The following is a 115343-nucleotide window of genomic DNA, read 5'->3' on the forward strand; positions in this document are numbered from 1 at the left end:
CCCGACGGCGGACCCGCGGCCGGCCCGCGCCCGAGCTTCACCAGCCCGGACTTCACCAGCCCGGACTTCGGGGGGCCGGCCGAAAGCACCCCGTCCACGGGGCCCGAGCAATCCGACTGACCAACGCCGGACTCGGGTGACCGACGCACGCCAGTTGCAATGGGCCGGGCGTAGGTTTTCGGCCATGCATGGGACCTCCTGGACGAGGTCTCCTCGCGGACGCCTGATGGTGTGCCCGAGTTGTACTCAATTCTAGGGATTGACCCTGTGCATGGTGGTGCGCTTGCCTCGAAGAAAGCCCTCGGCGCGGGGCCGGGGGAGATGCGTCAACGGGGAAACACAGGGGGAATCGTGTTCAGAACCATGCGTGGGGTGTCCGTCGCGGCGCTCGCGGGGGCGATGGTCGCGCTGTCGGCGACATCGGCGACATCGGCCACGTCGGCGCCGAAGCCGGAGACCGAGCGGATCACATTGTCGGCGACGGGGGAGCAGGGCAACGACGACTCGTACGGACCGCAATTCAGCGCCGACGGCCGCTTCGCGGTCTTCACGGCGTACGCGTCCAACCTGGTGCCCGGCGACACCAACGGCTTCGGTGACGTCTTCGTGCGTGATCTGCGCAAGGGGACAGTCGAGCGGGTCAGCGTCAGTTCGGACGGCGCACAGGCCGACAGCGAGTCGTCAGCGCAGGCCGTCAGTGCCGACGGGCGGTACATCCTGTTCCGCTCCAACGCCAGGAACCTGGTCCGCTGGGACAATCCGCCCACGAACGCCGCGGCCGACGACATCTACCTGCACGACCGGCGCACCGGCACCACGGAGCGGATCAGCGTCGCCCTCGACGGAGGTTCCGCCTTCGCGGCCGGCGCCACCATGTCGGCGGATGCCCGCTACATCGCCTTCAACGCCAAGGCCGACCGGATGGAGGCCGACCCCGGCGACCTCTTCGGAGTCGTGTACGTCCTCGACCGCCGCACCGGCGTCGTGGAGCGGATCACCAACCGGGACCGCCCGGACAACCCCGCGCTCCTGCAGGGTCTGAGCGCCGACGGCCGCTACGTGGCGTACACGCAGCTGGTGCCGCGCAGCTCGTACGGGCGCACGTGGGTGCACGACCGCCGCACCGGCACCGAGGAACAGGTCAACGTCAAGCCGGACGGCACCCCGGCACAGCGGTACGCGATGCCCGCCTCGCTTTCCGCGGACGGCCGGACCATCGCATTCGACTACTGGGGTGATGAGGAACTGGTCCCGGGTGAAACCGCCAGTGCCGCCTCCACTGTCTACGTCCGCGACCTGCGCAAGGACGTCACCCGGCGCGTCAACGCCGGTCCCGCCGACGAGAACCGGGTGCGCGAGCCCCGGCTCAGCCCGGACGGCCGGTACCTGACTTATCAGGCGGATCCCCGTCTGGCGGACGGACGGCTCGGGCCGGCCAACGTCTACCTCCGCGACCTGCGCACCGGCACCACCCGTCTGGTGAGCGAGTCCGTCACCGGTGAGCCCGTCACGGACGTCTCCGTGGCGGTGTACTCGGTGAGCGCCGGGGCCCGGCGCATCGGCCTGGGCAGCGAATCAGCCCAGCTCGCCCTCGACGACACCAACGGTCACTACGACGGCTTCGTGCGTCGCCTCCGCTGAACTCCCCGGTCCTCCAAGGGACTTGCGGGGAACAGCTAGTAGCTCGCACGGAGCAAAAGGCTTGTGCACGGCCAACATGGCACTCGCACGGAACAACAGGGGCCTTCCATGCATTTCGCACGCCGCACCACTCTGAGCGCCGCCGTGGCGGCCACGCTCGCCGGCACCGCGTTGCCGGCCGCCGCCCAGCACTCCTCGCCCGGCCCCGCCCGGGCCAGCGTCGCCACCGACGGGCGGCAGGCCGACGGCGCCTCCGCCGAACCCGCGCTCAGCGCGAACGGTCGCTACATCGCCTTCGTCTCGGCCGCCGCCAACTTGGTCCGAGGGGATACGAACGGCGTCGCCGACGTCTTCGTGCACGACCTGCGCACCGGCCGCACCCAGCGCGTCGCCGAGGGCCCGGCGACGGGCGTGGCGCTCAGCGGCGACGGCCGCAACGTCGTTTTCGCCACCACGGCCGCGCTCACCGAGGACGACGACAACGGCCTCGACGACATCTACCTCTACGACCGCCGCACCCACCGGACCGAGCGCATCAGCCACGGCCACGCCGACGCCCCGCCCCGCAGCCGCCTGAACTATTCGCCCGCCATCAGCGCGAACGGCCGGATCGTCGCCTACACCACCGCGACCCCGGACGCCGCCCCCGGCGACACCAACGGCCGGGACGACGTGATCGTCCACGACCGGCGCACGGGGAAGAACGAACTGGTCCAGTACCGCACCGACGGCACTCTCGGGGAAGGAGACTCCCTCTCGGCGTCGCTCAGCGCCGACGGACGCCATGTCGCCTTCGAGACGGCGGACCAGCTGGACCCGAACCACGACTGGACGCACGCCAGGAACGTCTATGTCCGCGACCGGCTGAAGGGCACGACGGAGCAGATCAGCCGGCCCACTCGCTTCGTCTACAAGGAGAGTTCGTTCGACTCGTCGATCAGCGCGAACGGCCGGATGTTCGCCTTCTCCTCCAACGTCGCCTCCCTGGTGCCCGACGACACCAACAAGGTCACCGACGTGTTCGCCTTCGATCGGAAGACGCAGACGACCGTGCGTGTCAGCACCGCGGCCGACGGCACCCAGGCCGACGGGGTGAGCTCCGCCGCGAGCCTGAGCGGGGACGGCCGCCGCGTCGCCTTCGTCTCGGCGGCCACCAACCTCGTCCCTGGCGACACCAACGGCCTCGCCGACGTCTTCGTCAAGGACCTGAGGACCGGCGCCGTCGAGCGGGTGAGTGCGGCGGCCGACGGCACGGAGGCGGACCGGCCCGCGGTGGGCTCCACGTCGCTCAGTGACCACCGGATCGCCTTCTCCTCGGCGGCCACGAACCTCGTTCGCGGCGACACCAACGACACCGTCGACGTCTTCGTGGGGCCAAGGTCATGAGACACATTGAGACTGGTCCACGAGTGAGACGGACCTGAGGACCCCGCGCCACACTGCTGACGAGCAGGGACAGCGGCTGGTGGTGCGCAACGGCTTTCACCAGCCGAGGAAGGCCCTTGCCCGGGCCCGTTGTCAGTGGCGGCGCGTATGGTCCGATCATGAGTGTTCCCGCCGTTGAGGACTCGTGGGGCCGTATCGACGCGTGGCTGTTGCGGCACGCGCCCGTCAGTCACGCCCTGCTGCGCCCGCCGGCGTCGACGTCGGACATCAGGGCTGCCGAGCGCGCGCTCGGGGTCCGCTTCCACTCCGACCTGGTGGCCTCGCTGAGCTGCCACGACGGTGTGGAACTCCAGCCGGGGGCGCCCGTGTTGACACACTACGGCCCGCTGTCCTGCGTCGCGGACATCGTCAAGAGCACCTCGTTCCTGCGCGGCATCAGCGCGGACGTCCCGGACGACCACGCCCTCGACGAGGATGGCGAGGACGACGGGGACGACGACGAACTTGCCACGTACTGGCATCACGACTGGCTGCTCATCACCCTTGGCATCGGCTGGCAGTCCTCCGACGGCCTGTTCCTCTCCTGTCACCCAGGCCGCAACTGGGGCCGTCTCGGCCGCTACTTCGACGAGGACACGCCCTCCTTCACGGGATGGGTGTCCCTGCGCCACGCACTGGCCGACCTCGCGGACGCCCTGGAAAGGGGCCGCCCGTTCGACGGCCGGACACCGCTGGCGTACGAGGGTGCCCTGCTGTGGGAGGCCGAGGCGACCGCCGTCCCCGACCCGGTCTCCCCGCTCGCACTGGCCGCCGAGTCCGCCGAACCGGAGCCGGAGCGGCCGGCTCCCTCGGAGCCGCTCGTTCCGGTGGGCGGGTCGAACGGCGCGTACCTCGCCATGGTCCGGTACAGGATCCCGTCACCGCCCCCGCCGAACCAGCCCGACGTCGTCTTCGCGGAGCACCTCACCCCGGCCGAACTGCTGCGCAGGCTGGGCGCGATCCCCGACACCGTCAGCCCGCGCACGCGTGCCCGGGCCCGAAAGTCGGCGGACTCGACGTGGGCGGCGTACCGTCCGATGGTTCGCGCGGGCAGCGCCGACGGATGGGCCTACGCGACCCAGGAGGGTGGCGCCGCCCAGTTCACCCGCTCGGAGGTGCTGCGCAGGGTGTCCGCGGACACGCGCGCGGTCGCCCTGACCAGACGGGGGCCGGAGGTCCAGGTCACGGTCGCCGAGGACGGCGTACCGGGGCCGGAGGACGTGCGTCATGTCCTGTCGCCGCGCGAGGGCGGCGGTGACCTCTGGCCCAGGTCGACGGCGGCGTACGCCCGCTTCCTGGCCGAACTGGAGGGGGAGTTCGGCATCACGTACCGGCCGGACGACGATACGGACGCGGAGCTGGCGAGCGCCCTGCTCCTGCCCGTGCTGGAGGATGTCGGCAGGGCCGCTGGCCAGTACGTCGGCAGAGTCCGGAACTTCGACCTGGCCGCACTGATCGAACGGACACCGCCTGCCCGGCTGCGTACGGCGGTGGCTGCTCAGTTGGGGCGACTGGCGGCGGAGACCCGGTTCGACGTGTACGACGAAGTGAGCGACGCGCTGGCCCGCACCGCTCGCGGCGAGACGGTCGACCTCACCCCGGACAGCGGCCTTGACCTGCGTATTCGTACACTCACCGCCGAGGCGTGGGCGGCCCGGCAGAGGGTCAGCGGGCAGCGCGCCTGGTGCGACGACAACGACCCCGTGACCCAGTCCGATTTCAGCGCGTGGGCCCTGCGCGTGGAGGCGGCTCGCGCACTGCGCGAGTTCGTCCATGCGGGGGCGCCGGCGGCTGCCGCGACGATCCTGAGTCGGCGGATGTCCGCGCACTGGAGGACGGAGTTGGCGGCGGACCTGGAAGCGTGAGAGGCCTGGCGATGCCGGCGAAGGACCGACTTGGCGAGCTTGAGCCGGGCGCCTCTGTGGAGGCGCCCTGCGGTCCTGCCGGACCCTTACTGATACTTCAAGGGACGGATCTGGGTATCTGCCCTGCCGGTTGCCGCCCGCGTCGGACGGGGTGGACCCGGCGCGCGGGAAATGCGGTGGCCACGTGTGGGAAGGGCGGCAGTCGGCGATGCCACCGCGAGCCGGAGGGTGATGTTTGCGTGTCTGGCGGCTACTTCGGGCGTTGGGCCGGGCATGAAGATCACTCGCTTCGGCCTCATTCTCGCAACGGCGCTTTCCATCGCTCCCCTCGCAGCCGCAGTGCCGGCCGGCGCGGCGACGCGCGGAGTCGATTCCCACTGCGGCACGTACATCTGCGTCATGACCGCACATCAGAACAAGTTCGTCCAGGACATCACCGTCTACACCAAGGACGGCCTGCCTGGGACTCTGCGTGCCTACTGGGGCGAATTCCGCTCCCCTCGAGTCAGCGCCGCATCCCACAAGTGGACGGTGGGCTACGAGCAGTCCAACCGTCTCGTCTGCGGCGGCCTGGAGCGCGACGGCCGCACCATCGAGGACAACATCTGCGTCACCATCTAAGAGACCGCGCAGATCGGCGCGGTGGGGTACCTCGGTGACAGAACGGGTACGCTCCTGGTGATCATGGATTTGCGACACTCTGTGATCACCGGGGAGACCTGTGCCCGCGCTTCCGTCATGGCTGACCGAACCGCTCTGGGACCAATTCCCGGCCCTGCTTCCCAAGCGGCCAGAGTTCCACCCGGACCATCCGCTCGGTTGCCACCGTCGGCGCTTCAGCGACCGGGTCATCTTTGACAAGCTCCTGCAACTGTTGCGCTTCAACTGTCCTTACGAGGCGATCGTCGACATGGCCTGCTCGGCCACCACGATCCGCAATCGTCGCGACGAGTGGATACGACTTGGCGTCTTCGCCCGGCTCAAGCAGATCGCCCCCGGAGGCGGCGAGACCGTCACGACTCTCCACCGCTCGCCCCCACCCGCGATCGCCTGGACGACCTCGGCCCGTTGCCCGATGACATCCCCGTGCGCCTGGACGCCGGCTACGACTCGGACAAGACCCGCGCACTCGCCCGCTGCTACGAGCGGCGCACCACCGTCATCGACGACTTCTTCGACCTCGCCGACACGATCACCGCCGTCCGAAGTCTCATCCGACAGTTCTGGCCACCCACCGTTGGGACAACCGCCCGAGGCGACGCCCATGACCCACCTGTTGGCACGGAGGCCCAGTTCGGGAAGAGAAAGGGTGGGTCTGTATCGATGTGCGGCTCGCCGCCGGGGCCCATGCCCGCCTCCACTCACGTCCCGGAATAGCCGCGAGCCCGCCCCGCGTTGCCGCACGTATGACGATGAATGCGCCGCGACCCGAGGTACTGCGATACACCGCCTTCTCCAGCGCCCCGGACGGTGGAAACCCCGCCGGCGTCGTGCTGGATGCCACCGCCTTGGACGACAGTGACATGCTGGCTATCGCCGCCGACCTCGGATACTCGGAGTCCGCATTCCTGACCGCGCCCCCGGAGGGCCTCGGCGGCCAGGAGGGCCGGGCGTACAGCATCCGTTACTTCAGCCCCAAGGCCGAGGTGCCGTTCTGCGGGCACGCCACCGTCGCGACCGCCGTCGCGCTCGCCGAGCGGATAGGCCCCGGGGAGCTGATATTCGCGACGCGCGTCGGCGCCGTGCCGGTGGAGGTGGCCGAGGAGGGCGGGACCGTCAGGGCCACACTCACCAGTGTCGAGCCGCACATCGAGGAGATCGCCGACGCCGACCTCACGGAGGCGCTCGCCGCGCTCGGCTGGCCGGCCGCCGATCTCGACCCGACCTTCCCGCCCCATATCGCGTTCGCCGGTGCCCGCCATCTCGTTCTCGCGGCGGCGACACGCGCGCGCCTCGCAGATCTCGCGTACGACTTCGCGCGCCTCGAAGCCCTGATGCACCGCTTGGACCTGACCACGGTCCAGTTGGTGTGGCGAGAGTCGGCCACCGTCTTCCATGTCCGTGACCCGTTCCCCGTCGGCGGCGTCGTCGAGGACCCGGCAACCGGCGCCGCGGCCGCCGCGTTCGGTGCGTACGCCCGTGAACTCGGCCTGGTCCCCGAGGACGCCGTCCTCACCCTGCAGCAGGGCGAGGATCTGGGCCGCCCTGGCGAACTCACGGTGATGCTGCGCGCGGGTGACCCGCGCGTCCGTGTCAGCGGCACGGGAGCTCGCATCAGCTGAAGGGCCAGCCCGCTCTGAAGCCGTTCGGATCGGCGTCACGGTGCAGGTGATCCGAACGGCTTTCTCGCATCCAGGTGGTCGAGAAGCGAGTCAACAGGCCTTACAGCTTCAGACAAGGCCACTGACCAACGCGCGCGGTCGGGGCCACGGTGGGCCCGGCGCCTCCGCCTGCTCGGACACGACTCGTGGCGTGGGATCCTCACCTGCCCGAGCGCTGCCGCGTTCGCCGCGAGACCGACACCGGCGGCTCCTCCCGTGCAGGAGCCGTCGGCGGCCCGGAAGCGTTACGCGGTTCCGAAGCCCTCGGCACCGAGTTGGCCCTGACGTCACCCTCTTCAGCAACAAGCACCCGCCTCCCGCAACAGCTTTGCGGCCGGAGAAACCGGGCGACGACGCCGAAACGGTGGAGCCCGTTCTATCCCTGCCCCTGCTCCCGCTGCTGAGCCTGAGTACGCCGGTCTCGCAGCCAGTCGTCGATGACCGCAAGGTCCGTATCGGTCAGGCCGATCGTGGAATCGACACGATGGAGGAGCACGTGCCCCGGTGCGTCTGGCAAGTCGGCCACCGGAAGCTCAGGCAGCCCGAGCAGCGGAGCTATCACCTCGTTGGCACTTTCCATCCATGCGGTGGCCCACATCAGAACGCAGGGCAGCGCCAGCAGACGCGGACCATGTCCGAGGTCGATCTTCGCCAGCTGAGGATTCGTCGGGCATGGCCGCACGGTATCGGCTCTCGCCCGCTACGGAACGTCACATGGCAACCGGCCGTACGTGGGACCCTTTGCCGGCCGTCAGACGTCGCTGCCCACCAGGGCATAGACCTGTCGGACAGGCCCTAGGCGGCGCTGCTGGCGCGCAGGACTGTGGCGCGGAACGATGTCACCAGGGGCCGCAGGTCGACTCGGTGCCATGCGGCCCACAGCTGGATGCATGTGTCGTGCCAGGGAAGCTCGCGCACCGCGACATCCTCGGTGGTGGCGCGCACCATGCTTTTCTGCACGAATGCGAGTCCGAGTCCGGAGGCGACCAGCCCGAGCGCGGTCAGTGGCTCGGCGGCGTCGAGGCGGATGTCGGGGGTGAAGCCGGCTGCCGTGCAGGTGGCGACGAACGTGTCCCGCCAGGCGGGGTCCTGGGCATTCTCGACTGCGATCCACGGCTGACCATCGAGGTCCCCGGGAGTCACCTTTTCCTGTTCGGCGAGTGGATGCCCCGCGGGCAGGGCCAGTAGCAGCGGGTCCTCGAGCAGGGGTGCGGCCAGTAGGTCAGGGTCGTCCGCGGTCGGAGGTTCATGGACGAGCGCGATGTCGAGGCTGCGCTGCCGCAGGCCTTCAAACTGCTCGACGAGCGGAAGGTTGTACAGCGCGATGTGGATGCCGGGGCGTTCGTTGTGCAGAGCGCGTAGTGCGCCGGGCAGGATGCCGGTGTGCATGGCGTCGGCGACGTAGCCGATGCACAGGCCGCCCTCTTCTCCGCGGCCCAGCCGTCGGCCCAGGTTCTCCAGACGATCAGCATGCCGCAGTAGCGCACGGGCTTCGGCCAGGAAGACCTGGCCGTCCCGGGTGAGCCGGATTCTCTGCTGGCCCCGTTCGAACAGGGTGAGGCCCAGGTTCTGCTCGAGTTGCGCGATCTGCCGGCTGAGCGGTGACTGGGACATGTGCAGCCGCTCGGCGGCCTGGCCGACGTGTTCGGTCTCGGCGACGGCGACGAAGTAGCGGAGTTGCCGCAGGTCAAGCATGTCAGACCTCTAGGGACTCAAGTGTGTCCAAGTAAGTCTTGGACAGTCTCAAGTCTAGATCCTAGCCTCGAACGTGTCAGACCGACGGACCGCGCGAACGGCGCATGAAGAACATCCGTCGCAACTCGTACAGCAAGGATCCGCACCATGGCCATCAAGTCCTTCCTGCCCGGCCGCCTGGGCTTCGGCACCGCACCGCTGGGCAACATGTTCCGGGCCATACCCGACGAGGAGGCCGCGGCCACCGTGGACGCCGCCTGGGACAACGGCATCCGCTACTTCGACACCGCGCCCTTCTACGGCGCGGGCCTGTCCGAGATCCGGCTCGGTGAAGCCCTGGCCGGCCGCCCCCGCGACGAGTTCGTCCTGAGCACGAAGGTCGGCCGCGTCATCCTCGACGAGATCGAGGACCCCGCCGCCCGCGACCTGGGCGAGAAGGGCGGACTGTTCGAACACGGACGCCCCAACAAGATCGTCAACGACTACTCGGCCGACGCCACGCTGCGCACCATCGAGGACAGCCTCAAGCGACTGAAGACAGACCGCCTCGACATCGTGTGGGTGCACGACGTCGCGCAGGACTTCTACGGCGACGAGTGGCTCGCCGCGTACGAGACGGCCCGTACCGGCGCATTCCGGGTCCTGCAGAAGCTGCGCGACGAAGGGGTCATCAGGGCCTGGGGCCTTGGGGTGAACCGGGTCGAGCCCCTGGAGCTGACGCTGGACCTCGACGAGCCGAAGCCGGACGCGTTCCTCCTCGCCGGCCGCTACACCCTGCTTGACCACGAGCGCGCCCTGCAGCGGCTGCTGCCGGCCGCGAAGGCCCAGAACGTCGACATCGTCGTCGGCGGACCGTACAGCTCAGGCGTCCTGGCCGGCGGACAGCACTTCGAGTACCAGAAGGCGCCCGCCCCGGTCATCACCAAGGTGGAGCGCATCAAGGCACTCGCAGGGCGGTACGGCGTCGGCATCAAGGCGGCTGCGCTGCAGTTCTCCCTTGCTCACCCCGCGGTCGCCGCGGCCATCCCCGGCGCCTCTCGGCCGAGCCGCATCGCAGAGGACGTCGCCGCACTCGGCGAGAGGGTCCCGGCGGCCTTCTGGACGGCTCTGCGCACGGAGGGGCTGATCGCTCAGGACGCCCCCGTACCCAGTGCCTGACCTCTACCTCACCTGTTCAGGAGACGACCATGGCAACTACGACCGCAACCATCGACATCCCCGTACCCGCCGCGCGTGTCTGGCAGCTCATCGGCGGCTTCGACTCCCTGCCTGACTGGCTGCCCTACATTCCCACGAGCACGCTCAGTGAGGGCGGCCGCGTCCGCAGCCTCGCGAACGAGGAAGGCGGCGTCATCGTCGAACGCCTCGAAGCGTTCGACAACCAGGCGCGCACGTACAGCTACTCCATTCTCCAGGCCCCGTTCCCCGTCACCGGCTACCGCTCCACCCTCACCGTGCACGAAGTGTCCCGCGGGGAGAGCCGTGTGGAGTGGTCCGGCACCTTCACACCGGCAGGGACAAGCGAAGAGGAAGCGATCACCCTGTTCCACGGCATCTACGCCGAGGGTCTGGCCGCACTGAAGAAGACACTCGACGCGTGAGCACGGACACGGGACGCTGGGTAGCGCCGTCCGGCGCCGCATGGTGCCCGGCGGGCGTCAACTGACGCCACGGGGCTGGGCCTTGCGGGTTCCGCCCCGCTGCCCGTCATCCTGGCTCAGTCCACCACCGGGCCGAAGAAGACGGAGCGATTCGGCTCCTAGCACATCCCGATGACTTCTGGTCCGACGAAGAAGCCGGCGACGACGTCAAACACCTCGGCACCTGTTCGAGCCGCGAGGCCGCGCAGAAACGCATCGAACGGGCCCGGAGTCTTCCCGGTTTTACCGACGAGCCCAACTGCTTCTCTATCGAAGAGGCAGTGATCGACGAGGACCAATGGACGGAAGGGTACGTAACGGAACCCTGACAGTTGTCGGTGGGTGATGAGGCGGCAGGCCCGTTCGAGGAGCGTTTCTTGGATGTCCAGCCCGGTGTCGTGGCGCGTGCCGCGACGGGCGATGGCCGGCCCGATGTCATGGGCGCGGACCTGGACGCGGTGGGCGTCGTGGTCGTAGCCGCGGTCGGCGAAGAGTTGGTTGCGGGGGAGAGGTCGCGTGTCAGGCGGTGAAGCCGCCGTCGACGTGGATCGAGGCTCCAGTGATGTACGCGCCGTCCGCACTTGCCAGGTGGGCGACGGTGGCCGCGATCTCGGCCGCTTCCGCATAGCGGCCAACAGCGGTGAAGCCGGCGATCATCTCGGCGTTCGGCCCGTCGGCGGGGTTGGCGTCCGTGTCGGTGGGCCCGGGGTGCACCAGATTGACGGTGATTCCACGCGGGCCGAGTTCCCGGGCCAGGCCCTTCGTCATCCCGACCAGAGCCGTCTTGCTCATCGAGTACAGCGCCAGTCCGGGGAAGACCGTACGCTCGGCGACATTGCTGCCGATGCTGATGATGCGGCCGCCCTGGTCCATATGACGCACTGCGGCCTGGGACGCTGCGAACGGCGCCCGGACGTTCACCGCCAGAGTGCGGTCGATCTCTGCCGACCCCAGGTCTTCAAGTGGGCCGACGAGGAAGACCCCGGCGTTATTGACCAGGATGTCGAGTCTGCCGAACGTCGCGGCGGCCTCGTCCACCGCGGCGGTGAGTGCCTCAGGGACCGCGCTGTCGGCTTGGATGGCAAGGGCTCGGCGCCCTCTGGCCTTGATCTGCTCCACGACCTCGCCGGCGCGTTCCGCGTTGTTCTCGAAGGTCAGGACGAGGTCGGCGCCTTCTTCGGCCAGTCGTAATGCCACAGCGGCACCGATACCCCGGCTTCCGCCCGTGATCAGGGCCACGTTTCCTTCAAGTCGATTCATAGGGTTGAGCATTGTTGGCGCCAGTGCGGGAAAGCTGGCGGGAATCAGACCTGGCGTTCAACCGCCGGGAGGGCGCCCTCTGGCGGGCGGAGTTGTCGAGTGTCGCCGGGCATGTCGAATACGTCGGCTCCCGATCGACGTGAGAGTGAAGGCAGCACATCCCAGGACTTCAGGAGCAACCCCATCGTGACCGTAACCGCGGACATGGCCATCTCCCTCGACGGGTGCATCGCCGGCACCAACGTCGCCATCGACAACCCGGGAGGCGACGGCGCCGAGCCGCTCTTCGAGTGGATCCACAACCTGGCGAGCTGGCGGCAGCGTCAGGGCATGACCGGCGGGGAGGAGAACCGCGACTCCGCGCTGATGCGCGAGTGGTTCGATGCCACCGGAGCGGTGGTCATGGGGCGGATGATGTACGACACGGGTGAGGAGTTCTGGGGTGACAACCCGCCGTTCAGGGCCCCGGTCTTCGTGCTCACCCACCGTCCCCGGCCGGCCCTGGTCAAGGAGGGCGGCACCACCTTCACCTTCGTCACCGACGGCATCCACAGCGCCCTCGACCAGGCGAAGGCCGCCGCCGGGGACAGGAACGTCGACATCGCGGGCGGGGCGAGCACGGTGCAGCAGTACCTCAGGGAGGGGCTCATCGACGAACTTCAGCTGCACGTGGTGCCCGTGCTCCTCGGAGAGGGACTGCGGCTCTTCGAGGGACTGGGCGCCGGGCGGCGGAACCTTGAGCCGGTCAGGGTGGTCGACACGCCCCTCGCCACCCACCTGAAGTACCGCTTCGTGAAGTGACCCGGCACGGACAACGCTCGGTCCCGGCAGCCCGCTACCGCTGCCGGGACCGAAAGCCTTCGGCGGTCCAGGACGAAGTCCCATCCAGCTGTATCGGCATACCGTCGCCGCGGAGTCGCGAGTGGTCCGGCGCCCTGGTGGTGGCGGGGCGCCGGGCTGCGGTGGTTGTGGCTCAGGAAGTCGCGGCCACGAGTGTGTGCTCGGTCCCGAGTCGGGTGGCGCCGGTGTCGGTGTACCCGGTGTGGCGGAAGTCGCCGGAGGCCAGGAGCTTGGCGTACTGCCAGGTGCCCGCCGAGCCGGGCAGGACCGGTCTGTCCCTCGACGGTCGGTAGGGCGGCCTCGCGCCCACCGTGCGATGGGCGGCGGCGTCGTTGAACAGGTCCTTGGCGTCCTTGCCGTAGATGGGCGCGTACGTCACCCAGTCGTCGTTGGCGTCGTTGCCACCTCCGTTGTACCCGCCGGTGTTGCCGACGACCTTGCCGGTACCGGTGGTGCGGTCGTAGTCCTCGATCCACGGGCCGCCGGAGACCCCTCCGTAGAAGCCGGTGCAAGTCATGCGCACCTGCCGGTAACCGGGCAGGCGCGAGGTGGTGACGGGGCAGCGGATCGCCTGGTGCTTCGAATTGACGCGTTCGGAGCTGGGATACCCGATGACCGTGACCTTGTGGGTGTACTTGGTGGTGGGAGTGAACGTCAGAGCGCCCGTCACGTCCTCCACTTTGCCCCGGCTGTTGGGATCGACCTGCGCGAAGGCCAGGTCCAGGTCGGAGGTGGGCTTCTTGGTGTTGGCCGCGTAGCGCGGATCGATGTACATCTGCGACACCGCGAAGACGCCGCGCGGCTGGTTCGCGGCGGACAGCCCGTCGCGGTACTGCGGCACGAAGATGCGGTGGGTGGCCCTCTGCAGGCCGCGGCCGCAGTGCCCGGCGGTCAGGACGATGTCATGGGCGGCCGTGTGCACCACGCTGCCCGTGCAGTACGTGCTCTTGCCGCCCAAGGGCCTGCCGTCGTAGAAGAACGTGCCCACCATCGGGTGGCCGCCGAAGTGCTCGGGACGGGGCGTGCCGGCCGGCGGCGTGCTGCGCGTGCCGATGCGGGGCGCCGAGGCTGCGGGGGCCCGGCCGGGTGGGCTGTCGAGCGGCACCGCGTTGTCCATACGGTTGGCTGTCCAGTACTTCTCTTCCTCACTCAGGCTTGGGCCGCCGGAGGAGGTCGGGGATACAGACGGGTGGCTGGGCTGCGCGGGTGGTGTCGGCGTCGCCGAGGGGGCAGACGACACTGCCGCCGCCCCGGGCCCTGTCGGACGGGCCGTCGGTACAGCGGGGACCGACGGCTCCGGAGTGCCGGACGGCACCGGAGTACGGGACGGCACCGGAGTACCGGTCGCGGCAAGCGCCTGGCCCGTGCCGAGTATGCCCGCGCACAGACCGAGCGCCAGGGCCGGAATCCATCTGGAACTGGAACTCAACGAGGTGTCTTTCCGTCTTGGAGGAAGCCGAACGGCGGGCGATGTCGATCTCACATAATCGCATATATGTTCGGCGTGACGGTTGGTAGCGTAGCGTCACATGCGGCTTGACGTGGCGTCATAAGGCAGACAGGCGAGGCAATGGACCGATTGCGCACCGCGGCAGTGGTGGCACTGCCGCTCCTGCTGCCCCTCCTGGTCGCCGGCCCGGCCTCCGCCGCCGAACCGGCACCGCTGCCGCTCGGCAGCGTCCGGTCCGCGCATCCCGGCGACACGCTGGCCGTCACCGCAGCGAGCGGACAGGCCGTGAACGGCGACACCATTACCTCCCCGGTATTGCTGAAGGCCGGGCGGATGCGCATGACGGCACCCCGGCTGACGGCCGCCGTCACCATCGCCTGCGACGCCCGGCCCGGCACCTACCCCGTCACGCTGACCAGTGCCGGAGACACACGCCCGGCCGAGCACGGGGCCCCGTGGGCACACGTACGCGTTGAACCGGCCGACGAGGCCGCGCGTCGCGCCTGCCGGGACAAGGTCAAGAAGATGCCCCCGCCCGACCGGGAGGAACACTGGGCGGCGAACACCACGTGGCCCCAGTCGGAATGGGATGTCAGGTCCTTCCGCGCCGGCAGCCGCATCACAATCACCGACAACTACGACGAGGGAATGGACGGGGTCATCGCCCTCTCGTCCCCGGCCTTCGCCGACCGGCCCGTCCTGCGCGGCGCACGAGCGGTCCTGACCGCCACCGCCACCCTCAGATGCGACGCTGCGCCCGGCCTCTACCCCGTCTACCAGCACACTCCCGACCAGGGCGAGAACCACCCGAACCAGCCCTGGGCCCGGCTGCGCATCGCCCCTGCCTCCAGAGCAACCACCTGCCCCACGCAGCAGGCGGCGCATCCCTCCGGGACATCCCGCACCGAAGTGGTGGCCTGGGCCGCGGGTGGCGTACTCCTCGCTGCTGCGGGCACGACGCTCCTCCTCAAGCGCTTCCGGTCCCGCCGTGCGGACACCCCGGGGACGCCGCCAGGTTCAAGCGGCTGACGCCACATCAAGTGTCGGCCGGGTTACGCAAGGCGCAGGCGCCCTCGGACTGCGGCTCGCGGTGCTGGTCACGGCCGCGAGCGTGCAGAACTCTGTCATGGGCACCGACCTGTTCTGCGTGGCCAACCTGTGGACCACAGAGGGCGTCACTCGAGATTGATGGGCGATGGGACCGTGTCGGCGGCAGTTGTTCAGCAGGATCCCCGGTCACCAGTAGCGGGTAGCGGAACCGCCACCACCTCACTTGCTCTGCTATCGCGCTCCGACTCATACCGACCGCTCATCGTGGAGCCAGTCTCGATCGGCGATGTCGTGGCCGAACTCCCTAGCCCATGGTGTAGAAGCCCCCTTCGACACGCCGGATTTCACCGATGGCGCGCCCTGGCTTCGGAAGCCCGGCACGGAGCCAGTAAGGAAGGTGAGACATCGGCTGAGAGGACGGCAGGCGCACGGCTGCTGCTTCGGACCACGTGTCACCGACCGCGGTGATCGCCCACGCCTGTCGGCGAAGCGGAGGCTGTAGCGGGGGCCTTCGGGGCAAGACCTGACCCTGCTCAGGCTCCAGGTTCCGCTGACTGCTTGGCGGATGTGCCGACTACGCCATAGGCGCGATCGCCGATGACGAACTCGCCCAGAGGGGTCATGCCGAATCTGTCGACATGGACCTTCCACGACGTCTGGTTGGCCAGTTCTATGAACGCGACCACTACGTCGGCCCGCTCCGAAGCCGCTTGGATCGCCGTGGTGAACAGCCCGCGAGCCACCCCCTTCCCTCGGTAGGCGGCAGCGACCACCACAGGCCCATAGAGCAGCCAGCGTGTTGAACTGAGAGAGTGTCCCTGCCACTGCAACGAGTCCTGCGTACTCAACAGCGCCTGCACCGGCGGCGGCGGACTCGGCATGCTGCCCGGCGCGGCAAGACCGAGCAGGCCGGCCAGGCGCCCCGCATCGTCCGCGACGAGAAGGCTCCCGTCGTCGGCCATCGAGCGCAACCTGCCGACATCGAGGCCACCTTGCACGAAACCCTGGTCAGCGCGCTCCTGTTCCGTGAGGGAGTCGTAGTCATTGGCCGCGAAGAGTTCAGCCATAGCCGGGGCGTCAGCCGCAGTGGCATATCTGTAGTCCATGGCAGCGATGCTGTCATGCACTAGCTGGCCGTCATAGACGGTGCCGGACACGTCTCTCTCTACGACATCCCCGAGTACGTCGACCAGGTGACGGCCCACCTGTCGCCGTTTTTCACGAAGTACCTCTGACCCGGCGGCGACCCGGCGGCGACCCGGCGGCCGAGGCCCCGGACGCCAGTGACGGCGGTATCGTCCATGAGATCCGAGAATCCGAAGGTGCTCCGGAATGCCGGGGCCCACGGATCCGGCTGATGGTGCCGCTCATCTCTGACCGCCGACCTGCACGCCCAGTGTCTGGCGGCCACCCAGGCCGCGCGGACATCGGTATTCAGGGTGGTCGATCACACGGACGGCGAGGGCGGCTTTGATCGCGAAGCCGATTCCTCGGGGATCCCGACGGCCCGGCAGCGGGCCGCATCCATGGTCCACGAGTGCGGCACATACAGCTCCCGGTCGATCGCCGCGTGTCCGCCCGAGGTGGAACAGGCGAGGTAGACGGCGACCTGACTGTTCGCGATGCGCCCAGCAGTGCCGGTGTACTGGCGCTGCACGCCCACCGTGGCGACACCCTTCTTCAGGTCGCCGGTCTCATCGACCACCAACACCGCTTCCGGACCGGGTCTCACCAACAAGATGTCCTATGAGGGGGAAGGCTGAGCGTATGCCACCGACGGTTGAGCGAAAGGTCCCGGGCATTGGCACCGTGTTGTGTTGACGCAGCCAAGCAACTGCAAGGCACCAACGCACGCGCAACGTATGGGTGGCGACGCTGCGGCTCGACGCCGGTAGCCCCTACTATCCGGGGTACACGGGCCCGAGGAGTGATCCACTGTCACTCCTGCAGGTTCAGCTGCCAGGAGACGCCGAAGCGGTCGTTCACCCAGCCGAACTTGGCGCTGAAGCCGTACGAGCCCAGCGGCATCAGCTCCGTGCCCTGTTCGGCGAGGGCGCCATAGAGGCGGTCGAGCTCGGCCTCGGTGTCGCACTCGACGTACAGGGACACAGCCGGGGTGAACCCGAAGGCGTGCTTGACGTAGCTGTCGATGCACATGAACCGCTGTCCGGCGAGCGAGAACGTGGCGCGCTGGACCGTGCCCGCCTCGCCGGGGCCGTCGGCGCCGTAGCGGGAGATGTCAACGACCTCGGCGTCGTCGAACAACGACATATAGAAGGTCAGCGCCTCCTCCGCCCTGCCCTCGAACATGAGGAAAGTGGTGATCTTCTGTGGCATCGAGGCCATGGTGCTGCCCTCCGGTTACAGGCGTCAGTCCTTCGAGGACGAGGCTAGGACCTGCCTCTGACACCGGCCTCACGGACACCGCCAGCCACCATCGTTTCGGTGCTCGACACTTACGCGCATGGCTGAGCTGGAAACGCGCAGCCAATATCCCTCGGAATGCTCAGCTACCAGAACCGGGGATCTCATCTCACCCACCATGACCAACCGCACGGAAGGAAGGCCCCTCATTGGTCATCCGCCCGGAACGGGGCGTCAGCCGCCCCCGCTCTTCCCTCAGAGGTGACTGTCCGGCGCGCGTGCTGCAACCGCGCGCCGCGGGGCTGGACACGCCTGAGGGGCCGGCACATCGTGCCGGCCCCTCAGGTTGTAGTAGCGGGGACAGGATTTGAACCTGCGACCTCTGGGTTATGAGCCCAGCGAGCTACCGAGCTGCTCCACCCCGCGTCGGATTCCTCCACCCTACGCCAATTATCCCGGCCCCGAGTCCATGATCGCCGTGGACCGATCGGCTTACGGTCGGCGAACGCGTATGGGCGCGGCGCACACCGCTCGGTGAGGAGGAAGCAGACGGGCAGGTGGTGGAGCTGGTCCCGTCACAGATGGCGGCGCTGCGGGTGTTCGTCGGCCGCACCGGCCGGCTCGGCTCCGGATGCCGCTCGCTGACGGGGCTGGCCGAGCAGGTCAGGGCGGCGTCGTGCGACCACGGGATCAAGCGGTGGCGGCTGTATCTGACGCAGGAGCAGATGGCGTCGGTGGCGTACGGGTTGTGGCTGCACCGGATGGCGGGCTCCGCCGCGGAGGCCAACCGCTGCGGCCACGAGTACGGCGCGGTGCACAGGCCGGCTCCGACTGTCTACGACTCGACCGCCAGGCGCAGCCCCAGCCCGACCAGGACAGCTCCGGAAATCTGCTCCATCCGGCGCTGAATCGACCGCCGCTGGAGCACACCGCGGACCCGTCCGGCCAGCCAGATCAGCGGAAGGTACCAGAGCAGGTCGATCACGGCCCAGATCACCGAGAAGGCGAGCAAGGTCGGCAGTACGGGAACTCCCTGCGGCACGAACTGCGGCAGGAAGGAAACGGCGAACACGCCCGCCTTGGGATTGGCGAAGTTGGTGACCAACCCCTGCCAGTACGCCCGTCGGTGCGATACCGCCGCCGTTTCCGCCGGTTCCTCACCCGGCCCGCCGGGCCGCCGCGCCCGCCACAACGCGCGCGCTCCCATCCACACCAGTAGCGCGGCGCCGAAGATCCGCATCGCGTCGTAGGCGACCTTCGACGCCAGCAGGAGGGCGGAGAGCCCCAACGCCGCCGCGAGGCCCCACAGCAGCACTCCGCACTCATTGCCCAGGACCGTGGCGATACCGCTTCTGCGGCCATTCATCACCGCACGGCGCAGGATCACGGCCGTGCTCGGCCCCGGGACCATCGCAATCAGAAAAGCCGCACCGGCGAACGCAATCACGGAACTCAACATTGGGTCAGCCTGCCGAGCGATCGGGTGCCTCACAACCCCCTATGGGTTCCGACAAGGGACCTCCGGCCGTCGGCGGCCGGAGCGGTCGCGCCGGGTGGTGCGGGTCAGCGGGCGCGGGGTGTTCGGTGGGGGAGTCGGTTGCGTTCTGGCAGCGGTAGCCCTGGGTGGGCGGCTGTCAGGTGCTGGGGTCCTGATCGCTCTTGCTGCAGTTGCCGGCGGTGGAGACTGCGGTGAGGGCGCGGGCGTCGGCCAGGTCGTTGGCGTAGGCCTCGCGTTCCTTGGCCGTCCAGGCGGAGTGCGGCTGTCCCAGACACCTCACGTTGCTATGCCGTCAAGTCAGCCGCATTTGTGCCGCGTAGCGTGGCCCGTCTATTCGAACGGGCCGGGGGGAACATTGGTCGACGTGGTGCGTGTCATGGAGGCGCTGGCAGAGCAGGGCGTCACGGTGCTGTTCAAGGCGGATGCGGAACGCATGCGTGACGGAGTGCGGCCGTGGACCTTCGTCGCGAACGGTCTCCCGTTCCACGAAGACCTGCTCGTGCGTACGGATGCCGTTTCGGTGGAAGCGTGTCTGAAGGTCTGCCTGCCGCAGCTGCGTGCCCGCGGTCTGGTCATCCCTGAGTAAGGGCGATGCGTCAGCCGTGTTGTATGCGGCGGTTGATTCTCCAGAGCTAGCTGGCGTGGTTGAGCCGGTCGTTCTTCACCCACCGCCGGCCGGCACACGCCGACCGCTCTCATCATCGGGGCCTCGCGTGGCCTCGGCCACGCGATGGCGGCCGAATTCCTCGACAGGGGTTGGAGCGTCATCGGCACGGTCCGCGACACCACTCCCCGAACACCCCTGCACCATCTCGCAGACCGAGCCGACGGGCGCGTCACCTTCGAGCATCTCGACATCAACGAGCCCGACCACCTGGCGCCCTTGCATGAGGGTCTCGCGCAACGTCGGCTCGACCTGCTCTTCGTCGCTCGAAGACCTTGTATCCCCCACCGGGCTCATCGGAGCGATGTCGTCCGGGCAAGGCAGCATCACGAACAACAGGACGGCAGGCCGCGAGGTGTACCGGGGGAAGTAGGGCGGCCTTGAACATGGTCATGCGCAGCTTCGCGACTCGGCAGGCCGAGACGCAGCGTGCCTTTGTCCTCATGGCGCCAGGCTGGATTCGCACCGCTTGTCCAGGCTGGGCATGCCCGGTCTGGCGTATCTGGATTGCTCGGGCCGGACCGTGTCCTGGTAAGCCCTGCCAACCGGCCATTGCGGACGGCGTGACGGCCATCGGGGGCCTTGTCACTCGAAATGCCGGCCGATCACGTGCGCCTCGTTCAGGCGGACGTTGACGCGGCGGCGTGGCCCGACCTCGGCACACCGGATCTGGAGTGGGCATCGCATCGGCTTCCATGCATCACATGTCCGACCCCGACCGTATCCTGCGCCGGCCATGGGGCCTGCGGCGGGGTCCCGTGCGACCCGTGCGGATCATGGCTGTTGCTCTCTGGCGGTAGGCAGTTTCGCCGTGTAGCGTCGCTCTCAGATGTCGTGGTTCGCAGTATCTGCCCGCGCTCCGGCGTGGGCGCTTTGCTGTGCAGTGCAGGACCAGGGCGATCACCTCCGGGTCCGCGTGGTGCGGAACCCGATATCGACTGGAAGGCACCAGCATGGCCAGCGGAACCGTCAAGTGGTTCAACGCAGAAAAGGGCTTCGGCTTCATCTCCCAGGACGGCGGCGGACCGGACGTGTTCGCGCACTACTCCAACATCAACGCCAGCGGTTTCCGTGAGCTCCAGGAAGGCCAGGCGGTCACCTTCGACGTCACCCAGGGCCAGAAGGGCCCGCAGGCGGAGAACATCACGCCCGCCTGACCTCGCGGTCAGGACGTATGTCAGGGTCCCGGAGCACGTGCCCCGGGACCCTGATGTGGCGCTTACGGTTACTTGCCGATCCACGCAGGTCCGCCGGGACGCGGTGAACCCACCCCGCCTGGTTTCCCCGGTCCGGGCCGGTGCACGCTTCGAGCGCGGCGAGCCTGTTGAACGGCCGGAAGGACTCGCGGCATGACCGGCCTCCACATCGCCGAGGAGCCCGCCGAGGAGCCTGCCGAGCACCGGCGCTTCGCCTGCTACCTGCAGGCCCTCGAGGCCGTCGCCGAGGCGGGCGAGGCCGACCTGGTGGTCACCATCCTGCGCGACCAGGACACGACGATGGCGGACAGCGCAGTGTGCCGCCATCTGGATCGCCGGGCTGCCGACTTGCTGACCGGCCCCGCGTTCACGGCCTGGGCCCGGACAATGACCGAGGTGATCGCGGATCGCGATTTCCTCACCCTCCGTCTGCGCGAGTGGACCCTGCTCAGAACCATCGCCCTGGGCAAGCCGTGGGCCGCCGAGGATCTCACCAGCGCATCCGACTGGTTCCAGCGCATGGCGACAACCATGCAGATCGTGACCTCACCCGAGGCCCTCAGGCTGCTGGCCGAACGCGGACGAACCCGCCGCGTACGAAACGCAGCGAGCCGTCAGCCGCCACGCCGGGACCAGCCCAATTGACGTGATCCACAGTTCTTGACGATTCCTCGTGCTGTTGCAGAGCGGCCCTTGGCGAGGCGCTCCGGTCTCGGGTTCGCGCCGCTGCTTGCTGTCGTCAGTGTGACCGGGCGCCGTAGGGGGCCCGTACGGCCGACTATGGCGCTCACCGTCCCCGATGGGGCGGGGCGAGACCATGCTCGGACGGCCTTGCGGCGGCGGATGATGCCCGGTTGCGTCAGGGGGCAGTGGGAGTAGGGGGAGTGGTGGGAGCAGTGGGGGCCGTGAAGGTGGTGACGAGCGCCCGGGCGCGGTTCCGGAAGGCTTCGTCCTGGCGAATGATGCGGTCTTCCACTCCCGAGCGGATGATCCGCGCGTCGCCGTCGGCGAGGGCGGACAGCCGGCGCAGGTGATCGGCGGTCAAGGCGGCGACACCGAGGGCCTCCAGGGCGTCGCAGGCACCTGTCGGGTCGGCTTCCTGTTCGGCGGACCGCAGGACGGCCGAGGCGAGCGCCGTGCGGTCCAGCGAGGCGGGTTCCGCCACGGCCGTGAGGGCCAGTACCGCGGCCGGCACCTGCACGGGATTGTCGAGCAGGGTCTTCAGGCGGGAGGTGAGCGGCCGCCCCGCCGGGCCGAGGAGTGCCGTCGTACGAGCGGCCCGCACCGCCGACCACTGGGACCAGGAGCTCTGTTCGGCCCGGGCGAAGACCGAGTCCAGAGCAGCGACCACCGCGGCGGCGTCCTCCGTGACACGCCACAGAGCCTCTGCGAGCGCCGTGTCCGCGTCCAGCGCGGGTGTGACGGTTTCGCCCTCCGGGCCGCTGAGCGCCTCGCGCAGGGCAGGCGCCAGGGCTGCCGCCCGGGGACCGAGCGCGCCGGCCGTCCCCACGGCCTCCCTGAGCCGGCGGCCACCGCTGCGAAGCTCCCGGTCGAGGCACTGCACCAGGGGCTCGTGCTCGCCGACGAGGTCGTACAAGGCCTTCGCCGCCGCGAGCGAGCCCTCCCCGGCCACCGCCCGCAACACCGTGACCGCCTCGGCGCGTTCGCCAGGCGCGCTGTCAACGGCGATGGCGGCGATGGCCGGGGCGACCTGGCCAGGGAAGTGCACGAGTGCCTCGTACAACTCGGGCAGCGCCGACGCGGCCCGGGCGCCCCACCCGCCCAGGAGGCTCGTCAGCAGCCCCGGTTCGTTGCCGCTCAAGGCCTCGGGCCGGACGAGGCGGCGCCGGATCGCGCCGAGGAGTTCGCTGTTGTACGGGAAGGCGGAGTCCGCCGGACGCAGGAACCCGGCAGCGGCGTCGAGCGCCCGCGGCCGTCGTCCGAGCCCGCCCGCCAGGAACGGCGAGGCCTGGACGGGCGCGACAAGGACGAGCGCCGCCAGCGCACGGTCCGCGTGGTCATCTGCCTGCTCTGGGTTCCGGCAGGCGAGCGGAGCCAGGACGTCCGCCGCCGCTGAGGCGGCGGTGCCCAGACGGCCCAGCAGCGACGCCATCGCGACCACGGCCTCCTCGTCGACGGCCGCCGCGCGCAGGCCGGCCAGCAAACGCCGTGGCGCGCTGCGGGAGAGCATGCAGGCGATGTCGGCCGTCCACACGGCCTCGGCCCGTACCTCGGCCCGGCCGTCGCGCAGGGCCGCGTCGATCAGCGCGAACGCCGCCTCTCGGTCCGCGAGGCAGTCCCTGTTCAGCAGGGCCTCCACGACGGCCGTGAACGGCTCGTTGCGTTCGAGGTCGAGGCAGTCGCCGCCGAGTGGTCCGGCCGGCAGAAGGGAGAGCATCGTCGTGTGATGCGCCTCGGTCCAGGGCAGGCCCGCATCGAGGCAGGCGAAGAGGGCGGCCATGCGTATCCCGGCCGACTGGGACGGGTCCAGGACGGTGGCGGCCGCCACCGCGCCGGCCGGCGGGTCGAGCCGGGAGATCCCGGAAAGGATCTCCGCGCGCACCAGCGGCTCGGCCTCCTCCTCCCAGCGCCTGCGGAGGGCGGGGAGCACGAGCGCGGTCGCACGGGTGTGGGACACCGCCCACACGGCGGTCCGGCGGACCTCCGGCTCCGCGGCGTCCAGCAGGGGCAGGAGCAGCGGAAGCTGTCCGGCAACGGCCGCCCGGACCGTGCCCGGTGCCACGCCGTGCTCGTCCTCGCTCTCGGCCATGCCTCCGAGCAGCATCAGCACGTCAGCCACCTGGCGGCCGGCCACCGCGATCCTGGCCAGGAACGGCGCCACTTCCGCACTGGCGGCATAGACCGTCCCCTGATGCAGCACGCTTCCGTACAACTCCGACACCGCTTCGCCCGCCGCCCCCGCGTCGCTGTCGGCCAGGGCCCGCAGCAGATCGGGGAGGTTCTCCGCGCTGCCGTAGGCGTGGCTGAAGGAGGACCAGGGGTGGGAGTCCAGGCCGTCGAGCGGGTGTACGAGTTCCATGCGGAGCATCGTGCCAGGCACGTCCGACATCAGAGTCAGTTGGCCACCTCGTCGCCCGATGGGCCAGTTCAGCGCTCACGCCGCCTCAGGGTGTCGCACACGCCGACGAGGCTGACGCGCCGGGCGCGCAGGTGGGTGGCGAGGGAATCAGTCAGTGACGGACAGCCGGTGCCACCAGTGAGCGCACCCGTCGGAGCAGAAGCGCTCGCGGCGCCGTCCGTCGGCGATCGCGAGTACGGCGATCAGCAGCCGGAACGCCTTGCGGCGTTCGTCGAGAGGGGTGAGGCAGGCGATCTTGCCCAGTTGCTGGTCGATCCGGCCGCGTGCGATCAGTACTGCGGGCGTGTGCGTCGGGCGCAGCCCGGCACGGCGGATGCCTTCCGGTCCGTCTTCGGCGGCGGCGCGAGCCTGGACGCAATGGTGGGACAAGAATCGCAGCGTCTCGGACTGCTCCTCCGGGCTGAGTGCGTCAAACCACCCGATGCCCTGTGACATCGGGCGCAGCCCCTGGGCGAGTTCGTTGAGCATGACGTCGCGCTCGGTCATGACTGCCTCCTGTGGGACAGGCGGCGCTGCGCCGCAGATCGGGGTGAGTGGAACCAGACGACAAGCCGGACGTTGTCCGCTCAGTGGAGTTTGCTGAGTGTGCGCATCACGCTCAAGAGAGGTCCCCAGCGGGGCTCCAGACAGGTCCCCAGCGGGTACCGTCTCCGGCGACCATGTCTCGGCCTCGCGTACCGGAGCTGTCTGCTTCCTGCCAGTCGGTGGAGGCGGGTTCGGCCCAGGTGATCTGCGTTGTTCCATGTACGTCGGCGGAGCCGTCGTAGGCGGCGTACTCGGTTCTCAGCGCCTCGGACGCGTCCCTTACGGAGGCCTCGTCGTCGAGACATCACCTCGTCCATGACCTGTTTTCCCGGCTGGTCCGGCAGAAGCGGAAACGCCGTTCCTGCGGCGACGGTGCCTGCCGCTCAGCAGTCCGTCCAAACGGCGTTGTCAGTGGTCGCCACTATGTTCAGTCGTGTCCCGCCGAAGTGGCGTGGAAGTCCCCTCTGATGCATAGGAGATGGTGCGTTGTCGGATTGGGAGAGGTCGAGTACGGCACGGGTGACAGTGCCCGCGCGGCCGCGGAAGCTCGCCAAAGTGCCCTTCGTCGAGCTGGCCGACGGACGCCTCCAGGGTGTGGTGTCCAGCGGCTCGGACATCGAGCGGGTCTACGTCTCGTCGGTCGCGGCCGGCACCTACGCGTTCGCCTGCAGCACCAACAACAACCGCCCCTGCGGCGGCGCGCGCGGCATGTTCTGCAATCACATCCGGGCCCTGATCAACGAGGCGGTGCTTCAGTACGGCGCCGAGCGCGTCGCCCGCTATCTGAGGGTCGAGCTCGCGGACGGCGAGCCGAGCGGACAGACCATCGCCCACGTCATGGACAACACACGACCGGCTCAGGGAGACACCAAGGCCGCCGCGCCCGTCTTCAGCCGGTTCCTGCGCCACCTGGCCTATCTCGAACTCGCCCCGACCACCGCGCCGTTGCCGGAGATGCAGTGGTTCCCGCCGACCAGGGCGGTGGCGTGATGCGCGCGGACCTGCTCTCCGACCCCATCGCCGGGCTCGACGAAGCGCTAGCGGCCGTCGACGCCTTCGACCAGGCTCTCGTCGCGGGCCTGCTCCGTCCGCAACCCGCCCAGGCCGCCGGTCTGACCGAGCTCGCGCACGCCGTCGCGGGGACACCACTGGCCGCCCGGGTCTCCGAGGCGGCGGCGAAGGCGGCGGCCGGAGCGGCGGGCGAAGACCACTTCGTCGCCCTCGCCGCCGCCCGCACCGCACTGCTCGGCTCCGTCCACGACGCACTGATGACCCGCGTCACCGAGGCGACCGGTCGCCCCCGCGGCGAGGAGAGCGTCCCGGCAACCGGTGGGCGCCAGGCGGCGAACCTGCTCGCCGCCGCCCGCGCCTGGCTCTGCGATCTCGCACGTGCCGGATGGCAGGGCATCGACCACGAGGTGGTCTCCGGGGCGGCGCAGGTCGTCTCCGCAATGCTTCCGGACTCGTCCCTGCGCCGACCGGCGACCCTCCTCGACGGCTTCGCCGCCGAACTCGCCGCGTCCTGCCCGGGCTCCGCCCTGGAGAGGATCCCGGCGCGCCGCTGGGGCGACCTCTGGTCACGCGGGATGCTGCTGACGCTGCCCGGTGCCGCCGACGCGCCCGCGCCGGGAACCGCCACCGGTCGCCTGCTGCCCCTGGGAGTCGACCTGCAGGAACACGCGACCGCGGCACAGGCCCAGGTCCACGCGGTGTTCGAACCCGCCGACGGCTCCGCGCCCGGCCTGGTGCGCGCCACCGTGTCGGTGCCGAAGCCCGACACGGTCGTCGGAGCCGGCCTCTGGCAGCTGCTGCGGCCGCACATGTCGCTCCTGGCGGCCGTCGGCGAAGGCCGCTCGATGGAGCTCACCGACATGCCGGTCACCGCCGAGGGCGACCTGATCTGGAGCGACGAGCACGCCCGCCCGAGCGAGCCCGCCGACGCCTTCACCACCGCCCGCGTCGCCCTGCCCACCGCCACCGACCCGGCGACCGCACCGCTGGACCGGCACCCGACGCGCATCGCCGTCCCCGTGTTCCTGGAGGGCTACGCCGCCCGGAAGGACGACGAGACAATGACGTTCACGGTCGCCGGACACCCTCTCGCCGTCGACACCGACCGCGTTCCCACCGCCGGCCCGCTCACCCCCGAGGCCGTCGCGACATCGAACGCCTGCATAGGGCTGCTCCGCTGGGACGCCGGCACGTATCGCGTCCAGCCTTTGGCCGTCGAGACGACCGTGCGGAAGAAGCCCGTCGCGCTCCACGCCGGTGCATGGGCCGGGGGCACGACCGACAAGGTCGGCGTCAAGGCCGAGAAGGCCGCCACCGACGCCGTGGCCGTGCTGCGGGAGCGCGCCGGAAGGCTGCTGCGGAAATGACCGACGCGACGACCTCACCCCACCCCGAAGCGGACCCTCACGACCCTCACGACCCTCACGACAACCGCCGTCAGGTTCTGTACTGGCGGCTCCTCGCGCGGCTCTTCGACCACGAGGAGCAGGCGACGCTGGAGTCGGCGAGCCTCGCCGTCGTCGAGGACATCGGCCTGCCGTCCGCGCTGCTGGACCCGGGCGCCTCCGTCGACTCGATCGTGCAGCGCCATCCGGACCTGGCCGAGGAGTTCGACGGTCTGATGGTGCCCGAGGCCGACGACGGCGAGGCCCGGGACCGGGCCGCCGAAGTGCGGCGCGCGGCACTGGTGTCGAAGGTGCTGCTCAACGTCTTCGCCGCCGGCACCGGCACGGTCACCGCCGGACAGCTGGCGCGCTGGCAGTCCGACGCGGGCTGGCTGGAGCGCGCACTCGGCTGCAAGCCGGGCGAACTGCGCGGTGGCCGCGCCGGCGCGGGGGCCGGGGCAGGCACCGCGGGCCCCGGGGTCAGCCCGACCGGCACCGGCGGCCCGGGCACGACCCCCGACCTCAGCCGGCTGATTCCGGCGATCGGCCCGGAACTCGGCGCGATCGAGGCCGATCTCGTCAAGCGGATGCGCCTGCGCGAGGTGCTGGCCGATCCCAAACTCGCCGCGCAGCTGACCCCGAGCATGTCGCTGATCGAGCAGCTGCTGCGGGACAAGAACAACCTCTCGGGTGTAGCCCTTGCCAACGCCAAGGCCCTGATCCGCCGATTCGTCGACGAGGTCGCCCAAGTGCTGCGCACCCAGGTGGAGAAGACCAGCGTGGGCGCGCTGGACCGCTCGGTCCCGCCCAAGCGGGTGTTCCGCAACCTCGACCTCGACCGCACGATCTGGAAGAACCTCACCAACTGGAGCCCGGAGGAGGAGCGGCTGTACGTCGACCGCCTCTACTACCGGCACACCGCACGCAAGACGACGCCCCAGCGGCTGATCGTCGTCGTGGACCAGTCGGGCTCGATGGTCGACTCGATGGTGAACTGCACCATCCTGGCATCCATATTCGCCGGGCTGCCCAAGGTGGACGTCCACCTGATCGCGTACGACACCCAGGCGCTCGACCTCACCGCATGGGTGCACGACCCCTTCGAGACCCTGCTGCGCACCAACCTCGGGGGCGGCACCGACGGCACGGTCGCCATGGCCCTGGCTCAGCCGAAGATCGCCGAGCCCCGCAACACCGTCGTGGTGTGGATCTCCGACTTCTACGAATGGCAGTCCGAGCCGCTGTTCGACAGCATGGCCGCCATCCACCGCTCGGGAGCCAAGTTCATCCCGGTCGGCTCGGTGACCAGCTCCGGCCGCGGCAGCGTGAACCCATGGTTCCGGGAGCGCTTCAAGGACCTCGGTACGCCGGTGCTCTCCGGCCACATCCGCAAGCTCGTCCACGAGCTCAAGACGTTCCTCGCCTAGGCGTCCCGCCCGCTCACACACTCCTCGCACATCTTTTCACCGTTCAGAAAGGCCCTGTGATGTCCGACCTGTTGCGCGCCCCCGCCGAGATCAAGTTCGCCGAGGAACTGGACTGGCTGGAGTCCATCGACGACGACCCCAAGCCCTTCTCCTGGCGGCTGTCCCCGAAGATGGTCCGGCTGTTCATCCTGGGCTCCGAGCGGTCCGACGGCCTGGACCGGGAGATCTCGCAGAAGTGGTTCGGTGACCGCAGCTTCGTCGAGCGCTCCATCGTCACGCTGGCCTCCGACCGCGGTCTGCTGCTCATCGGCGACCCCGGCACCGGCAAGAGCTGGCTGGCCGAGCTGCTGTCCGCCGCGATCTCCCGCAACTCCACGCTGGTGGTGCAGGGTACGGCCGGCACCACCGAGGACCACATCAAGTACTCCTGGAACGTGTCCATGGTCATCGCCAAGGGGCAGTCGCGGGAGTCGATGATCCCCTCGCCGATCATGACCGCGATGGAGACCGGCGCGATCGGCCGTTTCGAGGAACTCACCCGCTCCACCAGCGACGTCCAGGACGCGCTGATCTCGATCCTGTCCGAGAAGTACATCTCGGTACCGGAGCTGGACAGCGACAACATCGTCTTCGCCCAGCCCGGCTTCTCGATCATCGCCACCGCCAACAGCCGTGACCGGGGCGTCAACGACCTGTCCTCGGCGCTCAAGCGCCGCTTCAACTTCGTACGCATCCCCGTGGTGACGAACAAGAAGAGCGAGGCGGAGATCGTCCGCTTCCGCACCGAGGAACTGCTGGGCCGTCACCAGATCGAGCTGGACGTGCCGCCGACCCTGCTCGACGTGCTGCTGCAGAGCTTCGCCGACCTGCGCGCCTCCGCGGCCGCGGCCGGCAGCGACGACGAGAAGCTGGAGTCCGCGCTGTCCACCGCCGAGCAGATCGGCGTGCTCGAGGACGCGATCCTGCACAGCAACTTCTTCGGCGAACGCGCCCTGACCGCCCACACCCTGGCCTCCTCGCTCGTCGGGTCACTGGCCCGGCGCGAGCCCGAGGACCTGGCCATCCTCAACAAGTACCTGCACGGCGTGGTCGAGCCGCGCAGCAAGGAAGAGGGCGGATCCTGGCCGGAGTTCCTGGAGGGCGGCCGCGACGCGATCGCCACCCTGTCATGAGCGGCGCGCACAAGAGCACGCATAGGACCCCGCACAAGGCCACGCACGAAGGCACCTTCGAAGCGCTGCGCGCGCAGTTGCAGGGGGCCGCCGCGACGCTGGCCGACGGGCCCGACGCCCTGGAGGGCATCCTCCTCGGCATCGTCGAGGACGTCGACCGCGCGGTGCGCGAACCCCTGGAGATCTTCCCCGTCTGCCACCACTCGCCCGCCTCGGCGCTGGCCATGGCACGCCGGCTGCGGGAGAAACAGCCGAAGGTCGTGTACCTGGAGCTGTGCGAGGACATGGCGCCGTTGCTGACCGAACTGCGCAACTGCAGGCTCCCGGTGGCGGTCCAGGCCTTCGCGACCGAGATCGACGGCTTCCCGGCCGAGTGGTCCCCGCTGTCGGTGGTCGCACCGATCACCGAGGCCTCCGCCGAGTACCAGGCGATCGCCTACGCACTGGACACGCCCGGCGTCGAACTCGTCCTCGTCGACCGTTCCTCGGACCACGTCTTCCAGTGGGACGCACGCGGGACGCACGCCGGCGAGCCCGCCGACCCCGACGCCCCGCCCGTCGAGGAGGAGGCCGCGCTGCACGGCGACGCGGTCGGCGTGGAGATCGGTGACCTGCGCCCGCGTTTCGCCGAACTGGAGGAACACCTGCTGCGGCACGGCAGGGTGCGGCACTGGTCGGAGTGGTGGCACCAGTACGTCGAACTGCCGCTCGGCGACAGCGACCACGACACCTACCGCCAGGTGATGCTCCTGATCGGCAGCCTCTTCCGGCGCCTCGCACCCGGCGACCCGCACCGGGTGCGGGTGGACGAGGACCGCGAGCGCTACATGTGGACCAGGATGCGTGAGCACCTGACCGCGACCGGCACCGATCCCGACGACTGCCTCTATGTCTGCGGAGCCTTCCACGCGGCCAGCCGGGTCGAGGAGTTCGGCGTCCACGGCACCGACACCTTCGAGATCGCCCCGCGCAGCGCGACCAAGTGGCAGCACGGTCTGATCCCGTCCAGCCACGCGGCGATCGAGGCGCAGTTCGGCCTCGCCGCCGGTTCGGTGTCGATCGCCGCGACCGTCTGGGCGAAGAACGTCAGCCGCACCCGTGTGCAGCCCTACCGCCTGGCGGGACAAGCGGGCGCGAAGAAGTCTAGGGCGAAGAAGACCGTGGCCGCGGCGGCTGCGGTACCGGCGCTCCCACCCGCGGACAAGCTGACCGGCTTCCTGCGGCGACCGCCCGTCCTCGACCGGCTGGACGAGGACGAACTGCTCGGCTGGTGCGTGGAGATCGTGCGGGCAGCGCGCCGCAACGGCTACCTCGCCTCCACCGCCGATGCCATCGCCGTGTTCGAGACGTCGATCCTGCTGGCCGGGATGCGCGACCGGGCCAGGCCGACGCCGTACGACTTCCAGGACGCGGCCGTCACCTGCATCGAGAAGGACACCGTGCCGGGTCGGCGCGATGTGCGCCGGCTCGTGGAGATCATGATGGGCGGCGACCGGGTCGGCCAGGTCGGCTACGACGCGCTGCCACCGCTGGCGCGCGACGTGCACGACCGGCTCGCGCCGCTGAACCTGAAGCTCCAACAGCGCGGCGTGCAGAGGGCGTTGCTGAACATAGCCGCCCAGCCGGAACTGGATCGTTGCTCCGACGTGCTGTGGATGCTCCGCCAACTGCTGCCCCAGGGCGCCGCGCGGCCGATCATGGGCGAGCGGAAGCTGGGGGAGCGGTCGATCCAGGAGTCGTGGGACCTGGCGCTGGGCACCCACCAGCGTGCACTCATCGAGCTCGGCTACGAGGGCGTCAGCATCGAACAGGTCCTTGAACAGCGTCTGCGCCGGACGGCGTACGGTCCGCAGGCCACCACGGCGACCGTTCTGGGGACCGTCGAGGACGCGACGCTGTATCTGCGCAGCCGCCGCCTCGCGGACGAACTGGGCACCCGCGCACTGGAGGTGCTGGCGACCGAACGCAGCGTCGACGGCGCGCCGGAGGTGCTGCGCCGGGTGCGCCGGCTGCTGGCGTACTACCGCACCAGTGAGCCGACGTTGCCCCCATGGATCGAGTCCTTCGTCAAGACCGGGTACGCGCACTACTGCACCCTGCTGCCCACGGCGTTCACCGACGAGGACGCCACCGTGCGCCAGGTGGCGGCGATGCTGGGCTTCCTGTTCAGCATGGAGAGCCTGGCGCTGTCGCTGGGCTGCGACCGTACCCAACTGGAGCTGGCCGTCGGCCAGTCGCATCCGGCGGATCCCTCGAAGACGGCGCTGCTGTGGGCGGCGCAGACACAGCTCGGGAACCTCTCCCGCGCCGACCTTCGGACGAGGTGCGACGAGCTGCTCGGCAACCCTCTGGTGGTGCCCGCCTATCCGCGCTACCTCAGCGGCTTCGTACACGCCCTGGAGCCCGTCCCCGCCCTCACCGACTTCGTCGTGGAAGCGGTGTCGAACGCGTTCGGACGGCTGCCGGACCCGGTGCTCCTGCCCTGGCTGCCCACCCTGATCACCACGCTGCGTTCGAGCGGCACAGAGCTGGCCCCGCTGCTGATCCGGGAGGCCGGACGGATCTTCCCCGGCCGGCTGGCGGCGCTGGACGCGTGGGTGCCGCCGTGGCGGGCGCGGTCGGTGCCGGAGACCCAGCCCTCGGCGCGCGGCGCGGACGACGGCCCCGGTGTCGCGCTGCTCGCCGCCCACCCCGCGACGTGCGACGCGGTGGCGAGCCTGCTGGGCTGTGACGGTACGTGGCGGACGGCGGCCCCCGGCCCGTCCGGGGCGGCGCTGCTCGGTCTTCATCCCGATACGGCGCTGGCATTGGAGGTGCTGCTGGCCGGCCCCTGACATCGGGTCCGGGACGCCCGGGCCCGGTGGCTATTCGAGTCCGAAGTCCCCTTGATTCGGCTGGAGTTGGAAGAGTCGCGCGGGGACGGCGTCGGCGAGGAGCTGGTAACCGGCCGGATTGAGGTGGAGGTGGTCGCCGACGTCGATCGCGGTCAGCAGACGGGCCGGTTGCCGGGGGTCACGGGCCGCCCGGTCGAAGTCGACGACGGTGTCGAAGCGGCCGCTCGTGCGGATCCACCGGTTGACCGCCTGCCGGGAGGCCTCCCGGTACCCGGCCGCGTCGTCGTACCCGGTGTTGCCCCCGAAGGGCGTCAAGGTCGCTCCGTACACTCGGATGCCCTGTGCGTGCGCCCTCACGACGATCTGTTCGTAGGCCGCGATCAGATCCGTCGTGACCTGTTTCTGGGCGGCTTCGGTGGGCTCGGCGGTGCCGATGTCGTTGACGCCCTCGAAGACCAGCAACCACGCGACACCACTTTGCGCGAGGACGTCACGGTCGAGTCGGGCGAGGGCATTGGGCCCGAGACCGTCGTGGAGCACGCGGTTGCCGCCGGCCGCCTGGTTGAGGATCGCGACCCCGGCCGAACCCTCCTTGGCCTGCAACCGCCTGAGCAGCTGGTCCGGCCAGCGGTTGTTGAGGTTGGTCGTGGAGCCGCGACCGTCGGTCAGCGAGTCGCCCAGCATCACGGCCGCCGCGCCGGTGCGAGGCGCCCAGGTCTCGACGCCGCTGAGGAAGTACCAGTGGTCGGTGGGGGTGGCTCCGGGCAGGTCCTCGTCCCCGACGTGGTTGCCGGACAGAAGGTAGGAGGTGGTCCGGGATCCGGGGTGGGAGGTGATGCTGGTGGACGCCTGGCCCTCGGCCAGGTAGGCCGTCACGGTGAGGTTGGCCCCCGGGGTGAGCGCGAAGTCCAGGGGGTCGGAGACCATAGGGGCTCCCACCGGAACCACCACCGAGGAGCGGCCGCCGAAGGTCACCGGCTGGGAGGTGCCGGGCCGGATCGCGCTGACGCCCGCCTGCCCGTCGAGCGGCAGGGCCACGGAGACCGAGGTGATCGGCAGCGCCGCGCCGCCGAACGCGTTCGAGAAGCGCAGCCGCACATGCCGTCCGCCGACCGACACATGGACGGTCTGCCGCAGGGTCGCGTCGGCGAGCACCCGGCCGTCCTGCGTGAACGGCGCGGGCGGCATGTTGGCCGGTTCGGTGAGCTGGGGCATGGAGACCCAGGTGTTCACCCAATGCCCGTTCGACGGCTGATGCGTTTCAGTGGGGTGAGACGACCCGAGGCCGGCGTCCGTCGCCCGCACGGCGGACGAGGCGACCACGAAGGCGGCCGCGAGCAACCCCGCGACCATCAGGCTCACGATCGACGATCTTCGATTCATGGATGTGCGCCCTCCCTGTTCCCCGTGCTGCGGGGTTCCCAGTGATGCCGGTGAGGAAGCTGAACCGGTTCAGTGGCGCACGCTAAGGCATCCCGCCGAGACGCCGGGCTACGCTTCCCGGCCGTTCTGCACGGGCCGGGTACGGGGCGGCTGCGGGGTCGCTGCGGGGCGGCTATGGGGGCGGGCTACGGGGCGGTTGTGGGATCGCCCACGGGGCCGTTGACACACCTCAGCGGGCGAATCTACGGTTGCCGGAACGTTCCGGCACCCCTTGCGCCGGGCCCCCGCGCGCGTGCGGCGTGCCGAACGGAAGCGAGCGACCCCATGGGCATCCCGTCCGCCGACTGGCTGGTGCGGCCGATCGGTCCTGTCGACGAAGCCGAGGTGTCGACGGTGCTCGCGGAGCGGTTCGGGGTGACGGGAACCGTCCACGACCTGGGCAGCCAGCAGGACCGCAACTACCGCGTGCGTACGGAGACGGGGGACTACGTCCTCAAGATCGCGAACCCCGCCTCGGACCCGGCCGCACTGCGCGCCCAGTGTGCGGCCGTCGAACGCCTGGCCGACGCGGTGTCCGGGCTGAGGCTGCCGCGAGCCCACGCCGGCGTCGACGGCGAGGTGGTGCAGCGGCTCAGCGCGGGCGGCGTGGATCTCGTATGCCGTCTGCTGGACTACGTGCCCGGTGAGCCGATCATGGACAGCCGCTATCTCGCACCACCGGTCGTGGCCAGGCTCGGCGAACTCGCCGGACGTGTCGTGGCCGGGCTCGCCGACTTCGCGGGCGTGGAGCAGGAACGGCCCCAGTTGTGGGACCTGCGCAACGCGCTCACCGTCGTGGAGACGCTCGCTCCCCACCTGCCCGACCGGGAACGGGCCGCCCGGGTACTGCGCGCGTCCCGGGCCGCGCACACCCTGCTGGAGCCGTTCGTGGACCGCCTGCCGGTGCAGGTGATCCACGGTGACGTCACCGACAACAACGTGGTCTGCGAACCGGCTGCGGACGGCCGCCGGATGCCGGTCGGCGTGATCGACTTCGGTGACCTCGGGATCGGCTGGACGGTGGCCGAACTGGCGGTCACCTGCGCCTCCGTGCTCCATCATCACGGGGCTGGACCGGCGTCGGTGCTGCCCGCCGTGCATGCCTTCCACGCGGTGCGACCGCTCGCGAACGAGGAAGTGGACGCGCTGTGGCCGCTCGTCGTGCTGCGGACCTCCGTCATGGTGGTGAGCGGCCAGTACGACACCCTGTTGGACCCCGGCAACAGTTACGCCTCGGTGGCGCTGGACCGCGAGTGGGCGATGTTCGAGGCCGCGGTGTCCGTCCCGGTCGAGGTGATGGCGGCCCAGCTGCGGCACGCCCTCGGTCGCCCGTCGGCGCAGCTCCTGCCGGTGGCCGAACATACGCTGCTGCCCGGCCTGCCGGACGACGTGGCGAGCCTCGACCTGTCCGTGTCGAGCGAGGAGCTGCACACGGGACGCTGGCTGGCGCCCGACGCCGAAACCTCCCTGGCCCGGGCCGCCCTGACGGCGGGCCACAAGGCGGTACGGACCGGGCACGGCGAATTCCGGCTGACCCGCACCACCGTCGACGACTCCGTCCCCGCCGCGACCTGCGCACTCGGCGTGGAGCTCCACCTCGCCGGTCCGGCGGAGATACGGGCACCCTGGGCGGGCACGGTCACCCGGCACGGCGACACCGGCATGACCCTGCACACCGGAGGCCTGGACCTGCTGCTGGACGGCGTCGACGCAGAGGCCCAGCCGGGCCCCGTCGTCTCCGGGCAGCGGCTCGGGACGGTGGCCGCCCGCGAGGGCGTACGGGTGCTGGGCGTGCAGCTCCTGCGACCGTGCGCCACCGGGGGCCGACCGCCACGGTTCGCGCCGCCGGAACTGGCCGCCGGATGGCTGGAGGTGTGCCCCGACCCGACCCCCCTCTTCCTCGCCCCTGACGCCCCTGACGCGCCGTCCTCCGCGCCCGACGACGCGCCGTTCTCCGCCCGCGACGCCCAACAGGCCGTCACGGAAGCGGAGTTGCTGGAGCGGCGCGAGCACTCCTTCGCCACCGTCCAGGAGCACTACTTCGAGACGCCGCCCCAGATCGAACGCGGCTGGCGGCACCACCTGGTGGACACCCGGGGCCGCGGCTACCTCGACATGCTGAACAACGTGACCATCCTCGGCCACGGCCACCCAGGGCTCGGCGAAGCCGTGCACCGGCAGTGGCAGCGGCTGAACACCAACTCGCGTTTCCACTACGCCTCGGTGGTCGAGCTCTCCGAGCGACTCACCGGACTCCTTCCGGCCGAGCTGGACACCGTGTTCCTGGTCAACAGCGGTTCCGAGGCCGTGGACCTCGCGCTCCGGCTCGCCTGGGCGGCGACCGGACGACAGGACGTGGTCGCGGTGGAGGAGGCGTACCACGGCTGGACCTACGCGAGTGACGCGGTGTCGACCTCGATCGCCGACAACCCGAACGCCCTCGCCTCACGGCCGCCGTGGGTGCACACCGTCGCGGCACCCAACTCCTACCGGGGCCGCCACCGGGGACCGCAGGCGCGGCGGTACGCTCCCGAAGCCGCCGCCAGGATCCGCGAACTGGCCGTCCAGGGGCGCCCCTTGGCCGCCTTCGTGTGTGAGCCGTACTACGGCAACGCGGGCGGCATGGCCCTTCCCGACGGATATCTCCGGCAGGTGTACGAGGCCACCCGCGACGTCGGCGGGCTGTGCGTCGCCGACGAGGTCCAGGTCGGTTACGGCCGGCTCGGCTCGCACTTCTGGGGATTCGAACAGCAGGGCGTGGTGCCGGACATCGTCACCGTCGCCAAGGCGATGGGCAACGGGCATCCGCTGGGCGCGGTGATCACCCGACGCGAGATCGCCGACGCCTACCGTACGCAGGGCTACTTCTTCTCCTCCGCGGGCGGCAGCCCGGTCAGTTCGGTGGTCGGGCTCACCGTCCTGGACGCACTGCGCGACGAGGACCTTCAGGCCAACGCCCGCGAGATCGGCGCCTACCTGAAGGACCGGCTCCTCGAACTGGCGGAGCGGCACGCACTGATCGGCGCGGTGCACGGCTCGGGGTTGTATCTGGGCGTCGAGTTCGTCCGGGACCGCGAGAGCCTGGAACCGGCGACCGAGGAGACGGCCGCGATCTGCGACCGGCTGCGGGAACTCGGCGTGATCGTCCAGCCGACCTCGGACCGGCAGTGCGTGCTGAAGATCAAGCCGCCGCTGTGTCTGACCCGGCGGAGCGCCGACGCGTTCGCCGACGCCCTGGACGACGTACTGACGCACGGCTGGTGACACGGGAGATGCCGACCCCCGGATCCGCGGCCGTGCCACCGCCCCGCCCCGGCACCCCGCCCACGATCGCCGACGTGGCACGCGCGGCCGCGGTCTCCAAGACCACGGCCTCGGACGCCCTGCGCGGTCACGGCCGGGTGTCGGGACCGACCCGGGAGGCAGTGCTGGAGGCGGCCCGGCGGCTGGGCTACGCGCCCAACCGCAGCGCTCGCAGCCTGCGCACCTCCGTCACGGACACCGTCGCGCTCTACTTCCCGGAGTTCCTGACCAGCGCCGAGTACTCCATGGCGTTCGTGTTCGGAGTGGCCGAGCGTGCCGCGGGCGCGGGCCTGAACGTCACCCTGCTGTCCTCCGGTCATCTGCCGCAGCACGGTACGGCGCCGCCCCAGGTGGACGGGCTGGTGCTGTGCGACCCGGCCCCCGAGGACCCGGTGGTCCGGCATCTGATGAACACCGGGCTGCCGGTCGTGACGGCCGAACGGTACGCCGGTGACCAGCAGCCGACCGGGGTGGTCCGTTCCGACCACGAGGCGTCGATGACCGAACTGCTGGACCATCTGCGCGACTCCGGTGCCCGGCGGCCCGCGCTCATCGCCTCCGAGGCCACCTCCGACTGGTCCCTCACCCTCCAACGGACCCACGCCCGTTGGTGCGCCGACCACGGCGTACCCCTCGTCCTGCGCAAGGCGCCCGTCGGTGCCACCCCTGAGGTACTGCGAGGTATCGCGCGGGACCTGCTCGCCCAGGAACCCGGGACCGACGCCGTCGTGTGCGCTCCCGACGGCGCCGCCGCGGCCGTGCTGCCCGAACTGCGCGCCGCGGGCCGCACCGTGGGCGGGGACCTGCTGCTGGCGTCCTGCGTGGACTGCTCGGCGATGCGGACGGCGGAGCCGGCGATCACCGCGATTGACCTGCGCCCCCGCTCGATGGGAGCCGAATGCGCCCGCCTGCTCTGCGAGATCCTGTCCGGCCGGACGCCACCGGGAACCGTGCGCACCCTGCCCGTCGCACTGAACGTCAGGGCATCGACCCGCGCCTAGCGACGCCGCGCTCGGCACACTTGCCGCCTCACCTCTCCGCCCGTGGCCGTTACTTGGAGGTCGGTGCGACCGCGGCGAGGAGAAGGCGGTTGGATATCGGATTCGGGCGGCCGTTGTCGGACGACGTGGTGGAGATGGAGTAGACGCCCCGCAGGGAGAGGTCCCGGGTGGCGAACACGCCGTTGGCGTAGCCGTAGTCGTGTCCGGTCTTGCCCCAGAGCACGGTGCCGTCCGGCAGCGGGACGGACATCAGGCCGAGTCCGAAGCAGGCGGGGCCTGGCTTGCCGTCCGGAGTGAGGCAGTTGGAGGCGTCGGCGTACGGCACCACCTTGTCGTCTTCGTCCTTCGGGAGGGTGAACATCTCTTCGAGCTGGGCGGTCGGCAGCAGCCGGCCCTGGAAGAGCGCGGTGATGAACCGGTCCAGGTCGGCAGGGGTGGAGATCATGTTGGACGGATCGCCGCCCTGTTCGCTGACGTCGACCGGCTTACCCGCGCTGTTGATGAGGTAGCCGTGCAGGTAGGGCCGGGGCATCCGGGGGTCGTCCTGTGGCACCGACGTCCGGTCGAGGCGCAGTGGACGCAGGATGCGGGCGGTGACCTCGTTCTTGAAGCTGTGCCCGGTGATCCGCTCGATCAGCTTCCCGGCGATCCGGAAGCCGAGGGAGTTGTACTCCTGTTTCGTACCGGGCGCGAATCTCGGTCCCGGCCTCGGACGGTCGGCAGGCCGCAGGGTTTCCTGGATGATCTGATCGAATGCCCGATAGTCGTACCGATGGGCGATCTGTTCGTCGGTGCTCTGTGGTGGAGCCCCTTCGAGCACGTCCGGCAGGCCGCTGGTGAAGTTGAGCAACTGGCGGACGGTGATCGGCTGGAAGGTGTCGGGCAGCAGGCCCGGCAGGTAGTGCTGTATCGGTCGGTTCAGGTCGAGCCGCCCCTCTGCCGCCAACTGCAGCACCACCGTCGACTCGAAGGTCTTGGAAATGCTGCCGATGTGGAAGTGTGAGTTGTCAGGAATGCGTTTCCCGGTGACGGTGTCGCCGGACGAACCGCGCCACACCTGACCGGGCTCGGCGACGAGCGCGATCGCGCCGGCGGCGTGATCGTCCGGCCTCACCTGTAACGCAGCCTGCAGCGCGGCCGGATCCAATGGTGGCCGGGGCGAAGCCGAGGCGGTGCCCGGTGTCGTGGTGGTAGCGGCGAGGGCCGCGCCCCTACCACCGATACTCGTACCCATGCCTGTCCCGGTACCGGTGACAGCGGTCGCCAACGCCGCGCCGACCAGGCTCAGCACGGCGATCCGACGCACAAGGGGGTTCACGAGGGGTCCTTCCGGTCGACAGCGGCTCACGCGGCAACTGGATGTTGATGTCACCACTCTCGCCCGCTCAGAGCCCTTCGGACCATCAGGAGTCCCCCTGACTCGACCCTGAGAACTCCTGAGGCTCCCTCAGGAGTTCTCAGCGTCGAGTCAGGGGCGCTCAGGGGCACTCGGCGACCCCGGGAGAGGGTGAGCGGTCCGGCGACAGACCCCCGGCGCCAGCGAGTTCCTCGTACGTCCCGTGTTCGGCGATCCGGCCGTGTTCCATCACGATGATCCGGTCCGCGATCTTCGTGTTGGCCAACTGGGCGGGGTGACCACGAGGGTGATGCGCTCGGCGGCGACGGCCTTGATCTGTTCGAGGACGGCGTGATTGCCGCGGGCGTTCATCGGGGAGGTCGGCTCGTCCAGGATCAGCAGGTCCGGCCGCCGGTACGAGGCGCGAGCACACCAGGCGCTGCCACTGCCCGCCGGACAGCTGCCCAGGTCGCCACGAGGAACTCACCGCCGATCGCCGAACTGGTCAGCACGATCCGCAGCATCCGCGGACGGCCGGCTCGACCTGCCCGGTGGCGGCCGGCCACGCGCCCCACACTGGTGGACCAATGGCGCATCATCTGCCGGACGTTCAGTACGGCCGCGGCGGTGACCATACGGACCGCGGCGGCGGTCAGCCGGGTGGCGTGCGCGAACCCGTCGTGCGCCCGCGCCGCCGCTACGACCCGGCAGACCGCCTCGACGAGCGCGCTGTCGGCGGCCGTGGTCAGACGGGGAGTGATCCGCCCGTCCGCCTACGAGGCGAGCGCACTCGCCACCCGCCCGGCACCGGCCGCGATGACCAGCAGCGCGGGCAGGGCCTGCCGCAACCGCTCCGACACCGCCCCTTCGGCCAGGGCCGGACGCATGGCCCGCGCCGTGGTGGCCAGCAGCACGGCGGCCGCCGCACCGGTCAGCAACTGGCAGGCCAGCAGCGGACGGACCGCCCGGCGGTCGACGGCCCACGCCATCCGAGCGGTCTGCGCCGGCACCCGCGGCAGACTGGCGCACATCGCCCCGAAGACCACCTCGTCGAGCGGGTTCTTGGCGTGCCGGCCCCCGTGACGGAGTTCGGCGGGCGGTGGGGGCGACGGCCTTGCGGCGACCGTGGCGGGGGACGGCACGGATCGACCACCGCCAGCGTGCCGAGCCCGGTGTCGAACAGCCAAATGCGTTCCTGGAAATCGCCGTGCACGTAGCCGCGGGGCAGCGGGTCCAGCCGCGTCAGCTCGGCGGCATGGCGTCGTACGGTCTCCCGTTCCCGCTCGCCGCAGGTCTTCGGCACTCGCCAGGTGCCGTTCGGCGCTGTGGACCGCGCGGGCTACCTCGGCTGCCGCTTCGGCGTGGTCCTGGGGACTGAGATCGCGCGGCCCGCCGTGGAAGCGGCTCAGCCAGGCGCCGGCCTGCCGGTGCACGGCGCGCTGCCGCGACGGAGTGAGCGGGAGCGACGTCACTCCCCGGCCGGGTACGGCGGTCAGCAGCGGTGCCTGCCACTGGGGGTTCGTCTCCACGAGCCGAGGCACCGATCCCGGCCCCAAGGCGGGGGCGGTCTGCCGGTAGCGCTGGTGGGCCGCTTCCCACACCCGGGACCCGGGCCGGGGGTGTGAGGCATCGCGTACGACGGTGAGTGGGCCGAGGACGCTCTCGGCCCACGCGTGCACGGCGTCGGGAAGTGACTTCGTGCCGGGCAGTGACTTCGAGCCTGACAGTGACTTCGAGTCGGTCATGCCCCCCACCTCGGTGCCCCGCACGAGGTATCCGCGACGGAGACGGCCACGGCGTCAACACCGTGCCCAGTGGGCGTCGCCACGGTCCGGGAAGCGGTGGCGGCTGTTCGAAAGAGGGCTGGGCAAGGGCGGGAGAAGCCGTCACGGGTGTAGGAGGGCGAATCTTCAGACGAAGGTTCGAGTGGTCGTGCCGGGCCTGGGGGGCGTTGGGTGATGCGGTCGTGATGTGGCGTTCGACCCACCCGCCCGGGCGAGTCACCCGATCGAGGGATTGCCCCGGTCGGGAACGTCACTTGTCGCTCGTGACCCGGGCGAGCCAGTCGATCAGGATGCGGTTGACGTCCTCGGGTCGCTCCTGCTGGATCCAGTGGCCGCAGTCGTCGAGGAGGTGGGAGGAGAGCAGACCGGGCAGGGTGGTGGGGTAGGCCGCGATCGCGTCGGCCAGCCAGGTGGTGGAAGCGTCCCGACCGCCGCCGATGAACAGCGAGGGCTGGGTGATGGGCGCACCGTCGTGGTCGGCCAGGTCCTCCCAGTCCCGGTCCATGTTCCGGTAGCGGTTCAGGGCCCCCGTCATCCCGGTCCGCTCGAACTCTCCCGCGTAGAGATCGAGGTCGTGCTCGTCGAGCCAGTGGGGCAGCCGCCCGGTGGGAAAGCGGTCGCGCTGCGCGCCCCCGGGGCTCACGAAGTGCGGGTCCGGCGCGCCGGGCGCGGGCATGGTGTCGGCGGACAGCGCCGCGTACAGGCCCGCGAGCCAGCCGCGGACGTCGGGCTCGATCTCGGCCTCGGCCCGGCCGGGCTCCTGGAAGTAGGAGACGTAGAACTCCTCGTCCCCGCCCATCTGCGCGAAGATCTCACTGGGGCGCGGGCCGCCGCGCGGGGCGTAGGGCACGCTGAGCAGTCCGACCGCGCGGAACACGTCGGGGTGGACGAGGGCGGAGACGGCGGCGATGTTCGCACCCCAGTCGTGTCCGACGACGATCGCGGACTCCTCACCCAGGGCTTTCACCACGGCGACGTTGTCCTCCACCAGCTCGAGGATCCGGTACGCGGTCGACGCCTCGGGCCTGGAGGAGCGGCCGTAGCCGCGGACGTCGATGGCGACCGCCCGGTAGCCGGCCGCGGCGAGTGCCGGAAGCTGGTGGCGCCAGGAGTACCAGGACTCCGGAAAACCGTGGACGAGCAGGACCAGTGGGCCGGTCCCCTGCTCCACCAGGTGGGTCCGCCCGGCGGGCGAGGGGACAAGACGGTGGATGCGGTCTGTTGTGGACGGCTGCGGCACGGATCCTCCCAGGGGGCTCGACGCGTGGCCGGTGCGGCGAAGGGGCCGGAGCGGCCCGTTCGGCATGCGGCTTCCGGTACTACCGACGATCATGCGGTGGTCGGTGTGGCGCGAGCCAAGCCTGTTGCCGATTCGGCAAAACCGGCCCCGTGGTCACGGGGCGCGTCGATGATCGCCCGAACGCGCCCTAGGAGCCGTGCGCGGCGGCGCGGCGCTGCCGTTTGCCGAGTGGGGCCTGGGACAGGTCCTCGGCCTTCGACCTGAGGTTCTTGTATCCGTAGCCGCGCTCGGTCAGCCACGCCTCAGCGGCGGTCTCGGCGCGCTCGGTCGCCTCCAGGATGTCCTCCTCCGCCTCTCCCGAGTCCAGGAACCGGAATGTGAAGGCGGGCCGGGCTGCGAGGTCGTAGCTGAGGTGCCCCTCGGGGGTGAAGGCGGCGTGCAGCACGTCGTGCTCGGACGCGCGGGCAAGGAGCTCGGCGCGTTGCTCCGCGCCGAGCCCGTCGAAGACGCCGCGGACGGTGACGCGGAAGGTACGTGTGCTCATCCGGCGACCCTAACCAGCGGGTTCGGTGGGACACCACCGCGTTTTTTCGCGAGACGGCCATCGGCTGAACATCGCGCTGTGCGGAATGGGCTCGCCGAAAGCGTGCCTCTCGCCAGGCGCCGGTCTGGTCACCCGCCACCGCCGCTTCGGCGCGGAGGTCACGCGGCGTCGTGGAAGACCAGGCCCAGTGTGTGACGCCGCCCGGAACGGACGGTGCTCACACCGTGCCGCATCGGTCCGGTCGACCAGCCGCGCCGGGAGGCGACGGGCCGGTCGCGGGTGGTGAAGATCAGCCCGTGCCCCTGCGGGAGGGTCGTGGACGACCCCCGCGACTGCGCCCGGGGCCGCTGCTCGGTCATGATGAACTCGCCGCCGGTGAAGTCGACTCCGGGTGCGTCGAGGCCGATGACGACCTGGAGCGGAAACACCATCACGCCGAACACATCGCGGTGCAGCGCGTTCCAGTCGCCGGGTCCGTAACGCAGCAGGATCTGAGCGGACTTGGACTGCCCGGCCGTGTGGCACATCGCCAGCCACTCCTCCAGGTCCTCGGGCCAGGGGGCGGGCTGCCGGAGCTTGTCGGCCCAGTCCCGGGCGACGGGCAGCAGCCGCGGATAGAACGACTCGCGCAACTCCCTTATCAGGGTAGGCAGTTCATGGGTGAAGTAGCGGTACTGGCCGGAACCGAAGCGATGGCGGGCCATGTCGACGGTGGTGCGGAAGCGGTCGGTCTCGTCGTAGAGCGCCCTGATCCCGTGGCATTCGTCGGGGGGCAGTAGTCGAGCGGTCAGTGCGTGTCCGTGCTCGTTCAGCTCGTCGGTCAGTGCGGTCCAGTCGTCGGCCGCGACGCGGTCGGCGACCGGACCCGCCAGGTGGGTGGTGTCGAGCGTGTTCATGATGGTGGAGATCCTCAGGTGGCCGGGCGTGCGTGCTCCAGGTCGAGGAGTTGCTGCTTGCGCTCCAGACCGGCGGCGTACCCCGTGAGGGAGCCACTGGCGCCGATCACGCGATGGCAGGGGCGCACGAGCAGCAGCGGGTTCGCGCCGATCGCCGTGCCCACGGCGCGCACGGCGGCCCTCGACGCGCCGATCCGCGCGGCGATCTCTCCGTAGCTGACGGTCGTGCCGTACGGGACGGTCTCCACCGCCTTCCACACCCGCTGCTGGAAGTCGCTGCCCGCGCCGCTCACGTATTCGATGTCGAAGTCGGTCAGTACCCCGTCGAAGTACGAGCGCAGCTGCGAGACGATCTCGGCGAACGCCTTCTCGTCCCTTGGCCAGCCGTCCTGGACGACGGCACCGGACTTCTGGCCGGGCATGGACAGCGAGACCAGCGCCGTGCCGCCCTTCGCGGTGACCGACTCCTCGCCCACCAGCAGCAGCTCGCCCAGAGGGCTGTCGATCGTTGTGTACACCGGCATCGGTCGTGTCCTTTCGAAGTGTGTCTCCGCTGTCCACTCTGCGCCATGGCCGCCGCCTTGGCTGGCGGGAATCGGACGCGGCGCACGGGGCCGAAGGCGCACGGGAACGAGGGCACACGGGAACGAAGGCGCACGGGAACGAAGGCGCACGGAATGAAGAGGACCCGTGGACCGTTCACGCACGGTCCACGGGTCCTGTCGCTCAGCTCGTCCCCGAGGCGGGATCAGCGCCGTACGAGCCGTACGGACAGCCCGTCCACCGAGTACACGGGCACGGCCCGGTATCCGTCTCCCTCGACCGTGATGCGGGCGAACTGGCCTCGCAGCGACGACGTCCGGAGCACCGGGACGGTGGTGCCGGGGACCGGCGGGCGGTCGGCGTCCAGCCGGAGCGTGAGCGCGCTGTCCCGGCTCAGTACGACCCGTCGCTCCACCGTCAGCGCTGGCGCGCGGCCCGCACGGAGCGTCGCCTCCAGGCTCGCGCCGGACGCCTGCGTGTAGCTGCCGCGCACGCGTACGGACGACGTCGCACTGACCCGCAGGGTCCCGCCGTCCACCCGTACGTCGCCGCATCCCAGCGCACCCGACGAACCGGCCGTCAGCACGCCCTCCTCCAGCACGGTGCCGCCCGTGTGTGCGTTGTGGCCGGTCAGGGTCAGCGCACCGGTGCCGCGCTTGACCAGCCGGCCGCACCCGGAGATGTCGTTGCGCCAGGTGTCGGCCGCGCTGAAGCCCCCGTCGGTGGCGTTCATGGTGACGTTCACGTCGGACTCGAAGGCCCCGTACCCGTCCGCGGCGGCGAACAGGTTGAGCCGGCCCCACTGCTCGAAGCCGTCGAGCAGCACGTACCCGGAAGGCAGGGCGGTCGTGCGGAGCACCTCGCGGCGCTGCGCGGCGTCGAGGTAGGGCAGCCGCGTCTCCAGCAGGACCTCGGCGCCCTTGGGCACCGTCATGCCCTCGGAGCGGCCGTGCCGGGTGAGGACGTACGTCAGCCGGGGCGTGAGCGCGCGGGCGTTGGCGGCCCGGTCGGCGTACGGGTCGGTGGCGACGTCCGCTGAGTGCGCGTAGGCGTACAGGGTGTCCGCTGTCGAACCGGTCTGCTGCTGGAAGTACGCGGCGGCCTGGGCGCGCGCCGCGGCCTTGAGGGCGGCGTTGGCCGGGTCGGCCAGCGTGGCGGCGGCCAGGGCCGTGGCCATGATCCGGCCGCCGATGACGTCGACGGTGGAGTGCATGCCCGCCATGATCCGGGTGTGGCTGAGCTCGTAGGCGCGCGACACCAGCTCCTGGAAGCGCTCGGGCACCGCGTACGCGTACGCCAGCCCCGCCAGGTGGAAGGCGTTGGTGTGGCCGCTGGGGAAGCCGCCGTCGTCGACCGCGGTCGTGCCGCGCTGCCACAGCAGCTGCGGAGCGACGATCACGTCGGAGTCGTAGACCGGGAAGCCGAGCGCGTCGACCTTCCCCGTGTCGACGACCTCGCTGTTCTCGTTCATACGCCACGGACGCGGGTACTGGAAGGCGTACTTGCCGGGGTTGCCGGAGGCATACGGGCCGCGCACCGTGTCCACCAGCTCGGCGACCTTGCCGAGTGCCGAGTCGTGCGAACCGGCGCCCTGCGCGGAGCCCGCCGGAGCGTCGGCCGGCACGGCGTCGTTGATCTTGCCGGAAGGAGTGCCGTCAGGGGCGCTGGTGATGGAGGTGACCGCCTTGGCGCCCGTCTTGTACAGGTCGGCCAGCGGACCCAGGCCGGCGATCATCGCGTAACTCTGGTGCTGCCGGTCATAGATGAACGCCTCCTTCGCCTGTGCGTCGGTGCGGGCGTGCGTGATGCGGGCGCAGTAACGCATGTTGGCGCGCAGCACCTCGGGCATGAGCGGCGTGCCCGTGTTCCAGGCACCCCCGGTCTTCCACACCTTGCTCATGCCGCCGAGGATCCTGACCACCGCGTTGGTCTCGGGCGTCAGGTTGGCGAGGACGTTGGTGGTGTAGTCGTCCACGAAGGCGGCGGGGCTCGTCGCGGCCTTCGCGTCCGCGGCGGCGAGCCAGGTGACGACGGTCGGAGCGGCCAGCAGCCCCGCCGAGGCGCCGAGCGAGTTGCGCAGGAACACCCGACGGTTCAGGGCGCGTTCACGGACGGGGACCGAGGGGACGGACTGCTGCCCGGCTGGTGACGGCATGGATGTGCCTCTCCTGAGTGGAATGGGGTCCTCCGACAGCCGGGTGAAGTCGTGAAGCGACTGTGCCCCTGTGGCGAGGACGAGTCATACGAGCGAAGATCTACGGCCGATTCATGTCACGCTCGCGAAGCGCGGGGGGCGGCGAAGTGTCGTACGGACGAATGCGCCGACCCTGTGAGCCCGCTGTACGGGCGAACGCGCCCCCGGCGCAAGCTACTTGTCCGGCGCCGGCACCGCGGCGACGCGCGCTGCCCCGCTGGGCGCCGGTCGCCCGCGAGCATCGCGCCGGCCCGTCCCCTCATATGAGGGCATGCGCCAACGCCACGGCCCCCTCGACCGGCGCCGCCCGCAGCGGCCTGGGCCGTGCCCCGGGTACGGACTCGGTGAGTGACATCGTGAAGGAGGTGTACAGGGCGGGTTGGGAGAGCACGGTGCTGCCGGCGACCACCACGTCGTCGACGGCGACCCCGCGCTCGGCGAGCCGCACGACGAGCGCGGCGAGGGAACGGCCCCCGTCCGCGATCACCGACCGTGCGATCCGGGAACCCCGCTCGGCGGCCGCGAACACGACGGGCGCGTGCCGACCCCACTCGGCCGACACGTCCGTGGCGCTCTCCAGCGCGGCGCCCAGGGCGGGCACCTCACTCACCCCGAACGCGGCGATGAGCCCCTGGGCGAGTTCGTCCGGGGCTTCACCACGGTCGTGCGCCGCCCACACGGCGCGCGCCGCTTCCCGTACGAGACCGGCGGAGCCGCCCTCGTCACCGAGCGCCGCACCCCAGCCGCCGACCTGAACGGGGCTGCCGTCGGCCAGTCGCCCCACCGCCACCGAACCGGTACCGGCCACGAGACCGACACCCTTGTCCAGCCCCGCGGCGGGAACGAGGAGTTCGGCGTCGCCCACCACCAGGATGGGCATGTCGAGGACCTCTCGCAGCGCGGCGGCGATGCCGGCGCACTGGCGGGGGGTCTCACAGGCGTGCCCGCCGACGGCCAGAGCGGCTGGGCGGGTGTCGACGGGCAGGGCCTCGTGGACCAGTGCCGTCAGCCAGCGGGCGGCGGCGGCCGGTTCGTGCGGCCGCCAGCCGCTGCTCGGCCGGACGTGATCGGCGACCGGGTCCGCGCCGACGAGGGCGCGGAGATGGGTCTTGGTGCCACCCACGTCGATACCGACCACGAGCGGGGAAGAAGGAGTGTCCTGCACGGATCCTCTTTCGTCGTCTGGGCGAAGAGCGCCGAAGGACAAGGCACTGTGCTGAGACGGCGGGCGAACCGTGTCTGGCCGAACAGGAGTTGAGCGAGTCGGGAAGCCCCGGGACGGGCTTCTTACGGAGCACGGCAGGCGAGTACCGGACTTCGTTAGGAAGTTAACTAACCAAGTACAGTGCGTCAAGAGTTGTCGCGCAGTCGATCAACGGGACGCCGCCGGAGGGCGGGACCGCGCGGCACGAGGGCATCGCATCGCCGCATTCCGTCACCCGGGGAGCGCGGCCCCTGACCCATGGGGGAACTGTGGAACACGTCGTGACTGAAGCCCCCCGCCTCACCGAGAGCGCCAGCGCGGTGTTCGCCGTCCTGGCCCAGGCCGGCAGCGCCACCCGGCCGCAGCTGGCGAGCCTCGCGGGGCTGTCCAAGCCGACGGTCTCCGCCGCCGTCGCGGAACTGGAGAGCGCCCGGCTGGCCACCCACTCCGGCACCGCGTCCAGCGGCACCGGCCGCTCCGCGGCCGTATACGGCCTGGGGCCCGCCTCCGGCTCGGTCCTCGCCGTCGACTTGGGCCCGGCCCGCACCCGGGTGCGCGGCTGTGCCCTGGACGGCACCCTGCTCGCCGAGGCGGCCACCCCGCGGGCCCGGGCCGCCGACGCCGTCCGCGAGGCGCTGGCCGCGCTGCCCGCCGGCGCCCCGCTGCGGGCCATCGTGGTCGCCGTCGGTGACGTCACCGAGCCCGACCGTGCGGGCACCGGCATGCGCCCGGCGACCGCCAAGGCCGGGCCCGTCTTCGACGCCGTGTCCGTCGCGCTGCCGCCGGGCGTGCCCGTCCACCTGGAGAACAACGTCAACTGCGCGGCCCTCGCCGAACTGCAGGAGGGCGCCGCGCGGGGCCGTCGTACCTTCGGCTATCTGCGGATCGGCGTCGGTATCGGTCTCGGCATCGTCATCGGCGGCCAGGTGCTGCGCGGCGCCAACGGCGCGGCCGGTGAGCTGGCCCGGCTGCCGTATCCCTGGGACGACGACCGGGAGCCGCGTCAGGAGGCTCTGGAGGCCTATGTCGGCTCGCACGCCCTGCTGCGCCGGGCCGCCCGGGCCTGGCGGCCCGGTGACGGCCCGCGCCCCCGTACCGCCGAGCGGCTTTTCGCGCTGGCCGCCGCGGGCCGGGAACCCGCCCGTGGGCTCGTCGCCCGGCACGCCGCCGACGTGGGTCGGCTGGCCGCAGCCGTGACCGCCGTACTGGACCCTGGGCTGATCGTGCTGGGCGGCAGCACGGGCGCCGATCCGCAGCTCCTGCCGGGGGTGCGGGCCGAACTGGGCCGGCTCAGCTGGCCCACCGAGGTGGTCAGCAGCCAGATCGGGGACCTCGGTACCGTCGTGGGTGCCGCCCGGCTCGCCGTGGCCAAGGGAGTCCAAAACGTGACCGAAGGCGCGCAGGCGAAGGATTGACGGCTTCCTTATCGGTCTGCCAATGTCCGGACAAGCGCTTTCTAAGTCGGCCGGGACGTCGGCTTGGGGTGAGCGTCCCGGCCGTACCCAGACGTACGGCAGCCCGGCGAGGGCGTGCTCGCGGGCGGCGGCCGTCGAGGCCGGGGACCCCACCCGTCAAGGCGACGCGGCCGGGCGAGGCCGTGCCCCCGGAAAGCGAAATCTCCCTCAAAATGCACCCGTGCCGCCTCGGCTGGCGCCGTGCTTCTTCCGCTACGACGAAAAGGGATTGAAGATGACCAGTGTGGGTGTGCGGCACTCTCGCCGACTCGGCCGCGGCGGCATGCGCCGCCTGGTTCCTCTCGCTGCCGTGGCCACGGCAGGAGCCCTGCTGCTCTCGGCCTGCGGGTCGGGGTCCGGCTCGGGCGGGACCTCCAAGTCGCTGACGTTCTGGATCTCCACGGTCCCGGGGCAGGACGCGGGCTGGAAGAAGCTGGTGGCGCAGTACAAGAAGGAAGCCGGCGTCAACGTCAAGCTCGTCAACATCCCCTACGACGGCTACCCGACGAAGCTGCACAACGCCGCGCAGGCGAACTCCCTGCCCGACGTGGCGGACGTGCCAGCGCTGGACCCGATCTGGTCGAGCAAGCTGATCGACCTCAGCTCCATCGCCGGCAACAAGACCAACAAGATCAACGCCAACTTCCTCGCCAAGGACTCGTCCGGGAAGGTGCTGGCCATCCCCTCGGACGTCACCGCGTCCGGCCTGTTCATCAACGAGTCGCTGTTCAAGAAGGCCGGCGTCGCCGTCCCGACCTCGCCCCAGAAGACCTGGACCTGGACCGACTTCATCAAGGCGGCGAACACGGTCCGGGAGAAGACCGGCGCCAAGTACTCCCTGACGTTCGACCAGTCGCCGTCCCGGCTCCGCGCCATGGTGTACGAGCTCGGCGGGCAGTACGTCCACGCGGACTCCTCCGGCAAGTTCTCGGTGGACGCGGCGACCAAGAAGGCCGTGAAGTACTTCGTCGGGCTGAACGACGACAAGACCATGCCGAAGTCGGTGTGGACCAGCGGTGCTGACCCGTCGGCCATGTTCCAGAGCGGTGACGTGGTCGCCTACTGGTCCGGCGTGTGGCAGGTTCCCGCCTTCGCGTCGAGCATCAAGAAGTTCGACTGGGCGAGCGTCCCGACTCCCGCCGACCCGGTGCAGGCCAGCGACGTCAACAGCGGCGGCATGATGGTGGGCTTCAACAACAACGGCGCCGCGGCCACCGCCGCGCAGAAGTTCCTGTCCTGGGTCTACGAGCCGGCCCACTACCAGGAGCTGTGTGAGGCGTCCGGGTTCCTGCCCGTCGAGAGCGGTCTGACCCCGAAGTACCCCTTCACCTCCGACGCGGCGCAGGCGGCGTTCAAGCTGTACAACGAGGAGATCCCGCTCTATGCCCCGATCTCGGGTTACTTCAACGGCGCGCAGACGAACTGGGTGCTGAAGGGCAAGAGCCTCACCACCGACCCGACCAAGACGGAGCTGGGCAAGGCGATCAACGGCCAGCAGTCGGTCGACAAGGCCCTGGAGAACATCGTGGCCGGCTACAACCAGCAGGTCGGCGGCGGATCGTAGGCCAGAGGGCCCGGGCGGCGGGATCGAGACACCGCCGCCCGGCCCTGGGCACCCACGTGATGCCGGGCTCATGGCGTGAGTCCACAGCAATCCATTCCACCAGCACGGAAGTCAGGAAGATGACAAAAAGTGCCGCGGACGTGTCCGTGAGGCCGCCCAGGAGACGCAGCACCTACACCCTCGCGCCGCTCGTCCTCATCGCGGCCAATGTCGTGCTCTTCGCGCTGTTCTTCGCGTGGCCGGCGGTGATCGGGCTCGTCTACTCCTTCACGAACTACACCGGTGTGGGGGCGTTCCAGTTCATCGGACTGGACAACTACCACAACCTGTTCGGGGACTCCGCCTTCTACGACGCGCTGACCCGGACGCTGCTGTACACCGTCCTCTTCGTTCCCCTGAACTTCGCGCTCTCACTGCTCGCCGCCAACCTGCTGGTGAGCAAGCACGCCAAGGGCGCGTCCGTCGCCCGTGTCATCTTCTTCATCCCGTGGCTGCTGTCGCCCATCGTCGTGGGTGTCCTGTGGCGGTGGCTGTTCGGCGAGAACTTCGGACTGGTCAACTACGTCATCGAGAAGTTCGGCGGGCACGCCGTTCCGTGGCAGTCGAACGCGGACCTGTCGCTGCTGGTGGTGGTGTTCGCGGCATCCTGGGCCTGGACGGGCTTCTCGATGCTGCTGTTCATCGCGGCGATCAAGAACGTACCGGTGTCGTACTACGAGGCGGCCTCGCTCGACGGCGCCGGCCCCTGGCGCCAGTTCATCAGCATCACGCTGCCGAGCATCGCGCCCACCTCGTTCATCGTGATCCTGCTCAACACGATCAACGCGATGAAGGAATACCCGGTGTTCGTCTCCCTCAACAACGGCGGACCCGGAACGTCGAACAACCTGCTTGTTCAGTACATCTATCAGACCGGCTTCCAACGGGGCCAGATCGGCTACGCGAGCGCCGCGTCGTTCGTGCTCATGCTCATCCTGATGGCCGTCGCGATCATCCAGCTGATCGTCAACCGGCGGGTGGAGAACCGATGACAACCACAGACACGCCACGCCCGGTCGACGCCGGTCCCGGACGGGCCGTTTCCAAAAAGCGGCCCCGCGGTGCGAGCAGCGGTGGGCTCCGGCGGGCGGTACCCGCGACGACACTGCTGTGGGTCCTGGCGTGCCTCTACGGGCTGCCGGTGCTGTGGTTCATCCTCAGCTCCCTCAAGCCGGCCGGGGATCTGTTCTCCTATCCGCTGACGCTGGTTCCGCACAACCCCACCCTGTCGGGCTACTTCGACGCGTGGCGCAGTGCCAACTTCTCCCAGTACTTCATCAACACGGCCATCGTGTGCGTGATCACGACGATCCTCACGGTGGGCGTCAGCTGCTGCACCGGGTACGCGCTGGCCAAGTACGACAACAAATGGCTCAAGGCTTTCTTCATCTGCATCCTGGCCACCACGATGCTGCCGTCCGAGGTCATGCTCGCCCCCGAGTTCCTGGTGGTCCGCAACCTCGGCCTCTACAACTCCTTCGCCGGCATCATCCTCCCGGCCGTGCTCACCGCGACCGGATGCTTCATGTTCCGCCAGTTCTTCCTGACGGTTCCCGACGAACTCGTGGAAGCCGCACGCATCGACGGCGCCCGCGAACTGTCGATCTTCCTGCGGATCATGGTGCCGCTCTCCCGGCCCATCATGCTGACCCTCGCCATCCTGTCCTTCCAGTGGCGGTGGAACGACTACATCTGGCCGCTGCTGATGCTGAACGACCCCAACAAGTTCACCGTGCAGATCGGCATCCAGAGCATCGTCGGCGCGCAGAACATCAACTGGTCGGTACTGCTCGGCGCATCGGTCATCTCCATGATCCCGCTGATCATCATCTTCCTGGTCTTCCAGCGCTACGTCATGAGCGCCGACATCAATGCCGGACTGAAGGACTGACCTTGCCCACCCCGCTCGACCACGAGTTCGTCCGCGCGGTGGCCGACGCCGCCGACCGGCTGGCCGCCCCGCTGGCGTCCGGCCCCGACGACGAACCCGCCGGGGTGACCCACCGCGCTCTGGCACGCCGGGTGAAGACCCTGGTCGCGGCGTACCGTTCCCCGGACTCGGCACTGCACGGCAGCAGGCAGGTCATCGCCGCCACGATGGCCCACCTCGGCGCCCTCCGGGCCGCGCAGACCACCACCGGCCTCTTCGCCGGCGGCGACAACGTGCAGTCACCGCCGGACTCCGCGTTCACCGTCAACGACGTGTGCGACGCGCACGTCCTCGCCGCGGGCGCGGGGCCGGAACTGCGCGACGTCACGGCCGAGATCGCCGAGATCGCCGGCGCCGCCTCCGGCAGTCTCCTGACCGGTGGGGTGCACACCCCGAACCACCGCTGGGAGCTGTGCGCGGCGCTGGCCCGACTGCACCGGTCGTTCCCGGACAGCCGGCTGCTCGACCGCATCGACGCGTGGCTCGCCGAGGGCGTCGACATCGATGCGGAGGGCCTGTACTCGGAGCGGAGCGCCAACTACGCGGCCCACGTGTCCAACCCGTCACTGCTGCTCCTGGCCGCCGTCCTCGGCCGCACCGACCTGTGGGACGCCGTCGAACGCAACCTCACCGCGACCCTGGACCTCATCAGACCGGACGGCACGGTGGAGACCGTCCACTCGCGACGGCAGGACCAGAATCACCCGTTCCCGCTGGCGCCCTACCTGCCGCACTACCGGCTGCTCGCGATCCGCACCGGCCGACGCGACTTCAGCCGGGCGGCGCGGCTGGCGGCCGCCGACGGCATCGACGACCCCGACCTGCTCGCCGAGACCCTCCTCACCCCCGACCTGTGCCGCGTGCTGCCGAAACCGGCGCCGGAACCCCTTCCCCGCGACCGGTACATCACCACGGCGCGCCTTGCCGCACGTGCCTCCGCCACCGCCCACAGCGTCCTGTACGGCGGCTCGGACGTGCCCGAGCACCGGCGCATCCACTCGGGCCTCGCCTGCAATCCCACCTTCCTGCGCCTGTTCGCCGGCGACGCCGTCCTCGACGCGGTCCGCCTCTCACGGGGATTCTTCGACCTGGGCCCGTTCCGCGCCGCCGGCATGCAACAGCTCGCCGACAACCGGTTCCGGCTCACCGAAACCCTCACGGCCGCCTACTACCAGCCGTTCCCGCCGGAACGGCGACGGGACGACGGCGCCTACCGTATGGCGGACGAGGGACGCTTCTCGGCCGCGATGGCCTTCCCGGACCGGCCTCGGGACGAGGTCTCCCACACGACCCGCGTCGAAGCGGATCTGAGGGAGGACGGTGCCGACCTGCGGATCGACATCAGCGGACCAACAGTGCCCTGGGCCCTCGAACTGACCTTCCGGCCGGGCGGCGTGCCAGAGGGCGCCGTACCGATCGGCGACGGACACTGGTGCCTGACGACCGGGCCGATGACCTACCGGGTCGGTGACGACGAGATCCAGGTCGAGGCCGACGTCGAGGCAGGCGAACCGCTCGCCGGGCCGGACCGGGGCGACGTACTACGGTACGACCCGGGTCAGGACCACACCGTGGTGGGCGGCACCGACGCGACGACCGGGCCCCGCGTCTACATCGGTGGGCACGGCCCTCACACACTGACCGTCGCACTGCGCGCCCGCCGTCCCTCGCCTGTCGTCTGACCCGACAAACCACGCCATGGCCACCTCCGGCATGAAGGGCTGATCCACCCGTGCACCTCCTCCGCCAGCTCGGCCCGCTGCACGACCTGCCGGACACGCCCGAGGCGTATGACGCGGTCCTCGCCGACGTTGTGGAGCAGGCCCTGGCCCGCCTCACGCCCGAGGGCAATCTCGAACACCCCGACTGTGTGGACGACGTCGGCGACACCTCCCTCGGCGTCACCTCCCTGCTGGCGCTCGCCTGGCAGCGCACGAAGGACCCGCGTCTGCCGGAGGCCGTCAGCCGCGGCCTGCGCTTCCATCTGCGGGAGCGGGTCTTCACCGAGGACAACCCCGGCTACCCGAACCTGAGGAGGCGCGGCTCCGGACTGCCGTACGCCCGCTACGTACTGGAGGACGGCGCCCACCCCATCGGTGACTGGCCGAGCACGGTGTGGGCGTTGCTCCAAGCGGTCAACATCCTGGGCACGGCCGACCCGATCGTCCCCGACGAGGACCGCCGCGAACTGGTCGAGTTGGCGCACGGCTACTGGCTGTGGCTGACCGGCGCGACCTTCTTCAACCCGCAGGAGGCCGGTAACCAGGCCATCGGCTGCGTCGTCGGCGGGCTGATGCTCGCAGGCCATCTCCCCAAGGAGGAAGGGGAGTCGGTCCGTGCGCGGGCGATGAGTCTGTACGCCGACGAGATCCGCGCCCGCCGCGTCCGCGACCCGGGCGCCCTGCTGCCCCCGGAGCACGGCGGCGCGTACGACAACAACTACGGGCCGATCTCCCTCTCCTTCCTCGCCCAGGCCCACAAGGTCAGCGGGGAGCCGGTCTTCGCCGAGGACGGGGACGCGCTCGCCCGGTACCTCGACGCTCGTCTGACGGTGGGCGGCTTCGACATCGGCGGGCCGCGCTACAGCGAACAGCACTCCGGCTTCGAGGCCGTGCTCGGCCTGCGCCGCTTCGGCCGCCGGATCGGCGCCGACCTCGGCCGCTACCGTGGCGACACCCGCTGGGCCCGGCACGCGGTCGGGCCGGACGGCGCGATCGACGGCCACTTCGCGTTCATGCTGGTCTGGCAGATCCAGGACGCCACGCGCTGGCACCGGACGCCGTCGACGAACCCCGCACGGCATCAACTGCGCGCGGGCACGGTCTCGGTGGCCTTCGACCAGCGGATGACCCCTTCACTGGTCGAGGCGGCGGGCACGTACTACCTGCCCGCCGTGGTCAACCGACAGCACGGCTTCGGCCCGGTCGTCGACGGCTTCCTGCTCAGCCGCCCCATGGGCGAGGTACGGGTGCGCGACCTCGAGAGCGACGGCCTGAGCGCCAAGCTCGTCACCAAGCCGGTCGTCGGCCGCGACCACGTGCTGCGACACGTCCGGTCGTTGTACGTCACCGACGGCGTGAGCCTGTGGACCACGGTCGCCGTCGAACGCCTCGACGGGACGCCGTACCTGCTCGCCGGACTGCCGTACGCCACCGACGACGGGGACCGGGTGCGCAGGACCGCCGAGGCCGCCGTGACCTCGGCCGGCCCGCTCAGGCTGACACATCCCCGCGCGGACGGCGTGGACCACTTCGACGCCCGCTCCGAGACGACCCAGGAGCTGGCGGCTTTCGCCCTGGCCGCGGACCCGCGCGGCTACGGCAACCCGGACGAGGGCTGGCGCCACCTCGTCGCCTCCACGGCACTCGAAGCCGGACCGGCTCCCGGCGCCCCGCAGGACCTGCACGTCTTCGCCGTGCGCTACGGCTCCCCGGGCCCTCTCGCCCCCACCTTCGCAGACACACCGGCGGGCCTGACGATCCGCACCGAGGCGTTCACCGCGCTGATCGGGAATCCCGCGGGTGATGACCGAGGGGAACCCGCGCTGGAACTGCGGCGGCGGTGACCTCCGCGCCGACCACCAGGTCGGCACGGTCCCGTGTCGCGGCGACCAGGTCGGCGTTGCGCTGGTCCGTGCCGAGCACCCAGGCCACCGCCGTGTCGTGGTCCTTGCCGAACTCCTCGTGGCGGTCGACGAGGCGACGTACGCGCTCTTCCTCGTCGAGCTCGCAGAACCACACCTCGTCCATCCGTGACCGTACGCGCGCCCACGCCCCGTCCCCCAGCAGCAGGTAGTTGCCCTCGGTGATGATCAGGCGGGCGCTGCGGAATACCGGGACGGCGCCCGCGATCGGCTGCTCCAAGGTCCGCTCGAAGCCCGGCGCGTAGACGATGTCGTCCTCCTCCTCGTCACGCAGCCTGCCCAACAGCGCCGCGTACCCCGCCGCGTCGAAGGTGTCCGGAGCGCCCTTGCGGTCCCGGCGGCCCAGCCGGTCCAGCTCGACGTCCGCGAGATGGAACCCGTCCATCGGCACATGCGCGACCAGGCCGGGCACGTCGCCGTTCAGCTCCCGGACCAGGCGCTCGGCCAGCGTCGTCTTGCCCGCGCCAGGGCTTCCCGCGATCCCGAGAATCGCACGCCGACCGGGGCGCACCAGCGCCGCGGCCCGCTCCACGAGGTCGTCGAAGGTCATGAGCGGGGCCTGCGCACGACCGCCGACCCGCCCTCCAGGTCGATCGTCGTACACGGCAGAAGGCCGAAGTGTCCGGCGCGCAGCAACAGCTGGTCCGCGAAGGCCGCTAGAGTCAGCAGGATGACCAGTCCCGGCAGGGTCATGAAGACGGCGAATCCCATGCCACCAGTATCCAGGGTGCGAGAGTGGGATTCGGCCAGGCTTCGGCGACCGAGGGTCAGGGACCGGTCATTCCGCCTATGCTCATCAAGCTGTTGAATATTGGTCAATAAAGGGCGCCGCAGCCGCCGTCCACGGGGAGAACGTCATGTCGCAGCAACGCCCTACGCTCGTCCCCCACAGCTACCGGGCGTATTTCGACCACCTGCTCGCCTGCCAGAAGTGCAGCGAGCCCCCGAGGCGATGCGGCGACGGCAGCGCCCTGTACCGGACCTACCGGTCCGACCTGAAGAAGTCATGAGCCCGGCCGGCTGTCCGGCGCGGGGGTGCGGCCGGACGGGCGGGTCCGGCCGCACCTTCGCGCGTCAGTCGCGGGCGATACCCGGCGCGATGTCCTCGTGGCGCTCCACGGTGGTCGCCGAGGAGGTAGCGCTGCGCAGCTTCGCGGTCGTCGGCTTGCCGCAGAACGCGGATTCCAGTGTGCGGGCCATCGTGTTCAGCACGTTCACGTTGTTCGAGGTGTTGGCGAGCGCGGTGACGCTGCGCTTGCCGTCCTTCGAGGCGAAGGCGTACGTGTAGTAGCCCTGCACGGTGCCGGTGTGCCCGTACACCGAGATACCGCAGGACAGGTCACGGCGGCGCAGGCCGAGGCCGTACCCCTGGGTGCTGTTGACCGTCGTCCACTGCTGCATCTGCGCGAGCTGCGCGGCGGACATGAGCTGCCCGCTCATCAGCGCGGAGAAGAACGTGTCCAGGTCCTGCGTGCTGGAGATGATCGCGCCCGCGCTCTGCGCCCAGGACACCGTCTGCTCGGTGGAGTCGACCAGGGCCCCACCGGCCTCGTCCGGCGTGAGGTAGCCGTTGGCGTGCGTGCCCGGGATGACGGTGTCGGGGTGCACGTAGAAGGTGTCGGTCAGATTCAGCGGCGTGAAGATGCGGTTCTGGTACTCCGTGGCCACGGAGTGGCCGGTGAGCTTCTCGATGAGCATGCCCGCGACGACGAAGTTCGTGTTGGAGTACGAATAGGCCGCGCCCGGTGCGTTGGTGACCCCGTGCTTGAGGGACAGGGTGATCAGGTCCTGGTAGCTGAAGACCTTGTTGCGGACGGACTCGAAGCCCGGGACCGTCTGCGCGAACATGTCGTTGGTGTAGTCGTACAGCCCGCTGCGGTGGCTCATCACCTGACGCACGGTGATCCGGTCGTCGGGCAGCAGCCTGGGCAGATAGGTGTTCACCGAAGCGTCCAGGTCGAGCTTGCCCTCGTCCACCAGTTGCAGCAGGACCACGGCGGAGAAGCTCTTGGTGACGCTGCCGACGCGGAACCGGTCGGTCGTGGTGATCGCACGCCCGGTGGCCCGGTCGGCGACTCCCTCCGACAGCCGGTGGACCGTGCCGTTGTCGTCGACCCGCACCATCGCACCGGGGGCTCCCTGGGAAAGGGCCGTGTGCAGCACCGCCTGTAGACCGGCGTCGTCGGGTGCCGGCAGATCCGCGGCCGCGGCGGTGCCGGCCTGTGCGGGGACTGCGAGGAGGGCCAACAGCACCGCGCCCAGCGCCGTACCTCTGCCCACCGTTCCTGAGACCATCTGATTCTTCTCCCGAGTTCCCTCTGTGTACCGCGCCGCGGATGCGAACGTCGGCACCATCTCTACGCGCATGAGGGGCAGATGGGTTGCATGTCACGCGAAGGAAAGCGGAAAAGATCCTTCAGCGGCCGAAAAGCTGCGTCCAGTACGTGCCCGCCGTGCCGCCGCCCGCGAGGCCGATGCCTATGTGGGTGAAGTCGGGCTTGAGGATGTTGGCGCGGTGGCCCGGGCTGTTCATCCAGCCGCGGACGACCTCGGCGGGGGAGCGCTGGCCGCAGGCGATGTTCTCCCCGATGGTGCGGCGCTCGGAGCCCGCGGCGGCGGCCCGGTCCCACGGCTGGCTGCCGTCGGGGGAGGTGTGGGAGTAGAAGGCGCGGGCCACCATGTCGTCGCTGTGCGCCTGGGCCGCGGTGGTGAGCAGGGTGTCGACGGCGAGCGCTGCCAGGCCCTCCGCGGCGCGCTCGGCGTTGCTCAGCGCGACCACCTCACCCGCCGTCTGCTGCAGGCCCCCGTGGCTGAAGGGCCTGGCCCACAGCGCCGTCCAGTACAAGTCGCCGGAGCGCCGACCGGGGACGTACGCCAGCCCCGCCTGGCTGTACGCCGGGTTGTACAGCGTGTCGCGGGACTGCTCGGTGGTGAGGCAGTACTCCACGAACTCGCCCGGGGTGCGGGGGCCGGAGACGAGGTGCTCGCCGACGGTCAGATACGCGTATCCGGCGGACGTGATGCGCTGGTAGACGGAGATCCCCTGGGCGCTCTCGGAGCTGAGGAGTCCGCGCGCCGCCATGTCGGAGGCGTGGGCCCGGGCCGCGGTCGCGAGCCGCGCGTCGAGGGAGACGGGTGGGGAACCGGCCGCGCCGCGCACCGAGTTGACCAGGTCGAGGAAGCCGTCCGGGTCGGGAGCCGCCACCGGTGTCGGATCGCCCCCGGTGGCGTCCTCGGCGACCTCGACCCCGAAGTCCCGCGCGATGCCGGCCAGTCCGTCCGCGTATCCCTGGCCCAGTGCGCGCAGCTTCCACGCCGTGCCGCGTCGGTAGATCTCGGCGAGCAGCAGCACGGTCTCCCGCTGTGGGCGCGGGGGTGTGAACCGGGCGAGGGTGTGACCGTCCGGACCGCTGACGTGCAGGGTGGGAGCGGGCAGCCGGCCGAGCGGCGTACCGGGATCGGCCGGACTGACGACCACGGTGACGCGGCTCGCGCCGGACCGCAGGCGCGACGGGTCGACGGTGAGGTGCTCCCCGGTGAGCCGGGCGCCCGGCGCCGTCGGCTGGTTGTAGAACACGAAGTCGGCGTCGCCGCGCACCTTGCCGCTGTCGTCGGTGATGAGTGCGGAGACGTCGAAGGGACCCGGCACCCGGATCGTCAGGGTGCCGCCCGGCAGGGGCACATTGCCCCCGGGAACCAGCTCGCTCATCGTGCCGCCCGTCGAAGTGACGGTCCTCGCGGACCACCGACACGGGCGCACCCGCTACCCGCCCGCTCACACCGTCAACGTCCCGTTCGCTCCCGAGGGTTCCCACGCTCCGCGGCACCGCGTGCGTCGATCGCCTCGGGTGGGCGCAACGACCGCAGCGCGAGCAGGAGTACGCCGATGTCGTCCAGGTAGATCGGGTCGGGCAGCAGGTCGGTCGGCAGCAGGAGATAGGCGACCGCACCCCAGAACACCCAGCGGGACCCGGTCGGAAGCCCGGCGCGCCTGAGGTCACGGCGGGTGCGCACGAGCCGTACCAGGACCGCGATCGCCACCCCGAGCGCGGCGGCACCCAGGAGCGCGACGATGAGGACCACCGTCCATGTCGTGGAGTCCATGAGTTCCGTCCAGAGCTCTCGTAGGGCAGTTCCTCCCCTTCGTGTTCCCGCTCGCCCGGTTCGTACCGCCCCGAAACACCGGCCGGTTCAGGCCGAGCCGGCGGCGACGCAGAACTCGTTGCCCTCCGGGTCGGCCATCACCACATGGTGCCCGTCGAACTCGTCCAGGACGGAGCCGCCCGCCTTCACGAGCCGCTCGGACTCCGCCCTGATCCGTGCCCACCGCTCTTCGGGTCCGCCGTGTCCCGGCACGCGGACGTCGATGTGAAGGCGGTTCTTCGCGGTCTTCGGCTCGGGGACCTTGAGGATGGACAGGCGGGGGCCGACGCCGTCGGGATCGCAGAGCCACGCGCCGTCGTCCGCGGAGTCGTCCTCCGGAAGGTCGAACTGCGCGAGCCACTCCTCGCGGGTGGTGAAGGGAGCGGGCGGAGGCTCGTCGATGTACCCGAGTGCCGTCTTCCAGAACTCGGCGAGGAGTTTCGCGTCCGCGCAGTCAAGGGTCAGATCGATTCTGGCTGCCATGACAGGACCGTACTGCGCGCCTCCGACAATCCGGCCGTACGGCTCCTACCGGCCCTCGGGAACGTCACGGCGGCAGAGAACGAAGTCGTCGAAGACGTGCCGTCCGGGGTGGTCGCCGACGGTGTCGATCGCCGCGCGGATGTCGTGCAGTTGGCCCGTCGTCATCTGCAGGGGCGGCTCGTCGGGCTGGTAGGTGGTGCGGACGGGATAGTCCACACCCGGTTGCCGGGACATCTCGATGTGGCAGCCGAGCACGTGCGTGACCGGCCGTTCGGCACAGAAGTCGATCAGGCGGTCGACGGTGCGGGTGAACGCGGCCCAGTCCTCGATGTACAGACGGCCGGGATAGACCGTGTCACCGGTGAGGAGGAAGCCGGTCCAGGGGTCGAAGAACGTCACCGCGGCCGTGTGGTGGCCGGGCGTGGCCAGGCACTCCAGGACCCGGCCGCCGAGATCGACGCGGGCGACGCCCTCGGGGTCGCCGTCGAAGCCGAAGAACGGCCAGGCCTTGTCGAGGGCCGCGTCGACGACCGTGGTGCCGGGACGGTCGGTGAACTGTCCGTCCCCCGCGACGTGGTCGCCGTGCGGGTGGGTGTGCAGCACCAACAGCTCGTAACCCTCCCGGGGACGGGCGGTCAGCCAGGTCTCCATCAGCTCGTCCACCACCCGGCGCAGCGGGAAGCAGTCGGCCGAGGCCGTGGCACCGGTGTCGATGAGCACGGCCCGTGTCTCGCCGAACAGCAGGAAAAGGAACGGCGCCTCGTAGTCGACGGCCATGTTCTGCCGCAGGATCACCGTGTGCGCGTCGTGGGCGTGGACCTGGATGTCCGGATCGGTGTTGTGCTTGGCCGACGGCGATCCGTGGATCCAGCGCACGTCCAGCGCCCGCGCACCCGCGGCCTTCTCCCCTGCTTCAGTGGTCTGTTCGGTCCTCGGCCTCTGGGTGTCCACGACGTCTCCCGGTGATGATCCCGCCGGGACCACCACCTGGACCCGGGACCTCAGTTTCGCCCGGCGTTGTGGTCGACGAGTGCCTGGGTCACCGCTCGGACGCTACGGGCGATGTGATTGAGCTGCAGCACTTCGGCGGCATACATCTTGATGGTGTGCTCGATGACCGATTCGTGCAGGCCGAGAGCGGGGAGTTCGGCCCGGGCGGTCTGCAGGGCGGTCCGGGCGACCCGGATCTCGTGCTGCACCTGGATCTGGGCGTGGCGGGCGAGCAGCACGGGGTGCTTCATGAGCACCGGGTAGCTCGCGTAGCGGGACGGCACCAGATCGCGCAGCCACTTGGTCGCGGAACGCTCCCAGTCGAAGCTGCCGGGGGTCTTGACCTGGCACGGCCAGTCCGAGGTGATCGGTGAGTACGTCGTCAGGGCCATGTTCATCGCTTCCGGGTTACGTCGGCGGCAAGGGTCAGCGGGTTATGGGGCGGCCCCGGTCTAGGGGATGGCCGGGGCCGCCACCACGGGCACCCGCTCACGCGGGGCCCGTCCGAACATCCGGGGCCCCATGCGGGTAGGAGCGGACGGCCCCGGATGGCCGTAGGACGTGACCCGGAGGCCTCCTGGTCGCATCCGGGAGAAGTATTTATATATACCGCCGGATACGCAAGGACATGAAAAAATTCATCCGCGATATGGGCGAATGATCCCGCGATGCCGTAATGGCAGGGGGTGGTGTGCCGGAGGAGAGCCGTGCGGGGTCAGTCCTTGAGGAAGAACTGGTGCTGCTCCGCGATCTGCTCGTACTCCTCCAGCCGGGCCTGTGTCCGCTCCGGATCGGCGTCGGACATGGCCTGGAGGAGCGCCGCCGACATCATGACGGGCGCGGCGTAGGAGTCGAAGACGAGACGGGCCCCGGTGCCTACGGTGAAGGTGGCGTCGGCCTCGTCCGCGAGCGGTCCGAGCGCCAGGTCGGTGATCAGGGCGACCTTCAGCCCCGCGCTGCGCGCGACCCGCACCGCGGTCAGCGTCTCCTGGGCGTGCCGGGGCATTCCGAAGGCGAGCAGCCAGGTGCCGCCCGCCTCGCGCGACTGGAGCAGCGCGTCGTAGGCGACGCTCCCGCCGCGCGTCACCAGCCGCACATCGGGGTGGATGCGGCGGGCGGCGTACGCGAAGTACTCGGCCAGCGACACCGAGATGCGCAGGCCGAGAACGGTGAGCGGGGTCGACTGCGACAGCGCGCGGCCGATGGTGATCACCTGGTCCGGATCGGCGAAGTCGCGGCGCAGGTTCTCCAGGTTCTCGATCTCGGCGTCCACCGCCAACTGCAGCTCGTTGCCGTGGTCCTCCGCGGGCGCGCCCGGGGTGCCGGAGAGTGTGCTGAGCGCGATGGCCTGCAGTTTCTCCCGCAGTGCGGGGTAGCCGCTGAAGCCGACCGCCGCGGCGAAGCGGGTCACCGAAGGCTGGCTGACCCCGACGCGCTCGGCGAGATCGGTGATCGACAGGAACGCCGCCTCGGTGATGTGCTCGATCAGGTACTGGGCGATACGGCGCTGCCCGGGCGAGAGCCGGGGGCCGTCGAACAACTCCCTGAGCTGGGACGTGGGTGCCGCGCCCACCTCCGGAGCCGTCTTCCCCGAGGTGATCGCAGACGCCTGAGCGCGTGCCTGCTGCGGCGATGGCACCGATGTGCCTCCTTCGTGTCCCACGAGAACTCAACATAGCTCACGGACCGTGTTGACCAGGGCATGGATGACCACACGCCGTAGCTCGGCGGGCGTGGAACGTGAGGTCGGGAGCCCGCTGGGCGATATGGCCCGGTGTGAGCGGGAGGCCGTACGGCCCGGGTTCTGCTCCATGAAGATCGCATCAGGATGTGAACCTGGTCTGATTCACGACAAGTTGACGACAGGCCATGGACAGCGGCTGAGACGGGTGTTGAGGATGGGAGTCCCCATCCGTAGGAGTTGTTCATATGCGTAGACGACGCCTGCTGACCGGTGGAGCCGCCCTCGCGGCCGCCGCCTCGCTCCAGCCCGCCCTCACGGACACCGCGCAAGCCGCTCCGCCCGCCGCGCCGCTGTCCTCCGGAGCCGCGGTCGTCGCCGTCCTGCGACGCGTGGCCGACCAGTGGATCGGCGCGCACACGGACCCCGGCGACAACGGTTGGGCCAACGCCACCTTCTTCAGCGGACTGCTCGCCCTCCAGCGCCTGACCGGCAGTCCCCGCTATCTGGCGTACGCCAAGAACTGGGCCGAGAAGCACGCGTACGGCCTCAACGGCGGGGTCACCACGCGCCATGCCGACAATCACAACGCCGGGCAGGCCTACCTCGACCTGTACGAGATCGAGCCGGAGGAGAGCAAGATCTCCGCCATCGAGGAATCGCTCCATCGCATGGTCTACACCGATCAGCCGGACAAGAACGACGACTGGTGGTGGGACGACGCCCTGCATATGGCGATGCCTCCGTTCGCCAGGATCGGAGTGCTCCGCGGCGACCCGCGGTACTGGCAGAAGTTGTACGCCCTCTACGACCACACCAAGCGTGTGGAGGGCGGACCCGGCCTGTACGACGCCGACACGGGGCTCTGGTATCGGGACAAGCGGTTCCTCCCCGGGGTCCCCGGCGGGATCCTCTCGCCCGCGGGCAAGCCGGTGGTCTGGTCGCGCGGCAACGGCTGGGTGGCGGGCGGACACGCCAAGACGCTCAAGGCGCTGCCGCCCGCTGAGCGGCACACCGGTGAGTACCGCGACACCCTTGTACGTCTGGTGACGGCCGTCGCCGGGATCCAGCGCACCGACGGCTTCTGGAACGTCAACCTCGCCGACGCCACCCATCTGCCGGGCCCCGAGACGAGCGGCACCTCCTTCTTCCTCTACGGCACCTCCTACGCGATCCGGGCCGGCCTCGTCGACCGGCGTACCCACCTCCCGGTCGTGGTCCGCGCCTGGAACGGCCTCGTCAGCACGGCCGTACACCCCGACGGCTTCCTCGGCTACGTGCAGAACGTCGGCGACCGCCCCGAATCCAGCCAGCCCGTCACCTACGACAGCACCGCGAACTTCGGTGTGGGTGCCTTCCTGCTCGCCGGAACCGAACTCGCCCGCCTGGCCGGACCCTGACGTGACACACCGGTGCCCCCGCCATGTGCGGCGGGGGCACCGGTGCGTCGCTGTCAGGGCTGCGCGGTGAGCGTGAAGCTCTGTGCCGTGGAGCCGTCGCAGGTGCGCTGGGTGAGCTGGACGCTGTTCGTCGAGGCGCTCGCCGCGGTCAAGCACTTGCCGCTGTGGCGAGCCGTGAAGTGGTAGCGCCCGGTGCTCTCCTTCACCGGCAGCCACTGCTGGTTCTGTCCACCCGAGTAACTCCACAACTGGAGCGGCGCGTTGTCGGCCGTCGAGACACCGGTCACGTCGATGACCTGCTGTGGATTGACACGGATGGCGGCCTGCCGGTACCCGCTGTCGGTCGAGCGGAACTGGAACTGCTGGGCCTGGGTGCCGTTGCAGGCGTACTGCTGGATCACGGTCCCGTTCGCCGTGGCGGCCGAACGGGCGTCCACACAGGTGCCGTTGCCGGCATTCGTCAGCGAGTACCAGGCGGTCTCGGAGGGGGAGTCGGCCGGGGGCGTGCCGGTGTCGGCCCCTCCCAGCCACTTCAGGCCGTCCAGCAGGAACTGATTCTGTGTGGCGCTCGCGAAGGTCGACGACAGACGCGTGTTGGTCGAGTAGTTCATCGCGTTGTGGCCGAAGTTCGCGTACAGCATCCTGTACTGCGTGTTGGTCCACAGGATCGGGTAATAGCCGCTGTACCAGGACTGGTTGGGATCAGTCCCCACCGGGAAGCTGCTGGGGTCGATCGAGGCCAGGATCTTGATGTTCGGGTTCTGCCGCAGATCGTTGGACCAGCTGTACCACTCGCTGACCGACGAGGTGAACGTGGCCGGCAGGTTCTTGGTGGCCGCGTGCGTCCGGTCCTCCACCTTCAGGGTCACCGACGTCGGACCCCAGGTGTTCGACTGGATGTTCCCGGAGCCGAGGAACTGGTTGTGGTACCAGGACCAGCTGGCGGCATCGGTCGTGAAGGCGGAGACATGGAAGCCCATCCAGGCACCGCCACCCCGCATGTACGCCTCGAATCCGGCCCGCTGGGCGGACGTCTGCGGCAAGTCGTCCAGGAAGAGGACGACTTGGTAGGCGTTGACCCCGCCGTTGGCGAGCAGGTCCCAGTTGGTGCTGGCCGTGTAGGTGAAGCCGTTCGCCGCGGCCTGCTGCGGAAACCAGACGTTGGCCTCCTTGTCGAAGTCGATGTGCGCCGCGTCGTAGGTGCCGCTGTAGAGCGCGAGCACCTTGAACGGGGTCGCCGCGGTGCTCGCGTGGGCGGCGGGCGGTACCGCGAGGCCGAGCAGCGCCGCCAGCAGGAGGAGGATTCTCAGGGCCGCGCGGGTGGAACCGGATCTGATGGTGTGCATCTGCTGATCGATCCTTTCCGTGCGGTTTACGGGTAGTTGGTGAGGTAGGCGACGTTGGTGCTGGAGTTGGACGGTCCTCCCGTGCTGTTGATGATGTGGCTGATGGTGCCGACACCACCCAGCGAGACAGTCACCATGTCGTGGAACTTGACCCCGGACACGCTCGGCACCTCGAAGGCGTGATCGGCGACCACGCTCGAGTTGGCGCTGAAGTAGCAGTAGCTGCCCAGACCCCACGCCTCGTGGCTGGTGACGGACGAGGCGACCTTGTAGGCGGGATAGCCCTTCCCGGTGCCGTTCATCCAGGAGGCCTGGTTGGGCGGGTCGTAGGGCATCTCGTTCTGGAAGAAGTACGTTCGGCCACCGTTGCCGTTCCAGGTGACCTGGGTCTTCTGGTAGTGCTCGACGAACAGGCCGTACGCGGTCACGTTGTTGCCGTTGACGGTCAGGCCGTTGTCCGCCGTGTTGGTCGTCCAGCCGACCGTGCCGGAGTTGCCGTGGTCGGCCCGCCAGATCCAGGTGTGGTCGATGATCGTGTTGGCGCTGTTGATCACCAGCGAGTTGGTCGCCTTGCCGACGGTGGCGCCGCCGATCCGGATGAAGACGTCGGACAGCTGCGTCGGGTCGGCCGCGTGGGTGGCGGACGAACCGGACGGTCCGATCTGCATCAGGGTCGTGGAGTTGGTGGTGCCCGCGTCGATCAGCAGGCCCGCCAGCTGGATGCCGTCCACGTCGGCGGTGGTGACGGCGGTGATCCCGCCGTCCGGCACGAAGGTGGCCAGGCCCATGCCCAGCACCACCGTGTCGGGGCGCGTGATGTTGATCGTCTGGTTGAGGTGGTAGACGCCGGGGGTGACCAACAGGTTCTTGCCCGCCGCGAGGGCCGTGTTCATGTCCGCCGCGGTGGCGCCGGGCTTGACGATGTAGAACTGGTCGATCGGCAGGGACTTGCCCGCCGGGGTCTTCCCGCTCCACGTGGTGCCGACGGCGTTGGACTGCAGACCGGGCACGAACACCTGGTAGGCGCCCGCGCTGTCGACGTACAGGAACGGCTTCTCGCGGATCGTCGGGGAACTGGCGACGTTGGTGTACGTCGGGAAGGACTGGGCGGGCGCGCCCTGGTCACCGACGAAGACCATGTTCCAGTTGGAGCCGGACCAACTGCCCATCTGTGAGTTCCGGGTGAGGAACTGCTGCTGGGTGCCGGACTGGATCTGTCCGTCGACCTTGGTGTCGGAGATGAAGCCGCCGCTGGACCAGCCGCCGTCGTCGAGCGCGAGGTTGCCGCGCACGTGCATGCGCCGGTAGGGGGCGGCCTGGGAGACGGCCCAGCGGTCGGTGCCGCCGGTGGGGTTGACCGACAGGTTCTCGGCGTCGCGCCAGAAGTTCTGGGTGGCGTTGCCCTGGAACCAGTCGGCCTCCGCGTGCACGGAACCGTTGATGGTCACGTCGTCCGGCGAGAAACCGAGGCCTGCGACCTGCGTGTAGAAGCCGACGTTGGCGTTGGCGCTGTAGGTGCCGGGCTTGAACAGCAGGGCCTGGCGGGCCGAGCCGAACTGGTTGGTCTCCTGCTGGGAGAAGACCGAGTCCAGCTTGGACTGGATGCCGGCCGCCGACATCGACGGGTCGAACACCGTCACGTTGGGACCGAAGTCCGGAGTGCCCGGCGGGTTCGTCGTGCCGCCACCCAGAGTGAAGGACTGCGCGGCGGTGCCGTTGCAGGTGTACTGCGCCAGCTGCACGCTGTCCGCGGTGGAGGCGCTCGGGACGTCCAGACACTTCCCGCTGTTGCGGTTGACGAGGTGGTAGGCGCCGTCGGCCTCGGCGACGGGCAGCCACTGCTGGTTGTTGCCGCTGGAGTACGTCCACAGCTGGACGGGCGCGGAGTCGGCGGTGGAGACGTCGGTGACGTCCCACGCCTTTGTGGCGTCCAGGTTGCTGTTCACGCGGTAGTAGCCGCCGCTGGTGGCCACCAGCTGCCAGTTCTGCGCGGTGCTTCCGTTGCACGCGTACTGCTGGACGGCGGTGCCGTCGGCACTCGCGGCCGAACGGGCGTCGACGCACTTGCCGCTGCCCTTGTTGACCACGGTGGTGTAGCCGGTCGGTAGGGCGGCGGCCGCCGCGGTCTGCGCGCTCGCCGAGTCCTGCGAGGCGAACTCGATGCCGGACGCGGTGGTCGCCACGAGCGCGAACACGGTCAGAACCTTCGGTATCCGGTGGCGGCCGGACAGCCTCTTCTGTCTCAGCACGGATCTGGGCACGGATCTGGGCACGGATCTCTCCTGTGGTGATGGGGGGTGGGGGGAGTGCGGAGTGTGTCCGTCAGCCGGTGTACTTGGCGAAGATGCTGGTGAACTGCCAGTTGCTCTGGGCCACTCCGGAGCAGGTGTCGTCGTTCGGGTAGCCGCCCGGGCAGGGACGGTCACGGTTGGCCGACCAGAACGTCAGCCGCGCGAGGTGGTGCGTCTGCGCATAGCCGAGGATGGTCTGGAAGTCGGCGGTGGTGACGGTCTCGTTGTTGTCGGTGATGCCGTTCATGGAGGAGATGCCCATGTCCCGGTACGCCTGGTCGTCGCTGTAGCCGTACGCGTTCTTGAGGGCCGTCTTCAGGCCCTCCGCGGCCCGCTGGGTGAGCGTGCCCATGTTCTGGCCGGCGCCGCCGAAGTCGAACGGCATGATCGTCCAGGCGTCCACGGTCAGTCCGGACGCCGCGGCCCGGTTGATCAGGCCGGTGTCGGGGCCGCTCTGCCCGGTGCCGATGGTGACGTACACCTTGATGCCCGGGTTGTTGGCCTTGACGGTCTTGAGCGCGTCCACGGTGCGCTGCTGGACGGTCGTGTTGCTGTAGGCGTCGGCCTCGATGTCGATGTCGATCGCCTTGAGCCCGTACGCGTTGATGACCTTCTGGTACGCGGCGGCCAGTTCTCCGGCGCTGGAGCAGGAGCTCTCCAGCTTGTTGCCGCTGTAGCCGCCGAAGGAGGGGACGACGTCGCCGCCGGCCGAGCGCACGCTGTTGATGGTCTGCTGGTCGACGCCGCCGGTCAGCGCGCGGCCGCCGTCCCACTGCGGGTTGCAGTAGCCGTTGCTGAGGACGAAGGCCAGCGTGAACCACTTGACGCCGGTGGCGTTCATGACGGTGGTGGGGCTCGGCGGGTTGCCCCAGCCGTTGTAGAGGTACGGGGCGACGGCCATCGGCGCGGAGGGGGGCGTGCCTCCGCCGTCGGCGGCGGGCGCGGTCCACTTCTGGTTGGCGGCGCCGGTGCAGGTCCAGATCTGGATCGGCGTGCCGTTGGCCGAGGTGTTGCCGGTGACGTCGGCACACTTGTTCGCCTGCGGATTGACGAGGTCGCGGGCGGCGGAGACCGTCCACTTCTGGTTGGCGCCGCCCGTACAGTCCCACAGCTGGAGCTTGGCCCCGTCCGCGGTCGAGTTGCCGGTGACGTCAAGACACTTGCCGAGAGCCCGTACGGTTCCGTCGGAGCCGACGGTCCACTGCTGGGCGGTGGTGCCGTTGCAGTCGTAGAGCTGAACGGCCGTGCCGTTCGCGGAGTTCGCGCCGGCCACGTCGAGGCACTTGCCCGCGAGTCCGGTGATGGTCCCGGTGGCGGCGGAGGCGGGGGAGACGCTCAGGGCGCCGGCGGAGAGAGCGAACACCGCCGTGGTCAGAGTGGCGCGCAGCACGGTGGAGCGCGTGAGGGATTGTCTTGCCATCAGAGGGTCACAGCCCTTCGGGGAGGCTGGCAGTGGGGGGCGTTCATGTCCGTGAATGTTGAGTGCATTCATGGAGCTGTAGTGATCGGTGAACCTAAAGGTCTGAACCAAACTCGTCAAGAGATGAAGCAAAGCGGGCTTCGAATTGACCTGAGGTCGCAAGGAGTTGAACGCGTCGACCATCACGAGGGGGCCAACAGGTCACGATGCGGCGGGCCTTGAGGTGGGCGCCTGTACTCTGACCGCTCGTCGTCCCCGTACACGCCAACAGGCGTTCCTCACACCCCTGGTGCCCTCCTGATGACCAACCGTGTCCCGCGCCTTCCCCGCCGCGACGCCATGATGGATCCCGACCGGCTCGTCACCTTCGGCGACGCGGTGATAGCGATCGCCATCACGCTGCTCGCGCTCGACATCACCGTTCCCGAGGGACTGGCCGACGGCGAGGTCGGAGCCGCGCTGAGGGACGCCCTGCCCAAGTTCGGGGCGTATCTGCTGAGCTTCGCCGTCATCGGCGCTCTGTGGCTGGGCCAGCACGCGCTCTTCCGGCAGATCGCCGCGCTCGACAACTGGCTGCTCCGCCTCTATCTCGCTCTGCTCGCCGTCGTGGCCGCGCTCCCGTTCCCCACGCGTCTCATCAGCGAGTACGGCAACACCGCCGTGGCCACCTCGGTCTACGCGGCGACGATCGTCCTCGCCGTCGGGCTGCTCACAGCCATGTCCGCCCGCCTGTGGGCCAGTCCGGCCCTTGCCAAGCCGACCGTGCACCCCGCGCAGATCAGGCGGTCGGTCCTGAGGGGCCTCCTGACCGTCCTCGTCTTCGCGACCTCGATTCCGGTGTCGCTCGCCTCGCCGACTGCCGCCAAGTACTGGTGGCTCCTCACGGTTCCCGCGCGTCTGCTGTTCCGCGAGACGAGTACGCCCGACCACGAGCAACTGACCGCTGCCGTCGAGTGAGACCACCGCGCTTCGCGGGACCGGACATCAGGGGAAGAGCCGGTTGAGGAGGGCCGTGCCGAAGACCCGGTGAGGATCGAGCCGGTCGAGGACGGTGGCCGCCTCGTCCCAGCCCGGTCCCACGCCGTCCCGGAAGGAGGCGGGCACCGCGGTGCTGAGCACTTCCTCGTCGTCCCACGCGGCCTCATCCGTATAGCCCCAGCCCTTGGACCACTCGACGCGGGTGAGGGCGTACCCGCCGTCGTACGTCGTCAGCAGGAAGCGCTCCAACTCCCGGTAGAACGCCTCCGCGTCGGGCGTCCCGGGCAGTGTCAGCACGTCCAGCCAGACGGCCGTGTCCCATTCGGGGTGGTCGGCGCGAGGGCGCAGCGCGGACAGCAGTGGCGCACGGGCGCCCGCCGAGTCGGCGTCGGACGGGTGGTCGAGGCCGGTCACCCTGATTTCCACCTGCCCGTTGACGGGGTGGCGACCCTGGGCGGCGTAGGCGGTGAGGCGCTCGCGGAAGAAGGCCGTGAACTCGGCGATGACGCGCTGCACTTCGGCACGCGAGGTGAGCACCGCGTACCCGTTGGCGGTCACCCGCAGTGTGGTGGGCCTGATGTAGAGCAGCGTGTTCTTCGACGGTCCCCAGAGGTCGGCCGACAGGGTGGCGGTCAGTCCCACGGTCGCCGCGGTGAGCTGCGCGGAGCCCAGGAGCGGGGCCAGATACCAGGCCGCGTCGGCCACCATGCGTCCGGCGAGATCGGCGACGACGGTGGGGATGTTGTCCGAGAAGGGGTAGTTGTACGGCGCCCCCACGTGGCGGGAGGCCGGCGGCCGGGCGGGGGCGACACTCCAGACCTTCAGCCAGGGGTGCTCGGTGAACGCGAACCAGATCGCCTCCGCACGCCCCGACTCGTCCAGGAAGCTCGCGAAGGTGCGCCGGCCCTCGGGGCCGCCCGGCGCCGCGAAGAGTTCGGCGGCCGGGATGTCGGTTCGGCTGACGCAGCGCAGATGGGTGTTGGCGCCCACGCGCAGCGTCACCTCGGTGACCAGAGCGCGGCCGAGATGCGTGAGGAGCGCCGCACCGTCGGGGTCGTCCCTCTCGTACGTCCGCAGGACATAGGCGTCGCTGTCCGCGTCCCACACCACCGCCGTGAGGGACAGGACGAGATTGCTGAGCGAGCCGTAGGTGTGCCCGGGCAGTCTGCTCTCGCCGTGGGCCGGAACGGCCGTGCCGTGCGCGTCGACGGCCAGGGCGCCGCCGAGCGTCAGGTCGCCGGGCGCGGGCGTCGCCGTGAGGCCGAGGCCGTGGTCCTCCAGATGACCGAGCAGCGCTTCCAGCGTGACGCCGGCAGAGGCTCGTACGACGGCGGGGTCGGTGGACTCCAGGGACACATCGGCGAGATGCCGGGCGGTGTCGACCAGCAGCACGGGAGCGCCCGCCTCGGTCCCCGGGGGGATCGTCAGCGGGGACCAGCCGTGGGAACTGCCCCGGGCGCGCACCGACCAGCCCTGCTTCCAGGCCCAGTTGACCACGGCGACCACCTGGTCCTGGTCGGCCGGAGCGCAGGCCCACAGCCCTGTGGCGGTGATCTCGCCGACCCAGTTGCGGTACGCCGACCGGTAGACGTCGACACCCTCGGGGAAGCCGGGAAGCTCCTGCGCCGCGGCGGCGGGGTCCGGCAGCGCGAGCGGCAGCAGCGCGGTGAGCGAGGCCGCGCTCAGCAGGAACCCCCGACGGGACCAGGGGGTGCGCCCTTCACTTTCTATATGGTCGGTCACGCGGTTCACGGTAGGTGACGGTTGACACGCATCACCTGTCCGTCAAAACGATTCATCCATGTGGGTGAATGACACGCTGTTGCGTCCGCCTGGGGGGCGCGGGCGGGCGCGGGCGGGGTGGGCGTCCTGCGCGGGCGGGTGGAGATGTCAGACTGACGGCATGGACGAGCGTGAATTCGGCAGGTCAGGCCAGAAGGCATCGGTCATCGGTCTCGGTACGTGGCAGCTCGGCGCCGACTGGGGCGACGTGAGCGACGCGGACGCCAAGGCGGTGCTGGAGACGGCGGCGGAGTCGGGGGTGACGTTCTTCGACACCGCTGACGTGTACGGCGACGGGCGCAGCGAGCAGACGATCGCGTCCTTCCTCAGTGGCCGCCCCGACCTGCACGTGATGGTGGCGACGAAGATGGGCCGCCGGGTCGAGCAGATCCCGCAGAACTACGTCCTCGACAACTTCCGCGCGTGGAACGACCGTTCCCGACGCAACCTCGGCGTCGACCGCATCGACCTGGTGCAGCTGCACTGCCCGCCGACCCCCGTCTACTCGTCGGACGAGGTGTTCGACGCGCTGGACACGCTGGTCGAGGAGGAGCGGATCGCCGCGTACGGGGTGAGTGTCGAGACGTGTGACGAGGCGCTGACCGCGATCGCCCGGCCGAACGTGGCGAGCGTGCAGATCATCCTGAACCCGTTCCGCATGAAGCCCCTGCGGCAGGTCCTGCCGGCCGCGCGGGAGGCGGGCGTCGCGATCATCGCCCGCGTTCCGCTGGCCTCCGGGCTGCTCTCTGGCAAGTACACGAAGGACACGGTGTTCGCGGCGGACGACCACCGGACGTACAACCGTCACGGGGAGTCCTTCGACCAGGGCGAGACCTTCTCCGGCGTCGACTTCGTGACCGGCGTCGAGGCGGCGGCCGAGTTCTCCGCGCTCGCCCCGGAGGGCGTCACCCCGGCCCAGCTGGCGCTGCGCTGGATCATCCAGCAGCCCGGAGTGACCACGGTGATCCCGGGCGCCCGTTCGCCCGAACAGGCCCACGCCAACGCGACCGCCGCGAAGCTGTCGGCGCTGCCGACGGAGACGCTGGACGCGATCGAGGAACTCTACGACCGACGGATCAAGGAGCAGGTGGAGGGCCGCTGGTAGCACCCCTCCGGGGGCCGGCCGCGCGACGGGTGCCGTCCGTGGCCCCGGCTCGGCGGGTCGGTGGCCCGGCTCGGCGGGCCGGCCTCGGGGGAGTGCCGTTCGTGGCCTCGGCCCCGCGCCGGTGACTTTCGGGGTGGCCGCCGTCCGCGGCCTCGGCTCCGCGCGGGTCGGCTTCGGGGTGGCCGCCCTTTGCGGCCTCGGCTTTGCGGGAGGTCAGGGGGTGGCGTCGGCGGCCTCGGTCCCTGGGGGTGCCCTCTCGTAGGCGTGGCCTGCCGCTTGAGTGGACCGGATCCGCGGCGCGGCTCCCACCGGACCGGGCCCGCGCGAGCCTGGCCCGTAGCCCTCGGCCGCCCACGAGATCTAATCGGCGGCGATTCGCTGCCGGGCGGCTTCCGGCCCCTCGGCACCTTGTCCTGGACGGAGCTGCCCGTCACAGGGCCTCCGGCGCGGCTGCCTGTCACCGGTTCTCCGGCGGGCCCGTCCGCCCTCCTGGTTCGCCCCCTCGGTTCGTCCTCCGGGCGACAGCCCCACCTACCGACACAAACCTCCCGCACTTCGAGCAGCCACACCCAAGGAGAACGAACGCGATCGCAACGCACTTGTTCGCAACGAACATGTTCGCTACCTTTGTGGGGTGACAGCGACCCGCGTCACCCCTTCCGAAGGAGCGACACCTTGTCCACTCACCACCCCATCGCCGTCGTCGGCGCCGGTCTCGGCGGCCTCACCCTCGCCCGCGTACTGCACCTGAACGGCATCGAGTCCGCCGTCTTCGACCTGGACGCCTCACCCACCGCCCGCACGCAGGGCGGCATGCTGGACATGCACGAGGAATCCGGTCAGGCCGCTCTGCGGGCCGCCGGTCTCCACGAGGAGTTCCGGGCGGTCATCCACGCCGGCGGCGAGGCCATGCGCATCCTCGACCGGAAGGCCACCGTCCGGATGGCGGACGACGGCGAGGGCGGCACACGGCCCGAGGTGGACCGGGGAGTGCTGCGCGACCTCCTCCTCGGCTCCCTGCCCGACGGCACCGTCCGCTGGGGCGCCAAGGTCACCGGCGTACGGACGCTCGAGGACGGCCGGCACGAGGTGACGTTCGCCGACGGGCGGACGATCACCGCCGATCTGCTGATCGGTGCCGACGGTGCCTGGTCGAAGGTGCGGCCACTCGTTTCGGACGCCACCCCCGCCTACCTCGACCTCTCCTTCGTCGAGGCGCACCTCCTCGACGCCGACACCCGGCACCCGGAGAGCGCCGCCGTCGTGGGCAACGGCATGATGTTCGCGCTCGCCGAGGGCCACGGCTTTCTCGCCCACCGCACCCCCGGCGGCTCGCTGCACGTCTACGCCGCGCTGCGCGCGCCCGCCGACTGGGCCACGTCCGGCCCCATCGACTTCACGGACGTCGAAGCGGCCAAGGCGAGTCTCCTGGAGCACTTCGAAGGCTGGGACGAGCGGCTGCGGGCGCTGATCGTCGACGCGGACGGGGCGCTCGTCGCCCGCCCGGTCCACGCCCTGCCGGTCGGGCACCGCTGGGACCGCGTTCCGGGCGTCACCCTGCTCGGAGACGCCGCGCACCTGATGTCCCCGTTCGCCGGCGAGGGCGCCAACCTCGCCATGCTCGACGGCGCCGAACTCGCGACGGCCCTCGCCGCCCACCCGGACGACACCGAGAAGGCCCTGACCGTGTACGAGCAGGCGCTCTTCCCGCGCAGCGGGGCCGCAGCGGCCGCATCGGCGGAGAACCTCGACCTCTGCTTCGCCCCGCACGCACCCCAGCCGCTCGTCGACCAGATGGCCTTCTATCGTGCGGAGGCCGAGACGGCGATGGCGAGCGCGACCGACTGAGGCCACCCGCGGGCCCCGCACGTCCGCGCTCCGCACCCCCGTCCCGCCCGCACCCTTCACCACCTCGTAACCGGCAGTCCGCACACGCCACTTCCGGCGCTCCCGGCCGCCTTCTATCCTCGCGCCCGGACCGGCGCCCGAGGCGGCCAGTCGTCGGGGACAGCCCGGTCCGACCCGTCATCGCACCTCCTCGTCCAACGGAAGGTGACACCACGTATGCGCCCCCAATGGCTGCGCACAGCAAGACGGTTCGGCAGTCGCACCGCGAGCAGGTCCGCCGCGGCGGTCGTGACCACGGCGGTCGTCCTCGCTCTTCCCGGCCCGGTGGACGCGGCCGGCCTCCCGCCCCAGCGGCCGGTCTCCGCCGTGGACCCGCTGATCGGATCGGCGAACGGCGGCAACACCTACCCCGGCGCCACTCTCCCGTACGGGATGATCGCCTGGTCCCCGACCAGCACCACCGGTGATCAGACCAGTACGGGTGCCGCCAACGGCTATCAGTACGACACCACCCGCATCCGGGGGCTGAGCCTCACCCACGTCAACGGCGCCGGCTGCAACCCGGGCGCCGCCGGAGACGTACCGATCATGCCGTTCGTGGGTGACGTGACGTCCTCGCCCTCGGCGGACACCAAGGACGCGGTCTACGCCGCCGACTTCACGCACGCCGAGGAGAAGGCCGTACCCGGGCGTTACACCCTCGGTCTCAGGACGGGCGCCACCGCCGACCTGGCCGTCAGTGAGCGTGCCGGTGTCGCCGACTTCAGCTTCCCGAGCGACCGACCCGCCAACCTGCTCTTCCGCGTCTCCAACTCCCTCAACGGCAGCCAGGACGCGCACGTCGACATCGACACCGCGCACCGCAAGGTGACCGGGTGGGTCCTCACCGGCGCGTTCTGCGGACGCCGCGCCAACGGCGGTACGAACAACCGCAAGAGCTACTACAAGCTGTACTTCAGCGCCTCCTTCGACCGTGCCTTCTCCGACTTCGGTACGTGGAAGGACGGCACGCTGTCGGCGGGTTCGGCCTCCGCCTCGGGAGGCGAGGGGTACGCCACCGGGGCCGACCGCGCGGGCCGAGGTTCCGGCGGATACGTCGGCTTCGACACCAGCTCTGACAACGATGTCCACATGCGCATCGGGATCTCGTACGTCAGTCTCGGCGGCGCCGAGGCCAACCTCCGTGGGGAGATCCCGTCGCACGCGAGCGTCGCTCAGGTGGCCGACGCGGGTGCCCACGCCTGGGACCGCGAACTGAGCACCGTACGCGTCGGGGGCGGAACCTCCGCCCAGCGCACCACCTTCTACACCGCGCTGTACCACGCGTTGATGCAGCCCGACCTGATCAGTGACGCCGATGGCCGGTACTACGGCATGGACGGCGCGGTGCACCGCCTCGCCCGCGGCCAGCGCGCGCAGTACAGCAACTTCTCGGGCTGGGACCAGTACCGCGCCCAGATACAGCTGCTCGCCCTGCTGAAACCGAGGATCGCGGGCGACTTCGCCCAGTCCCTCTACAACTTCGCGCAGCAGAACAACGGGGTCTGGGACCGCTGGGTGCACATCAGCGGCGCCACCCACGTCATGACCGGCGATCCCTCGGCGGCCACCCTGGCCACCTTCTACGCCATGGGCGTGCGCAACTTCGACTACGAGGGCGCCTTCGACTCGCTGGTCCGGCAGGCCACCGTGCCGAACGCCGACGAACTCTCGGACGCGGGCTGCCCCGGACAGTGCGTGGGCCAACGGCCCAATCTCGCCCAGTACTTGACCTCGCACTACGCCGCACAGGACGTCTGCCACTGCTGGGGCGGCGCCGCCGAGACCCTGGAGGACGCCGTCGCCGACTCCGCGCTCGCGCGGTGGGCGAAGCTGCTCGGCCGTGACCAGGAGGCCGCGGTGTTCGCCGAGCGCGGTGCCTACTGGCGCAATGTCTTCAACCCCGCCGCAACGGCCGACGCGGGCTACATCCAGGCCCGCAGGCTCGATGGCTCGTGGGTGGGCCCGTTCAACCCGGGCAGCGACCTCGGCTTCGCCCAGGGCACCAGCGCCACGTACACCTGGATGGTGCCGCAGGACGTCCAGGGTCTGGCGGCCGCGATGGGCGGCCGGGAGAAGGCCGCCGCCCGCCTCGACGGGTTCTTCCACACGGCGGACGGCTCCTGGTCGGTGCGCGGCGGCGACCCGCTGCGCTACGACCCGACCAACGAACCCGGCATCCACGCGCCCTGGCTGTACAACGCCCTCGGACAGCCCTGGAAGACCCAGGCGACGGTGCGGCAGATCCTCAACACCGTGTACGGCACCGGTCCTTCGGGGCTGCCAGGGAACGACGACCTGGGCACCATGTCCGCCTGGTACGTCTTCTCCGCCCTCGGTCTGTATCCCCAGAGCCCGGGCAGCGCCTCGATGCTGCTGGGCGCCCCGCTCTTCCCGAGCGCGGTCGTGGACCGTCCGGGCGGCGCCGACCTCACCATCGCCGCGCCCGGCGCGGACGCCGCGCACCCCTATATCGACGCCGTACGTGTCAACGGGCGGCCCACGCAACGCTCCTGGACGGATGCCGACCTGACGACGAAGGGCGGCAGGATCGCCTTCCGGCTCGCCGAACAGCCCAACATCCAGTGGGCGACCGACCCGTCCGGTCTTCTCCGGTGAAACCGGTGGTCTCCCGGGAACAGGCCGTTCCCGGGAGACCACCGGCACGGCTCACGGCCGTGGAGCCGCGCTGCGCAGTGCCGTGATGCAGGAGCCGATCGCCTGCTGGAGCTCCTCCAGGCGCTGCACCATGTCGTCCTCGTAGATGTCGTCGGCGTCGTCGAAGGTCAGCTCCTCGAAGACCTTCGTGGCCTTCTGCAGGCTGCTGTAGAACTTCGTGCGGCGCTCCTGGACGCGCAGTTCGGGGTCCGCCTCCACGGTCTCGACGACGAGGTTCTTCATGGTGTCGTACGCCTCGGTCGCCCACTCGCCGGTGTCCTCGCCCTCGTCCAGCTCGTCGAGGAGGGAGAGGTGGCGCTCGGCCTCGGAGCGCAGTTCGGCCGGGGCGTCGAGGGTCTGTCCGGCCGGTGTCCTGATCTGGCCCTTCTCCGCGATCTGGCGGACGTAGCCGATCCGGTCGGCCGCCCTGGTCTCGGTGGCGACCGCCTTCTTCAGCTCGTCGGTGCGGGCGATGTCACGGGCCAGCTCGGCCTGCAGCGCCGGGTCCTCCTTCACCCGGTCGAGGAGCGCGGCCCGGGCCGCCTGGGCCGTGGAGGGGTCGGCGAGGATCGCCGCCCGCAGCGCGGTGGGGTTCTCGGCGACCTCCAGGGCCTTGGTGGGGCGGATGCCCTCGGCCGCGGCGGCCTCGGTGATGGCGCTGCCGCGCTCGGAGGAGGCGCTGGAGCGGGACACGTAGTACGTCTGCCACGCCTCGGCGTCCGGCAGCTCGATGTCCTGGCCCGGGACGAGGACTTCGAAGTGCGGGACGAGACCCTCGTCGGCGGCCCTGTCCCACGCCTTGTAATAGCGCATCACCCGTTCGGGGGAGCACCCGGCCAGCTCGGCGAACTCCTTCGCGGACACCTTCGGCGTCTCGTCCGCGGACTGCCCACCGGGACGCACGCTGCGCGCGACCTTCAGGGCGAAGGCCCAGCCGCCGGTTCGCGCATAGGCCCCGAAGTCGCGTGCGTCACACGAGATGGGGTCCAACACGCCCTGGATCGGGGCGGATTGGGCACTCGGATCGAGAACTACGGTCACCGGGAACTCTCCTGGGTAAGACGACGTCTAGATTACAGAGAATGAAGCCTTGGCCGAAGCTTTCGGCCTGGGTCAAGCAGACAACCAAGCACACACACGTGCAATACGGAAACAAGTAAGCCTGAAACGACGCGATGTGATGTCCTTCACCCCGATGTGGCGGAAAGTGATGAATTCCTTACGGTCGCGACACGTAGGGAAGGGGGCAGAACATCGTGAGATGGCGGGAGGAACTTTTGTGCGACCGTTCACCCTCAACTACGCCTTGCCCACAGGGCATTCGGCCGCAATACCCCCGTACCACTTCGACGTGTCCCTGCAACTGAACGTGCTGCCGGACGGCCGCCCGGCCGTCAGCGACCACGCCCTTCTCATGGCCACCGGCACGACCACGTCCACCGCCGGTTCCCAGACGCACTTCGACGACTGACGGCCCCTCACTCACATGACGGTACTCATTCTCACGGCGGAGCAGGACGTCACCGCCGACATGGTCGTGGCCAGGCTGCATGAACAGGGCGTGCCGATGGTGCGCCTGGACCCGGCCGACCTGCCGGGCAAGGCGGTGCTGTCCGCGGACTACGCGCACGGCGACTTCGACGGCTACCTCTCGGTCAACGGCCATGTGCTCAGCATGGGTGGCCTGCGCTCCGTGTGGGTACGCCGTCCGGGTGAACCCGCGGCGCACGCGGCGGAGCCCTCGCCGTGGCTCACCGCGGAGACCAAGCAGGCCCTGTTCGGCATGCTCTACTCCGCCTCCACCCGCTGGATGAACCACCCGCGCCGGGCCGAGCAGGCCCGGCACAAACCCTGGCAGCTGCGGGTCGCCCACAGCAGTGGCTTCGCGGTCCCACCGACCGTGATCACCACCGCTCCCCGGGTGGCCCAGCAGTTCGTGGAGGAGTACCGGCAGGTTGTGGTGAAGTCCGCCTCGGGGCCGCCGCCCGGCGAACCCCCAGTGGCCCTGCCGACCACGCTGATCGGCCCCGACGCGGACTTCTCCGGCGTCGCGGCCGGTCCCGCACTGCTTCAGCAGTACATCCCCAAGCGGGCCGACATCCGGCTCACCTGTATCGGCAACCAACTGTTCGCCGCACGGAAGGTCGCCGAGGCCGGGCAGGTCGACGGGCGCTTCGGCGAGACCGGACACGGCTGGGAGCCCACCCCGGTGCCCGGCCGCATCTCCCGCTCGGTCCAGGAGTACACCGCGTTCACCGGACTCGCGTACGCCGCCTTCGACTTCGCCGAGGACGAGGACGGAGTCTGGTGGTTCCTCGAGGGCAACCAGGGCGGGCAGTTCGGCTTCATCGAACTGGAGACCGGCCAACCCATCTCGGAGGCGGTCGCCCTGTGGCTCTCCCAGCGAAGGCCGGCTGCCAAGGGCCATTGACGCGCGTCGACCCGACCTCGAGGGAGGCCGTCCATACCCGTTTGGCGTGAATGGCGTTGTTGCTCCCGGGCCTTGAGATGAGTAAGCGTTCTCTGTCATGGAACGTGACCGGAGCCCCGAAGCCTTTCCCACCTCCCGTCCCTCCCCGCTTTCCCCGCGCTCCCTTCTCTCTCGTCCTTCCCGTCGTCAACTCCTCGCCGCGGCAGGCGTCGCGGGTGTCGTGGGCGTCTCCTCCACCGCCCTCAGCGCCGCTCCGGCCGCGGCGAGCAGCCGCGCCGCGCTCTCCCTGTCGTTCTCGGAGGCCACCAACGGCGCGGCCACGCTCTCGCCGGCCGGCGACCGGCTGATCGTCGAGATCCAGCATGTGCTGTGGTCGCTCCCACGTACCGGCGGCCGTGCCGTGCCCCTCACCCCGGCCGGCCTCGAACCCGACCGGCCCACGCACTCCCCGGACGGCAAGCTCATCGCGTTCTGCGCCTACCAGGGCGGCGGCTACCACCTGTGGACGATGCGCCCCGACGGCTCGGACGTACGGCAGCGCACCGACGGCCCCTGGGACGACCGCGCCCCGGCCTGGTCCCCGGACGGAACCCGGATCGCCTTCGCCTCCGAGCGGGGCGGCGACCCGGTCGAGGGCAGCCCGTACCGCATCCACGTCCTGGACCTGGAAAGCGGCGAACTGACCCGCGTCACCGGGCTCACCGGTCAGGACGGCCCTCTGCAGGAAGGCCCCTGGGAGGACTTCGACCCCACTTGGTCACCGGACGGCAGGCGCGTCCTCTTCGTCCGCGCGAAGGCCGTCTCCCTGCCCACGGGGCCCGGCCTCGAAGCCCGCACCATCGCCGCGGTACCGGCCGGCGCCGCGGGCCCGGTCGTCGTCGAGCACACGGAGACCACGGCCGCGCAGGTCATGACCCCGGCCCTCGCCCCCGACGGCCGCCGCCTCGCGTACCTCCGCGTCACCGCTGCCCCGAGCGCCTCCTGCACCCTCGTCGTCGACGGCACGCCCGTCGCGCTCGCCGGAGACCTCGCACCCGTGCCGCCACGCTGGACCGCGGCGGGGGAACTGCTCCTCACCGTGGACGGCCGCTTCACCCTCGTACGACCGGAGAATCCGGCGCGGACCGAGCCGATCCCGTTCGAGGGCGAACTGCCGGTGGACCGGCCGCGGTACCGGACCAAGAAGTACGACCTCGGCGAGGAGCGGGTGCGCCCGGCGCGGGGCATCCACCTGCCCGCGCTGTCCCCCGACGGACGGCGCATCGCCTTCGCCGCCCTCAACTCGCTCTGGCTGGCCGGAACCTCGGGCGGGCGGCCGCCCGAACGACTGCGGAAGTCCGGGCCCACCCGCTATCTGCTCGCACCGGTCTGGGCACGCGACGGACGGTCTCTCGTGTACGCCGACGACCGCGACGGACTGCTCGGCGTGTACCGGCGCGATCTCGCCACCGGCGAGGAGACCGCGCTCGCCACGGGCGGGCGGGTCCATCCCGCGCTCTCGCCCGACGGGAAGCGGCTCGCCTGTCTCGACATGACCGGAAGGCTCGTCCTGCGCGATCTGGGCAGCGGTGAGGAACGCGTCCTGGTGACCCCGCTCGGCGGCGGCGGGCTGCCCGGCCGCCCCAGCTGGTCGCCCGACGGCAGATACCTCGCGCTGTGCGACCGCAACCGCCTCAACCTCCGCTTCCGCGAGGGCTACAACGTCATCCGGGTCGTCGACACCACGACCGGCACCGACCGCCTCCACGCCGTCGCACCCCACGTCTGCATCGCCGACCGCTACGACTCCGGACCCGTCTGGTCGCCCGACGGACGCTGGATGGCGGTCGTCGTCGAGTCCGCGCTGTGCCTGCTGCCCGTCGCCCCCGACGGCACCCCGACCGGCGCCCCGCGCACCCTCGCCACCGAACCCGCCGACCACCCCTCCTGGTCCGGCGACTCGAAAACCGTCCTGTACCTCTCGGCCGGCCGCCTGCGGCTCATCGGCATCGACGGGCACGGCCGCCGCACCGTCCGGGTCCCGCTCGACCAGCACCGGCCCGCACCCGCCGACACGGTGGTGCACGCCGGGCGCCTGTGGGACGGCACCGGCGAGTCGGTCAGGGACGACGTGGACATCGTCGTACGCGGCGGACGCGTCGCCGAAGTCGCGCCGCACCGGGCCCGCGGCCGTGGCGCCCTCCGCGGGATCGACGCCTCGAACCGCACCGTGATCCCCGGGCTGTGGGACACCCACACCCACCCCTGGCAGAGCACCTACGGAGGCCGCCAGACCGTCGGACAACTGACCTACGGGATCACGACGGCCGTCTCCCTGGGCGGATTCGCCTACGAGCAGGCCCGCATCCGCGAGGCGGTGGCCGTCGGTCAGCTCGCCGGACCCCGCCTGCTGACCAGCGGCGAACTGCTCGACGGCTCGCGGGTCGCCTACAGCATGGGGCGCGCCCACCGCACGAGGGACGGTCTGCGGAGGTCGCTGGAGCGGGGTGCGGCCCTCGACTGGGACTTCGTCAAGACCTATGTACGAGCCCCGAGTTGGGTGATGGAGGAAGCGGCGCGATTCGCGCACGAACGGCTCGGGGTGCGCTCGGGAAGCCATCTCCTGTCACCAGGCGTCCAGAACGGACAGGACCTGACGACCCATCTGCTGGCCACCCAGCGCGGGGAGTTCGGGCACGCGGTGAGCGCGACCGGACGGGCCTACGAGGACGTCGTGGAGATCTACACCGGGCAGGGCGCCAACTTCGCCCTCGTCGCCACGCCGTTCACCTCCGCGCCGCTGCTCGGCGCCGATCCGGGGCTCGCCGACGACACCCGCGTCACCGTCGTCATGCCCCCGTGGGACTCCGCCGCCGTACGGCGGTCCGCGGGCGTGCCGCCCACCGCGGCCCAACTGGCCACCCTGCGCACCGAGACGGACGTCTACCGGCGGGTGCTGGCCGCGGGCGGTCTCGTCGCGCTCGGCACGGACCAGCCGCTCGTACCGGTCGGGCTCTCCCTGCACCTGGGTCTGCGCGCCCTGCACCGCGGCGGGCTGTCCCCGGCCGGGGCGCTGCGCACCGCGACCGTCCTGCCGGCCCGCCTCTTCGGCCTCGACGGCGACCTCGGCACCGTGGAGCCGGGGAAACTCGCCGATCTCACGGTGGTGGACGGCGATCCCTTCGAGGACTTCGACACCCTCGTCCGCACGGTGTCGGTGCTGAGGGGCGGAACGCCGTACGTGACGCAGGACCTGGTGGCCGCCTTCGAGCCGCCGTCGAAGGTCTCGGCGTCGGCGTCCGCATCGGCATCGGAGCGGTGGCGCGACGCGACCGAGGACGACTGGCTCGAAGTGGGGCGGCTGATGCGCAGGGACGGCTGTTGCCATACGGGTTCACTGTGATCCGCCCTTGAAGGTCCGCAGGAAGGTGGTCAGGGCGGCCCGGTCGGCGGTGGTGTCCCAGTCGGCGGCCGGGGTCGTCCACCTGAGCGAGAAGCCCTCGTGGTCACCGATGAGGTAGCCGCGCCCGAACGTGCGCTCACGGACCCCGTCGTTCGTCGACAGCCACTCCATGTCCGCACCCTTGTAGCCCTGGTAGGTGACGGCGCGGATGTCACCCAGCCGTTCGTACGCGATGGAGTCGCCGCGCAGCGAGGTGTCCACCTCGCGCCAGACCGCGACGGGGTCCGAGGTGAGCTGGGTGCTGTAGGTGACGACCAGCGTGCGCGGGTCGCCGCTCGCGCCGAGCGTGACCCGATAGGAGCCGTCGGCGGAACTCTCGGTCCGTACCGGCTTCCAGCCCTTGGGCAGTTCGACGGAGAAGCCCTGGGGCGCGGTGTAGCGGAAGAAGCCGGTCGGCGGATCCTCGGTGAGGGTGTGGGACGGCGAAGGGGAGGCGGAAGCGGATGAGGAAGAAGATGGAGAGGGGGACGTCGACGGGGCCTGCTGGGCAACGGTGCTGCTGGGCGAGGCGCTCGGCGTGGGGGACGGTGTGGCGGAAACCCTGGGGGACGGCGCGGGACCGGACGCGGAGGTGCCGCGCTCGGACAGCCCGCCCGCCGCGGTGAGCCCGGCGAAGCAGACGACCGTCACGGCCAACGCCCCGCCCAGCAGCACCGGGCGGCTGAGGGGCACCTTGCCCCACACCCGCCTCGCCGGCGGGGCGTCGAGGTCCCGGAAGATCGGCAGCGTCTCGGTGGGCATCGAGTCCTCGTCGAGTTCCGCCTTGAGAATGCGCGTGAGCGCCTCCCGTACGACGGACTCGGGCACCCGCTCCACCGGATCCCTGCGCAGGAGCCCCTGAATGGCCGGACTGAGCGGTCCGGCGCTCAACGGGGCCCGGATGGGCAGCCGTTCGACGGCGCGGAACGTCGCTTCGAGCCCTCCCCGGTCCCGGATGGCCGGCCGGCCCTCGACCATCTCGTACATGATCGCGCCCAGCGCCCACAGGTCCGTGGCCGGTCCACCGCCCTCGCCACGGGCCTGCTCGGGAGAGGCGTACGACGGTGCCGTGACGCGCGGAGAGGCGCTGGCCCCCATCAGCCCGAAGCCGGCCACCGTGACCCCGCCTCGCTCCTCCACCCACACCTGGCCGGGACTGAGGTCGCCGTGTGTGATCCCTTCCTGATGGGCCGCGCCCACGACGTCGAGGACACCGAGCCCGATCCGGGCCGCGCGGACGTAGTCCACCGGGCCGTGCCCGAGGAGCGCGCTCAGCGGAACGCCCTCCGGCCGTGCGGTGACCGTCCACAGGAAGTCCTTGTCCTCGACGACGTCGACGACGACGGACACCCGCCCGGGGCAGACCAGCCCCAGGGCCTCGGACTCCCGGGTGATCCGGACGGCGGTGCGCAGCTCCGCCTCCTCACGGAGATGGGCCGGCAGCCGGGAGCGCGTCAGGGTGACCGGCCGTTCGGACTCGACGTCCTGACCGTGCCAGCCCTCACGCCCCTCCTCGTGGTGGACACCCTCCAGCAGTCGGTATCTTCCGGCGACCAACTCATCCGTGGAGACTTGCACCTTGACCATGGTCATCCCTCGCTGCGCACCGGACTCTCACCTTTCCCGGTTGTACGGCGGGTGTGACGTTGTGTGTTCAAAGGCGGGCGATTCCGGGGCCCCGATTTCCGGAATTCTTTGCGCGTAGCGCACACGTGCGAAGAATTCAGGCCGCATCCCCACTGCCGTTCATCTCACGGTGTCGTCGCGGCCATCGGGCCGGTGACCTTGCCGATGTACGACTCGGCGAAGGTGGCCGCCGCCGCGGGTGAGCCGAGGATCCGTCGGAGGCGGGCTCGCGCGGAACCCGCCCGGAAGGGATCGCCCGAGGAGGGTCCGTGCAGCAACTCCGCGAACCACCGCGAGAATTCCTGGTACTCCCACACCCGCCGCAGACAGGCCGCCGAGTAGCCGCGCAACCCGTCGGCGTCCCCCCTGAGGTAGTAGGCGACGAGCGCGTCGCCCAGCAGCAGGGCGTCGTGCAGCGCGAGGTTCATGCCCTTCGCGGCGATCGGCGCGACGAGGTGCGCGGAGTCGCCGGCCAGGAACAGCCGCCCGTACGTCATCGGCTCCACGACGTAGCTGTGCATGTCGAGGACGCGTTTCTCGATCAGCGGCCCCTCGGTGAGCGCCGGGGCTCCGGCGGCCGACAGCCGGGCGTGCAGCTCCGACCAGACGCGGTCGTGCGACCAGTTCTCCGGGTCCTCACCGGGCGCCACCTCCAGGTAGTAGCGGGTGACCTCGGGGCTGCGGGCCATATGGGCGCCGAATCCGCGCGGGTGGACACCGAAGACGACGCAGTCGCTGGACGGCGGTGCCTCGGCGAGGAGCGCGAGCCAGCCGACCCCGTAGTCGTACCGGGCCACCGTGCCCCGGTCCGGGGCCACATGGGCGCGGGTCACTCCGCGCGCGCCGTCGCAGCCGGCGACGATGTCGCAGTCGATCCGCCGGCGCTCACCCGTCTGCGGATCGGTGTAGAGCACCGTCGGGCGGTCGCCGTCGACGCCGTGCAGGGCGACGTCCCGCACACCGAAAAGGATCTCGCCGCCCTTCACGTCGGCGTACTCGCGCACCAGGTCCGTCACCAGCAGCGGCTGCGGATAGACGAAGTGCCGGTCCCCGGTCAGCGCGGCGTACCGGAAGCGGTGCTGCTCGCCGTCGATCCGGAACTCGCACTCGCTGTGCGCCTGCGCCCGCTCCACCAGCCGGTCGGCCAGCCCCCGATGACGCAGCGCCCGCACCGCCCACTCCTCGATGAATCCGGCGCGGGGCCGCTGTTCGACGAACTCCCGGCTCTCGGTCTCCAGGACCACGCAGTCGACGGACGCGGCCCGCAGGATGTTGGCGACGGTGAGTCCGGCAGGTCCCGCACCGATGATGACGACGGGGACGCGCGGCGCCGGCGCGGATGTGGGGGAGGGGTTGATCATTTCGGCATTATGGCGGCGATCCGACAAGCCCTCACAGCGCCTGCGCAACCCTCTGACACGGCCCGCACAACCCCTCCGCCCCTGCCCGCACAACCCCTCCGCCCGGGCCCGCGCCGACCTGTCGCGGCGTCCCCGGGTACGGCTCAGGCGCGCGCCACGAACTCCCAACTCCCGTGCGGCACCGCGTACACGACGAACCCCGGCTCTGAGCGCACCCACTTCGCACCGGCCGGCGACGCGACGGCCGATCGGTCGGCCGCGGGCACATGCACCTCTGCCGTCGCCCCGACCGGTACTCCCACCGACAGCCGCGTCGTCCCGTCCACGACGGACCACGCCGCCGCCGCTCGGCCGCGCACGGTCCGCACCGAGGTACGGGCCCAGTCCACACCCGTACGGCCGTCCGGGCGAACCGTGAAGGTGCGGTAGCCCGCGTCGCCGGGGCGCAGGCCCGCCACGTTCTCGTAGAGCCACTGCACCACGGTGCCCAGGAAGTAGTGGTCCCGGGAGCGGGAGTCGAGCGGCCACATCTCCCACATGGTGTCGGCGCCGTTGTCGAACCAGTACCCCCAACCGGGGTAGGTGCGCTGGGTGGCGAGGGCGTGGGCCACCTCGGGATGCCCCTGGGCCGAGAGCTCGCGCAGCAGCACGCTGGTGCCCAGCGCCCCCGTGTTGAGGTGGTTGCCACGCCGTGCGATGTCGGCCAGGAGCGAGTCGACCACGCTCGCCCGGGCGCCGGGCGGGACGAGCCCGAAGGCCAGCGGGAGGCAGTTGCTGGTCTGGCGGTAGTCGGGGTCCTTCGCCGTGCGGTAGTGGCCGTCCGCGCCGAGGAACGCCGCGTTGAACGCCTCCTTCAACGCGTCGGCCGTCTTGCGGTAGCGGGCCGCCACCTCGGTGTCGCCCAGCAGGTCGGCCAGTTCCGCGGTCCCGGTGAGCGCGCGGTGCAGATAGGCCGTGGCGGTCAGCCTGGTGTCCTCGGGCGGGTTGCCGCCGTAGCCCGGCGGCAGCCAGTCGCCGAGCGCGGTCACCGCAAGGCCGTCCTGGAGACGCCCGATCTCCCAGTCCAGGTAGCGGACGAGCGGCGCCCAGTGGTCACGGGCGAGCCGTTCGTCCCCGTACACGCGGTACATCTCCCGCAGCAGGAAGGGGTACACCGTCGTCCACTCGGGAGCGGGAGCCAGATCGTGGTAGCCCCAGCCGCCGCTCGGCACGATCACCGGCAGCTGTCCTTCGGCGTTCTGACTGTCTCTCAGGTCGCCGAGCCACTTCGTCAGGAAGCGGTGCACACCGAAGGCGTACGTCATCACGGGCGCGCCGAGCTGCGCGTCGCCGGTCCAGCCGTTCTTCTCGTACACGGGAGTGTCCGTCGGAATGCCGTGGAGGTTGTTGAGGACGGTGCGGCGCATCGCCCGGTCCAACTGCTCGTAGAACGGTTCGGAGCAGGAGAACGTGCTCGTCGACGCCACCCGCGTGTGCACGACCCGGCCGAGCACCTGCTCGGGCCCCGGCTTCGCGGGCAGCCCGCTGACCTGGACATAACGGAAGCCCTTGTACGAGAACCTGGGCTCCCACACCTCGTCCGCGCCGCCGCCCGCACACACGTACTCGTCCGTCTGGCAGCGGCCCGGCACCAGGTCGTTGCGGGCGAGCACACTCCCGTCGGAGTTCAGCCGCTCCCCGTGGACCAGCCGGACGGTCGTCCCCGCCTCGGCGCGCACGGCCAGCCGGGTCCAGCCGGCGAGCGTCCGCCCCATGTCGACGACGTACACGCCCTGGCTCAACTCACGGATGTCCACCGGGCGTACGGTCTCCGCCACCTCGATCGGGTCGTGCCCCTGAGCGCGCAGGGTGCCCTTGGGCGCGGTCTGCCGCTGGGCCTCCTGCCAGGAGCGGTCGTCGAAGCCGGGGCGCGTCCAGTCCCGGGGTGCCTTGCGCGCGTCGTAGGTCTCGCCCGCGTAGAGGGAGTTGGAGAGGGTCGGTCCGTCGGTGATCCGCCAGGTGCCGTCCGTGGCGACGGTGGTGCGCGAGCCGTCCGGATGGTCGATCTCCAGTTGTGCCAGCAGTCGGGGTTCACCGTGCCAGGGCGCTCGGTTCCAGTTCCACGCGGTGGGGCTGGTCAGACCGAAGAAGCCGCGCCCGAGCGTCACCCCGATCGCGTTGGCACCGCGCCGGACGCGGTCCGTGACGTCGTGCACCGCGTAGAGCACCGTCTCCTCGTAGTCCGTGAAGCCGGGGTCGAGGACCTGACGGCCGACGCGGACTCCGTTGATCTCGGCCTCGTAGTAGGCGAGTCCGCTGATGTGCAGACGGGCGCGCACGACGTCCTTCGGGACGCTGAACGTCCGGCGCAGCAGGGGAGCGGGCTGTTCGGGGACGCTGACGGACACTCCGGTGCCCCAGGGGCCCTGTCCCCAGGGTGCGAGCACGGCGGCCCCGGACCAGCCCGTGTCGTCGAAGTCGGGTCGCTGCCAGCCCTGTTGCTCGCTGTCGACGCAGCGCCAGCCGTCGCCGGTGACGAGTTCGACCGTGTCGCCGGACGTGGTCTCCACGATCAGGCGGAGCAGGAGCCCGCCCGGATTGGCGGACCCGTTGTCGCGGTTGGTCGCGACGGCGGCGACCACGATCCGCCCGCCGCTCGCCCCGCGCACCTGCTCGGTGACCTCGGCGAGATGCCCGGTGCGCCAGGCGTCCGTCTGCTGGGGCTGATACAGGACCTGCTGTCCGTCGACGTAGAGCGTGAAGTCGTCGTCGGCCGTGGCCACCAGTCTCGCCCTGCGCACCTCACTGCCGGTGGGGAGGGTGGTCGCGGTACGGAACCAACGGGGCCCGACGGGGGCGGAACCGGTGGTCGAGCCGGGCGACCAGATCCAGGACGCCCCGTCGAAGCCGGGCGGTTCGGGCAGGGCCGCCGCCCCGATCCAGAATCCCTGCCAGCCGTCCTTTGGCAACGTTGTCTCCCACCAGCGCGGGGCGCTCCACGCCGACGGGCGGCCGTCGCCGTCCCAGACCCTGACCTGCCAGTGGTAGCGGGTACGGGGCCGCAGCGTGGGCCCGGCGTAGGCGATGCCGACGCTGCGGTCCGACTCGACCCGCCCCGAGTCCCAGACCAGGCGCCGCCCCTCGCGCAGGTCCTTCTCGGTGAGCGCCACCCGCACCCGGTACGCGGACTGCCGCGCCCCCCGGCCCGGGGCGGTCAACTCCCAGGTGAGTCGGGGGTGTTCGACCTCGGTGCCGAGCAGCGTCTCGGCGTACTCGACGGTGGTGCGGTCGATGCGCAGACCGCCCTCACGCGAGGCTTCGGCGCTCGATCCGGGGGTCGCGGAGGCGGTGTGGGCGCCCCCGGACCCGAGTGCGACGGTGGCGCCCGCTCCGGCGACGGAGCTGCGCAGGAAGACGCGGCGGTTCCAGTCCTTGGCCATGTGTCGCCCCTCGATGGTGGAGTCGATGGTGAATCAAATGAATTGAAACGTTTCATTCCGCTGGCAACGATCCTACGCATCACGTCTCTTCAGCCTCAAGAGTCCTGCACGCACCTCGTGGACAGACGGCGTCCGGCGACGGAAAGATGCCAAATGCACACAGTGCCCCGCTCCCGTCACCGCCCGAGCCGCCCGGAGGCAGCCTTCATGAGCGCCCGTCCCCTGCCCGCCAGCACCCCCGCCGCCCAGGGGGTGGACGCCGCGGGCATCCACGCTTTCCTCGACGCCGTCGAGGCGGCGCCGGACATCGAACCGCACAGCCTGATGATCCTGCGCCACGGGCACCTCGTGGCCTCCGGCTGGTGGGCGCCCTACACACCCGACCGCCGCCACCTGCTCTACTCGCTCAGCAAGAGCTTCACGTCCACGGCCGCCGGATTCGCCGCCACCGAAGGGCTGTTGCGCCTGGACGACCCCGTGATCTCGTACTTCCCCGAGTTCGAGGCCGACATCACCGACCCGCGCAGCCGCGCCATGCTCGTACGCCATGTGGCCGCCATGGCCAGCGGCCACCTCGAAGAGACCTACGCGACCTCGATCCGACGCGACCGCGACGAGATCGTACGGGGGTTCCTGCTCTTCCCGCCGGACCGGGATCCCGGGACCGTCTTCGCGTACAACCAGCCCTGCACGTACACGCTCGCCGCGATCATCCAGCGCGTGAGCGGCCAGTCGTTGACGGAGTATCTGCGGCCCCGGCTGTTCGACCCACTGGGTATCGGCGAGACGGCCTGGCTCCAACGGCCGCCCGGGCGTGACCTCGGCTTCAGCGGTCTGCACGCCACGACGGACGCGATCGCCCGGCTCGGCCAGTTCTATTTGCAGGACGGTGTCTGGGAGGGGCGGCGGCTGCTCCCGTCCTCATGGATCGCGGAAGCGACCCGCGCGCACGTCTCCACCGCGGACGGTACGCAGGAGGGCGCGCAGTCGGACTGGCAGCAGGGGTACGGATACCAGTTCTGGAGGAGCAGGCACGGGTACCGGGGCGACGGCGCGTACGGGCAGTTCTGTCTCGTCCTGCCCGAGCACGACGCGGTGATCGCGACGACCGCGGCGACCGAGGACATGCAGGGGCTGCTGAACCTGGTGTGGCGCCACCTCCTCCCGGCATTCGGCGCCGAACCGCTCCCGGCCGAACCGCTCCCGGGCACGGCGGACGAGGGCCTGCGCCGCCGCCTCGCGGAGCTGGCCCTGCCGCCCGTCGAGGCGAGCCCCGAGCCGCCCGCGCGGGGCGACGACTGGAGGGGAGCCTTGTTCGCACCGGAGGACGGTGAGTGCCCGCAGCAGCGGACCTTGACGGGCGTCACGGTCAGCGCCGATGCGGACGGGAAGGGCTGGGGCGTGTCGCTCGCGGAGGACGACGAGCTCATCGAGCTGCGGCTCGGCGCCACCGGTTGGACCGTCGACGCGGGCGGTCTGCCCACGGCGGTCAGCGGCGGCTGGACGGACCAGGACACGCTGCGGCTCGACGTGCTGTTCCTGGAGACCCCGCACCGGCTGACCGTGACGTGTTCGCTGCCGGACGGCACCTTCACCGTGCGCTGGCACACGACACCGATCCATGGCGGTCGGCTGCGCTCGCTCCGGGCGCCCGTGGGGGATCGGGTGTGACAGCCGGGACGGGTGGGTTTCCGCCGGGGGCGGGCAGCCGGGTGCCCTTGTCCGGTAGGTGGTGGGCGGTGGATGGCGGGCCGTCGAGGGGAACGGTGTGCCGCTCTCCTCGGCGTCGAGGAGGGGCGTTTCGGCGGCGGACGTGACGGGACACCGTGGCGGCGGTGTGCGGTGATCGTGCGGCTCGCACCGCTCGCGAGTGGCGGCCCGCACGTGCCCAGGGCGCGCGGTGGACGGCGAACTCGCCGAGCGCCCTGCTGTGACCTGAAGTAGCGTGAGGCTACCCGCGCCCGTCCGTCGATGGCCCGCCGAGGCCCGGCAGACGGATCCCGCCCAGCCACCGACCGACAACAGCACCACCACCGGAGTGAAGCAAGCCGGTCGGGCTCGCGTGTGGTCCGCGTGCCGTCCGCGCGCCTGTCACCAGCCCCCGTGACCACCTGCGGGCGGAGCGCTTCGAGATCAGACCGACTCTCCAAGGCAGGGATCCGGATGACTAGCTATCGCGTCGCGCAGGTGACCGCCCCCGGCGGTTCGTTCGAGGTCGTCGAGCGTGAGGTACCGCAGCCGGGCCCCCGACACGTACGGGTCGCCGTCGACGCCTGCGGGGTGTGCCACAGCGACACCTTCTTCGTGAACGCCGGTTTTCCCGGCGTGACGTTCCCGGTGGTCCCCGGGCATGAGATCGCCGGGCGGATCGCGGAGCTCGGCGAGGGGACGGGGGACTGGGGCTGGCAGGTGGGCGACCGGGTGGCGGTGGGCTGGTTCGGCGGCGCGTGCGGCCACTGCACGCCCTGTCGGCAGGGCGACTTCATCGTCTGCGAGAACCTGCAGGTCCCCGGATGGGCGTACGACGGTGGATACGCGGAGACGGCGGTCGTGCCCGTGGACGCGCTGGCCCGGATCCCCGACGCACTGGCGGCCACCGACGCGGGGCCCCTGGCCTGCGCGGGCGTGACCGTGTACAACGGCCTGCGGCGCAGCTCGGCGAGGCCGGGTGACCTGGTCGCCGTTCTCGGCATCGGCGGCCTCGGACACCTGGGGGTGAAGTACGCGGCCGCGATGGGTTTCGAGACCGTGGCCATCGCCCGCGGTGCCGACAAGGCCGACTTCGCCAAGCAGCTCGGCGCGCACCACTACATCGACAGCACGGCCGGCACTCCGGTCGCCGAGGCGCTTCAGTCCCTCGGGGGTGCACAGGTCGTCCTGGCCACCGCGTCGAACTCCGCCGCCATCACCGCGACCGTGGACGGTCTGCGTCCCCGCGGTGAGCTGGTGGTCATCGGCGTGGACGCGGAGCCGCTCGGCATCACCCCGGCCCAGCTGCTGCTGGCGGGCAAGGTCGTCAGCGGCCACCCGAGCGGCACCTCGCAGGACATCCAGGACACCATGGAGTTCAGCGCCCTGCACGGCATCCGTCCGATGACCGAGGTCGTGACGCTGGGCGAGACCGACGAGGCGTACCAGAAGATGCTCTCCGGTGCCGCCCGCTTCCGGATGGTGCTCACCATGAGCTGACACGGCGGCTCAGCGGCCCGGGTGGCGTTCGACGAAGTGGTCCAGGACCTCCGGGGACGGTCGCGGCGGACCCTCCCGTCGGGCGAGGGCGGTGGCCTCGGCGAGGGAGGCGGCGCCCCTCTTGCCGAGCAGGCGCTCGCACCAGGACCACCGCGTCCCGTACGACGGCGGAGGGGCGGCCGGGCCGGCGCAGCACCCGTGGTATCCGTCGCGCTGCACCTGCCACAGCGGCCGCGGCCGTAGGGGATCAGGCCGACGTGACGGCCCCGGTGGCGCAGCGCCCACGTGACCCCGTCGCGGAAACCCGCGGGCGCACCCGCTCGGAGTGGAACCAGCCCTGGCGGAAGCGCTGCCCCTCGGTGTCCGAGTCGGCGTCCTCGGACGTACTGGACGGCGATCTGCTGTCCGTCGACTTCTACGACGTCACGCGACTTCTACGACGTCACGTCGGTCGAGGTCGGCCGGACCGTGTTCGACGGGCGGATCGCCTTCGCGCGCGGGACACGCTCCACGGCCGATCCTCACCGCCTGGACCTAGCCGACGGACGTCATGTGCGTCAACTCCCTTTACCTGGCTGGCAATTAATCGACCGCACATTGGTCCCGTCGCCGGGCGTGGCCTAGCATCGGGCTCAGCCAATACCCCTGGGGGTATATCCCGAGGATTGCGAGGAGCCCTCCATGCCCTCCACCCACTCCGCCTCCGGCGCCGCCCGCGACCACTTCCAGGTGTTGATCATCGGAGGTGGAACCGCGGGCATCACCGTCGCGGCCCGCCTGCGGCGCGCCGGTGTCTGCGACATCGCGGTGCTCGAACCGGCCGACGTCCACTGGTATCAGCCGCTGTGGACCCTGGTCGGCGGCGGCCGGGCCCCACTCGCCGTCACCCACCGCCCCGAAGCCTCCGTCATGCCCAGGCAGGTGCACTGGATCCGCGAGGCCGCCACCGCCGTCGACCCCGAGGCGCGGACCGTCACCACCGCCGCGCATCGCACCATCGGCTACGACCACCTCGTGATGGCACCCGGTCTCCAACTGGACTGGGACGCGATCCCCGGCCTCGACGCCGCCGTTGGGCACGGTGCCGTATCCAGCAACTACGCTTTCGAGCACGCCCCGTACACCTGGGAACTCATCCGTGGCCTGCGCTCGGGCACCGCGGTCTTCACCCAGCCGAGCGGCCCGGTGAAATGCGGCGGTGCCCCGCAGAAGATCGCCTATCTGGCCGCCGACCACTGGCGCAGGCAGGGGGTCCTGGACCGTATCCGGGTGGTCCTCGTGCTGCCCGCCGACTCCATGTTCGGTGTACCGGTCTGGCGCAGGGCCCTTGAACGTGTCGCCGAGCGTTACGGCATCGAGGTCCGGCTGAACTCCGAGATGACCGCCGTCGACGGCGCGGCCCGTCGGCTGACCGTGGCCGACCACTCCACCGGCACCGAGGACAGTCTCGCGTTCGACCTGCTCCATGCCGTACCGCCGCAGCGCGCCCCGGGCTGGGTCGAGCGCGGCCCGCTGGCCGATCCCGCGAGCCCCTACGGCTACGTCGAAGTGGACAAGCACACCCTGCAACACCCACGGCACCGCAATGTCTTCGCCCTTGGCGACGTCGCCAACCTGCCCACCTCCAAGACCGGCGCCGCCGTCCGCAAGCAGGCCCCTGTCCTGGTGGCCAACCTGCTGGCCGAGATCAACGGCGAGCACCGTGAACAGCGCCGCTACGACGGTTACACGTCCTGCCCGTTGGTCACGGCCCGCGGCAAGGTGCTGCTCGCCGAGTTCGACTACGACCAGCGCCCCGCCCCCAGCATCCCCCTGCTGGACACCACCAAGGAGCGCCGCGACATGTGGCTGCTCAAGCGGTACGGCCTGCCTGCCCTGTACTGGCGCGGCATGCTCAAGGGCCTCGTCTAGGGCGCCCTCGCCGTCGCTGACGGTCGCCGGCCGGTGGCCGTAGCCGAAACACCTCCGCGCATGCCCGTGAGATACCCCCCGGGGTATTTCTGTTACGGTGGATGTCAGATACCCCCCGGGGTACTTTCATCCGGAAGGAGCCGAACCCGTGTTCTTCGTCGACACCCTGGAGTTCGAGGGCCTGGGCAACCGCAGCTACCTGGCGGGCGGCCCTGGCGAGGCGGTCGTGGTCGATCCCCCGCGGGACATCGATCAGGTGATCGCCGCCGCCGCCCGGCGAGGCGTGCGGATCGCGTACGTGGCCGAGACGCACCTGCACAACGACTACGTGAGCGGGGGGCTCGAACTGGCCCGGGTCACCGGTGCCCGCTATCTGGTCCCGGCCGGGGCCTCGGTGTCCTTCGCCCGCACCCCGGTCGCCGACGGCGACACCGTCACGGTCGACCGGGGCCTGGCCCTGAGGGCACTGGCCACCCCCGGCCACACCCCGCACCACACGTCCTACGTCCTGGAAGAGGAAGGGCGCGGCGTGGCCGCCTTCACCGGCGGATCACTGCTGATCGGTACGGTGGGGCGGCCGGACCTGGTCGAACCGCGGCTGACCGAGCAACTGGCCCGCGCCCAGCACGCCTCCGCCCACCGTCTTGCCGAGGAGCTGGACGACGAGGTGCCGGTGCTGCCCACGCACGGGTTCGGCAGTTTCTGCTCCGGATCCCAGGCCGAGGGGGACACCTCCACGATCGGGCGGGAACGCAAGACCAACGAAGCCCTGACCCGCGACGTGGACACCTTCGTCGCCGACCTGCTCGCCGGTCTGGACGACGTCCCGGCGTACTACGCGCACATGGGCCCGGCCAACGCCGCAGGCCCCGCTCCCGTCGACCTCACCCCGCCACGTCCGGCCGACGCCGCACAGATCGCCCAGCGGCTGGCGGCCGGTGAATGGGTGGTCGACCTGCGCAACCGTGTCGCGTTCGCCCAGGGGCACGTCGCCGGCTCCTTCAACTTCGAGGGCGACGGCAAGCCGGCCACCTACCTGGCCTGGCTGATCCCGTGGGGCAAGCCCGTCACGCTGCTCGCCGACACACCCGAGCGGATCGCCGCGGCACAGCGGGAGCTGGCCCGGGTCGGCATCGACCGGCCGGTCGCCGCCGCCACCGGCGGTCCGTGGGACTGGGTGCCCGGGGGAGTGGAGCCGCGGTCCTTCCCGCGCGCGACCTTCGCCGACCTCGCCGCCCGCCGCGGTCGCGGCGAGGACGTGGTGGTGCTGGACGTGCGGCGCGACTCCGAGCGCGCGGGCGGCTTCGTAGCGGGCTCGGTGCACATCCCCATCCATGAGCTGCCCGGTCGTCTCGGGGAGGTGCCCGCGGGGGAGGTGTGGGTGCACTGCGCGGGCGGGATGCGCGCGGCGATCGCCGCCTCCTTCCTGGACGCCACGGGACGCGGCGTGGTCGCCGTCGACGACAGCTTCGACGCCGCCGTCGAGGCCGGACTGACTCTCACCAGGTCCAGCACCGGCTGACCCTCACCTGGTCCAGCACGGGCTGACTTCCACCTGGTCCGGCATGGATCGACCCGCACCTGGTCCGGCACAGACCGACCCTCGACCGGTCTTGCGCGGACTGACCCGCATCGGTTCCGAGCGCACCCGGTCTCGTACGGACTGCTGCACCTCAGTCAGTCCCACACGGACCCACCGCCGCCCCCGCCGCAACACCCCTTCGGAGTGATGAACCCATGTTCTTCCGCAGCCGCAGCCGCGCCTCCCGTCGTCTCGACCCTGTCCAGGCCCACCAGCGGGCCGCCCACGGCCAGGCCGTCCTGCTCGACGTCCGTGAAACCGCCGAGTGGGAGGCGGGACACGCACCGGATGCGCTGCACCTGCCCCTGGCCCGGCTGGTGGCGGGAGAAGCCCTGCCACCAGCCGCCCAGGGCAGGCCGGTCGTGGCGATCTGCCGCTCCGGCCGGCGTTCCCGGCAGGCCGTCGAGATCCTGACCGGCCGGGGGACGAAGGCCACCGATGTCACCGGCGGCATGGTCGCCTGGGCGCGGGCCGGTCTGCCGGTGGCCGGCCCGGACGGAGACGACGGTGCCATAGCGTGAGCGCGTTCGTTCTTGCGCTTGTCGCGGGGGCCCTGGTCGGTCTCGCGCTGGGCGCGCTGGGCGGGGGAGGCAGCGTCCTCGCCGTGCCCGCCCTGATCTACCTGCTCGGTTTCACCCCGGCAGCGGCCACCACCGCAAGCCTCCTGATCGTCACCGCGACCTCGCTCACGGCCCTGTTCGGCCACGCGCGCAGCGGCCATGTGCGGTGGCGGGCCGGCACCCTGTTCGCGGCCGCCGGCATCCTCCCGGCGGTGGCGGCCGGAGCGGCGTCGGCCCGGCTGCCGCAGCCGCTGCTGATCGCCGCGTTCGCCGCCGTCGCCGCCCTGGCGGCCACTCGCATGCTGCGCCCCTCCCGGGCGACGTCCGCCACGGAGCCCGGCGCTGTTCGGCCGGCCAGGGCCCTCGGCACCGGAGCGGGGCTGGGCGCGCTGACCGGACTGCTGGGGGTGGGCGGCGGGTTCCTCGCCGTGCCGGCCCTGGTCACCGTCCTGGCCTTCGAGATGCAGGCCGCCATCGGCACCAGCCTGCTGATCATCTCGGTCAACTCGCTGGCCTCGCTGCTCACCCGCGGTGCCACGACGTCGGGTCTGGACTGGACGTTGATCGCGCCCTTCACCGGGACCGCGATCCTGGGCGCCTGGGACGGCAAACGCCTGGCCGGCAAGGTCTCGGGCCCCCTCCTTCAGCGCACCTTCGCCGTGGTCCTGCTGGCGGTCGCCACGTTCATGCTCGTCGACGCCCTGACCTGACCCCGGCCGGTCCCGGCGGACTCACGCCAGGGACAGGAACAGCTTCTCCAGACGGGCCCGCATCCGCTCACGGTCGCCGTCGGTGGCCAGGTCGGCATCGGTCAGACAGTGCTGCAGACCGGTCGCGATGATCGCGAACCCGGCCTTGTCCAGCGCCCGGGAGGCCGCGGCGAGCTGGGTGACCACGTCCTCGCAGTCCCGTCCCTCCTCGATCATCTTGATCACTCCGGCGATCTGACCCTGCGCCCGGCGCAGCCGGTTGACCACCGTCTTCAGTTCCTCGGCTGCCATCGCCAGTTCCACAAGCACTCCTTCGATATACCCCCGCGGGTATCCTGTCCGTGGGGTGAAGCACCAGAAAGTGAAGGAAATTCCCGTGACCCCCACTTCCCTCGCCCCGGACCAGGCCCACACCCGGCTCCACGAGCTGACCGTCATCGATGTACGCACCCCCGGCGAGTACGCCTCGGGCCACATAGCGGGCGCGCACAACATCCCCCTGGACCACCTGGACGCGGCCCTGCCCGTCCTGAAGTCCGCCGCCGAGCGCGGTGAACTCGTCGTGGTGTGCGCCTCCGGCGCCCGCTCCGCCCAGGCCTGCGACACCCTCACGGCGCACGGCATCCCCGCCGCCACCCTCACCGGCGGCACCACCGCCTGGAGCCGGCACGGACACGACCTGCACCGCCCCGCCGACGCCCGCGGCGTCTGGCCCATGGACCGTCAGGTCCGCTTCGTCGCCGGGTCTCTGATCCTCGCCGGACTCGCGGTCGGGCAACGCCGGGCGTCCGCCCGCTGGTTGTCCGTCGGCGTCGCCGGAGGCCTGGTCTACTCCGCCGTCAGTGGCAGCTGCGCCATGGCCCGTGTTCTGGCCAAGCTCCCGCTCAACCAGCCCCGTGCCACCGACTTCGACGACACCCTCGCCGTACTGGCCGCAACAGGGCAGTAGTAGTCGGAAATCGATGCCGTCGCGATCATCTCCGATCGCCTGATGTCAGCCTCGGAGATACTCCCGTCGGCGCCTCGGCCGTCCGCATACGGTGCGGTCACGTGGCGGGACGGGCATCGCCGATCCCGCCGCACAGCCGACAACCAAGGGGAGGCGCTATGGCGAGTGTGGAAGTGTCGCTGAAGGAAATGATGACCGCGGCCGAGGGAGCGTTGGGGGCGGCCGTGGTCGACTACACCAGCGGCATGGCGCTGGGCACGCTGGGCGGGGGCAAGGACCTCGACCTCACGATCGCTGCCGCCGGAAACACGGATGTCGTCCGCGCGAAGGTGCGGACCATGGAGCAACTGGGTCTCAAGAGCCGGATCGAGGACATCCTGATCACTCTCGAATCGCAGTACCACCTCATCCGGCCGGTCACCGGACGCAACGGCAACGGTCTGTTCCTCTACCTCGTGCTCGACAAGGCGCGTTCGAATCTGGCGATGGCCCGCCACCAACTCAAGCGCGTCGAGGAGCAGTTGGAAGTCTAGGCCGACCGGATCCTCGGGCCGACGTGCGCCCACGATGTGAAGACTTCTTCAAGTCACCACATCAGCATCATCCCAACAAGTGGATGTGTGCGGCTATGAGCGAGAAGGATCGGCAGCGACGGACACAGGGTACGGCGGCGCTTTCCGGGCGTCGCCGCACCGTGTGACGACCATCCCCACGCGGCAGGGAGCGAGCACCGATGCGGGTCCCCCTCTACCAGGCCAAGGCGGAGTTCTTCCGCATGCTGGGACACCCCGTGCGCATCAGGGTCCTCGAACTGCTGCAACACGGCCCCGTCCCGGTGCGGGACCTGCTCGCCGACCTCGACATCGAGCCGTCCAGCCTGTCGCAGCAGTTGGCCGTACTGCGTCGTTCCGGCATCGTGGTGTCCATCCGCGAGGGCTCCACCGTCAGTTACGCGCTGGCCGGCGGTGACGTCGCGGAGCTGCTGCGCGCGGCCCGCCGCATCCTCACGGAGCTACTGGCCGGGCAGAACGAACTGCTGGTCGAACTGCGGCAGAACGACACGTCCCTGCCACCGGTGTCCTCCGGCGGCTGAGTCGGTGCGGGGCCATGGGCCGCGCCGCTCCGTCACCCTTTCGCGGGCGGCACACCGACCAGTTTTGTCAGGAACCGGTCGACCTGCTCCTCCAACGGGGGCCAGGGCAGCTCGGGTTGGTTGACGCGCAGTGACACCGCACCATGGACGGCCGTCCGCAGATCCAGGGACACGGTCTCGGCGTCGCCCCGCGGCGCCAGCCCGGCGTCCATGCAGCGACGGATCGCCGCGGTCGTGCGCCCGGCCATCTCCTCCTTGAAGGACATGTCCCTGCGCCGGTTGAGCGTGCTCTCGTGCAGCACCTTGTACAGCCCCGGGTGCTCGCGGGACCACGCCCCGAGCAGCGCGGTGCGGGCGCGCAACGCGGCTACCGGGTCGGTGGCACCCGACTCCGCCTCGTCCACCGCGCGCAGCAGGTCCGCGTGGCAGCGCTCCAGCGCGGCCAGCACCAGCGCGTCGCGGTCGGCGAAGTGGATGTAGACGGACGTCGCGGCGACGCCCACCTCGCGAGCGACGGCACGCAGCGACAGGGCCTCGTCGTCGGCGAGCTCGCCCAGCAGCCGCAGTGTCGCGTCGACGATCTCGGCACGCAGCCGCTCGCCCTGGCCCCGCGGGTTGCGGCCGCGTGAGGTGGTCCGGGCGGTCTTCCGGGCCGGGGTGGTGGCGTCCATGGTTCGGCATTGTAGGGGACGCCCTGTAGGTCTACAGTTGTAGCACTACAGGTGTTCACCTATGGGGGAGTCGCCATGACACTGCCGACCCAGAGCACGATCGTCGAACTGGACCCGGTGTTCGCGGAGATGGCTGCCGCGAGCTTTCGACTCGCCGGTGAGGGCCCGGAACTGACGCCACGCGAGCGCATCCTGCTCAGCCTCGTCGCCGACGTGTGCGAACAGGTCCTCGGAGTGCCGTACGAACTGCATGTGCGAGCCGCCCTTGACCAGGGCATCGACGCCGACGACCTGCGCGAACTGCTCCGCTTCATCTCCTACGACAGCGGATACCCGGCGGCGCTGGCCGCGCTGGTGCGGCTGGCCGAGATCGAGCGCGAGCACGGCCTGCCCGGACCGACCGGCAAGGGCCACGAGGTGGACGCGGACGGCACGGGCAGCCCGATTCCCGCGGCGATGCGCGCCCAGGTCCAAGCCCTCGACCCGGGCCTGGCCGACTACATGGACCTGCAGTCGCGCATGCGGGCCGACATGTCCCGCATCAGCGTCCGCGAACGGGCGTTCGCCACCATGACGGTGGACGTCCTCTACCAGACCCTCCAGGAAAGCTTCCGCGCTCACGTCGGCCGCGCACTGGGCGCGGGGGCGACACCGGATGAGGTCCGCGCCGCCGTCCGCGTCACCGCGCCATTCGGAATGACAAGGACCTGGCGCGCCTTGAACGTCCTCGACGCGCTGCTCGCCGAGCGGGAGGAACAGGAGGGGAAGCGGACGCCCGGCGCCGCCTGACCTTCCTCGCCCGCGCCAAGGTTCTCGCAACGGTGCAACTCACGGTCTGGACGGTGTCCTCATCGGCCTGCACGAGATTGGACTGCACGAGATCGGCCTGCACGAGCCTCGCAGTCGCCGGGACGGAGTTCTCGCCCGCCGAGGCCGACACCATCACCGACTGTGCCGTCCCGCCTCTCGCGCCTTCGTGAAGACGCGGTCAGGCGGGCTGCCACAGCTCGACCCGATTGCCCTCGGGATCGGTGACCCAGCCGAATCGACCGACACCTTCCATGTCCTGCGTCTCTTCGGCCACGTCCGCTCCCTTGGCGCGCAATTGCGCGAGCATCGCATCCAGGTCGCGGACCCGGAAGTTGAGCATGGCCTGCTGGGCGCGGGACCCGAAGTAGTCGGTCTCGGACTCGAACGTCGCGAACACCGTCGGCCCGGTCTCCTGACGCCACAGTCCGTTCTCATCGGCGTCCAGGCCCAGGCAGTCGCGGTACCACGCGTTCAGGGCCGCCGGGTCGGCGGCCCGCATGAAGTACCCACCGATTCCAAGCACACGTTCCATGCCGCCATCTTGCCAGGACGGTGATCGGGCGGCCCGGCACCACACCATCGCCCGCTTCACACCCCCGTCTCGATCGCTGGGGTCTCGGCCGGCCGTCCGTGAACCACGGCCAGGCTCACAGCGCGGCTTCGACGACGAAGAGCTGGGCGTCCGTGCCCGAGCAGGGTTCGACGACGGCCTCCGCGCCCGCGACGGTGCTCGCGGCTCTGATGCCCACGCACTTCTCGTCGGTCACATGGATCAGATAGGTCCGGCCGACGGCCTGCCCGGAGACCCCGGAATCCCGCGATTCCCTGGATTGCTCGGATTCCCGGGATTGCTTGGGTCGCTCGGATGCCTTGGGTTCCATGCGTACGAAGCGGAAGGCGGTGGTCCGGTCGCACGCCTCCCACGGTTCGAGCAGACCCTTGCCGGGCCCGGAGGTGAGCGCCTTCAGGCAGCCTTTCCCCTGGTCGGGTCGGAACCAGGAGATGCGGTAGGCGTTCTTGCCCACCGGCTCCAGAGTCGTCGTCTGCGGCTCCGTCTCGCCGCACGGGCGCTGTACGGCGACGAGGGAGCCGTACCGGTTGTCCGCCACCTGTCCGTCCGTCACACACAGGCCGGGGGACCCGAGTGGCCGGATGAGGACCTGGTCGCGCGGCAACTGCGTGGACGCGGAGGTCGGTGCGGACTCGGACGTCCCCGAGCCGCCGGAGTCACGCAGGGCGGCCCAGGAGGCGGCAGTGACCAGCGCGACGGCGACGACGGACACGGCGACGACGCGCGTGCGGCGGGCGTCCGTGAGTCGCCGGACCGTGCCAGGGGCGTTCGCTGCCGAGGGGCCGCTCTCCGAGGACAGCGCCGGAGATTCGGCGGCTCGCTGCCGTGCGGCAAGCCATTCGTCCACGTCATCGCCCTCCCCGCATGCGCGGACGAACGCGGCCAGCAGTTCCGGCCGCGGCAGTGAGCCATTGCGCAGCACGTCGGCCAGCGTGCTGCGCGGCAGCAGCTCCCCGTGCCGGGCGGCGCGCTCCTCCAGCTGTCGGTACGTCAGCCGGGAGCGCGCCTTCAGCTCGCGCAGCTCCGCGTTCAGCTCAGCCGCGGTCCGTAACTCCTGCAACGCGAGCGCCCTCTGTTCCATGCGATCCATATTTGTCGTGGGCCTGCCATGGAACAAAACCCTTTCAGGACAACGTCACCCGACGACTACCGCGCCTTCGGCGAGGTGTAGCCAAGGACCCTGCCCGCAGCGGCGGCCTGGGTCTTCTTGGAGGTGAGCTGCTCGAGCGAGGTGTTTCCCTCCACGGAGTTGTAGACCTTCCTGGCGGAGTTGTACGAGGTCACGACGCCGACGTGGTCGGCCCGTCCGTCACCGTTGTCGTCGTAGCTCACGACGTCACCGGGCTTCGGCTTGTAGGTGTTCGCCGCCACCTGCGCCTTGGTGTGCCAGGTTCCGTTGGACCTGCCGTACGTGCGGAAGGAGTCGGCTGCCGCGTTCAGGCCGGTGATCTTCGCCTTGCCCCAGTACCAGGTGTACTTGGCGAAATCCGCGCACCAGGCGCGCGAGGTCCACTTGACGCTGGTCCAGGTCTTCGTCCAGGCGCCGTTGACCTTGACGTACATGTAGCCCTTGCTCGTCCCGCACGCCTGGCGGTTGACGATCGTGCCGGTGCGGGGCGCGCTGGTGTGGTCCCACTGGAGGTTTGCCTTCGCCGTCCAGAAGCCGGTGTAGAAGTTGCAGTTGTTCCTCTCCGTGTCGCCGTCCTTGGCGTCGCCCTCGTACTTCCGCTTCTGCACCTCGGCGTTGCCGCTCGTGTACTGGCCCAGCGCCTGCTCGGCGATCAGCGCCCCCGGAGCGGTCGCCGCGTGGGCTGGGGCGGCCATGACGAGGCTCCCCAGTGTCATGGCCAGGGCCGCCCCCGCGACGGCTGTGGTCTTCACCGTGTTCATCGCAGACATCCGTGCTTCCTTCCATCCGATCCGTACCGGACCCGAAGGCGGGTCCGGCTGACAGACCGAAAGGCTGGCCAGGGTGTTCGAGGTCATCAATAGGTTGAAGTGTCCAGGACATGTCCGGGACACCCGTGACCTGTCCGGCCTGGTCAGGGGCTTGTCCGGGCTGCACGCGGTGACCGGAACGGGGCACCGGACCCCCCTTCGGAAGGAGGGACGCGGAATCTTCGGGCGGACCTCAGGCGCAACCCCACGTCCTTCGCGTGTGTCTTGACCCGCAGGAGCGGCGCAGTGCGCGCGGCAGGGTGAGGAGCTCGCGATGATGTCCGTACGCATGTGGGGGCCCGGAGTGGGAGCCGTGGCAGTGCTGTTGGCGACGGGGGCGTGGGCGCGGTGGCCGGTGGGCGTGGACACACGGCTCTGGTCCGAGGTGCGACCGGTGATCGAGGCCCGGCTCGTGACTCAGGCAGGAGGGAGCGGCTACGGGGAGAGCATGCCTGCCCTCAGGGCGAAGTGGTTCTGCCGGGCGGAAGCACTGGACCTCCGGGAGAACGGAGACCGGGTGCGGGCCGGGGTCGACACGCAGTGCCTGGAGTACGGGGTGCGTGCCGGCGCCCTCGTGGAGTGCGGCGGCGCTCACTTCCCGCAGGTGGTGCGGCTGGAGCGGGACACCGACGGCGGCTACCGCGTCGTGGCGCAGGAGGAGCCGCCGGACGGCGCCGGCTACGCCGAGTGGGAGGAGAACCACTTCAGCTTCGTTTCCGAATCCCGGCTCGACGACGGCGCCGGGACGCCCGCCGCGCTGGAGACCGCGGCCCGCGCGCACTTCGGACTGCCCGCCGGCGCACCGGTCGACGACTGCTGAGCCCAGCCCCTTCCGCTTGGCCGTCCGCACAGGCAGACCTTCTCGCACGGCACGTCGGCCCGATACCCGTGTCAGGTCGACGTTCCACTGGAAGGTGTCGGAGGCGGGTTCGCCGTGAACTGTTGCCGACTTGCCAGTAGGCGGCCTGAAGCGCCGGGCGTTCCTCAGGTGACGTCCGGGGCGGCAGGCGGGACGCGCGGGTGCCTGGGAAAGAGGTGGCGCACGCCCCGCCCGCACAGGTCGAGGGCGAGTTCACAGAACATGGCATTGGCCCAGCCGAACCAGTCCCGGGTGAACCGGCCGGGGTCGTCGACATGGAAACTCTCGTGCATCAGCCCGGTGCCCGCGGTGGTGGCGGCCAGTGTGTCCAGAGCCCGCGCCGCGTCGCTCTCGTCGCCGGTCAGCCCGGCGACGGCGATCGCCAGCGGCCAGACGTGTTCGTGCGGGGTGTGCGCACTGCCCACCCCGGACGCGAACCTGCCGCGGAAGTAGGAGGAGTTCGCGTCGGACAGCACGAGCCGCCGAGTGGACCGGTACAGCGGGTCGTCCTGGGCGCACCAGCCGCTGAGGGGGAGGCTCAGCAGGCTGGGGAGATTGGCGTCGTCGCCCAGCAGGACATGGCCCCGGCCGTCCACCTCGTACGCCAGCACGGACGCGCCGCCCGCCTCCACCACCGCGGTCGCCAGGATTCCCGCGTCGATCTCGTCCGCCAGCGCCAAGGACGTCCGGGCGAGTTCCATGTCGTGCAGGACGGACTCGGCCAGTGCGGCCAGGCCGTGCAGGCATGTCGACGCCAACGCGTTGGCCGGCACGAGATAGCCGTACGTGCAGCGGTCGTCGCTCGGTCGGAAGCCCGACCACGTCATACCGGTCCACGCCACCGGCGCGCCGCGGCCGCCGAGCGGAAGGGTGTCCGACGAGAAGGGGCCGGAGGGCCGGACGAATCGATACGGTGACCGCTCGTGCGCCTGCTCGACACGCCAGGTTCGTACGATCGTCCACGCGGCGCGGCGAAAGCCGTCGTCGAGGTGGTCCACACGACCGGTCGCCCGCCAGATCGCGTACGCCAACTGCAGTGGCGCGCACAGCGAGTCGAGTTCGTACTTGCGCTCCCAGACCCAACTTCCCACCCCGGGGCGGTCGGTGGGCTCGCCCTGCGCGTCGGTGGGGCCGTCGTTGAAGGCATTCGCGTACGGGTCCAGCAGGACGCAGCGGATCTGACGCCGCGACACGCCGACCAGGACATCGCCGATCCGGGGATCCGCGGCCAGGGCCAGGTAGGGACGCATCTGGGCGGTGCTGTCGCGCAACCACATCGCCGGTATGTCGCCGGTCCTGACGAAGACCTCCGCCGCCCAAGGGGCCGCAGGAGTTCCCCAACTCATCGACGTGGCCCAGGTGTTGGTCAGGCAGCTCTCGACGATGTCCGCGGCCGGGCCGGTGCCCCGCAGTTCGGTGGCGAGCTTCCCTCCGAGCGTCCTCAGGGACTCCGGAACGCTCCAGGGCGGAGGAGATTCGGGAATGGGAAACGTTACCATCACGCCTCTTGACTCCTCCTGTGACCTACGCCACGGTGTGATCAACGGGGAATGGAAACGTTACCTTGAGGGAGCTGGCGACCACCAGACCGGCGAGCCCGCCCAGGACTGAGCCGTCGCCAACTCCCCGTAGGGAGAAGGTGAACGCGTGTGACAGCTCCTCCGCGCCTGGGGCGCAGAAAGCTCGGATCGGACGCCCGGGCCGCGTACGTGTTCCTTGCGCCGGCCCTCATCGGGTTCACGGTGTTCGTCGTCTACCCGCTGATCCGGTCGGCCTACTTCGCGCTGACGCAGTACAACGGCCTTTCGGACCCGAAGTTCGTCGGCTTCGACAACTTCCGAAGGATGTTCACCACCGATCCGTCGTTCTGGCCCTCGGTGCGCGCCACCCTGCTGCTGGTGGTCCTGTACGTACCTTTGTCGCTGGCCATCGGACTGGCGCTGGCGGTCTTCTGCAACCAGCGGATGCGGGGGGTCAGCCTGCTGCGCACGCTGTGCTACCTGCCCGTCGTACTGCCGGTGGTGGCCACGATCACGCTGTGGAAGTTCGTCTTCAATCCCCAAGTCGGCCTGGCCAACCAGGTGCTGACGTGGCTTCACCTCCCGACGAGTGAGTGGCTGTCCGGTTCGGACTCGGCGATGCCCTCGATCGTGATCGTCATGCTGTGGAGCGTCGGCTCAACAATGATCATTTTTCTTGCCGCGCTCCAGGCGGTTCCCACCGAGCTCTACGAAGCGGCCAGGCTCGACGGCGCCGGACCCAGGACGGTGTTCTTCCGGATCACGCTGCCGCTGATCAGCCCGATCATGGTGCTGCAGGTCGTGCTGCAGATGGTGACCGCCCTCCAGGCCTTCAACCAGCCGAAGATCCTCTCGCCGGACAACATGGGAGGCCCGGGATTCAGCACCAGGGTGCTGATGCTGTCGATCTACGGCAACGGCTTCCCGAAACTCGGCCAGGTCGCCCAACTCGGCTACGCCTCCGCACAGGTGTGGGTGCTCTTCCTCGTCATCGTCGTCCTGATCGCCGCCACCGCTCGCTTCTCCTCGATTTGGACCTACAGTGACCACGTCTCCTGACGTCATGAAGACATCGCCGTCGGCAGCGGCTCCCAAGTCACCCACCACCACAAGTGCGAGCCGGCCGCCGGGCAGGGCCGCACGCACCGCGTCCTGGTACGCCATCGCGCTGCTCATCAGCTCCGTGATGATCCTGCCCATCCTGTGGATGCTCACCGTCGCGCTCAAAGGGCCTTCGGCCGTCTTCGAAGTGCCGCCGAAACTGCTGCCCCACGAGTTCCACTTCAAGAACTTCATCGACGGGCCGAAGGCGATCCACTTCCCGCGTCTGCTGCTCAACTCCGTTGTCATCACCGGTCTTTCGGTGATCGGGGGAGTGATGACGTCGATGATGGCCGGATACGCCCTGGCCCGACTCCGCTTCCCCGGCCGCAGGATCCTGTTCTATGTCTTCGTCGGCAGCATGCTCCTGCCACCGGTGGTCGGCATCATCCCGTTGTTCCAGCTGTTCAAGGACATCGGCTGGTACGACACCTGGCTACCGCTGATCGTGCCGGCCTGGCTGGGCGGCAATCCGCTGTTCATCTTCCTCGCCCGCCAGTACTTCCTGTCGATTCCCTACTCCATCGACGAGGCCGCCAAGGTCGACGGCGCGGGACACTTCCGGATCTTCGTGAGCGTCATGCTGCCCATCACCCGGCCGGCCTGGATCACCATGTCCATCCTGGCCTTCCAGATGTCGTGGAACGACTATCTCAACCCGCTGATCTATCTGTACTCGTCGGAGAAGTGGCCGCTGAGCGTCGGCATGGCCTCCTTCGTCTCCCAGTTCGCCGGCCAGACCCCGGACTGGAACCTCTTCATGGCCACCAACCTGCTCTACATGCTGCCCCCACTGGCCGTGTTCTTCGTGGCCCAGCGCTACTTCATCCAAGGCCTGAGCGCTCTGGGCACCGTCAACCAGCGCTGACCCGCACCCCGTCAGCCGACCCAATCCACGTACCAGGAGGGCACGTTGAAAAGAACACTCCATGCCGCCGGAGCGCTGCTGGCGGCAGGCGGACTACTGGCCACGTCGGCCTGCGGCGGCTCCTCGGGACAGGAGTCGGGCGGGAAGACCACGGTCACCGTGATGACCTGGGAGTCGAACGCGACCAACAAGCTCATCGACCAGGCTCTGGCCGGTTTCCAGGACCCGGACATCACGGTCAAGCGCATCGACACGCCCAACGGCAACTACAGCGACAAGCTCTCGGCGCTGACCCAGGCCAAGAAACTCCCCGACCTGTTCTGGTGCGGCAATGACACCGAGCAGCAGTACACCGGACAGGGGCTGCTCACCGACTGGTCCTCGAAGCTCTCCGGTTCCGGCGACTTCAGTGCCGGCAGTTTCGACTCCACGGCCATGAAGAACTGGAAGACCGCCGACGGCAAGATCGGCGGCGTCCCCTCCCTGATGAACACGTATGGCATCTGGTACGACATCGACGCCTTCAAGGCCGCCGGTATACCGGTACCCGCGGCCGGCTGGACCTGGGACCAGATGTACGACGCCGCCGCGAAGCTGCACGAGAAGGGTGCCAAGTACGGTCTCGTCGCCGACGCCATGACCGCCCTCGACGCCCCCTTCAGCCTCAGCCTCTACTCCCAGTCCGCCGGCGGCGCACCCTTCACCGACGACGTCCACCACCCCACCAAGGTCACCGTCGACGCCACGTACACCGAAGGCGTCGGCAAGCTCGTGGCGGGGATCAAGAGCGGCGCCGTAGCGCCTCCCGGTTACGACATCTCCAACCAGCAGTCGCTGTTCTCCGCCGGGGAGATCCCCATGCTCTGGAGCGGTCAGTGGCTGGCCGCCGGCTTCCTCACGGACAAACCGAAGATCAAGTACGGGTTCGCGCCCCTGCCCCAGGCCGACAAGCCGGCCACGCTGTACGACGCCGTGGGCATCTGCACCCCCTCGTACACCAAGAACGCGGACGCCACCTTCAAGGTCCTGAAGTACCTCGACTCCACCGTGTGGACCAAGGTGCTCCCCGACTCGCCCGTGGCGGTGCCGGCCTACACCGGTGCACAGGACGCCTACTTCAACGCCCTCGACAAGGCGGGGCAGACGACCGTCGCCTCCACCGTCAAGACGGATCTGAAGGCCTCGTCCACCATCGGCGTGCGCTTCACCACCCAGTGGGCCAGCCAGGCCAACGACCTGGTCACGGCGTACTGGCCCGACATCCTCCAGGGCAAGAAGCCGCTGTCCGATCTGCAGACCCTGGCCGACAAGATCAACGAAGTGATCAAGAGCAACAGTTAGGTGTGCGGCGCGTTCGCGGTCGGCGGGCAAGCCGCCCGCCGACCGGGGCGTACGACGAGAACGGAAACGTATCCTGAGGGCGTTCGCCCGGTCAGGCCCGCGCGGCACCCTCTCAGGTGGCCGCGGAACACATCAGGAAAGTTGGTCTCCGCCCCACGTGAGCAGTCGTCTCCCGCAGCGCCAGAACACCAGGCCGACGATGCGCGATGTCGCAGAGCGGGCCGGAGTCGCCCTTGTCACCGTGTCCCGCGTCGTCAACGGCATCGGGACGGTCCGCGAGGAGACGGCCGACCGTGTGAACGCGGCGATCAGCGAGATCGGGTACCAGCGCAACGAGATCGCGCGTTCCCTGCGCCCCGGGCAGAACTCGATGACCATCGGCCTGCTGCTCGGCGACCTGACCAACCCTTTCTACGCGTCGTTGGCGAAGGCGGCGGTCGAGGTGGCGGCCCACGCCGGCTATGCCGTTCTCCTGAGCACCGCCGACGAGGACCCGAAGGTCGAACGCCGTGCCGTGGGCGAGCTGATCGGGCGACGAGTGGCCGGTCTCATCATCGTGCCCGACCAGGGCGATCACGCCTTTCTGCAGGAGGTCAACGGCCACGACCAGGTGCCCATCGTCTTTGTGGACCGGCCCGCCACCGGAGCCGAGGCCGATGTCGTCCTCGTCGACAACGAGGGCGGGGGACGTATGGCGACGCAGCACCTCATCGACCACGGTCACCGCCGGATCGCGATCCTCGTCGCGCCCTCGTACTACACCACCGGCCGCCGACTGCGCGGATACCGCAAGGCCCTGCGGCAGAGCGGCATCGAAGCCGACGAAGCACTGGTGGTCACCCTGCGGCGCGGCACCACGGAGGAGGCCACCGCCGCCACCCACGCCCTGCTCACCTCGCCGCACCCGCCGACGGCGATCTTCTCGACGACGGGCTTCCTCACCGAGGGCGTCCTGCGGGCGAGCCAGCAGCTGCACGCTAGTATCGCCGTGGTGGGCTTCGACGACTTCAAGCTCGCCGATATGCTCCCCACCCCGGTCACGGTGGTGACCTCGGACATCGAGGAACTCGGCCGCCGTGCCGCCCGTCTGTTGATCGACCGCATCAACGGTGAGGACTCACCCTTCCACCGGACCGTGCTGCCGTCGCGGTTGATCGCCCGTGGCACGGGGGAGACGGCTGCCCGTTGACTTGCTCCTCGGGCTGAAGCCCGAGGATTCTGGCCTTCTCGTCCGTTGCTGTGCCGCTACGCGGCACGGGGTTCGGGGGAGAATCCGTGGCTTCCTGCTTCGTCGCGCTGTGCCAGGACGAGTCCTGGTCTTACCTGCGCTCCACAGGCTGCGACCGCCAGTCCGGCGGCCGTTCTCACGTTCCTCGCGGCATTGTGGTCCCGGTCATGGACCGTGCCGCACGCGGGGCAGGTCCACTCCCTGATGTTCAGGGGTTTGGGGCCGTCCTTGACGCCGCAGGCGGAACAGGTCTGGGAGGTCGGCTCGAACCTGCCGATCTTCACCAGGGTGCGCCCGTACCTGACCGCCTTGTACTCCAACATGGCCACGAACTGTGCCCAGCCCGCATCATGCACGCTCTTGGCCAGCCTGGTGCGCGCCAGTCCCTTGACCGCCAGGTCCTCCACACCGATCGTTTGGTTCTCGCGGATCAGCTTCGTGGAGAACTGGTGGTGGAACTCGCGGCGCGCGTCGGCCACCTTCGCGTGGGCGCGGGCGACCTTCAGGCGGGCCTTCTCCCGGTTCTTCGACCCCTTCTGCTTACGGGACAGGTCCCGCTGGGCCTTCTTCAGCTTCTTCTCCGCGCGGCGCAGGAACCGCGGGGAGTCGATCACACGGCCATCCGAGAGGACCGCGAAATGCGTCAGGCCCAGGTCGATACCGACCGCCTGGTCGCTGTCGGGCATCCGGTGGGCATCGTCGGCCGGGTCCGTGTCGATGACGAAGGACGCGAAGTACCGTCCGGCCGCGTCTTTGATCACGGTGACAGAGGAGGGGGCAGTGGGCAGGGCCCTGGACCACTTCACCTTCACCGCACCGATCTTCGGCAGGTTCAGCCGCCCGCTACCGGTGATCGACCAGCGGGCATTGGCGGTGAACCGGATCGACTGCCGGTTGTCCTTACGGGACTTGAACCGGGGCGCACCAGTCCTGGGGCCCTTACGGGTCCCCTTGAGGGAGGCGAAGAAGTTGCGGTAAGCGGCCTCGGCGTCGCGCAGAGCCTGCTGGAGCACCACAGCGGAAACCTCTCCCAGCCAGGACCGCTCCACCGTCCGCTTCCCCTCGGCGATCAGCTCCCTGGACAACTCGCCAGCCGTCGGGAACGCCGCACCCGCCTTCCGGGCGTCCTCACGGGCGCGCACCGCATCGTTGAACACGACACGGGCACAACCGATCGCCTGGGCCAGGGCGGTGCGCTGACCGATGTCCGGGTACAGGCGGAAGCTGTACCGAAGCTGCTTGGCGGCCACGATAGACACTTGGGTTATGGGCGAGACGCAGAAGACCAGAACTGGCCGGCACTGCGCTTTCGTGATGCACGTTCACTTGGTCTTCGTGACCAAGTTCCGGCACAAGGTGTTCCACGGACGCTCATCTGACGCGTATGGAGGAGATCATGCGGTCGGTATGCGCGGACTTCGCGGGGCCAACAAGCTCTGGTCCGGTTCCTACTTCGCAGGAACCGTCGGCGGCGCTCCACTCTCCGTGGTCAAGCAGTACATCGAGCAACAGAACCGGCCGGTGTGAGCATCACCCGGCTCCGCCCGGACCGGCCATCGCGGCGCTTTGCGCCACGGGTGGTGAACACGGGACGTCCGGCTCCGCCGAACAGGAAACCGCGACGCTCCGCGTCGCCACCGCAAGATTCGCTTCGCCATCGGGCTAAAGCCCGATGCACTACGAATGAATCCCGGTAGCGGCTCAGTAGAGCGTCGGCCACAGCTCGCGCGGCCACGCGAGCACGGCGTAGAGCTGCGCGAAGGCCGCCTGTTGGATCGCCTCGGTGCCGCCGGACGAGTCGAAGTGCACAAGACCCGTGCCGGGATCGCGCATCGTGGACCAGAGCTCGTCCGCGTAGTCGGCCATCGCCTGGTGGTACTTGCCGTCCCCGGTCACCGACTCCAGGAGCAGCAGGTTCTTGAAGAAGATCGAGTTGAAGTACACCGGCTGGGTGAACAGCCGTCCCTGCGTGACGTAGTAGGCGTAGGCCGCCTGGGCGATCCGCTCGGCCCTGCGCAGATACGTGCGGTCGTGGGTCGACTTGTAGAGAAGGACGTTCACGCCGACCGGCACTCCCTGGTTGTACGACCAGATGGTCTTCTCGACCGTTCCTTTCAGGTCGAGATGGTCCCAGTACAAAGCGCCGGGACTCTGCAGATACGTGTTCGTCCAGTCGTAGAACCGTCTTGCCCAGTCCAGGTAGCCGTCTTCACCGGTGATCTGGTGCAGACGGAGGGCGAGCTGGGCGCCCGGCATGTTCGAGACGGTGTTGCGGTCCTGGCTCCAGTTCGCCTGGGTCCAGAAGACGCCGCCGGGAGCGGCGTGCGTGGAGTCGGTGTCCCAGCCCGACCTGACGAGGTCGAAGATCTCCTTGGCCCGGGCCAGTGCCGCCGAGTCCCCTGTCTGCAGGTGGAGTTGGACTTTCGCCAAGCCCACCCATTCGTTGTCGTCGTAGAACATGTCGCCGCCGGAGCCGTAGGGGGCGCGAGGGTAGGAGTCGTACCCGGGCAGCTCGGTCGTGCCGCCGCCGGCGTTCCAGTAGTGCTCCTGCGCCTTCGCCCGCTCGGTCACCTCCGCCGCGTAGCGGGCGTCGACCGCCGCGAGGTCGAGGGCCGCGATGTGTACCTGGGAGAAGGGCCATTCGTACGAGTACGCGTTGTCTCCGGAAGTCGCCGGATACTGCTCGCGGACCAGACCGGAGCCGTCCTTGCTCGCCAGGTGTCTCTCCAGCGCGGCGTAGGCCGCGATGCCGCGTGACAACGCCTGTGACCGGTCAGGGTGTTGAGACCCGCCCAAGTCTGTCGCGGCTGACGTTCCGTTGGTCGCGGTCAGCGTGGCCATGGCCGCGATGCCGCCGCCGACCAGCGCCCGGCGAGAGGGATTCAAGCGCATCGAAACGCCTCCATTCAGAGCGCCGCCGCCTGCACGGGTCGCGCAGGCGTCAGGCGAATGGAAACGTTGCCACTGCCGAATGGAGTCGTCAACAGGCCGCGCAGGCACGGTAGTTCTTCGCCGTTACCCCAACAGCCTTTGTGGTACGGACCATTGACGTCCGATCGAGGTAGTGAGATCTTCCCGATGGTTACGTTTCCATAGCTCCGGACACCTGGATCCGTCCGGCCCCCACGGCGAAACAGGAGACGCAGACATGACCGCCCCGTCAAGCCCGTGGAGACCCCTGAGAGCGGTGCTCGCGCTGCTGCTGTTGGTGCTCTCCCCGCCCCTGCTCCTGCTGAGCTCGGCCCCGCGCGTCCACGCTCTCGACAACGGCCTGGCCCGGACACCCCCGATGGGCTGGAACGACTGGAACGCCTTCGGCTGCAATGTCAGCGAGGCGCTGGTCGAGCAGACCGCCGACTATCTCGTCTCCTCCGGCCTGAAGGACGCGGGGTACCAGTACGTCAACATCGACGACTGCTGGATGGCCTCGGCCCGGAACTCCGCCGGTCAACTGGTACCCGACCCCGTCAAGTTCCCCGACGGCGTCAGCGGCACCGCCGCCTACGTCCACTCCAAGGGACTCAAGCTCGGCATCTACGAGAGCGCCGGCACCGCCACCT

The 115343-nt window shown here is 70.1% G+C and carries 95 protein-coding genes, 1 tRNA gene and 8 pseudogenes (1 of these 104 running past the window's edge); 55 read left to right on the forward strand and 49 right to left on the reverse strand.

Annotated features, from left to right (window positions below; all coding sequences use genetic code 11):
* The first annotated feature begins 351 nt into the window (after positions 1-351).
* From KVT44_RS41735 to KVT44_RS41760, 6 genes and pseudogenes are all read left to right on the forward strand, one after another.
* Complete coding sequence (locus tag KVT44_RS41735; RefSeq protein WP_217573083.1) at positions 352-1641, forward strand: hypothetical protein; 1290 nt, start codon at positions 352-354, stop codon at positions 1639-1641.
* Between the two features lie 108 nt (positions 1642-1749).
* The gene (locus KVT44_RS41740) at positions 1750-3027 is read left to right on the forward strand and encodes a hypothetical protein (RefSeq protein ID WP_217573085.1); all 1278 of its coding nucleotides are present in this window, start codon (positions 1750-1752) and stop codon (positions 3025-3027) included.
* A 158-nt stretch (positions 3028-3185) separates the two neighbouring features.
* Entirely contained in the window at positions 3186-4931 is a 1746-nt protein-coding gene (locus KVT44_RS41745) for a hypothetical protein (RefSeq protein WP_217573087.1), read from the forward strand.
* Between the two features lie 399 nt (positions 4932-5330).
* Complete coding sequence (locus KVT44_RS58855) at positions 5331-5552, forward strand: hypothetical protein (protein ID WP_225900651.1); 222 nt, start codon at positions 5331-5333, stop codon at positions 5550-5552.
* A gap of 100 nt (positions 5553-5652) precedes the next feature.
* Positions 5653-6199 (forward strand): annotated as a pseudogene (locus tag KVT44_RS41755) (transposase).
* A 138-nt stretch (positions 6200-6337) separates the two neighbouring features.
* Positions 6338-7213 (forward strand): PhzF family phenazine biosynthesis protein, encoded by an 876-nt coding sequence (locus KVT44_RS41760; protein ID WP_217573090.1) that lies wholly within the window; start codon positions 6338-6340, stop codon positions 7211-7213.
* Positions 7214-7628: 415 nt separating this feature from the next.
* On the opposite strand, the pseudogene KVT44_RS58860 reads toward KVT44_RS41760, so the two are convergent.
* A pseudogene (locus tag KVT44_RS58860) lies at positions 7629-7916 on the reverse strand (hypothetical protein); the annotation flags it as partial.
* A 131-nt stretch (positions 7917-8047) separates the two neighbouring features.
* Entirely contained in the window at positions 8048-8947 is a 900-nt protein-coding gene (locus tag KVT44_RS41765; RefSeq protein ID WP_217573092.1) for a LysR substrate-binding domain-containing protein, read from the reverse strand.
* Positions 8948-9094: 147 nt separating this feature from the next.
* Here KVT44_RS41765 and KVT44_RS41770 point away from each other — a divergent pair, with 147 nt between their 5' ends.
* Complete coding sequence (locus KVT44_RS41770) at positions 9095-10105, forward strand: aldo/keto reductase (protein WP_217573094.1); 1011 nt, start codon at positions 9095-9097, stop codon at positions 10103-10105.
* A 29-nt stretch (positions 10106-10134) separates the two neighbouring features.
* Positions 10135-10548 carry an SRPBCC family protein gene (locus KVT44_RS41775; protein ID WP_217573096.1) on the forward strand — a complete coding sequence of 138 codons (414 nt, stop codon included), beginning with the start codon at positions 10135-10137 and terminating at the stop codon, positions 10546-10548.
* 356 nt (positions 10549-10904) lie between these two features.
* Here KVT44_RS41775 and KVT44_RS58865 read toward each other — a convergent pair.
* Together KVT44_RS58865 and KVT44_RS41785 are read right to left on the reverse strand one after the other, a co-directional pair.
* A pseudogene (locus tag KVT44_RS58865) lies at positions 10905-11087 on the reverse strand (IS5/IS1182 family transposase); the annotation flags it as partial.
* 19 nt (positions 11088-11106) lie between these two features.
* Positions 11107-11847: an SDR family NAD(P)-dependent oxidoreductase gene (locus KVT44_RS41785; protein WP_217573100.1), complete on the reverse strand. Its 741-nt coding sequence runs from the start codon at positions 11845-11847 to the stop codon at positions 11107-11109.
* 186 nt (positions 11848-12033) lie between these two features.
* Here KVT44_RS41785 and KVT44_RS41790 point away from each other — a divergent pair, with 186 nt between their 5' ends.
* Positions 12034-12648, forward strand: coding sequence for a dihydrofolate reductase family protein (locus KVT44_RS41790; protein ID WP_217573102.1), 615 nt, complete (start codon positions 12034-12036; stop codon positions 12646-12648).
* A gap of 172 nt (positions 12649-12820) precedes the next feature.
* Here KVT44_RS41790 and KVT44_RS41795 read toward each other — a convergent pair whose 3' ends face one another.
* A complete protein-coding gene (locus KVT44_RS41795) occupies positions 12821-13804 on the reverse strand; it encodes a serine protease (protein WP_217573104.1) in 984 nt (327 codons plus the stop codon).
* Between the two features lie 453 nt (positions 13805-14257).
* On the opposite strand from KVT44_RS41795, the gene KVT44_RS41800 reads away from it, so the two are divergent.
* Positions 14258-15166 carry a hypothetical protein gene (locus KVT44_RS41800; RefSeq protein ID WP_217573106.1) on the forward strand — a complete coding sequence of 303 codons (909 nt, stop codon included), beginning with the start codon at positions 14258-14260 and terminating at the stop codon, positions 15164-15166.
* Positions 15167-15720: 554 nt separating this feature from the next.
* Here KVT44_RS41800 and KVT44_RS41805 read toward each other — a convergent pair.
* The 4 genes and pseudogenes from KVT44_RS41805 to KVT44_RS41820 form a co-directional block, all read right to left on the reverse strand.
* Positions 15721-16293 (reverse strand): GNAT family N-acetyltransferase, encoded by a 573-nt coding sequence (locus KVT44_RS41805; RefSeq protein ID WP_217573231.1) that lies wholly within the window; start codon positions 16291-16293, stop codon positions 15721-15723.
* A gap of 380 nt (positions 16294-16673) precedes the next feature.
* A pseudogene (locus tag KVT44_RS41810) lies at positions 16674-16904 on the reverse strand (transposase); the annotation flags it as partial.
* Positions 16905-17125: 221 nt separating this feature from the next.
* A complete protein-coding gene (locus tag KVT44_RS41815) occupies positions 17126-17524 on the reverse strand; it encodes a VOC family protein (protein WP_254650638.1) in 399 nt (132 codons plus the stop codon).
* Positions 17525-17903: 379 nt separating this feature from the next.
* Positions 17904-17977: transfer RNA gene (locus KVT44_RS41820), tRNA-Met, on the reverse strand.
* Between the two features lie 131 nt (positions 17978-18108).
* On the opposite strand from KVT44_RS41820, the gene KVT44_RS41825 reads away from it, so the two are divergent.
* The gene (locus tag KVT44_RS41825) at positions 18109-18459 is read left to right on the forward strand and encodes a DUF6417 family protein (RefSeq protein ID WP_217573110.1); all 351 of its coding nucleotides are present in this window, start codon (positions 18109-18111) and stop codon (positions 18457-18459) included.
* Here KVT44_RS41825 and KVT44_RS41830 read toward each other — a convergent pair.
* Both KVT44_RS41830 and KVT44_RS41835 read right to left on the reverse strand, forming a co-directional pair.
* Positions 18387-19010: a LysE family translocator gene (locus KVT44_RS41830; protein ID WP_217573112.1), complete on the reverse strand. Its 624-nt coding sequence runs from the start codon at positions 19008-19010 to the stop codon at positions 18387-18389. The two genes, KVT44_RS41825 and KVT44_RS41830, sit on opposite strands and share 73 nt — an antisense overlap.
* 178 nt (positions 19011-19188) lie before the next feature.
* A pseudogene (locus tag KVT44_RS41835) lies at positions 19189-19305 on the reverse strand (HNH endonuclease); the annotation flags it as partial.
* A 108-nt stretch (positions 19306-19413) separates the two neighbouring features.
* Here KVT44_RS41835 and KVT44_RS41840 point away from each other — a divergent pair.
* From KVT44_RS41840 to KVT44_RS41855, 5 genes and pseudogenes are all read left to right on the forward strand, one after another.
* The gene (locus KVT44_RS41840; RefSeq protein ID WP_308314258.1) at positions 19414-19635 is read left to right on the forward strand and encodes a hypothetical protein; all 222 of its coding nucleotides are present in this window, start codon (positions 19414-19416) and stop codon (positions 19633-19635) included.
* A gap of 144 nt (positions 19636-19779) precedes the next feature.
* Positions 19780-20248: pseudogene (locus KVT44_RS41845) on the forward strand (3-oxoacyl-ACP reductase).
* A gap of 65 nt (positions 20249-20313) precedes the next feature.
* A pseudogene (locus KVT44_RS58870) lies at positions 20314-20447 on the forward strand (SAM-dependent methyltransferase); the annotation flags it as partial.
* 219 nt (positions 20448-20666) lie between these two features.
* A complete protein-coding gene (locus tag KVT44_RS41850) occupies positions 20667-20870 on the forward strand; it encodes a cold-shock protein (RefSeq protein ID WP_060899524.1) in 204 nt (67 codons plus the stop codon).
* Between the two features lie 192 nt (positions 20871-21062).
* Complete coding sequence (locus KVT44_RS41855; RefSeq protein ID WP_217573116.1) at positions 21063-21554, forward strand: hypothetical protein; 492 nt, start codon at positions 21063-21065, stop codon at positions 21552-21554.
* Positions 21555-21768: 214 nt separating this feature from the next.
* Here the strand turns inward: KVT44_RS41855 and KVT44_RS41860 are convergent, their stop codons facing one another.
* Together KVT44_RS41860 and KVT44_RS41865 are read right to left on the reverse strand one after the other, a co-directional pair.
* A complete protein-coding gene (locus KVT44_RS41860) occupies positions 21769-23949 on the reverse strand; it encodes a hypothetical protein (RefSeq protein WP_217573118.1) in 2181 nt (726 codons plus the stop codon).
* Between the two features lie 147 nt (positions 23950-24096).
* Complete coding sequence (locus KVT44_RS41865) at positions 24097-24495, reverse strand: DUF5958 family protein (RefSeq protein ID WP_217573120.1); 399 nt, start codon at positions 24493-24495, stop codon at positions 24097-24099.
* A 525-nt stretch (positions 24496-25020) separates the two neighbouring features.
* Between KVT44_RS41865 and KVT44_RS41870 the strand changes: the two genes are divergently transcribed.
* Genes KVT44_RS41870 through KVT44_RS41890 form a run of 5 tightly spaced genes read left to right on the forward strand, consistent with a single transcriptional unit; the run spans position 25021 to position 32363 of the window.
* Positions 25021-25524 (forward strand): hypothetical protein, encoded by a 504-nt coding sequence (locus KVT44_RS41870; protein WP_217573122.1) that lies wholly within the window; start codon positions 25021-25023, stop codon positions 25522-25524.
* Entirely contained in the window at positions 25494-26912 is a 1419-nt protein-coding gene (locus KVT44_RS41875) for a hypothetical protein (protein ID WP_217573124.1), read from the forward strand. Before KVT44_RS41870 ends, KVT44_RS41875 begins: the two co-directional genes overlap by 31 nt.
* The gene (locus tag KVT44_RS41880; RefSeq protein ID WP_217573126.1) at positions 26909-28357 is read left to right on the forward strand and encodes a VWA domain-containing protein; all 1449 of its coding nucleotides are present in this window, start codon (positions 26909-26911) and stop codon (positions 28355-28357) included. Before KVT44_RS41875 ends, KVT44_RS41880 begins: the two co-directional genes overlap by 4 nt.
* Before the next feature lie 59 nt (positions 28358-28416).
* Complete coding sequence (locus KVT44_RS41885; RefSeq protein WP_217573128.1) at positions 28417-29529, forward strand: AAA family ATPase; 1113 nt, start codon at positions 28417-28419, stop codon at positions 29527-29529.
* Complete coding sequence (locus tag KVT44_RS41890) at positions 29526-32363, forward strand: DUF5682 family protein (protein ID WP_217573130.1); 2838 nt, start codon at positions 29526-29528, stop codon at positions 32361-32363. Before KVT44_RS41885 ends, KVT44_RS41890 begins: the two co-directional genes overlap by 4 nt.
* A 30-nt stretch (positions 32364-32393) precedes the next feature.
* Here KVT44_RS41890 and KVT44_RS41895 read toward each other — a convergent pair whose 3' ends face one another.
* Complete coding sequence (locus KVT44_RS41895) at positions 32394-33746, reverse strand: SGNH/GDSL hydrolase family protein (RefSeq protein ID WP_217573132.1); 1353 nt, start codon at positions 33744-33746, stop codon at positions 32394-32396.
* Between the two features lie 324 nt (positions 33747-34070).
* Here KVT44_RS41895 and KVT44_RS41900 point away from each other — a divergent pair, with 324 nt between their 5' ends.
* Positions 34071-37049 carry an aminotransferase gene (locus KVT44_RS41900; protein WP_217573134.1) on the forward strand — a complete coding sequence of 993 codons (2979 nt, stop codon included), beginning with the start codon at positions 34071-34073 and terminating at the stop codon, positions 37047-37049.
* An 8-nt stretch (positions 37050-37057) separates the two neighbouring features.
* Complete coding sequence (locus KVT44_RS41905) at positions 37058-38089, forward strand: LacI family DNA-binding transcriptional regulator (protein WP_217573136.1); 1032 nt, start codon at positions 37058-37060, stop codon at positions 38087-38089.
* A gap of 49 nt (positions 38090-38138) precedes the next feature.
* On the opposite strand, the gene KVT44_RS41910 is transcribed toward KVT44_RS41905, so the two are convergent.
* The 9 genes and pseudogenes from KVT44_RS41910 to KVT44_RS41950 form a co-directional block, all read right to left on the reverse strand.
* Positions 38139-39407, reverse strand: a complete 1269-nt coding sequence (locus KVT44_RS41910) for a serine hydrolase domain-containing protein (RefSeq protein ID WP_308314252.1) — start codon at positions 39405-39407, stop codon at positions 38139-38141.
* A gap of 160 nt (positions 39408-39567) precedes the next feature.
* A pseudogene (locus KVT44_RS41915) lies at positions 39568-39888 on the reverse strand (ATP-binding cassette domain-containing protein); the annotation flags it as partial.
* A 310-nt stretch (positions 39889-40198) separates the two neighbouring features.
* Positions 40199-40567, reverse strand: coding sequence for a hypothetical protein (locus KVT44_RS60750; protein ID WP_217573138.1), 369 nt, complete (start codon positions 40565-40567; stop codon positions 40199-40201).
* An 892-nt stretch (positions 40568-41459) separates the two neighbouring features.
* Positions 41460-42449 carry an alpha/beta hydrolase gene (locus KVT44_RS41925; RefSeq protein WP_308314253.1) on the reverse strand — a complete coding sequence of 330 codons (990 nt, stop codon included), beginning with the start codon at positions 42447-42449 and terminating at the stop codon, positions 41460-41462.
* 187 nt (positions 42450-42636) lie between these two features.
* A complete protein-coding gene (locus tag KVT44_RS41930; protein WP_217573140.1) occupies positions 42637-42993 on the reverse strand; it encodes a DUF6204 family protein in 357 nt (118 codons plus the stop codon).
* Positions 42994-43151: 158 nt separating this feature from the next.
* Positions 43152-43889, reverse strand: a complete 738-nt coding sequence (locus tag KVT44_RS41935) for a 2OG-Fe(II) oxygenase (RefSeq protein ID WP_217573142.1) — start codon at positions 43887-43889, stop codon at positions 43152-43154.
* Positions 43890-43903: 14 nt separating this feature from the next.
* Positions 43904-44413, reverse strand: coding sequence for a methylated-DNA--[protein]-cysteine S-methyltransferase (locus KVT44_RS41940; protein WP_217573144.1), 510 nt, complete (start codon positions 44411-44413; stop codon positions 43904-43906).
* Positions 44414-44637: 224 nt separating this feature from the next.
* Complete coding sequence (locus tag KVT44_RS41945) at positions 44638-46587, reverse strand: phosphatase PAP2 family protein (protein WP_217573146.1); 1950 nt, start codon at positions 46585-46587, stop codon at positions 44638-44640.
* A gap of 298 nt (positions 46588-46885) precedes the next feature.
* Positions 46886-47791, reverse strand: a complete 906-nt coding sequence (locus tag KVT44_RS41950) for a BadF/BadG/BcrA/BcrD ATPase family protein (RefSeq protein WP_217573148.1) — start codon at positions 47789-47791, stop codon at positions 46886-46888.
* A 320-nt stretch (positions 47792-48111) separates the two neighbouring features.
* On the opposite strand from KVT44_RS41950, the gene KVT44_RS41955 reads away from it, so the two are divergent.
* The 6 genes from KVT44_RS41955 to KVT44_RS41980 all read left to right on the forward strand — a co-directional run bounded on the left by KVT44_RS41955 (position 48112) and on the right by KVT44_RS41980 (position 56382).
* On the forward strand, positions 48112-49245 hold the full coding sequence (locus KVT44_RS41955; RefSeq protein WP_229889038.1) for an ROK family transcriptional regulator: 1134 nt from the start codon (positions 48112-48114) through the stop codon (positions 49243-49245).
* Positions 49246-49519: 274 nt separating this feature from the next.
* Positions 49520-50848 (forward strand): ABC transporter substrate-binding protein, encoded by a 1329-nt coding sequence (locus tag KVT44_RS41960; RefSeq protein WP_217573150.1) that lies wholly within the window; start codon positions 49520-49522, stop codon positions 50846-50848.
* A gap of 119 nt (positions 50849-50967) precedes the next feature.
* On the forward strand, positions 50968-51879 hold the full coding sequence (locus KVT44_RS41965) for a carbohydrate ABC transporter permease (protein ID WP_099918889.1): 912 nt from the start codon (positions 50968-50970) through the stop codon (positions 51877-51879).
* A complete protein-coding gene (locus KVT44_RS41970; RefSeq protein ID WP_099918888.1) occupies positions 51876-52778 on the forward strand; it encodes a carbohydrate ABC transporter permease in 903 nt (300 codons plus the stop codon). The genes KVT44_RS41965 and KVT44_RS41970 overlap by 4 nt, the downstream gene beginning before the upstream one ends.
* A 2-nt stretch (positions 52779-52780) precedes the next feature.
* Entirely contained in the window at positions 52781-54499 is a 1719-nt protein-coding gene (locus KVT44_RS41975) for a hypothetical protein (protein WP_217573152.1), read from the forward strand.
* Between the two features lie 50 nt (positions 54500-54549).
* The gene (locus KVT44_RS41980) at positions 54550-56382 is read left to right on the forward strand and encodes a hypothetical protein (protein ID WP_217573154.1); all 1833 of its coding nucleotides are present in this window, start codon (positions 54550-54552) and stop codon (positions 56380-56382) included.
* Here the strand turns inward: KVT44_RS41980 and KVT44_RS41985 are convergent.
* Both KVT44_RS41985 and KVT44_RS41990 read right to left on the reverse strand, forming a co-directional pair.
* Positions 56312-57010 (reverse strand): nucleoside/nucleotide kinase family protein, encoded by a 699-nt coding sequence (locus KVT44_RS41985; RefSeq protein ID WP_217573156.1) that lies wholly within the window; start codon positions 57008-57010, stop codon positions 56312-56314. The genes KVT44_RS41980 and KVT44_RS41985 overlap by 71 nt on opposite strands.
* Positions 57007-57171, reverse strand: coding sequence for a hypothetical protein (locus KVT44_RS41990; protein ID WP_217573158.1), 165 nt, complete (start codon positions 57169-57171; stop codon positions 57007-57009). The genes KVT44_RS41985 and KVT44_RS41990 overlap by 4 nt, the downstream gene beginning before the upstream one ends.
* 146 nt (positions 57172-57317) lie before the next feature.
* On the opposite strand from KVT44_RS41990, the gene KVT44_RS41995 reads away from it, so the two are divergent.
* Positions 57318-57470, forward strand: coding sequence for a hypothetical protein (locus tag KVT44_RS41995; protein WP_180292724.1), 153 nt, complete (start codon positions 57318-57320; stop codon positions 57468-57470).
* A 64-nt stretch (positions 57471-57534) separates the two neighbouring features.
* Here KVT44_RS41995 and KVT44_RS42000 read toward each other — a convergent pair whose 3' ends face one another.
* The 7 genes from KVT44_RS42000 to KVT44_RS42030 all read right to left on the reverse strand — a co-directional run bounded on the left by KVT44_RS42000 (position 57535) and on the right by KVT44_RS42030 (position 63715).
* A complete protein-coding gene (locus tag KVT44_RS42000) occupies positions 57535-58755 on the reverse strand; it encodes a serine hydrolase (protein ID WP_217573160.1) in 1221 nt (406 codons plus the stop codon).
* 121 nt (positions 58756-58876) lie between these two features.
* Positions 58877-60169, reverse strand: a complete 1293-nt coding sequence (locus KVT44_RS42005; RefSeq protein ID WP_217573162.1) for a CAP domain-containing protein — start codon at positions 60167-60169, stop codon at positions 58877-58879.
* Positions 60170-60243: 74 nt separating this feature from the next.
* A complete protein-coding gene (locus KVT44_RS42010) occupies positions 60244-60564 on the reverse strand; it encodes a DUF1232 domain-containing protein (RefSeq protein WP_190170620.1) in 321 nt (106 codons plus the stop codon).
* Between the two features lie 87 nt (positions 60565-60651).
* A complete protein-coding gene (locus tag KVT44_RS42015) occupies positions 60652-61086 on the reverse strand; it encodes a VOC family protein (protein WP_217573164.1) in 435 nt (144 codons plus the stop codon).
* Positions 61087-61131: 45 nt separating this feature from the next.
* Complete coding sequence (locus KVT44_RS42020; RefSeq protein WP_308314254.1) at positions 61132-62037, reverse strand: MBL fold metallo-hydrolase; 906 nt, start codon at positions 62035-62037, stop codon at positions 61132-61134.
* A gap of 50 nt (positions 62038-62087) precedes the next feature.
* Positions 62088-62468 carry a hypothetical protein gene (locus KVT44_RS42025; protein ID WP_075030200.1) on the reverse strand — a complete coding sequence of 127 codons (381 nt, stop codon included), beginning with the start codon at positions 62466-62468 and terminating at the stop codon, positions 62088-62090.
* A 323-nt stretch (positions 62469-62791) separates the two neighbouring features.
* Positions 62792-63715: a MurR/RpiR family transcriptional regulator gene (locus KVT44_RS42030; protein WP_099918882.1), complete on the reverse strand. Its 924-nt coding sequence runs from the start codon at positions 63713-63715 to the stop codon at positions 62792-62794.
* Positions 63716-64005: 290 nt separating this feature from the next.
* Between KVT44_RS42030 and KVT44_RS42035 the strand changes: the two genes are divergently transcribed.
* Positions 64006-65157 (forward strand): glycoside hydrolase family 88 protein, encoded by a 1152-nt coding sequence (locus KVT44_RS42035; protein WP_217573166.1) that lies wholly within the window; start codon positions 64006-64008, stop codon positions 65155-65157.
* A gap of 53 nt (positions 65158-65210) precedes the next feature.
* Here KVT44_RS42035 and KVT44_RS42040 read toward each other — a convergent pair whose 3' ends face one another.
* From KVT44_RS42040 to KVT44_RS42050, 3 genes are all read right to left on the reverse strand, one after another.
* Positions 65211-66503, reverse strand: a complete 1293-nt coding sequence (locus KVT44_RS42040; protein ID WP_217573167.1) for an RICIN domain-containing protein — start codon at positions 66501-66503, stop codon at positions 65211-65213.
* Positions 66504-66529: 26 nt separating this feature from the next.
* The gene (locus tag KVT44_RS42045; protein ID WP_308314259.1) at positions 66530-68686 is read right to left on the reverse strand and encodes an RICIN domain-containing protein; all 2157 of its coding nucleotides are present in this window, start codon (positions 68684-68686) and stop codon (positions 66530-66532) included.
* A 139-nt stretch (positions 68687-68825) separates the two neighbouring features.
* Entirely contained in the window at positions 68826-70214 is a 1389-nt protein-coding gene (locus KVT44_RS42050) for a ricin-type beta-trefoil lectin domain protein (RefSeq protein ID WP_217573169.1), read from the reverse strand.
* Positions 70215-70514: 300 nt separating this feature from the next.
* Here KVT44_RS42050 and KVT44_RS42055 point away from each other — a divergent pair, with 300 nt between their 5' ends.
* Positions 70515-71171 carry a TMEM175 family protein gene (locus tag KVT44_RS42055; RefSeq protein WP_217573171.1) on the forward strand — a complete coding sequence of 219 codons (657 nt, stop codon included), beginning with the start codon at positions 70515-70517 and terminating at the stop codon, positions 71169-71171.
* A 27-nt stretch (positions 71172-71198) separates the two neighbouring features.
* Here the strand turns inward: KVT44_RS42055 and KVT44_RS42060 are convergent, their stop codons facing one another.
* Complete coding sequence (locus tag KVT44_RS42060) at positions 71199-72935, reverse strand: cholesterol oxidase substrate-binding domain-containing protein (protein WP_308314255.1); 1737 nt, start codon at positions 72933-72935, stop codon at positions 71199-71201.
* Positions 72936-73095: 160 nt separating this feature from the next.
* On the opposite strand from KVT44_RS42060, the gene KVT44_RS42065 reads away from it, so the two are divergent.
* From KVT44_RS42065 to KVT44_RS42075, 3 genes are all read left to right on the forward strand, one after another.
* Positions 73096-74079: an aldo/keto reductase gene (locus tag KVT44_RS42065; protein WP_190170614.1), complete on the forward strand. Its 984-nt coding sequence runs from the start codon at positions 73096-73098 to the stop codon at positions 74077-74079.
* 675 nt (positions 74080-74754) lie between these two features.
* Complete coding sequence (locus tag KVT44_RS42070) at positions 74755-75927, forward strand: NAD(P)/FAD-dependent oxidoreductase (RefSeq protein WP_217573173.1); 1173 nt, start codon at positions 74755-74757, stop codon at positions 75925-75927.
* Positions 75928-76143: 216 nt separating this feature from the next.
* Positions 76144-78585, forward strand: a complete 2442-nt coding sequence (locus KVT44_RS42075) for a GH92 family glycosyl hydrolase (protein ID WP_217573175.1) — start codon at positions 76144-76146, stop codon at positions 78583-78585.
* A gap of 51 nt (positions 78586-78636) precedes the next feature.
* On the opposite strand, the gene KVT44_RS42080 is transcribed toward KVT44_RS42075, so the two are convergent.
* Positions 78637-79665 (reverse strand): hypothetical protein, encoded by a 1029-nt coding sequence (locus tag KVT44_RS42080; RefSeq protein WP_217573176.1) that lies wholly within the window; start codon positions 79663-79665, stop codon positions 78637-78639.
* A gap of 238 nt (positions 79666-79903) precedes the next feature.
* Between KVT44_RS42080 and tgmA the strand changes: the two genes are divergently transcribed.
* From tgmA to KVT44_RS42095, 3 genes are all read left to right on the forward strand, one after another.
* The gene (gene tgmA / locus KVT44_RS42085) at positions 79904-80095 is read left to right on the forward strand and encodes a putative ATP-grasp-modified RiPP (protein WP_060896220.1); all 192 of its coding nucleotides are present in this window, start codon (positions 79904-79906) and stop codon (positions 80093-80095) included.
* Between the two features lie 15 nt (positions 80096-80110).
* Entirely contained in the window at positions 80111-81055 is a 945-nt protein-coding gene (gene tgmB, locus KVT44_RS42090; RefSeq protein WP_060896219.1) for an ATP-grasp ribosomal peptide maturase, read from the forward strand.
* A gap of 220 nt (positions 81056-81275) precedes the next feature.
* Entirely contained in the window at positions 81276-84437 is a 3162-nt protein-coding gene (locus tag KVT44_RS42095) for an amidohydrolase family protein (protein ID WP_308314256.1), read from the forward strand.
* Here the strand turns inward: KVT44_RS42095 and KVT44_RS42100 are convergent.
* From KVT44_RS42100 to KVT44_RS42110, 3 genes are all read right to left on the reverse strand, one after another.
* The gene (locus tag KVT44_RS42100) at positions 84429-86063 is read right to left on the reverse strand and encodes a serine/threonine protein kinase (protein WP_308314257.1); all 1635 of its coding nucleotides are present in this window, start codon (positions 86061-86063) and stop codon (positions 84429-84431) included. The two genes, KVT44_RS42095 and KVT44_RS42100, sit on opposite strands and share 9 nt — an antisense overlap.
* A 164-nt stretch (positions 86064-86227) precedes the next feature.
* Positions 86228-87463 carry a 4-hydroxybenzoate 3-monooxygenase gene (locus KVT44_RS42105; RefSeq protein WP_099918872.1) on the reverse strand — a complete coding sequence of 412 codons (1236 nt, stop codon included), beginning with the start codon at positions 87461-87463 and terminating at the stop codon, positions 86228-86230.
* Between the two features lie 143 nt (positions 87464-87606).
* On the reverse strand, positions 87607-90882 hold the full coding sequence (locus KVT44_RS42110) for a family 78 glycoside hydrolase catalytic domain (RefSeq protein ID WP_217573183.1): 3276 nt from the start codon (positions 90880-90882) through the stop codon (positions 87607-87609).
* Positions 90883-91089: 207 nt separating this feature from the next.
* Between KVT44_RS42110 and KVT44_RS42115 the strand changes: the two genes are divergently transcribed.
* Both KVT44_RS42115 and KVT44_RS42120 read left to right on the forward strand, forming a co-directional pair.
* Positions 91090-92553 carry a serine hydrolase gene (locus tag KVT44_RS42115; RefSeq protein WP_217573185.1) on the forward strand — a complete coding sequence of 488 codons (1464 nt, stop codon included), beginning with the start codon at positions 91090-91092 and terminating at the stop codon, positions 92551-92553.
* 492 nt (positions 92554-93045) lie between these two features.
* Positions 93046-94071 carry an alcohol dehydrogenase gene (locus tag KVT44_RS42120; RefSeq protein ID WP_217573187.1) on the forward strand — a complete coding sequence of 342 codons (1026 nt, stop codon included), beginning with the start codon at positions 93046-93048 and terminating at the stop codon, positions 94069-94071.
* Positions 94072-94080: 9 nt separating this feature from the next.
* Here the strand turns inward: KVT44_RS42120 and KVT44_RS42125 are convergent, their stop codons facing one another.
* Positions 94081-94290, reverse strand: coding sequence for a hypothetical protein (locus tag KVT44_RS42125; RefSeq protein WP_190170604.1), 210 nt, complete (start codon positions 94288-94290; stop codon positions 94081-94083).
* 462 nt (positions 94291-94752) lie between these two features.
* Here KVT44_RS42125 and KVT44_RS42130 point away from each other — a divergent pair, with 462 nt between their 5' ends.
* The 4 genes from KVT44_RS42130 (at position 94753) to KVT44_RS42145 (ending at position 98834) form a co-directional block, all read left to right on the forward strand.
* Positions 94753-95982, forward strand: coding sequence for an FAD/NAD(P)-binding oxidoreductase (locus KVT44_RS42130; protein ID WP_217573189.1), 1230 nt, complete (start codon positions 94753-94755; stop codon positions 95980-95982).
* Positions 95983-96130: 148 nt separating this feature from the next.
* Complete coding sequence (locus KVT44_RS42135; protein WP_217573191.1) at positions 96131-97504, forward strand: MBL fold metallo-hydrolase; 1374 nt, start codon at positions 96131-96133, stop codon at positions 97502-97504.
* Between the two features lie 215 nt (positions 97505-97719).
* A complete protein-coding gene (locus KVT44_RS42140; RefSeq protein ID WP_217573193.1) occupies positions 97720-98085 on the forward strand; it encodes a rhodanese-like domain-containing protein in 366 nt (121 codons plus the stop codon).
* Positions 98082-98834: a sulfite exporter TauE/SafE family protein gene (locus tag KVT44_RS42145; protein ID WP_190170600.1), complete on the forward strand. Its 753-nt coding sequence runs from the start codon at positions 98082-98084 to the stop codon at positions 98832-98834. Before KVT44_RS42140 ends, KVT44_RS42145 begins: the two co-directional genes overlap by 4 nt.
* A 21-nt stretch (positions 98835-98855) precedes the next feature.
* Here the strand turns inward: KVT44_RS42145 and KVT44_RS42150 are convergent, their stop codons facing one another.
* Complete coding sequence (locus KVT44_RS42150; RefSeq protein WP_217573195.1) at positions 98856-99137, reverse strand: metal-sensitive transcriptional regulator; 282 nt, start codon at positions 99135-99137, stop codon at positions 98856-98858.
* A gap of 73 nt (positions 99138-99210) precedes the next feature.
* On the opposite strand from KVT44_RS42150, the gene KVT44_RS42155 reads away from it, so the two are divergent.
* The 3 genes from KVT44_RS42155 (at position 99211) to KVT44_RS42165 (ending at position 100876) form a co-directional block, all read left to right on the forward strand.
* Complete coding sequence (locus tag KVT44_RS42155; RefSeq protein ID WP_190170599.1) at positions 99211-99783, forward strand: rhodanese-like domain-containing protein; 573 nt, start codon at positions 99211-99213, stop codon at positions 99781-99783.
* A gap of 158 nt (positions 99784-99941) precedes the next feature.
* Positions 99942-100316, forward strand: a complete 375-nt coding sequence (locus KVT44_RS42160) for a hypothetical protein (RefSeq protein WP_060900066.1) — start codon at positions 99942-99944, stop codon at positions 100314-100316.
* Positions 100317-100516: 200 nt separating this feature from the next.
* Positions 100517-100876, forward strand: coding sequence for a helix-turn-helix transcriptional regulator (locus KVT44_RS42165; RefSeq protein ID WP_060900065.1), 360 nt, complete (start codon positions 100517-100519; stop codon positions 100874-100876).
* Between the two features lie 32 nt (positions 100877-100908).
* Here the strand turns inward: KVT44_RS42165 and KVT44_RS42170 are convergent, their stop codons facing one another.
* Complete coding sequence (locus KVT44_RS42170; RefSeq protein WP_217573197.1) at positions 100909-101547, reverse strand: TetR/AcrR family transcriptional regulator; 639 nt, start codon at positions 101545-101547, stop codon at positions 100909-100911.
* A 75-nt stretch (positions 101548-101622) separates the two neighbouring features.
* Between KVT44_RS42170 and KVT44_RS42175 the strand changes: the two genes are divergently transcribed.
* Positions 101623-102336 carry a carboxymuconolactone decarboxylase family protein gene (locus tag KVT44_RS42175; protein WP_217573199.1) on the forward strand — a complete coding sequence of 238 codons (714 nt, stop codon included), beginning with the start codon at positions 101623-101625 and terminating at the stop codon, positions 102334-102336.
* 199 nt (positions 102337-102535) lie between these two features.
* Here KVT44_RS42175 and KVT44_RS42180 read toward each other — a convergent pair whose 3' ends face one another.
* The 3 genes from KVT44_RS42180 to KVT44_RS42190 all read right to left on the reverse strand — a co-directional run bounded on the left by KVT44_RS42180 (position 102536) and on the right by KVT44_RS42190 (position 104827).
* Positions 102536-102889: a VOC family protein gene (locus KVT44_RS42180; RefSeq protein ID WP_143610486.1), complete on the reverse strand. Its 354-nt coding sequence runs from the start codon at positions 102887-102889 to the stop codon at positions 102536-102538.
* A 115-nt stretch (positions 102890-103004) separates the two neighbouring features.
* Positions 103005-104009 carry an RICIN domain-containing protein gene (locus tag KVT44_RS42185; protein ID WP_217573201.1) on the reverse strand — a complete coding sequence of 335 codons (1005 nt, stop codon included), beginning with the start codon at positions 104007-104009 and terminating at the stop codon, positions 103005-103007.
* A gap of 65 nt (positions 104010-104074) precedes the next feature.
* Positions 104075-104827: a CHAP domain-containing protein gene (locus KVT44_RS42190; RefSeq protein WP_190170595.1), complete on the reverse strand. Its 753-nt coding sequence runs from the start codon at positions 104825-104827 to the stop codon at positions 104075-104077.
* Positions 104828-105140: 313 nt separating this feature from the next.
* On the opposite strand from KVT44_RS42190, the gene KVT44_RS42195 reads away from it, so the two are divergent.
* The gene (locus KVT44_RS42195; protein ID WP_254650641.1) at positions 105141-105686 is read left to right on the forward strand and encodes a hypothetical protein; all 546 of its coding nucleotides are present in this window, start codon (positions 105141-105143) and stop codon (positions 105684-105686) included.
* A 164-nt stretch (positions 105687-105850) separates the two neighbouring features.
* On the opposite strand, the gene KVT44_RS42200 is transcribed toward KVT44_RS42195, so the two are convergent.
* Positions 105851-107224 (reverse strand): glycoside hydrolase family 125 protein, encoded by a 1374-nt coding sequence (locus KVT44_RS42200; protein WP_217573240.1) that lies wholly within the window; start codon positions 107222-107224, stop codon positions 105851-105853.
* A 150-nt stretch (positions 107225-107374) separates the two neighbouring features.
* Here KVT44_RS42200 and KVT44_RS42205 point away from each other — a divergent pair, with 150 nt between their 5' ends.
* The 4 genes from KVT44_RS42205 to KVT44_RS42220 all read left to right on the forward strand — a co-directional run bounded on the left by KVT44_RS42205 (position 107375) and on the right by KVT44_RS42220 (position 111744).
* Complete coding sequence (locus KVT44_RS42205) at positions 107375-108304, forward strand: carbohydrate ABC transporter permease (RefSeq protein WP_229889034.1); 930 nt, start codon at positions 107375-107377, stop codon at positions 108302-108304.
* A gap of 4 nt (positions 108305-108308) precedes the next feature.
* A complete protein-coding gene (locus KVT44_RS42210) occupies positions 108309-109214 on the forward strand; it encodes a carbohydrate ABC transporter permease (protein WP_254650642.1) in 906 nt (301 codons plus the stop codon).
* Between the two features lie 45 nt (positions 109215-109259).
* Entirely contained in the window at positions 109260-110555 is a 1296-nt protein-coding gene (locus KVT44_RS42215; protein ID WP_217573205.1) for an extracellular solute-binding protein, read from the forward strand.
* 199 nt (positions 110556-110754) lie between these two features.
* Positions 110755-111744, forward strand: a complete 990-nt coding sequence (locus KVT44_RS42220; RefSeq protein WP_217573207.1) for a LacI family DNA-binding transcriptional regulator — start codon at positions 110755-110757, stop codon at positions 111742-111744.
* Positions 111745-111800: 56 nt separating this feature from the next.
* Here KVT44_RS42220 and KVT44_RS42225 read toward each other — a convergent pair whose 3' ends face one another.
* On the reverse strand, positions 111801-113033 hold the full coding sequence (locus tag KVT44_RS42225; protein ID WP_217573241.1) for an RNA-guided endonuclease TnpB family protein: 1233 nt from the start codon (positions 113031-113033) through the stop codon (positions 111801-111803).
* A gap of 16 nt (positions 113034-113049) precedes the next feature.
* On the opposite strand from KVT44_RS42225, the gene KVT44_RS42230 reads away from it, so the two are divergent.
* The gene (locus KVT44_RS42230) at positions 113050-113310 is read left to right on the forward strand and encodes a transposase (RefSeq protein ID WP_217573209.1); all 261 of its coding nucleotides are present in this window, start codon (positions 113050-113052) and stop codon (positions 113308-113310) included.
* A gap of 174 nt (positions 113311-113484) precedes the next feature.
* Here KVT44_RS42230 and KVT44_RS42235 read toward each other — a convergent pair whose 3' ends face one another.
* Positions 113485-114675, reverse strand: a complete 1191-nt coding sequence (locus KVT44_RS42235) for a glycoside hydrolase family 76 protein (RefSeq protein ID WP_217573211.1) — start codon at positions 114673-114675, stop codon at positions 113485-113487.
* A 256-nt stretch (positions 114676-114931) separates the two neighbouring features.
* Between KVT44_RS42235 and KVT44_RS42240 the strand changes: the two genes are divergently transcribed.
* Positions 114932-115343 carry the start of an alpha-galactosidase gene (locus KVT44_RS42240; RefSeq protein ID WP_217573214.1) on the forward strand. 1199 nt of this gene lie beyond the right edge of the window, so the window shows 412 of its 1611 coding nt (coding positions 1-412); the start codon lies at positions 114932-114934; its stop codon lies beyond the right edge, outside the window.

This window comes from Streptomyces sp. GbtcB7 (assembly GCF_019091445.1).
Classification (GTDB): Bacteria; Actinomycetota; Actinomycetes; order Streptomycetales; family Streptomycetaceae; genus Streptomyces; species Streptomyces mirabilis.

Bases quoted from the DNA above. Each gene is read 5' to 3' on its own strand.
- KVT44_RS41740 (WP_217573085.1), top strand. From the start codon at position 1,750: ATGCATTTCGCACGCCGCACCACTCTGAGCGCCGCCGTGGCGGCCACG.
- KVT44_RS41745 (WP_217573087.1), top strand. From the start codon at position 3,186: ATGAGTGTTCCCGCCGTTGAGGACTCGTGGGGCCGTATCGACGCGTGG.
- KVT44_RS58855 (WP_225900651.1), top strand. From the start codon at position 5,331: ATGACCGCACATCAGAACAAGTTCGTCCAGGACATCACCGTCTACACC.
- KVT44_RS41760 (WP_217573090.1), top strand. From the start codon at position 6,338: ATGACGATGAATGCGCCGCGACCCGAGGTACTGCGATACACCGCCTTC.
- KVT44_RS41765 (WP_217573092.1), bottom strand. From the start codon at position 8,947: ATGCTTGACCTGCGGCAACTCCGCTACTTCGTCGCCGTCGCCGAGACC.
- KVT44_RS41770 (WP_217573094.1), top strand. From the start codon at position 9,095: ATGGCCATCAAGTCCTTCCTGCCCGGCCGCCTGGGCTTCGGCACCGCA.
- KVT44_RS41775 (WP_217573096.1), top strand. From the start codon at position 10,135: ATGGCAACTACGACCGCAACCATCGACATCCCCGTACCCGCCGCGCGT.
- KVT44_RS41785 (WP_217573100.1), bottom strand. From the start codon at position 11,847: ATGAATCGACTTGAAGGAAACGTGGCCCTGATCACGGGCGGAAGCCGG.
- KVT44_RS41795 (WP_217573104.1), bottom strand. From the start codon at position 13,804: ATGGACAACGCGGTGCCGCTCGACAGCCCACCCGGCCGGGCCCCCGCA.
- KVT44_RS41800 (WP_217573106.1), top strand. From the start codon at position 14,258: ATGGACCGATTGCGCACCGCGGCAGTGGTGGCACTGCCGCTCCTGCTG.
- KVT44_RS41805 (WP_217573231.1), bottom strand. From the start codon at position 16,293: ATGGACTACAGATATGCCACTGCGGCTGACGCCCCGGCTATGGCTGAA.
- KVT44_RS41815 (WP_254650638.1), bottom strand. From the start codon at position 17,524: ATGCCACAGAAGATCACCACTTTCCTCATGTTCGAGGGCAGGGCGGAG.
- KVT44_RS41830 (WP_217573112.1), bottom strand. From the start codon at position 19,010: ATGTTGAGTTCCGTGATTGCGTTCGCCGGTGCGGCTTTTCTGATTGCG.
- KVT44_RS41850 (WP_060899524.1), top strand. From the start codon at position 20,667: ATGGCCAGCGGAACCGTCAAGTGGTTCAACGCAGAAAAGGGCTTCGGC.
- KVT44_RS41855 (WP_217573116.1), top strand. From the start codon at position 21,063: ATGACCGGCCTCCACATCGCCGAGGAGCCCGCCGAGGAGCCTGCCGAG.
- KVT44_RS41860 (WP_217573118.1), bottom strand. From the start codon at position 23,949: ATGGAACTCGTACACCCGCTCGACGGCCTGGACTCCCACCCCTGGTCC.
- KVT44_RS41865 (WP_217573120.1), bottom strand. From the start codon at position 24,495: ATGACCGAGCGCGACGTCATGCTCAACGAACTCGCCCAGGGGCTGCGC.
- KVT44_RS41880 (WP_217573126.1), top strand. From the start codon at position 26,909: ATGACCGACGCGACGACCTCACCCCACCCCGAAGCGGACCCTCACGAC.
- KVT44_RS41885 (WP_217573128.1), top strand. From the start codon at position 28,417: ATGTCCGACCTGTTGCGCGCCCCCGCCGAGATCAAGTTCGCCGAGGAA.
- KVT44_RS41890 (WP_217573130.1), top strand. From the start codon at position 29,526: ATGAGCGGCGCGCACAAGAGCACGCATAGGACCCCGCACAAGGCCACG.
- KVT44_RS41895 (WP_217573132.1), bottom strand. From the start codon at position 33,746: ATGAATCGAAGATCGTCGATCGTGAGCCTGATGGTCGCGGGGTTGCTC.
- KVT44_RS41900 (WP_217573134.1), top strand. From the start codon at position 34,071: ATGGGCATCCCGTCCGCCGACTGGCTGGTGCGGCCGATCGGTCCTGTC.
- KVT44_RS41905 (WP_217573136.1), top strand. From the start codon at position 37,058: ATGCCGACCCCCGGATCCGCGGCCGTGCCACCGCCCCGCCCCGGCACC.
- KVT44_RS41930 (WP_217573140.1), bottom strand. From the start codon at position 42,993: ATGAGCACACGTACCTTCCGCGTCACCGTCCGCGGCGTCTTCGACGGG.
- KVT44_RS41935 (WP_217573142.1), bottom strand. From the start codon at position 43,889: ATGAACACGCTCGACACCACCCACCTGGCGGGTCCGGTCGCCGACCGC.
- KVT44_RS41940 (WP_217573144.1), bottom strand. From the start codon at position 44,413: ATGCCGGTGTACACAACGATCGACAGCCCTCTGGGCGAGCTGCTGCTG.
- KVT44_RS41945 (WP_217573146.1), bottom strand. From the start codon at position 46,587: ATGCCGTCACCAGCCGGGCAGCAGTCCGTCCCCTCGGTCCCCGTCCGT.
- KVT44_RS41960 (WP_217573150.1), top strand. From the start codon at position 49,520: ATGACCAGTGTGGGTGTGCGGCACTCTCGCCGACTCGGCCGCGGCGGC.
- KVT44_RS41965 (WP_099918889.1), top strand. From the start codon at position 50,968: ATGACAAAAAGTGCCGCGGACGTGTCCGTGAGGCCGCCCAGGAGACGC.
- KVT44_RS41970 (WP_099918888.1), top strand. From the start codon at position 51,876: ATGACAACCACAGACACGCCACGCCCGGTCGACGCCGGTCCCGGACGG.
- KVT44_RS41985 (WP_217573156.1), bottom strand. From the start codon at position 57,010: ATGACCTTCGACGACCTCGTGGAGCGGGCCGCGGCGCTGGTGCGCCCC.
- KVT44_RS41990 (WP_217573158.1), bottom strand. From the start codon at position 57,171: ATGGGATTCGCCGTCTTCATGACCCTGCCGGGACTGGTCATCCTGCTG.
- KVT44_RS41995 (WP_180292724.1), top strand. From the start codon at position 57,318: ATGTCGCAGCAACGCCCTACGCTCGTCCCCCACAGCTACCGGGCGTAT.
- KVT44_RS42000 (WP_217573160.1), bottom strand. From the start codon at position 58,755: ATGGTCTCAGGAACGGTGGGCAGAGGTACGGCGCTGGGCGCGGTGCTG.
- KVT44_RS42005 (WP_217573162.1), bottom strand. From the start codon at position 60,169: ATGAGCGAGCTGGTTCCCGGGGGCAATGTGCCCCTGCCGGGCGGCACC.
- KVT44_RS42010 (WP_190170620.1), bottom strand. From the start codon at position 60,564: ATGGACTCCACGACATGGACGGTGGTCCTCATCGTCGCGCTCCTGGGT.
- KVT44_RS42015 (WP_217573164.1), bottom strand. From the start codon at position 61,086: ATGGCAGCCAGAATCGATCTGACCCTTGACTGCGCGGACGCGAAACTC.
- KVT44_RS42025 (WP_075030200.1), bottom strand. From the start codon at position 62,468: ATGGCCCTGACGACGTACTCACCGATCACCTCGGACTGGCCGTGCCAG.
- KVT44_RS42035 (WP_217573166.1), top strand. From the start codon at position 64,006: ATGCGTAGACGACGCCTGCTGACCGGTGGAGCCGCCCTCGCGGCCGCC.
- KVT44_RS42040 (WP_217573167.1), bottom strand. From the start codon at position 66,503: ATGCACACCATCAGATCCGGTTCCACCCGCGCGGCCCTGAGAATCCTC.
- KVT44_RS42050 (WP_217573169.1), bottom strand. From the start codon at position 70,214: ATGGCAAGACAATCCCTCACGCGCTCCACCGTGCTGCGCGCCACTCTG.
- KVT44_RS42055 (WP_217573171.1), top strand. From the start codon at position 70,515: ATGACCAACCGTGTCCCGCGCCTTCCCCGCCGCGACGCCATGATGGAT.
- KVT44_RS42065 (WP_190170614.1), top strand. From the start codon at position 73,096: ATGGACGAGCGTGAATTCGGCAGGTCAGGCCAGAAGGCATCGGTCATC.
- KVT44_RS42075 (WP_217573175.1), top strand. From the start codon at position 76,144: ATGCGCCCCCAATGGCTGCGCACAGCAAGACGGTTCGGCAGTCGCACC.
- tgmB (WP_060896219.1), top strand. From the start codon at position 80,111: ATGACGGTACTCATTCTCACGGCGGAGCAGGACGTCACCGCCGACATG.
- KVT44_RS42100 (WP_308314257.1), bottom strand. From the start codon at position 86,063: ATGGTCAAGGTGCAAGTCTCCACGGATGAGTTGGTCGCCGGAAGATAC.
- KVT44_RS42105 (WP_099918872.1), bottom strand. From the start codon at position 87,463: ATGATCAACCCCTCCCCCACATCCGCGCCGGCGCCGCGCGTCCCCGTC.
- KVT44_RS42110 (WP_217573183.1), bottom strand. From the start codon at position 90,882: ATGGCCAAGGACTGGAACCGCCGCGTCTTCCTGCGCAGCTCCGTCGCC.
- KVT44_RS42115 (WP_217573185.1), top strand. From the start codon at position 91,090: ATGAGCGCCCGTCCCCTGCCCGCCAGCACCCCCGCCGCCCAGGGGGTG.
- KVT44_RS42120 (WP_217573187.1), top strand. From the start codon at position 93,046: ATGACTAGCTATCGCGTCGCGCAGGTGACCGCCCCCGGCGGTTCGTTC.
- KVT44_RS42130 (WP_217573189.1), top strand. From the start codon at position 94,753: ATGCCCTCCACCCACTCCGCCTCCGGCGCCGCCCGCGACCACTTCCAG.
- KVT44_RS42140 (WP_217573193.1), top strand. From the start codon at position 97,720: ATGTTCTTCCGCAGCCGCAGCCGCGCCTCCCGTCGTCTCGACCCTGTC.
- KVT44_RS42160 (WP_060900066.1), top strand. From the start codon at position 99,942: ATGGCGAGTGTGGAAGTGTCGCTGAAGGAAATGATGACCGCGGCCGAG.
- KVT44_RS42165 (WP_060900065.1), top strand. From the start codon at position 100,517: ATGCGGGTCCCCCTCTACCAGGCCAAGGCGGAGTTCTTCCGCATGCTG.
- KVT44_RS42170 (WP_217573197.1), bottom strand. From the start codon at position 101,547: ATGGACGCCACCACCCCGGCCCGGAAGACCGCCCGGACCACCTCACGC.
- KVT44_RS42175 (WP_217573199.1), top strand. From the start codon at position 101,623: ATGACACTGCCGACCCAGAGCACGATCGTCGAACTGGACCCGGTGTTC.
- KVT44_RS42180 (WP_143610486.1), bottom strand. From the start codon at position 102,889: ATGGAACGTGTGCTTGGAATCGGTGGGTACTTCATGCGGGCCGCCGAC.
- KVT44_RS42185 (WP_217573201.1), bottom strand. From the start codon at position 104,009: ATGGAACAGAGGGCGCTCGCGTTGCAGGAGTTACGGACCGCGGCTGAG.
- KVT44_RS42190 (WP_190170595.1), bottom strand. From the start codon at position 104,827: ATGTCTGCGATGAACACGGTGAAGACCACAGCCGTCGCGGGGGCGGCC.
- KVT44_RS42195 (WP_254650641.1), top strand. From the start codon at position 105,141: ATGATGTCCGTACGCATGTGGGGGCCCGGAGTGGGAGCCGTGGCAGTG.
- KVT44_RS42200 (WP_217573240.1), bottom strand. From the start codon at position 107,224: ATGGTAACGTTTCCCATTCCCGAATCTCCTCCGCCCTGGAGCGTTCCG.
- KVT44_RS42210 (WP_254650642.1), top strand. From the start codon at position 108,309: ATGAAGACATCGCCGTCGGCAGCGGCTCCCAAGTCACCCACCACCACA.
- KVT44_RS42220 (WP_217573207.1), top strand. From the start codon at position 110,755: ATGCGCGATGTCGCAGAGCGGGCCGGAGTCGCCCTTGTCACCGTGTCC.
- KVT44_RS42230 (WP_217573209.1), top strand. From the start codon at position 113,050: ATGGGCGAGACGCAGAAGACCAGAACTGGCCGGCACTGCGCTTTCGTG.
- KVT44_RS42235 (WP_217573211.1), bottom strand. From the start codon at position 114,675: ATGCGCTTGAATCCCTCTCGCCGGGCGCTGGTCGGCGGCGGCATCGCG.